Consider the following 112,401-nt stretch of genomic DNA (forward strand, 5'->3'; position numbering starts at 1 on the left):
CCCGCCCGGCGGCCCCCCCGCGCCCCGCCCACTGCGGCGGGGCGCTGTACTGCTTGGATCAGCAGACTGGAAGGCTTGGCTCTCCCAGCTTCGTGATGGTGGTGGTCGGGCAGCATCACCATGACTTCGTGTTGCCAGGGCGAATGCAGGGCGATTCGGCGCACTGCGCCGACCGGGCTTTGCGGGCTGCGCCCCATGCCGACTTCGCCGTCATGGCCATTCGGCTTCAATCCCTATCGCAGCTGCGCGCTTCGCTTGCCTCCGGGGGAAAACCCTGCGGCCTCTCCCCGCCGCGCGATGCTTGGCGCCCCTGAAGTCCCCGAACCGGCTGCACCGGATCGGCCACGCCAGCGCGGTCGCACGCTATGGCGTGTCACTCTTCTTCGCCACAGTCTCCAACTCCTGGCGCACCTGCGCCAGCAGCTGATCGACCTGCTGCAGGTCGTCGCCGGCATAGGCCAGCGTCAGCAGCGTGAGCGGGTGCACCTCCATGACCTCGCACAGCTCGGCCAGCTTGTTCAAGGTGGGGCTTTTGAGGTCGCGTTCCAGCGTGCTCATGTAGGTGCGGCTGGACACGTCCGAGAACGCTTCCTGGCTCAAACCACGTGCTTTCCTGATGGTCTTTAGTGCCTCCGACAATGTATGTTTCGCTGCCAACCCTGGATCTCCGCAAAATCCAAGATGACATCCGATTGAGCCCTATAGGGCTACAATCTATAGTGTTCAACTATGCCCGCCTGCCGCTTTCGTGCTTTTACGGAAATCCGTATCTGCAGCTTCTCACAGAAGCACAAAACCGCATCCGTGCCTTTCCACAAACCCGCCGATGCGGTTTTGCGCTTTCACGCTTCGGCGGTTTTGTGCGAATGAGGTAACGCCCATGAACCAACTCATGACCGAGGACGAGCGCAAGCAACTGCTGGAACACGGCCGGGTCCGGGCCGCTGGCCGGGCCATCGACCCGCTGCCCGTGGTGCGGTTGTTCACGCCGGACGCACACGCCACTTGGCTGCTGGTGTCGCTTGACCCCGCTGACGGCGATACGGCCCATGGCCTGATCGACTTGGGGATCAGCATGCCTGAGCTGGGCGAGATCAAGCTGTCCGACCTCGCATCCATCGTCGGGCCGAGCAAACAGCCCGTGATGCGAGATCGGTATTTCCGGGCGGTGCGCCCGTTGTCGGAGTACCTGCGGCTGGCCCAGGAGAACGGTTCCGTCCTCGATTGAGCCGTTCGCGCCACGGCCAAGCCGGGCGCATTGAGGCTATTTCGGTCTTGCTCCAGACCCGTCAGGTCTTAATCCGCACTGTTGCACCAAACCAGTGCCACCCTGACGCAAACGGTCATGACGCCAGCCGTGCCATCGGGCACGGTGGATAGCGCAGGAGGCCGCATTTCCTCGCGCGCCACCGTCGCATTCAGACGATCCGCGCAATCCATCGGATGCTTTTCGTCTTGACACGCAAGTTACTAATCTACCAGCTTATTCACGATTGGATGCTAGTTCGATGCGGTGACGTTGGCGTGTGAAACCAGTGACGGCCGTCCTGCTCTACGGGAGCTTGCGTCATGGCCGAACCGCACCACCTCGCGCACTGGTATCCGACCGCCGCCTACCTCTACGTCCTGTGTCTGGACACGCTCGCACTGGCCTGGGAGTACCTGCGCCGCCATCCCGACTACCGGATCGACTGGCTGCGCCGTGCGCGCTGCCCCGATGCCGCGCATCGCTGGGGCTTGCGTCTGCTGGAAGACCCGGACGTGGATGCGCGTGACGCGCATCCGGCCTGGCTTCCCGGCCATGGGGCCGTGGTGCAGCTTCACCCCGATGCCGATCCGCCTCCGGATGCCACCGCCTTCGCGTTCTGGCGCATCCCCGGCCACAAGCAGTTGCTGCACGACGGCAAGGGTCTGGCGCTGATCGCGCGCAGCCCCAGCCTTTGCCAGCGCTATGCGCTGGCGCCTGGCCTGGAGGACGGCATGGCCGTGGCCCATGCCTATCGTGGCCGTCACGCCGCCCCTGCGGCCCCTATGCCTGGTACGCCTGCGTCAATGGCTCGGCCCAGGCCACCGCCTGCGGCGCTGCTGGAGCTACACACCCTGCAGGCGCTCGACGCCACCCTGGCGGGCGCGTCCTTGCGCGACGTCGCCGAGGGCTTGTTCGGTGCGGACGCCGCAGCCGGCTGGTACAGCGACGGCGGCCTGCGCTCCAAGGTGCGCCGCCTGGTGCGGCGCGGCGATGCGTTGATGCGCGGCGGCTATCGCCGCCTAGCACAACTGCCGCCGCTTGAGAAGGGTCGTTTTGAAGAGAGCGCAAAACGACCCTGAGCAGGAGGGCTTCGTTTTCTGAGACTGCCTTCATCCGGTTGCGCTGTGTGGCCGGAGCCCTGCAACCGATGGAGGTTCTCACCATGCGTCCTGCTCCCTTGCGGCCTGCCGCTACTGTCTCGACCGCTGCCGCGCAGCCCCAACGCTATCTCACCAACGACGAAGCCGCCGAGTACCTGCGCCTGTCGCCGCGCACGCTGGAAAAGCAGCGCGTGCTGGGAGGCGGTCCCAAGTTCCGCAAGTTCGGCCGCCGCGTGATGTACGCCGTGGTCGACCTCGATGCCTGGGCCGCCGAGCGCAGCTTCGAGAGCACGTCCGAGCCCGAGTACGCCGAGCAGCATTCGGCGGACAGCCGTGCGCGCTGATCGCTGGCGCGCGGGTGGCCTTCGCCATGTCCAGCCCCGCGCTGCCCATGCGGCAGCGACCGATGCAAGAGCGCGAACAGCTCGATCTGTTCCGCGCCTTGCCGGGCGACATGGCGCCGCGCGACAGCCAGGACTTGATGGCCTTTCCGTTCTTCTCGCTGGCGAAGTCGCGGCGCACGGCGCCGATCGACTTCCGCGCCAGCGGCATCACGATCCGCGTGGAGGGCACGCAGGAGCATGGCATCGCCACGATTTGGGATGCGGACATCCTGATCTGGGCTGCAAGCCAGATTGTGGAAGCCCGCGATGCGGGCTTGCGCCCGTCGCGGCTGATGCAGGCCACGCCCTACGAGATCCTGCGCTTCATCGGGCGCGGTACGTCGCTGCGCGACTACCAGCGCCTCAAGGCGGCCTTGGATCGGCTGCAGTCCACGACCGTGGCCACGTCGATCCGCGAGACGACCGGGCGGCGCCTGCATCGCTTCTCATGGATCAACGAGTGGAAGGAACTGGCCGATGCCAAGGGCACCCCCTTGGGGCTGGAACTGATCCTGCCGGACTGGTTCTATGCGGGCGTGCTCGATGCTGCCCTCGTGTTGACCATCGACCCGGCGTATTTCCGGCTGACGGGCGGGATCGAGCGATGGCTGTACCGCCTGGTGCGCAAGCACGGCGGGCGACAGCCTGGCGGCTGGCAGTTCGACTTCCAGCACCTGTACCGCAAGTCGGGCAGCGTGGCGCGGTACTACGACTTCGCCGCCGACCTGCGCGCACTGGTGGTGCGGCAAGCCTTGCCTGGCTACCAGTTGGGCATCGAGTACGTCTCGGGCATTGCCTCGCCGCTGCTGACGTTCCGGCCCGTGCCGTCCACGGCACGGGGATAACTGCTGCGCAGCCTGTGGACGGACTCGTGCTATCAGGCAACAGAGGTATCGTGCTATCAGGCAACGAATCCTCGTGCTATCAGGCAACAAAACCGGCCGCAAAGCTAATACTGGCGCGGGTTTCGGCCTCTCCTAACTTCCCTAACTTAAATACTCTAACTGGTAGTAGCAGCGCCGCGCCTCGGTGGACAACCGCCACAGGACGCGAAGCGCAGCGGCAACAGGCGGGCTTTCCGACACGGAGGGTCCGGTCATGATCGTCGCGCTGCTCAACCAGAAAGGCGGCGTGGGCAAGACCACGCTCGCCACCCACATCGCCGGCGAGCTGGCGATGCGCGGGCAGTCGGTCATCCTGCTGGATGCCGATCCACAGGGCTCCGCGCTGGACTGGACACAGCGCCGCAGCCAGCAAGGTTTGCCAAGGCTATTTAGCGCCGTGGGCCTCGCACGCGAAACGCTGCACCAGGAAGCGCCAGAACTCGCCAGGCGGGCCGATCACGTCGTCATCGACGGGCCACCCAGGATCGCTGCCTTGGCGCGCTCCGCGCTGCTGGCGGCCGAGCGGGTGCTGATCCCGGTGCAGCCCAGCCCCTACGACCTGTGGGCCAGCGCCGAGATGGTGGCGCTGATCCGTGAGGCGCAGGTGTTCCGGCCTGCGCTGCGCGCGGCCTTCGTCATCAACCGGCGCGTGAGCACCACCGTGATCGGACGCGAGGCCCGCGGCGCGCTGGCCGAGCAGCCGCTTCCTGCGCTGCGCGCGGAAGTGCATCAGCGCATCGTGTTTGCCGACAGCGTGGCCGCCGGCCGGCTTGCACGCGAGACGGCGCCAGACAGCGCCGCCGCGCGCGAAATCACCGCGCTGGTCGATGAACTGCTGCGGTGGCCGTCATGAGCACTCCTGCCAGCAAGCGCACGGGCAAGCGCATCGGCATCGGCGCTCGCCCGCCCGCGAATCCGCACGCCGAGGCGTGGATTCGCCAGGGCAGTGCCGATGACCTCCAGAAAGGCGACCTCTACACGGCCCGCCTGACCCTCGACATCACGCCCGCCATGCGGGCGCGCATCAAGGTATCGGCCTTCACGCAAGGCGTGACGGTGGCCGATCTGTTGCGCGCGCTGCTGGAGCGGGAATTCCCGGAGAAGTCCTCATGAACACACCCGCCTCGACGGCTTCGGCACCGCCGTCCATCCCGCCTGTCGGCGTGGCCGACGGCGTACCGCTGACGCGCGTTGCGCTCGCATACATCGACCAACGCTTCGACCTCTACCTGCGCTTCGGTGATCCTGCCCGCATCATCCGGTTCGACCGCTGGCGCCGCTGCGCGGTGTTCACGCCGAATGCGGTTCTCTGCCGCATCCGCTGGCAGGCCAACGACTACGGCACGATCCGCTGGCAGCTCATGGTGATGCAGGCGTGCATGCCGATGGATGGCGCGCAGCGCATCTCCGGCGTGCAACCTGGCGCGCGCCTCTTGCTGCACGCCGAGGGTGAGCAATCGGTGCGTGCCGTGCTGGCGCGCATCGACGCCATCGAGGCGCTGGGCATCACGCCTGTCGGCGTCTCGCCCGCGTACTGGCGCACGCTCGCCAACCGGCTCGCAGCGCACTTGCCGCTGCCCGAATACACCGCCGAGCGGCACGCCGCCTGGCTGGCCGGGAGGGCGCTGCCATGACCGCAGTTTCCACTTCCGGCACCGCGCCGCACCCTCGCTTGCGCGTGCGCGCTCGCCTCGTGCTGGCGGGCCTGTCCGCCTGCGGCCTCGCTGCGCTGGCCTGGGCGTCCTTCGTGCATCCGCTGCCACGCCTGACCTACAACCCGTCCGACAGCGTGGAGGTCGGCTGGTATCGCATCGATCCGCTCGACCATCGCACCAGCTCGCCACCACGTCCGTTGTCGGTAGGCAGCATCGTGCTGGTGCCGCTGCCTGCCGAGGCTGCCGCGCTCGCTGCGCAGCGCGGCTACCTGCCGACGCGCATTCCTCTGCTCAAGCGCGTGGGCGCGGTGGCGCCGCAAGAGGTGTGCATCGCTGACGGCAAAGTCCGCATCGACGGCGTGCCTTCAGCCGCCGTGCTGTCTGCCGATCGCTGGGGCCGGCCGCTGCCATCCCGGCAGCAATGCCACCGCTTGCGGCATGGCGAGCTGTTCCTCCTCAGTGTGACCAATCCGGCGTCGTTCGATAGCCGGTATTTCGGGCCGGTCAGCGCAGCTTCCGTGATCGGCGTTGCGCGCCCCGTCTGGCTGGAGTCGCGCCCATGATGGCCACCGATTCGCTGCGCATCATCGTGCTATCGGGCGTGTCGTTCTGCTGGCCGTTGTCATGTCGTCGCGCGTGCAGTGCGAGCGCATCCGCGCTGCACTTCGCGCTGCCTCCGGCGCAGCCGTCCCACGTGCAGGCGTCTTGCCTCGAACACGGCTGGCCTGCGGCCATTGCCGTGTTCGCCGGTGCGCTGGCTGCTGGTGCAGCCTTGCCACCGGGCCGCAGTTGCCGGGATCGAGAACCTGGGGGACAGGGGGAGGCAAATGCGGAAGGCAAGACAAAAGGACGCGGCACCGGGCCGCGTCGAAAGCCTGTCTGCACGTGGGGGCGGCGCGGCACGCAGCGGCTTCGCCGCCGTGCTGCTTGTGGCGCGTGGCCCGCGTCGATATGGGCTTGTCCGCGTGCTTCGCACGACGGACTACGCCCCAGCTTTCAGGGAGAGAAGTCATGATCAACCGCCGCGACGACGATTTCCGCATCCGCCCCAGCGCTCCAAAAAACCGCGGCCAGGGCTTCGTTTCCAAGGTGCTCCAGCAGGCCGGCAAGGCCAGTGGCGGCAAGTCCTCGGTGCGCCGTCCGGCATCGGCCATCGGCGGCAAGGCCACCGGCCAGCGGCCCGGCTCACGCCTGGGGCGCGGCCATACGGCGGCGCGGTTTGCGGGCGCGAAGCTCACGCCCATGTCGCGGCGTGTGACTATCAAAACCTTGCTGGTCAACCAGCAGCGGGCCAGCCCGCAATCGCTCGCCAAGCACCTGCGCTACATCGAGCGCGATGGTGTGGGCCGTGATGGCGAGCCAGGCCGGGCCTATGGGCCGCAGACCGACGAAGCCGATCTGGATGCTTTCAAGGAACGCTGCGCCGACGACCGGCACCATTTCCGCTTCATCGTCTCGCCCGAGGACGGGGCCGAACTGGACGACCTGCGCACCTACACGCGGCATCTGATGAACCGCATGGAAGCTGACTTGGGCACGCGGCTGGATTGGGTGGCGGTGGATCACTGGAACACCGACAACCCCCACACGCATTTGATCGTGCGCGGGCGCGACGACACCGGCAAAGACCTCATCATCGCCGGCGACTACATCGCTGATGGATTCCGCCATCGTGCCGCTGAACTGGCGACCGAATGGCTGGGGCCGCGCACCGAACTGGAGATCCAGCAGACCTTGCAACGCGAGGTGGAGCAGGAGCGGTGGACGAGCCTGGATCGCACGCTGCAACGCGAGGCCGGCGAAGACGGCCGGGTGCAGATCGAACGCTTCAACGAACCGAAGCTGCAACGCCAACGCCTGCTGCTGATCGGCCGCCTGCAACGCTTGCAGCGCCTGGGACTGGCCGACGAGGCGCAGCCGGGCACCTGGGCCGTCCATGCCGATGCCGAGAAGACCTTGCGCGCCCTGGGCGAGCGTGGCGACATCATCCGCACCATGCAGCGTGCCATGCGCGGCGAGCCGCGCGAACTGGCGGTGTTCGAGCCGGGCGACGATAGCCGAACCATTCTCGGCCGCGTGGCCGCGAAGGGGCTGGCCGACGAGCTGCGCGACCGCGGCTATCTGGTCATCGACGGGGTGGACGGCAAGGCCCACTACGTCGCGCTCAACACCCGCGACGAGCTGGCGAACTATCCCACCGGCGCCGTGGTGGAGGTGAAGGGATCGGCCGACGTGCGCGCGGCTGACAAGAACATCGCCGTGCTGGCGAGCGATGGCCTGTACCGCACCGACCACCACCTTGCTATCGCGCAGGGCCAGGCCGTACCGGGCCGCGATCCGCAGGAAGTCGTCGCGGCCCACGTCCGGCGCTTGGAAGCCCTGCGCCGGGCAGGCATCGTGGAGCGCGTGGCCGAAGGGCTATGGAAGGTGCCGGGCGACCTGCCCGATCAGGGCCGTCGCTACGACGCGCAGCGCCTGGGCGGCGTGGCCGTGGAGCTGAAATCGCACCTGCCCATCGAGCGGCAGGCCCGCGTGATCGGGGCCACCTGGCTTGACCAGCAGTTGATCGGCGGTGGCTCTGGCCTGGGCGACCTGGGCTTTGGCGGCGAGGCCAAGCAGGCAATGCAACAGCGCACCGACTTCCTGGCCGAACAGGGGCTGGCCGAGCGGCGCGGCCAACGCGTCATCCTGGCGCGCAATCTGCTGGCAATGCTGCGCAGCCGGGATGTAGCGCATGCCGCGAAGGACTTGGCCGCCGAAACTGGCCTGGAGCACCGGCCCGTGGCCGATGGCCAGCGCGTGGCGGGTATCTACCGCCGCAGCGTCATGCTGGCCAGCGGGCGCTACGCCATGCTCGATGATGGCATGGGGTTCAGCCTGGTGCCATGGAGGCCTGTCATCGAACAACGACTCGGTATGCCGATTTCTGCGCAGGTACATGACGGCCGCGTATCCTGGCAAATCCGACGGCAACAGGGCTTATCTGTTATCTGAAGCCAGCAGCATATCGAGCACCCACTGCAAGGATGCGTCTACAAGCGTTCTCGATGTTGACGACCGGAATGCGCCCGATGCCCATGCCGCGCAGCGCCACCTGTCCGGGGATCAGCACCTGGTCGGCCATGACACCAGCAGCGGCGTTGCCCATGTCGGCGGCCTGCAGCTGGGACGGGGTGATGCCTGCATCGGCAATGGCTTCGCCAATCGCCTCGGCGGCGAGCGATTTGAGACCGCAGTCAATGTGCTTGCCGAAACGGGTCATGCCCGTGCCAGCGACGAAGACGGGCTGCATGGAAAGCGTCTAAGACTGGGCGGATGAGGAATTTGCACGCCTGCGCCAGAGGCTGGTGATCCAGCCGCTCAAGCCATTAGGGGCCAGGAAGACCACCGCGAGCAGTGCGAAGCCGAAGATCATCCACGGCGCGGATTGCGACACGCTCTCGGCCAGGTTGGGCGTGAGCACGATGAAGGCAGCCCCCAGGAAGGCGCCCCACAGGCTGCGCACCCCGCCCACGAAGCTGCCCACCAGCAGGGACACCGAGAGCAGGAAGGGAAAGTTCTCGGGCGCGACGAACTGGCCCGCCACCACGCTCAGGGCACCGGCCAGGCCGGTGAACGCCGCGCTGAGGCCGAACATCTGCGTGCGCAGGGCGGTGATGTCGAGTCCGCCCGCCGCCGCCGCGAGCGGCTGGTCGCGCGAGGCGTCCACCAGGCGGCCGAACTGCGAGCCGAGAATCCGCCGCGCCAGCAGGAAGGCGCAGAGCGCGCAGGCCGCAACGCAGGCCATGATGGCCCAGTCCGCCCGGTCGGCCAGCACCCCTGGGAACACAGGTTTTTCCAGGACGATCCCCGCCACGCCACCGGTCAGCCACTCGATCTTTTTCCACTTGAGCGCCTGCGGTGTCACCACCGCCACCGCGAAGGTGGACAGCGCCAGATAAAGCATGGGCAGCCGCAGCGCCGGGAAGCCGAAGAGGAAACCCGCCACGAAGCACAACAGCGCCGCCACCGGCACGCCCACGTAGAACGGCCAGCCCAGGTGATGCGAGAGCACCGCCGCGGTATAGGCACCGATGGCGAAGAAGGCGCTGTGGCCGAGCGAGATCTGGCCCGTGTAGCCGGTGAGCAGGTTCAGGCCCATGATGGCGATGCCATAGATCAGCACCTGCGTCATCACGTACAACGGATAACTTTGCCAACTAAAGGACCAGGCCAGCAGCGCGAGCCCGACCACCGAGGCCGTCCAGCGCAACCAGGTGGGCGATGCCACCGGGCGGATGTTGAGTGGGGCGCTCATGGTACTCATGCTCACACCCTCACCTGGGCCGTCTTGCCGAAGATACCGGCGGGCCGCAAGACCAGCATCGCGATGATCAACAGCATGATGCAGGTCAGTTTCAGGTCGTTGCCGACCACGTAGGCGCCCAGCAGGTTCTCCAGTACCCCGACGGCGAAGCCCCCGGCCACGGCGCCCACAGGGCTGGCGATGCCGCCCAGCAGCGCGCCCGCCAGTGCGTAGATCAGCGGCCCCATCATCATCGACGGCTCCAGGAACACGATGGGCGCGGCCATCAGCCCCGCCACGGCACCGGCCACCGCTGCAAGACCCCAGCCCACGGCCAGCACCTTGTTGGTGCTGATGCCCGACAGTTCCGCCGACGGCGCGTTCACCGCCACCGCACGCATCGCCAGGCCGAACCGGGTGAAGCGGAAGAACGCGAATACCGCCGCCAGTTCGGCCAGGGTGACGAGCAGAACGCCGACCTCGTGGGCCGACAGATAGGGTTCGGCACGGCTGAGGACTCCACCGAACGGCGTGGCGAACTCCAGCATCTCATGCCCGAACAGCCAGCCGACCAGGCTGTTCAAGATGATGAGCAGCGCGATGCTGGCCGCCACGACCGAGAGCACCGGCTTGTGCCGCAGGGGCTGGAAGATGACCCGCTCCAGCGCCAGCCCGAGCAGGAAGGAACCCACGACCACAACGGCGAAGGCCACCCACCATGATGCGCCCGCCTGAACCAACGCCCAGCTCATATAGGTGGAGAACATCGCCAGTTCGCCCTGCGCGAAGTTGACGGACGAAGTGCAGCGATAGATGAGCACGAGCGCGATGGCGAGGCTGGCATAGATGCCGCCCGCCGCCAGGCCCGAAGCTATCTGGTGAAGGAATGCTTGCATGGTGATGAACCTCTTTTTGATCAGTGGCCGAGGTAGCTGCGGCGCACGGCGTCGTCTTCGCGCAGCTCGGCTGCGGTGCCCTGGGCAGTGACGCGCCCGCTTTCGAGCACATAGGCCCGGTTGACTAGGTTCAGCGCGACCTGGGCGTTCTGCTCCACGATGAGCGCCGTGAGGTGCTCGGTTTCGCGCAACTGGTGCAGGAGTTCGTAGATCTCCTGCGTCACGCGCGGCGCGATGCCGAACGAAGGCTCGTCCAGCAGCAGCATCTTGGGGCGCATCATCAGCGCGCGCGCGATGGCCAGCATCTGCTGCTCGCCGCCGCTGAGCGTGCCCGCCGCTTGCTTCGCGCGGCTGGACAGCTTGGGAAACAGCGTCTGCATCCGGGCGATGTCCTGCTCGATGCCGTCCTTGTCGCGGCGGTGGATGGCGCCCACGCGCAGGTTCTCCAGCACCGTCAGGTCGCCAAAGGTGCCGCGCCCTTCGGGCACGTGGGCGATGCCCAGCGAGGCGATGGCGGGCGCGGCCATGTCGATGATGTCCTGGCCCTCGAAGCGCAGCGTGCCCTTGGCAGTCACCTGCTGGTGGCTGATGGCGCGCAGGATGGAGGTCTTGCCCGCGCCGTTGGCGCCGAGCAGCGCCACCATCTCGCCGGCCTGCACGTGCAGGTCGATGCCATGCACCACCGCCGTTCGGCCGTAGGCCACCGCGAGGTTGCGGATTTCAAGCCGTTGGGTCACAGCACACCTCCCAGATAGGCATCGAGCACGGCGTCGTTGTTGGCCACTTCCTCGGGCGAGCCCTGGGCGAGCTTGCGGCCAAAGCTCAGTACCGCGAGGTCGGAGCAGGTCTTCATCACGAAGCGCATGTTGTGCTCCACGACCACCATGGTCAGCTTCAATTCCTCGTGCAGGCGCAGCAGCACGTCGCGCAGTTCATCGACCTCGCCAGCGGTGAGGCCAGCGGCGGGCTCGTCGAGCAGCAGCAGCTTGGGCCGCGTCACCAGCGCCCGCGCGATTTCCACGCGGTGCTGGATGCCCACTGGCAGTTCCGCCACGCCCCGGTCGGCATAGTCAGACAGCCGCAGCGTGGCCAGGGCCGCGTCAGCCGAGTGCGCGATTTCTTCCTCGGCGGCACGGACGGCGCGCGAGCGCAGCGCGGCACCCAGCATCGACACCGGCAGCCGCGCGTGCGCACCCACCATCACGTTTTCGCGCACCGTGAGCGAGGGGTAGAGCGCCACGTTCTGGAAGGTGCGGCTCAGACCCAGCCGTGCCACGCCGTGGCGCGGCAGGCGCGTCAACTCGGCCTGGCCGAAGCGCACGCTGCCGTGGGTGGGCCGGTACAGGCCGCTGATGCAGTTGAAGCAGGTCGTCTTGCCAGCGCCGTTCGGCCCGATCAGGCCGAAGATGCAGCCCTCGGGCACGTCCATCGAGAAGGCGTCCAGCGCGACGACACCGCCGAAGCGGATCGTCAGGTCGCGTACGGAAAGAATGGGTTCCATCGCTGCGCTCGCCCCGTCAGGACGGCATCACCTTCCAGCTCGTGCCGTCGAACTGCTGGATGCGCATGTCCGGTATCGGGTGAGGGCGGGCGTCGCTGGTCTTGACACGCAGGCCCGGCAGCATCATGGGCAAATCCATGTCCAGGCGGCGCGACTGCCGCATGATGTTCTCGCGCGAGAGGTCGTTGCCGCACTGCTTGAGCAACTGCACTGTCACTTGCCCAAGGCAGGCACCGAGCACGGTGAGGTATTCCTTGGCCGCGCCTTTGTTGTATTTGTCCATGAAGGCATGCCAGGCCAGGACACCAGGGTCGTTCTTCCAGGTCGGATCGCTCGGATCCTTGAGGAACGCGGCGCTCATGATGCCCTTGACCTTGTCCAGCCCCACCGGAGTCAGCACCGCGGGCACCGAAGATGCGCTCGGGTTGATGTAGATGGCCGGGCGCCAGCCGATGTCGTGGGTCTTGCGCAGCGACTGGAGGGTGGCTTTGGGCGAACCCCACGCCACCAGCACGTCCGCGCCCGAGGCATGCATGGAGACGATCTGCGAGTCCACCGTCGGATCCGACACCTCATGCGACTCTTCGCTGATGAGCTTCTTCCCGGCGGCAGCCAGAACCTCCTTCACGCCACGCAGCACATCCTTGCCGGCGTCGTCGTTCTGGTAGAACATGGCGATCTTCGCGTTGGGCCGCGTCTGCAGGATGTGCCTGGCCAGGATGCGCCCTTCGTCGGTGTACAGGGGCAGCCAGCCCATGCTCCAGGGGAACTTAGCCGCATCATCCAGCCACGTGGCGGAGCCGGACGAAACGAAGAGTTGCGGTACTTTGGCGTTGTTGAGATAGCTGCGCGACGCCAGCCCAGTGGACGAGCCTATCTGCGCCGCGAGAAAAGCCACCTGATCGCGCTCCACCAGGCGGCGCGATTGCTCCAGGGTTTTCGGCGGGCTGTAGCCATCGTCGGCCAGCACCAGCTTGAGCTGGCGCCCATTCACGCCGCCCTCGGCGTTGACCAGGTCAAACCATGCAGACATGGTCTTGCCGACGATGCCATAGCCTGCGGCCGGGCCGCTGAGCGGTCCGGTCGAGCCGATCTTGATCTCGCGATCCGTCACGCCCGGGGTGCCCGCGCCCTGCGCGCGGACCAGGCCAGAAACGCCGGTCAGCATGGCGCCGGAAAGCATGGTGATGAATTGTCTTTTTTGCATGGTGTCTCCTGTGGTGGTGGTGAGATGAATGGATGGATGGGTGAACCCTGGCCTGCGGCATCAGGCCGCCTTCCCTTGCAAGCGCAGCACGGCTTCGCGGATCAGCGGCATGCGGTCGTTGCCGAAATACATGTCCGTCTTGTCCACGAAGATGGTCGGTGAGCCAAAGCCGCCGCGCGCGACCACCTCATCGGTGTTGGCCCTGAGCTGGTCTTTGATCGCCTGCTCGCCGATGCCTGCAAAGAATTGGGCGGGCTCGATGCCAACGCGCTGGCACACCTGCGCCAGCACCGCGTCCTGCGAGATGTCCTGGTCGTCGCCCCAATAGGCTTCAAATATGGCGCGGGCAAACGGCGCCATGTCGTTGCCGAGCCAGATGCAGCCGCGCATCGCCTTCACGCTGTTGACGGGAAACACCGTCGGCGGCATCTTGATCGCAAGCCCCGTCGAGCGGGCCCAATCCGCTAGGTCCTTTTTCAGGTAGCGGGCCTTCTGCGGCACCGGCGTCTCGCGCGAGGCATAGACGGTGGGATTGATGGTGTTGAAGATGCCGCCGACCAGGATCGGCCGCCATGTGATCTCAACGTCAAGCTCCTTGGCGAGCGGCTGGATGTTATGAAAGGCGAGATAAGTCCAGGGGCTGGAGCAGTCGAAGAAGAATTCGATCATGGTGTTTCCTGTGTTTTTGGGGCGTCACTGGATTCCGGAATCGCGCTACTCGCGCCCCGGAATGGCGCTCCGTTCCGCCAGCTCCCTGGCCTTGTGGCCGAACATGTTCTTTCTCGCTTCGTCGTCCAGCGGCTCTTGCTCGAATTTGCCGACCGCCAGCCCCGCTTGCACCTGGGGCCGGCCGCGCACGCTGGCGTACCAGCGCTTGAGGTGGGGAAAGTCGTCGAGCGTGAAGCCTTGGGCCTTGTGGGTCATGGTCCAGGGAAAGCAAGCGATGTCGGCGATGCCGTACTCGGTGCCAGCGACATAGGCGCCGGTCTTGCCGAGCTGGGTATCGAGCACGCGATACAGCCGTGCCGCTTCGTCGCGGTAACGCTCAATCGCGTAGGCGATCTTTTCCTGCGCATACAGCGCAAAGTGACCATGCTGGCCGAGCATGGGCCCCAGTCCGCTCACCTGCCACATCACCCATTGCATGGTTTGGGTGAAGCCGCGCAGATCCGTGGGCAGGAAGCGGTTGGTTTTCTGGGCCAGATAGACCAGGATGGCGCCGGTCTCGAACACCGAAAGCGGGCCGCCGCCGTCGAGCGGCGCATGGTCCACTATGGCCGGAATGCGGTTGTTCGGGCTGATCGCCAGAAATTCCGGCCTGAATTGCTCGCCAGCGCGGATGTTGACCGGAGTCACCGTATAGGGAAGTCCGAGTTCCTCCAGCAGGATGGAGATCTTCCAGCCGTTGGGTGTCGGTGCGTAATGCAGGTCAATCATGGCGAATGACGCTCCTGCCGAGCTGCGGATCGACATCACGCCATGACTTGCAGGCACCCGTGGCCGACCCCCTGACATTCCAGGCTCCCGTTGCGTGGCTTTCTCGGGTTGACGACATCATGCGCAGCTCTTCGAGGGTTCAAGGCGTCAGCGCGGCGCCATGCGGAGGGCCCCATCCACGCGGATGGACTCAGCGTTCATGTAGCCGCAAGTGACCAGAAACTCGACGGCCTGCGCGAATTCATCGGGGTCGCCCAAACGCTTGGGAAAGGGCACGCTGGCCGCCAGCGCCTGCTTGACGTTGTCCGGCAGGGCCAGCAGCAAGGGGGTGCCGAAGATCCCCGGCAGGATGGTGTTGACGCGAACGCCTTCGTCCATCAGGTCGCGTGCGATCGGCAAGGTCATGCCCATGACGGCGGCCTTGCTGGCGGCATAGCTGGCCTGGCCGACCTGGCCGTCCACCGCAGCGGCCGAAGCGGTGTTGACCACGACGCCGCGGTCGCCGTCGGCCAGCGGTTCCAGCGCCAGCATGCCCGCCGTCGATTTGGCAATGCAGCGGAACGTGCCCACCAGGTTGATCTGCACGATGCGGTTGAAGCGATCCACCGCACTCGGGCGGATCTCGCCCGTTTTCCGGTCGCGACTGACGGTCTTGACGGCGTCGGCCGTGCCGGCGCAGTTGACCAGAATGCGTTCCTGCCCGATCGCGGCACGGGCTTTGGCGAAGGCCGCGTCCACCTGCTCCTCGGACGTCACGTCCACGTTGCAGTAAACACCGCCAAGCTCGCTGGCCAACGCCTGGCCGACGGCTTCGTTCATGTCGAAGATGGCGACCTTGACGCCATGGCTGGCCAAACGCCGGGCCGTGGCGGCCCCCAGGCCGGAAGCCCCCCCGGTGATGACGGCAGAAATGTCGGAATTGAGTTGCATGGTTTTTCCTTGAAGATGACAGACAGGCGTTATTGGCCGGTGAATTTGGGGGTGCGCTTGCCCAGGAATGCCGCTTGCCCTTCGAGGTTGTCGGCCGAACGCAAAGCGACAACGAAATTGCGCTTCTCATGCTCCAGGCCCTGCGCGAGCGGGGTTTCAAAGCTGGCCAGGGCCGCATCTTTCGCCAGCGCCACGGCCAGCGGCGAATTGGCCGCAATCCGGCAGGCCATCGCCAGCGCCGTCGGCAGGGCCTGGCCATCAGCCGTCACTTCGGCGACGATGCCAACGTCGCATGCCTTGCGGGCGTCCATGAAATCGCCGGTCAGCAGCAGCGCCATGGCCTTGGACTTGCCGATGGCGTGAACCAGGCGCTGGGTGCCGCCGGCACCGGGAATGGCGCCCAGCTTGACTTCCGGCACGCCGAACTTGGCGGACTCGCCAGCAATCACGATGTCGCAGGCCAGCGCCAGTTCCATGCCGCCGCCCAGCGCGACCTTTTCCACCGCCGCGATGACGGGCTTGGGGAAGCGCCCCAGCGCCGCAAAAAAGTCCCAGCCCGTTGCCGAGCGGTCGCCCAGCAGCGGCGCGGCACGCAGCACTTCAAAGGCCGTGATGTCGGCGCCCGCGCAAAACACGTCCTCGGCGCCGGTGATGATGACGGCTCGCACGGCATCGTCGTCGCGCAGTTGCGCAAGCTGCGCGCGCAGGCCATCGAATACCGCGCGGTTCAGGCTGTTCTTCGCACGCGGGCGGTTGATGGTCAGGGTGACGACGGCGCCGTCACGGCTCACGAGCACTTCACTGGCTTCGCTCATGGTGGCCCCGCTCATGCAAGCCGCTCGATGATGGTGGTGTTGGCCGTGCCCGAAGCCTCGCAGATGGTCTGCAGGCCATAGCGGCCGCCCCGGCGCTCCAGTTCATACAGCAGGTCGGTGAGCATGCGCGCGCCGGTGGAGCCCAGCGGATGGCCGATGGCCATCGAGCCGCCATTGACGTTGAGGCGGTCGTCCGGGATGCCGAACTCCTGCTGGAACATCAGCGGTACGCCGCCGAAAGCCTCGTTGACCTCGAACAGGTCGATGTCGTTGATGGTCAGGCCCGATTCCTTCAGTGCCTTGCGGGTGGAGTCGAGCACGGCGGTGAACTGGATCACCGGGTCGGCGGCGGCCACTGCCGTGCTGACGAAGCGCGCACGCGGCTTCAGGCCATGCTTCTTGGCATAGGCGCGGCTGGCGATCAGCAGCGCGGCGGCACCATCGCTGACCTGCGACGAGTTGCCGGCGGTGGTGGTGCCGTTGGCGGCAAACACGGCTTTCAGCGTGGCCATCTTTTCGGGGTCGGGGTTGGCGCGCACGCCCTCGTCGGCGGCGACGACCGGACTGTTCGGGTCGGCCGGGTCCTCGGTCAGATGCACCAGTTGGTCCTTGATGCGACCGGCCTGAATCGCCTCGGTGGCGCGCTTATGGCTCCGCACTGCGGAGGCATCCAGGGTTTCACGCGTGAGGCCGAAGCGCGTGTTCAGCAACTCCGACGAAACGCCTTGCGGTATCAGCGGGTTGTCCTGGTAGCGCGCCAGTTCGCGCGGGCTGTATTGCGAACCGAGCGGCGCGCCGGGCTTGAACGACGGCGGCAGTGGCGCCTGCGACATCGACTCCACCCCCCCGCCGATGGCCAACTGGTAGGCACCCGCCTGGATGCCATGCACGGCAAAACTCACCGCCTGCTGGCCCGAGCCGCATTGCCGATCGACCGTCACCGCCGGCACGGATTCGGGCAGCCCCGCCGCCAATACGGCATGTCGGCCCAGGTTGCCGTGCTGCTGGTCCCACTGCAGCACGCAGCCGATGATCACGTCGTCCAGATCGGCGGGGTTGACGCCGGACCGCTCGACCAACTGGCGCAGCGTCTCGGCCATCAGATCGACGGGATGCCACTTGTGCAGGCGCCCGCCGCGCTTGCCCACGGGGGTGCGCAGCGCACCGACGATAACGGGTTCATGGTCATTCATCTGGTTCTCCTGTGTAAGAAACTGGGTGTCACGCAAAGTGGCGTTCAGGCGGCGTAGCGCTCTGCCTGCTCGACGCGGATGCGCTTCTTGTCGATCTTGCCGACGCTGGTCTTGGGGATGGTCTCGACGAACAGGATCTGATCCGGCAACTGCCACTTTGCGAAGGCGCTGGTCAGGTGTTCCTGCAATTGCTCCTGGGTCGCCTGCTGGCCGGGCCTCAGCACCACCAGGGCCAGCGGCCGCTCCTGCCACTTCGGATGCGGAACCCCGACCACCGCGGCGTCGCGCACGGCCGGGTGGCCCATGAGCAGGTTTTCCATGTCGATGGAAGAGATCCATTCGCCACCGCTCTTGATCACGTCCTTGATGCGGTCGGTAACCTTGAGGTAGCCGTTCTCGTCCACCGTGCCGACATCGCCCGAGCGCCACCAGCCGCCCTCCAGGAAGCGATCGCCCGAATCGGGCATGTCGTGGTAACTGGTCGTGATCCAGGGGCCGCGCAGGCAAATCTCGCCGGCCGACTGGCCGTCGTGCGGCAGATCCTGGTCGTTGGCATCGAGGATGCGGATGTCCACGCCGGTCAGGACCAGGCCCTGCTTGCGCTTGAGATTCCACCGCTCGTCCTGAGTCAAGCGCTTCCTCAACGTGGGCTTGAGGCGGTTGACGGTCACCAGCGTCGTGGCTTCGGTGGCGCCGTAGCCGTGCACCACCTCGGCACCCGTGAGTTCGTGGAAGCCGATCATCATCGACAGCGGCGGCTCGCTCGCGCCGGACAGCATGCGCATGCGGCTGAAGTCCGGCTTGACCGGCAGCGTCTCGATGTACTGCAGCATCGGTTGGAAGATGGCCGGTGCGCCGTTGGTGATGGTCACGCCCTCGGCAATCATGGTGTCGACCAGCGGCTTGGTGTCCTCGGCAGCGTAGCGTCCCGGCAGCACGATCTTGTCGGCCAGCAGCGTGGCGGCCTGTGGTAAGCCCCAGCACTGCCCGTGGAACATGGGCGTGATGAGCATGACGCAGTCGTCCAGCGTCATGCCCATGTTGGTGGCCATGCCCGTGGAGTGCAGGTAGATGCCGCGGTGCGAGTAGTACACGCCCTTGGGTTTGCCCGTGGTGCCGGTGGTGTAGCAGGCGCTGTAAGCCGAGGTTTCGTCGATCTCGGGCCAGTCGATCTTGGCATCAGCAGCGGCCAGCAGGTCTTCGTAGTGCAGCAGCGGTTTCAGCGTGGTCTTGATCTGGTCCAGCGGCTTGTCGGTCATCACGATCCAGCCCTTGATCTGGGGCGAGTTCGCTGCGACGGATTCGGCGATCGGCAGCAAGGACTCGTCCACGCAAACGTAAGACACCTTGCTGTGGCCGACCACGTAGCCCAGGTCCTCGGCGCCCAGGCGCAGATTCATCTGCAGCATGACCGCGCCCAGGCCGGGGATGGACCAGTACAGCTCGAAGTGGCGCCGGCTGTTCCAGTCCAGCACACCGACGCGGTCGCCCGGCTCGACACCGAGCGCGCGCAGCGCATTGGCGCTGCGGCAGACGCGCGCGTAGCAGTCGGCATAGGTGTAGCGATCCCAGCCGCCATCGGGTGTGCGGTAGACGATCTCCTGGTCCCCGTGGGTGCGCGCGGCGTGCCGGATCAGCGTCGTGGTGTTGAGCTGGCGTTCGTTGCCCGTGGTGGACGGGCAGCCGCGGATGGGCTGGGTGGTGCTGGTCATTTTCTGGTCTCCTAAGTAATTGCGTTGAGTGCCTGGAACCGTGGGGCCGGGGCCGCCTCGATGGCGCCGGAGGGGGTGGTCTGGTAGATACCCCGTGCCGCGTTGTGCGGATGCCGCGCCGCCTCGGCCAGGCTGAGCACGGGCGCGAAGCAGGCGTCGCTGCCTTCGAGCAACGCGCACCAGTGCGCCCTGGGTTGGCTGCGGATGAGGGCCGCAATGCGCTCCTTCAGCGCTGGCCACGTCGTCGTGTCGTACTGGTCGGCAGGGTTCACGTCCGTCAGGCCCAGCTTCGACAGCAGCAGTGCGTGGAACGCGGGCTCCACCACCGCGAGGCTGATGAAGCCGCCGTCGGCACAGGCGTACACGTCATAGAACGGCGAATCGTGAAACGGGCTCGGCTTCGTGCCGTCGATCTGCCCATTGGCGCGAATCCAATGCACCAGCGTGCCCATCATGGCCACGATGTCGATGATGGCGGCATCCACGACCCGGCCGCGGCCACTGCCCCTACCGTTACCGCGCGCATCGACCAGCGCGCAGGCGACACCGAAGGCCATGCCCAGCGCCCCGGCCGCGTCCCCGAGCACCGAGGGCGGCACGATGGGCATCTGCCCCTTGCGGGCCGACAGCGACAGCAGGCCCGTCAGCGCCACGTAGTTCAGGTCGTGGCCAGCGGCCCGGGAGAGCGGGCCGTCCTGGCCCCAGCCCGTCATCCGGCCATAGACCAGCTTGGGGTTGCGCGCCGCGCATTCGGCGGGGCCGAACCCCAGCCGTTCCATCACGCCGGGGCGAAAGCCTTCGATCAGAACGTCGGACTGGCCGATCAGATCCAGGGCGCGCGCCTTGCCGCCGGGCGACTTCAGGTCGGTGATCTCGACCGTCTTGCCCCGGTGCAGCGGGTTGGCCGCCGCCCCGCCCAGCGGCTGCGCCCCGGCGGCCTGCTCGGCCCGTGTCAGCGCAATCACCTCGGCACCCATGTCGGCCAGCATCATGGCGGCCAGCGGGCCCGGCCCGATCCCTTCGAACTCCACCACACGGACGCCGTGCAGTGGCTTTTGCAGCATGTGCGAGGCGTTCACAGCTTCCTCGCAATCAGTTCTTTCATGACCTCGTTCGCGCCGCCGTAGATCTTCTGCACGCGCGAGGTGGTGTACATGCGCGCGATCGGGTATTCGTACATGTAGCCGTAGCCGCCGAACATCTGCAGGCACTCGTCCACCACGCGGCACTGCTGCTCGCTGCACCACCACTTGGCCATGTACGCGGCTTCGGCGTCGAGCTTTCCGTCCAGCAGCCGCTGGATGCAGTCGTTGACGAAGGTGCGCACCACGTGAGCGGTGGTGGCGATCTCGGCCAGCTTGTGGCGCGTGGTCTGCATCTCGAACAGCGGTGCGCCGAAAATCTTGCGCTCCTTCGTGTATTCGACGGTGAGTTCCAGGGCCCGGTCGATGATGGCCGCCGCAGGCACGGCGATGGTCATGCGTTCGTAGGGCAACTGGCCCATCAACTGCTTGAAACCAAGCCCTTCGACGCCCCCCAGGACTTGATCGACCGGCACGCGCACCCCGTCGAAGAAGAGTTCGGCGGTGTCCGACGCATGCAGGCCGATCTTGTCGAGCAGGCGGCCCACGCGGAACCCTGGCAGGTTCTCGGTCTCCACCACGATCAGCGAAAGGCCTCGGCTGCCCGCCTCGCCGGTGCGTGCGACCACAATCAGCAGATTGCAGGTGTAGCCGTTGGTGATGAAGGTCTTGGCACCGTCGATCACGTAGTGGTCGCCATCACGGCGCGCGCGGGTGGCGATGGCCTTGAGGTCCGTCCCGCAGCCGGGTTCGGTCATCGCAATGCCGAGCAGCATCTCGCCGCTGCTCAGCTTGGGCAGCCAGCGCTGCTTCTGCTCCTCGGTGCCGTAGTCCATGATGTAGTGCGCAGCGATGCTGTTCACCTGGACGTTGTTGGGCATTTCCGCTCTGGTCAACTCATCCTGTACCACCAGCTGGTAGGCAATGCTGGCCCCGGTGCCGCCGTAGGCTTCGGGCATTTCGGGCAGCATGAACCCCATCTCGCCGAAGGGCCGCCAGGTCTCGCGCGGGACGTAGCCCTGTTCGCGCCAAGCGGGCAGGTGCGGAGCCATCTCGGCGGCGATGTAGCGGCGCACCTGGTCGCGAAAGGTCTCGATGTCGCTGTCCATCCAGGGTTGACGGTGCAATTGCGGCAGCATGGGAGCGCTCCTCAGAAGGTTTGTACGATGAAGGTTTGAAAACTTGGCCAGCGATGCGGCCCCGGGTCATGCCCGCATACCCACAACGGGGCGGGCGAAGCGTCGAATCTCTGCGTTCTCAGTCTGTCCAGGGCATATGGTCGGCATTCAGCCCGTGCGCGTCTTGCCCGCCAGTGCATGGCAAGTTGACTTTGCGTGTGCAAGGGAAAGCCCGGCTGACTCGACCGGGCCGATGGCGGAGCCGTGAGCAGTCATGCCGCGTGCATCGCTGGGCGACACTCCAAAGCGTTGTTTGAATGCGCGGCAGAAATGGCTGGTGGAGTTGAAGCCCCAGTGAAAGGCGATCGCCGAGACCTGCAGATGCCGGCAGACCGGGTCAACGAGTGTCCGCCAGCACGCTTGCAATCGGCTTTCCAGGATGTGGCCGACCACCGTGGTATCGCCCTGCGCAAACAGCGCATGAAGGTAACGCAGTGAAATACCGTGCGCCGCGGCGATGCGTGCCGGACTCAGGTCATCCTCTTGAAAATGCTGGGCGATGTAGGCAAGTACTCGTTCGCGCAACGCGGCCATGGCCGTGAATCGAGTGGCGCTCTCCGGCTCTGGCAGCGCAATGTCCAGAAGCCCGATCACCGTGCGGCAAAGGGCGACGTGGGCGGAGGGCGGCACGGCGCCGATCTCCTTTGCCAACCCCATCAGGTGTTGGCTGAGCAGTGAGCCCACGCCTGTGTGACTGTCAATGCGGCAGGCTGCGGGCGGCTGCTTGCGGCCCGGTAGATGCTCGCGCATGAGCTGCCAGGGAATCATCAACGACACGCTGTGGGTTCGTTCCAGCACCTCATAGTCTTGCCGCTGATCGGTACGCCAGAGGAACATGTCGCCCTCGCAGATTGGCGTGTCCCACTGCTGCAACTGTACTCGGCCGCTCAGGTTCAGCTGCAGCCCCAGGCAGAACTCATCGTCGAATGACGAATGTCCAGGAGGAGACTGCTCGACGCAAGCACCGGTCACGGTGCATACCAAGGAGGCTCCGGCGAGTTCGTGTCGCCGCAACTTCGCCTGGAATGCAGCAGGCTTCGCCGGGGAGGAAAGACTCCAGCGCTGGAAGGAGTCCTTGAGGATCGCTTCCGTCGCATCTATCCTGCCCTCGATGGGCGCATGGTCGATGGACCATTCCATGGGTGACTGTTGCAGCACTTGTCGTCTCCTGAATCTGCCCCCAGACGCCGCAGCCCATCGGGACCGGAGCGTCGACACCGTGGCGTGCTTTCGTGCGGCGCTCAGGGTACCCAAGGCATACAGGCAATCGTAGGCAGCGGTGCTTGGCGCGGCAATGACGGATGGTCTCGATCAACTGACAAGGCACCTCTTTCGACGGATGGGGGAGCGAGGCAACCCCGCAGCCGAGCGGCCCTGCGCTAACCTCCCGGCATCGACGGCGAACTGAAGATGCAAGGAGACGATGATGGATCTGGGTGCAATGCTGGCAGGCAAGCGGGTGCTGGTCACGGGGGCCTCGTCGGGCCTGGGCGAGAACTTCGCTCGGCTGGCTGCTGGTTGCAAGGCCAAGGTAGTGATTGGGGCGCGGCGCAAGGCGCGGCTCGACAAACTCGCCCAGGAACTCGAAAAGCTCGGTTCGCCTCAGGTCACGGTGCTGGAAATGGATGTGGCTTCCGAGCAGTCCATCGACGACGCCTTCGCCGAGATAGACGCCTCGGGCACCATCCTCGACGTGGTGGTTAACAACGCCGGGGCTTCCAACGACGCCTTGTCGCTCACGCTGCCTGCGTCCGACTTCGACTCGCTGATGGAGACCAACGTGCGCGGCGTGTGGCTGGTGGCCGCGCGTGCCGCGCAGCGCTGGGTGGATGCGGGGCGGGGAGGCTCAGTCATCAACATCGCATCGATCCTGGGCGAACGCGTGATGCCGGGCGCCATGCTGTATGCCACGTCCAAGGCTGCAGTCGTGCACATGACCAAGAGCCTGGCGCTCGAATGGGCGCGCCACGGCATTCGCGTCAATGCCATCGAGCCGGGCTACATCGACACCGAGATGACCGATGCCATGTGGGATACCGACCATGGCAAGGCGCTTATCAAGCGCATCCCGATGCGCCGCCTGGGTAAGCCGGAGGAGCTCAACGGTCTGTTCCTGCTGTTCGCGACCGAGGCCGGGTCGTGGATGACCGGCGCCTGCGTGCCAGTGGATGGCGGGCATCTGTGCTCGTCGCTTTGAGTGCGACCGCGTCGAAGCAGCGCTACGTTTTTTGGGTGCGCGAACGATAGACGCCTGGCGTGCTGCCGGTCCATGACTTGAAGGCCCGCTGGAAGGCGGTGCCGTCGGCGAACCCCAACTCGGCGGCGATGGCGCTCAGCGCGGCATCGGTGCTGGTCAACCGAACGATCGCCATGTCGCGCCGTAACTCGTCCTTCAGCACCTGAAAGGACTTGCCCTCCACGGCCAGATGCCGCTGCAGTGCGCTGACCGACATGTGCAAGCGCTGCGCGGCGACAGTCAGATCGGGCCACTCCGGGCACGCTTGCTGCAATAGCGCGCGCACCCGCGCGCTGGCTGTCCGCTCGATTAGACGCGGGCCGATCAGGTTGCCCGGTGTGGCACGCAAAAAGGTCTGGAGCGCGGCGGTGTCACGGCGCATCGGCTGCGTGAATGCGGATGCCTCGAACCAGACCGCCGACCGCGCCTGCCCGAACCGCAACGTGCCCGAGAAGATTTGGGCATAGTCTGCGGCACGCGGCGGTGGCTCGAAGGCAAAATCGAGCCCTCTGGGCACCAGTCGGCCGCCGTGCAGCCATACCAGCAGACGCCAGAAAACGCGCAACAGCAGCCCGTGCAGGAAGTCTGAATGTTTGCCCAGGGCGTGGCGCACGTCCAGAGCAGCACCCTTGAGCAAGCCATCAGAGACGGGCACAAGCGCCACGTCGTCCTGCAGCAGGGCGAAGGATGCACTCACGCGCTGCAAGGCGGCTGCCAGCGTCTTGGCCCCGAGCGTAGAGCGAGCCATCAGCGCAAAGCTGCCGCAGCGCAACGGCCGACCGTGTAGATGGCCTAGGCATTCGTCGTCCAAGCTGTTCTTCACGGCACTGAAGAGTGCGATGTATTGCTCTATGGTCACACGCGACTGCTCCAGATGCAGCAGCGACTCGGCGATGCGGGCCTGCGCCAGAACGCCATCCAGCCAGGACTCGGTGGCCAGTCCTTTGCTGCGCGCGCCGTCGAGCAGGCCATGCACGGCAAAAACAGGAACAGTGACGACGGGTTTCAACATGGTCAAAGGGAGCAACGATAGCTGGCGCTGAATCCGAAATTACACCAAGAAAACGGCCCGCTAACGATGTAGCGTCCGGCTGCGGTCAACCGGATTTTGCCTTGTGCATACAAAGTCAACTCGCCATGCACTGGCGGGCAAGACGCGTATGTGCCGAGTGCCCAGAATACCGCTTGGTAGCACACCCAGGGACGACCCGTGGACGTTCGGCATCGATGCATTCGCATGAATGCTTCTTCGGCAACGGCATGTCGGTGTGCTCACCCGAATAGCCCAGCAACCAGGAGAGAGTGAATGTCTGTCTGCGCCGTGCCTTTGCGCAACATGCTGATTGATGCGGTGATGCGCGAACGTCGTTCCGTGCGCGCCTTTCTGCCGACCCCGGTGTCGCAAGAAGCGGTGGCCCAGATTCTGTCGGTGGCAGCCAGCGCGCCCAGTGGCACCAACACCCAGCCGTGGCATGTCATTGCCGTGGCGGGCGAGGCGAGGAAGCGCCTATGCGACCGTGTATTGCACGCCTTTCACCATGAAGAGGGAGAGCACCAGTCCGAATACGACATCTACCCGGCCGAGTTCTTCGAGCCCTACCTGACCAGGCGGCGTCGGTGCGGTTTCGCTCTTTATGCCGCAGTCGGAATCTCCAAGGGAGATACGGATGCCATGCGCGCTCAACATGCACGCAACTTTGCCTTCTTCGATGCGCCGGTCGGTTTGATCTTCACCTTGGACCGGCGCATGGTGCAGAGCAGTTGGGTGGACTACGGGATGTTCTTACAGAACATCATGCTGGCGGCCCGCGCACGAGGCCTGGATACCTGTTCGCAGATGGCGTGGACCCTTTACCCGCGCCTTCTGGCTGAAGCCCTGCAAATCCCGGACGGGCAGATGGTCCTGTGCGGCATGGCACTGGGCTATGCCGACCCGGCGGCCGTGGTGAACCGCGTGCGCACCGAGCGTGAGCCGGTCGAGAACTTCACACGCTTCAGCGGCTTCTAGAAATCTTGTCATACCAACTAATCGCGTCGTAAGCCGCCTGAGAAATTCAGCCGCCCTGAAGCGGTTGATCGACCGGGCCTTGTCCTGGTGGGTAGGGTCATGCATGGATGTATGCCCTATGGGGCAGACGGGTTGAACCCACAAAGAGGAGTAAGCAATGTCTACCTACGCCGCGCCCTTGCGCGACATGCTGTTCACGATGAAGGAAGTCGGAGGCCTGGATGCGATCTGTGCCCAGCCGGGCCATGAAGAAACCACGCCCGACCTGGTCGAGGCCATCCTGCAGGAGGCTGCCCACTACGCCACCGGCGTGCTTGATCCGCTGAACCGCACCGGCGACGTGCAGGGCGCGCGCTGGCACGACGGCCAGGTCACGCCAGCCGATGGCTTTCGCGAAGCCTGGGCCAGCTTCTGCGAGAACGGCTGGAACGGCATGCCCGCTGCCACCGAATGGGGCGGCCAGGGCCTGCCCACGCTGGTGTCCACAGCCGGGCTGGAGATGTGGAAGTCGTCCAACCTCGCGTTCAGCCTGTGCCAGATGCTCACGCTGGGCGCGGTGGAAGCCATTGCGCACCATGGCAGCGACGCACTCAAGCGCCGCTTCCTGGAGCCCATGGTCGCGGGCCGCTGGACCGGCACCATGAACCTCACCGAGCCCCAAGCAGGCTCCGACTTGGCCGCGCTGCGCAGTCGCGCCGTGCCCGAAGGCGACCATTACCGCGTCAGCGGAAACAAGATCTTCATCACCTGGGGCGAGCACGACATGGCCGAGAACATCGTCCACCTCGTGCTGGCGCGCCTGCCCGATGCACCGCCCGGCGTGAAAGGCATCTCGCTGTTCCTGTGCCCGAAGTACCTGGTCAACGACGACGGCTCCCTGGGCGAACGCAACGACCTGGCCTGCACCTCCATCGAGCACAAGATGGGCATCCACGGCAGCCCCACGGCGTCGATGAGCTTTGGCGACTGCGGGGGCGCGATCGGCTACCTGGTCGGCGAGCCGAACCAGGGGCTGGCCTGCATGTTCACGATGATGAACCATGCGCGGCTGAACGTCGGCCTTGAAGGCGTGGGCATCGCCGAGCGCGCCTACCAGCGCGCACGCGCCTACGCGCTGGAGCGGGTGCAGGGCAAGCCACTGCTCAGCGGCAGCACCACCATCGCCGGCCACCCGGACGTGCGGCGCATGCTGATGGACATGAAGGCCCGCACCGAGGCCATGCGCGCATTGGCCTATTTCTGCGCCGGCCAGATGGACCGCGCCGCAGGCCACGCCGACGCGCAAGAGCGCGAGCAGGCGCTGGCCCTGGTCGGCCTGCTGATCCCGGTGGTCAAGGGCTGGTGCACCGACAGCGCACAGGGCATCACGTCCGATGGTGTGCAGGTGCATGGCGGCATGGGTTACGTCGAGGAAACCGGCGCCTCACAGCACTTGCGCGACGCGCGCATCACGACCATCTACGAAGGCACGACGGGCATCCAGGCCAACGACCTGATTGGCCGCAAGCTGGCGCGCGAGGGCGGGCGCACGCTGAAGGCACTGCTGGGCCGCATCGACGGCGATGCGCGCCGGTTGGCCGAGATGCCCGATGCCGCGCTGGCGCAGATCGGCGGCGTGTTAGCGGCTTCGGCGCGTGCGCTGGGGGACGCGGCCGACTGGCTGCTGGCCCACGACGACCAACCCGCGCAGTGCGCGGCGGGCGCCGTGCCCTTCTTGCGGCTGGCGGGCACGGTGATCGGCGGCTGGCTGTCGGCGCGCATGGCCGAAGCCGCCACTGCGCAACTCGCGGCGAGATCTGGCGATGCGGGCTTTCTCGGCGCCAAGCGTGCCACGGCCAGCCACTACGCAGCGCATGTCCTAGTGCAGGCGCCGATGTTGCGCGACATCGTCACGGGCGGCGCCGCCAGCACGCTGGCCCTGGCGGATGATCAACTCTGAATGATCCTGAAAGGAAACCCTCCCATGAAAATCCTGGTTCCCGTCAAGCGGGTGGTTGACTACAACGTCAAGGTCCGCGTCCAGAGCGATGGCAGCGGCGTGGACATCGCCAATGTCAAAATGAGCATGAACCCCTTCGACGAGATTGCCGTCGAAGAGGCTGTGCGGCTCAAGGAGAAAGGCGCGGCAACGGAGATCGTCGCCGTCTCGTGCGGCGTGTCCCAATGCCAGGAGACGCTGCGCACCGCCATGGCCATCGGTGCCGACCGCGGCATCCTGGTCGAGACCAATGAAGAACTGCAGCCGCTGGCCGTGGCTAAGCTGCTCAAGGCCCTGATCGACAATGAACAGCCCGGCCTCGTGATCCTGGGCAAGCAGGCCATCGACGACGACTGCAACCAGACCGGCCAGATGCTGGCGGCGCTGGCCGACCTGCCGCAAGCCACCTTCGCCTCCAAGGTCGAGATCGCCGGCGACAAGGCAGCCGTGACCCGCGAAGTGGACGGCGGCCTGGAAACCCTCAGCCTTACGCTGCCCGCCGTCATCACCGCCGACCTGCGCCTGAACGAGCCGCGCTACGTCACGCTGCCCAACATCATGAAGGCCAAGAAAAAGCCGCTGGACACCGTCAAGCCCGAAGACCTCGGCGTGGACGTGGCCCCGCGCCTGAAGACCTTGAAGGTCAGCGAACCCGCCAAGCGCGGCGCCGGCGTGAAGGTGGCCGACGTGGCCGCCCTGGTCGAGAAACTCAAGAACGAAGCGAAGGTGATCTGACATGACCGTACTCGTAATCGCTGAACACGACAACGCGACCATCAAGGGCGCGACGCTCAACACCGTGACGGCCGCCGCAGCCTGCGGCGGCGACGTGCACGTGCTGGTGGCCGGCCACAACGCCGGCGCTGCCGCACAGCAAGCCAGCCAGATCGCCGGCGTTGCCAAGGTCATCCACGCCGACGGCGCCAGCCTGGCCCACGGCCTCGCCGAGAACGTGGCCGCCCAGGTGCTGGCACTCCATGGCAGTGGTGCCGGCAACTACAGCCACATCCTGTTCCCCGCCACCGCCAGCGGCAAGAACGTGGCCCCGCGCGTGGCTGCCAAGCTCGACGTCGCCCAGATCAGCGACATCACCAAGGTCATCTCCGCCGATACCTTCGAGCGCCCCATCTACGCCGGCAACGCCATCGCCACCGTGCAGTCTGCTGATGCCGTGAAGGTCATCACCGTGCGCACCACCGGCTTTGACGCCGCCGCCGCCACGGGTGGCAGCGCCGCTGTCGAAACCGCTGCTGCGGCCGCCGACGCTGGCAAGAGCAGCTACGTGGGCAGCGAGATCGCCAAGAGCGACCGCCCCGAACTCACCGCCGCCAAGATCATCGTGTCTGGTGGCCGTGCGCTGGGCAGCAAGGAAAAGTTCGACGAAGTCATCACCCCCCTGGCCGACAAGCTGGGCGCTGCCATCGGCGCCAGCCGTGCTGCCGTGGATGCGGGCTACGCCCCCAACGACCTGCAAGTGGGCCAGACGGGCAAGATCGTCGCGCCGCAGTTGTACATTGCCGCCGGCATCTCGGGCGCCATCCAGCACCTGGCCGGCATGAAGGACTCCAAGGTGATCGTGGCGATCAACAAGGACCCCGAGGCCCCGATCTTCAGCGTGGCCGACTACGGGCTGGAGGCGGACCTTTTCGCAGTTGTGCCGGAATTCGTCAAGGCCTTTTAAATTGGATGAGATACACCATGGAGCTTCGGCATTTACGTTGCTTTATAGCGGTGGCCGAAGAACTTCACTTCGGCCGCGCAGCGGAAAAGCTGCACATCGATCAGTCCCCTTTGTCGCGCACCATCAAGGAGATAGAGGAAGAGCTCGGGGCGCAACTGTTCACGCGAACCACGCGAAGCACCCGCCTGACCTTTGCCGGAATGGCATTCCTGGAGCGGGTGCCGCGAATCTTCGAAGCTCTGAAACAGGCGTGTGACGGCGTCAAGTCCGCCGCCAGTGGGTTTCAGCGACAGTTGCGCATCGCTTTGTCCGATGGCATCACGCCCTCGCGAATGCCGACGCTGCTGGCACAGTGCCGAGCGGAAGATCCAGAGATTGATGTTCGGCTATTTGAGGTGCCGTTGGATCAACAGATCAAGGGTCTGCACGATGACCTGTATGACGTCGGCTTTTCGATGGCCGAAGAGGTGGGCGACGGCATTGTGGTCAGGCCTGCATGGGAAGACGAACTGATGGTGGCGGTCCCAGCTCGCCATCCTGTTCTGGCCCACAAGCACGTGCCGTTGGAAGAAGTGTTGCGCTATCCGCTGGCGCTATGCGATCCGGCGATATGCGAAGGCCATGCACGCCAAGTTGATCGCGTTTTGCAGCGCTACGAGCAACAGCCACTGATCGCCCAGCGCGTGGCGTCCTATGAGGTGATGATGACCTTGGTCTCAGCCGGATTGGCGCTCGGTTTGGCGGGCGCCGCGCACATTGCATCCGGCCGTGGGCCAGGTGTTGTGGCCCGGCGCTTGGCGGGCAAGCCGCAGATGCTGGCCACGTATCTGCTGCACCGTGACGTGGAGCCCTCCGAAATGCTGGCCCGGTTCATCGAACGAGTGGCCTCCATTGATTCGGCGGATGGCTCCAGCGCCGCCGAGGACTCCTGATCCACCTGCTGAAAGGACCCAAGCCATGACCCGATTCCTGCCGCTGCTGATGGTTGCCGCACTGACGGGCTGTGGACCATCCCAACCGACGGAAACCGTGGACTTCCTCGTTGCCCATCCCGAGCGCCTCAAAGAAGTCCAGCGCCTGTGCAAGGAAGACCGCGCGAAGGCAGGAGAAGAACTCTGCCGCCGTGCGGCCGAAGCCGCCAACCGGCGTTTCTTCGGCGATCGGCCGGAACAGCAATCCAAATAGCGCCCCGCGCCGTCGCCTGGCCGCGACAGAGTTCTTGCTGTTACCTCATCACGCCGCAGCGCGCTCGCGCATGCGGCATTTTTATTGCCTTCGCCACAGCAAGAAGTCTGGCCATTTTGGCCTGAATCCCCGCTATAACGGTCTTTGACCGACCTGCACGCTCGCCTTGATCCTCGGCACTACGGCATGTCCCTGTGCCGTAGCGGGAGGTTGGCCAATGCAAGGAACGAACGTGCTGTTCGGTCAGATTGCCGTTGTCTTCGGCATCGTGATCGCTGGCGTATGGAGCGCCACGCAATGGACAGCAGCGGCGCTGGGCTACCAGCTACGCCTGGGTTCGCCCTGGTTCGATTTCCTCGGCACGCCGGTCTATCACCCCTGGCGCCTGTTCGAGTGGTGGTTCTTCTTCGACGCCTACGCGCCGCATGTATTCGACGTGGGCGGTGCCATTGCCGCAGGCAGCGGCCTGATCGCGGTGGTGGTTGCCATCGGCATGTCGATCTGGCGCTCGCGCCAGTCCAAGCTGGTCACGACCTACGGCACGGCGCGCTGGGCCAACGCGGAGGACATTCACAAGGCGGGCCTTGACCAGCCTGCAGGCGTGTTCCTCGGCCTGCATCGGCAGCAGTACCTGCGGCACGAGGGCCCGGAACATGTCCTGACCTTCGCGCCCACGCGCTCAGGCAAGGGCGTGGGCCTGGTGGTGCCAACGCTTCTTTCTTGGCCAGCGTCTGCCGTCATCCACGACATCAAGGGCGAGAACTGGAGCATCACCGCAGGTTGGCGTTCGCGCTTCTCGCATTGCCTGCTGTTCAATCCGACGGACAGCAAGTCGGCGGCCTACAACCCGCTGCTGGAAGTCCGGCGCGGCGCGCATGAGGTGCGCGACGTGCAGAACATCGCGGACATCCTGGTCGATCCCGATGGCGCGCTGGAGAAGCGCAACCACTGGGAGAAGACTTCGCACGCATTGCTGGTCGGGGCCATTCTGCATGTGCTCTACGCGGGCGAAGACAAGACGCTGCGCGGTGTCGCCAACTTCCTCAGCGACCCGGCTTGTCCCTTTGAGCTGACGCTGCATCGGATGATGACCACATCGCATCTCGGCGATGGCCCGCATCCGGTCGTTTCCTCGGCGGCGCGCGAAGTGCTCAACAAATCGGACAACGAACGCTCGGGCGTGTTGTCCACGGCCATGTCGTTCCTCGGCCTCTACCGCGACCCGACGGTGGCCGAAGTCACCTCGCGCTGCGACTGGCGCATTGCCGACCTGATCGCGGCCGAGCATCCGGGGTCGCTGTACCTGGTGGTGCCGCCTTCGGACATTTCGCGGACGAAGCCGCTGATCCGCCTGATCCTCAACCAGATCGGCCGGCGCCTCACCGAATCACTCGATGGCAGCGACGGCATCGAGCGTCGTCACAAGCTGCTGCTGATGCTCGATGAGTTTCCGGCACTCGGACGCCTCGACTTCTTCGAGACGGCGTTGGCCTTCATGGCTGGCTATGGCATCCGCAGCTTCCTCATCGCGCAGTCGCTCAACCAGATCGACAAAGCCTACGGCCAGAACCATTCGATCCTGGACAACTGCCATGTGCGCGTGACGTTCGCCACCAACGATGAGCGCACCGCCAAACGGATCTCCGAGACGCTCGGCACTGCGACCGAGCTGCGCGCGCAGCGCAACTACGCGGGCCACCGGCTCGCGCCGTGGCTCGGGCACTTGATGGTGTCGCGCCAGGAAACCGCGCGCCCGCTGTTGACGCCGGGCGAAGTCATGCAGCTTCCGCCCGACGAAGCAGTGGTGATGGTGTCCAGCGTGGCGCCGATCAAGGCCAAGAAGCTGCGCTACTACGCGGACAGCAATTTCAAGCGGCGCGTGTTGCCGCCGCCCGCGCTGGCGAGCGAGCGATACGCCGACGCGCCGCCATCGCGTCCCGACGACTGGAGCGGACTGGCGATTCCCGCCGCACCGGCCGCGGCGTCCGCTGATGGCCTGGAGAACTTGGGTTCGACCGACGACGGTGGTCCGCGCCGTCAGCCCGAGCTTTCCGAAACCGTCGCCTACGACCCCGAGCAGGCCGCACCCGTGGCCGACCTTGGCCTGCTCGATGACGACGACATGCCGCTTCCCCTCCCGCGCCGGTTCGATCCGGCCCTGCAACGCACGGCCCGGCTGGCTTCCCTCGACCCTGACGACGGAATCGACCTATGACCCAGCACCGCCTCAATGTGTTCATTCAGCCGGAGCACAGCAAACGGCTCGACGAACTGGCCGCCACCAAAGGCGTATCGAAGTCCAGCATCGTCGCGGCGGCACTCGCATCGTGGCTGTCGCCCGATGCCGCCGACCAGCGGGAGGCGGCCATTGCCAAACGGTTGGATCGGCTGTCGCGCCACGCCGAGCGCATGGAGCGCGACCAGAACATTCAGATCGAGACGCTGGCGCTGTTCATCCGCTACTTCCTCACGGTCAGCACACCCGTGCCCGAAGCACATCAGGACGCCGCTCGCGCCCAGGGCAAGGCCCGCTTCGAGCAGTTCGTGGAGCAGTTGGGCCGCCACCTGCTGCGTGGGCGCAGTCTGGTGCGCGACGTGGTGGAGGAACTGCATCCCGACCCTTCGCGCATGGGTGAAGTGCAGGAGCGTACGTCATGAGTACCACGCCTTCTTCCTTCACCGCCGTTTCGCTAGATCGCCGCATCCAGATGTTGCGCACAGCGATGGGGCCGCTGATCGCCGCTGCGCTCGAAGACCCGGACGTGGTGGAAATCATGCTCAACCCCGACCGGACGCTCTGGGTGGATCGGCTTTCCACGGGCCGCGCGCCGATGGGCGTGGAGCTGTCCGAAGCGGACGGTGAACGCATTATTCGGCTCGTGGCGGCCCATGTCGGTGCCGAGGTGCATCGGGGCCAGCCGCTGTTGACGGCGGAGCTGCCCGAGACGGGCGAACGCTTCGAGGGCATCTTGCCGCCGGCCGCGCCGGGGCCTGCCTTCGCACTGCGCAAGCGCGCCTTTGGCGTGATCCCGCTGTCGCGCTACATCGAGGATGGAATGATGACCGCCGCGCAGGCGGGCTTGCTGGTGCGTGCAGTGCGCGAGCGCAAGAACATTCTGATCGCAGGTGGCACTAGCACCGGCAAGACCACGCTCGCCAATGCCTTGCTTTCCGAGATCGCCGCCACCGGCGACCGCGTGCTGGTGCTCGAAGACACGGTGGAGCTGCAATGCGCGGCCCGCGACCACGTGCCGCTGCGCACACGCGCGGGCGTGGTGTCCATGACCGAGCTGGTGCGCTCGTCCATGCGCCTTCGGCCGGATCGCGTGATCGTCGGCGAAGTGCGCGGCGCCGAGGCGCTGGATCTCATCAAGGTGTGGGGCACCGGCCATCCGGGCGGCATCGCCACGATCCACGCCGGCTCCGCGCTGGGCGCACTGCTGCGCCTGGAGCAACTGATTCTCGAAGTGGCGGTGAACCCGCCCCGTGCGCTGATCGCGGAAGCGGTCAACGTGGTCATCCACATCGCCGGGCGCGGACGCAAGCGCCGCATCGAGAGCATCGCTCGCGTCGTCGGCTTCGATGGCGTTGGGTATCACCTGGCGGACGCGCTGGAGGCTCCATTCCCGGAGTTGCTGCCGCAGTCCGACTTTTCCCCCCCTGTCCCCTGACCACTCTGGAGAACTGCCATGACGCAGATGATCGTTCCTGCTTTCCGTTTTTCCGCGTATCCGCTTCCTCGGCCACCGCGGCTGGATAGCCTGGCTCGCCCGGCCATGCAGGGCTTGATGCTCGCGGCGCTGATGCTGCTGCTTGCGGGCGCGGCTCAGGCCGCCGGTTCGTCGATGCCGTGGGAAGGCCCGCTGCAATCCATCCTGGAGTCGATCCAGGGACCTGTGGCCCGGATCATCGCGGTCATCATCATCATTGCCACGGGCCTGGCGCTGGCCTTCGGCGATACCTCGGGCGGCTTCCGCAAGCTGATCCAGATCGTCTTTGGCCTATCGATCGCGTTCGCGGCTTCGAGCTTCTTCCTGTCGTTCTTCAGCTTCTCCGGTGGGGCCGTCGTATGAACGGCCCGCACGATGGGATGCCTGGCTTCGAGGTGCCGCTGCATCGGTCTTTGACCGAGCCGATTCTGATGGGCGGTGCCCCGCGCACCGTGGCCATCACCAACGGCACCTTGGCCGCTGCCGTGGGCCTGGGCTTGCAGATGTGGATTCCGGGCGTGGTGCTCTGGATCGTCGGCCATGCGCTGGCGGTCTGGGGCGCTCGTGTCGATCCGCAGTTCATGCAGGTCTTCGCCCGCCACATCAAGCACCGGCCGCTGCTGGACGTGTGAGGTGATGCCATGCTGAACCTTGCCGAATACCGCCAGCGGCCCGCGCTGCTGGCCGACTGGCTACCCTGGGCCGGGCTGATCGCGCCCGGAGTCGTGCTGAACAAGGATGGCTCCTTCCAGCGCACTGCGCGCTTTCGGGGGCCAGACCTCGACAGCGCGACACAGGGCGAACTGATTTCCACGTCGGCGAGGCTGAACAACGCGCTGCGCCGGCTCGGTTCGGGCTGGGCGCTGTTCATCGAGGCCGAACGGCGAGCTGCTGCCGGCTACCCACACTCGGACTTCCCGGAGCCCTTGTCCTGGCTGGTCGATGAAGAACGCCGCGCCGCATTTGAGGACTCGGGCAACCACTTCGAGAGCGGCTACCACCTGACATTGGTGTACCTGCCGCCGGAGGAAGCCCGCGCTCGTGCGGCCGGAATGCTGTACGAGAACCGTCCGACCGAGGGAGTGGACTGGCGTGAGCGCCTGACCGCCTTCGTCGCGGAGACGGATCGGATTTTCGACCTGCTCGATGGCGTGATGCCGGAGATTGCGTGGCTCGATGACAGCCAGACGCTGACCTACCTGCACTCGACCATTTCCCCACGGCGATACCGCGTGGGCGTGCCGGAAGTGCCATTCCACCTCGACGCGCTGCTGGCCGACGCGCCGCTGATCGGTGGTCTGGCGCCGATGCTGGGCGACCAGCACCTGCGCGTGGCGACGGTGCGGGGCTTCCCCACCTCGACCTGGCCGGGGATTCTGGACGACCTCAACCGCCTCAGCTTTGGCTATCGCTGGTCAACCCGGTTCCTTTGCATGGACAAAGCCGATGCGGAAAGAGAGCTTTCTCGCCTGCGCCGCCAATGGTTCGCCAAGCGCAAGAACGTCATCGCGCTATTGCGCGAAACCATCTTCCAGCAGGAATCCCCGCTGGTCGATACCGACGCTAGCAACAAATCGGCCGATGCCGATGCTGCCTTGCAGGAGCTGGGCAGCGACCAGGTGGCCTTTGGCTACCTGACGGCAACCGTCATCGTCATGGACGCGGATGCCGCCGTGGCCGACGAGAAGCTGCGCATGGTGGAGCGTGTCATCCAGGGGCGCGGCTTCGTCACCATTCCCGAAACGCTTAATGCGGTGGATGCGTGGTTGTCATCGATTCCGGGTCATGCCTACGCCAATGTCCGCCAGCCCATCGTCTCGACGCTGAACCTGGCGCATCTGGTGCCGGTGTCCGCCGTATGGGCCGGGCCAGAGAAGAACGCGCATCTCGACGGCCCGCCGCTGATCGTGACCCGCACCGAGGGCGCGACGCCGTTCCGGCTGGTCACGCACATCGGCGATGTGGGCCACACGCTGGTGGCCGGCCCCACGGGCATGGGCAAATCGGTGCTGCTCGCCACCTTGGCGATGCAGTTCCGTCGTTATCGCGGATCGCGCGTCTTCGCCTTCGACATGGGGCGCTCGATGCGCGCCACCATCCTGGGCCTGGGCGGTGAGCACTACGACCTCGGGATGGATGGCGAGATCGCCTTCCAGCCCTTGGCCCGTATCGACCGCGAGGGCTACCGCACTTGGGCGGCCGAATGGATCGAAGGCCGGCTACGGCATGAAGGCGTCGCGGTTGGCCCTGACGAGAAGGCAGCGATCTGGTCGGCGCTCGGCAGTCTCGCCGGTGCGCCCGTGGAGCAGCGCACGATGACAGGGCTTTCCGTCCTGCTGCAATCGAACGCACTGCGGCAGGCCCTCGCGCCCTATGTGCTCGGCGGCGCGCACGGCAAGCTGCTGGATGCCGACCATGACCGGCTGGGCATGGCCGACGTGCAGTGCTTCGAGATGGAGGAGCTGATGCACAGCAAGGCCGCCGTCATGGCGGTGCTGCATTACCTCTTTGCGCGCTTCGACGAACGCTTTGACGGCGCCCCCACGCTGCTGATCCTCGACGAGGCGTGGCTGTTCCTTGACGATCCGGTGTTTGCGGCGCGCATCCGCCAGTGGCTCAAGACGCTGCGCAAGAAGAACGTCAGCGTCATCTTCGCCACGCAGAGCCTCGCCGACATCAAGGATTCGAGCATCGCGCCGGCCATCATCGAGAGCTGCGCAAGCCGCATCTTCCTGCCGAACCCGCAGGCGACCGAGCCGCAGATTCGCACGATCTACGAAGGCTTCGGCCTCAACAGCCGCCAGATCGAGATTGTCGCCACCGCGCAGCCCAAGCGCGACTACTACTACCAATCGCGTCTCGGCAATCGCCTGTTTGACCTCGACCTGGGCGCCGCGACGCTGGCCTTCGCGGGTGCTTCCACGCCGCAAGACCAGCGCGACATCGACGCGGTGCTTGCCGCTGCGCATTCCGATTCCTCTCCCTTCGCAGCCGCGTGGCTGCGCCACCGTGGCCTGCATTGGGCCGCCGACCTGCTGTCCTCGTTCCTGTCCACCCACCCCCAGGAGAACCCATCATGAAAAAGCGTCTTCTCGCCGCCGCCGTCGCGGCCATGCTTTGCACCGCTACCGCCGTGCAGGCGCAATGGGTCGTGATCGACCCCACGAACCTCGTGCAGAACACGCTGACCGCGATCCGCACGCTGGAGCAGATCAACAACCAGATCAAGCAGCTCCAGAACGAGGCGCAGATGCTCATCAACCAGGCGCGCAACCTGGCCAGCCTGCCGTCCAGCGTGGTGGGCCAGTTGCGCGCCAATCTGGCGACCACCCAGCGGCTGATCGCGCAAGCCAAGGGCCTGGCCTATGACGTGACGAATCTGGATCGGGAGTTCCAGCGCCTGTATCCCGAGCAATACGCCGCCACCGTGAGCGGCGACCAGATGTACCGCGATACGCAGGAACGCTGGAAGAACACGCTCAATGGTTTGCAGACCACCATGCAGATGCAGGCCCAGGCCTCACAGAACCTGAGCGACGACGAAGGCGTGCTGGCCGACCTCGTGGGCAAGAGCCAATCGGCAGTGGGTGCCTTGCAGGCGATGCAGGCCATGAACCAGCTCTTGGCCCTGCAAGCCAAGCAGTCCATCCAGACGCAGCGCCTGAGCATCACCCAGGATCGCGCTGCGTCGCTGGAACTGGCACGGCAGGCCGCTGCTGTGGAGCGTGGCCGCGAGGTGAATCGGCGCTTCCTGGGCGAAGGCACGCCGTACACACCGCAGTCCGTCGATTTCTACGGCCGGTGACGGGTGCTGTCATGACCCGCGTGCCTGCTCTCTGCGGTTTCGTGCTCCTGCTGGCCGGCTGCGGCCAGCAGGAGGGGCCTTCGGTCGATGCGCTCTCGGCAGATCCGTCGCGGCTGCACTTGCTCAAGGAGCAATGCCGCGCGGGCCAGCTCGACGACGCGTCTTGCGCGCAGGTGGCCCAGGCCGATTTGCGCCGCTTTCTCTCCGGCAAGACCGGGCCAGATGAGTACCAGACGCTGGCCGATCTGCCGCCGATTCCGCCCAGCTTCGATGAACCCGCAGAGGACAGCAATGCGGTGGCCACGGCCTCGCCTGTGCAGGAGGACTCGCCATGAATGACATTTCGGTCATCGACCATTTTCTCGATGTCTTTTCGCGCTACATCGACTCGGGCTTCGGCCTGCTGCACGGCGAGGTCGCATTCCTCACGGCCACGCTGATCGTCATCGACATGACGCTCGCCGGGCTGTTCTGGGCGATGGGGCACGCGACCGGCCAGGGCGAGGACGTGATTGCCAAGCTGATCCGCAAGGTGCTGTACGTCGGTGCCTTCGCCTACATCATCGGCAACTTCAACATGCTGGCCGGTGTCCTGTTCCGCTCCTTCGCGGGTCTTGGCCTGACAGCCAGCGGCTCGACCTTGAGCATGGGCAACTTCTTGCAACCAGGTCGATTGGCCAAGGCCGGCATCGACACAGCGGCGCCGATCCTCGACCAGATCAGGGAGATGGCGGGCTTCCCCGAGGTGTTCATCCACATCGCGCCCATCGTCGTGCTGTTCCTCGCGTGGCTGGTGGTTATCGTTAGCTTCTTCGTGCTGGCGGTGCAGCTCTTCGTCACCCTGATCGAGTTCAAACTGACCACGCTGGCGGGCTTCGTGCTGGTGCCGTTTGCCCTCTGGAACAAGACAGCGTTTATGGCCGAGAAGGTGCTGGGCAACGTGGTGTCCTCGGGCATCAAGGTGCTGGTGCTCGCCGTCATCGTGGGTATCGGCTCGGGGCTATTCGCCGAATTCAGGATACCGCCCGGTTCCGAGCCGTCCATCGACCAGGCGCTGGTCATCATGCTGGCCTCGTTGTCCCTGCTGGCCCTGGGCATCTTTGGGCCGGGCATTGCGACAGGCTTGGTGTCCGGTGGGCCACAGCTCGGCGCGGGCGCGATGGCCGGTGCTGCCATCGGCGCAGCCGGAACCGCCGTGGCGGTCGGTGCCGCGGCTACCGGCGTCGGAAGCGCAGTGGCGGCCGGGGCACGCATGGCACCCGCCGCCGCCCGCTCGATGGCATCGACCGCCAGCAGCGCCAAGTCGGCGTACCAGGCGGGCTCCACTTCGGCCGGTGGCGGCCTGAAGGGTGCCGCCGCCGGCGTGGGCAATGTTGCCAAGACCGGCGCGCAGGCGGCCGGGCAGAAAGTCGCCGATGGGGCGCGGTCGATGAAGGAGCGCATGGCGGCGGCCTTTCGGCCCGATGACGCCGGATCGGCGTCGGGGGGCGGCGCCGCACAGGCCGCAAGCGAGGCTCCCGCCACAGCCCCATCCACCGAGCAACCCGCCTGGGCCAAGCGCCTGCACCGCAGGCAGCAACTCACCCATGCCGCGACGACCGCCGCCCACACGCTGCGCGGCGGCGACGGCGGCAGCTCCAGCCAGGGGCCAAGCCTGCGTGATTCCGATTCCTGATCTTGAAGGAGAACTTCCATGCGATTCAAAAGACCGCAGGTGCGCTATGCCAACACACCGCAGCCTGCTACCCCGTACCAATCCGCTGCCCAGGCCTGGGACGAGCGCATCGGCTCGGCCCGCGCACAGGCGAAGAACTGGCGGCTCATGGCCTTCGGCTGCCTCACTTTGGCCGTACTGATGGCCGGTGGCCTGGTCTGGCGTTCCGCGCAGTCCATCGTCACCCCCTACGTCATCGAGGTGGACAACTCGGGTCAGGTGCGCGCTGTCGGCGAAGCGGCCACGCCGTACCGGCCCAGCGATGCGCAGATTGCTTACCACCTCGGCCGCTTCATCGGTCTGGTGCGCTCGCTGTCCATCGACCCCATCGTGGTGCGGCAGAACTGGCTCGATGCCTATGACTACACGACCGACAAGGGCGCCGTGGTGCTCAACGAGTACGCCCGCGTGAACGATCCGTTCGCGCGCATTGGCAAGGAGTCGGTGACGGTGCAGGTCAGCAGCGTGACTCGCGCGAGCGATACGTCGTTCAACGTGCGCTGGACGGAGACCCGTTTCGTCAACGGTGCGCTGGACCGCACCGAACGCTGGAACGCTGTCGTGTCCATCGTGCAGCAGACGCCGCGCACCGAGCAGCGTGTGCGCAAGAACCCCCTGGGCATCTACGTCAACGGGCTGTCGTGGAGCCGCGAACTGGAAGCTAACGAAGGAGCAAAACCATGAATGATCTTTTCCGTAAATCCGTCTTGCCGATCATGCTGCTTGCCCTCGCGGGCTGCGCCACGCAGGGCAAGCCGCCGCCGTCCATTTCGCTCGACGAGCCGGTACAGGCGCAGCCGCTACCGGAGCCGCCTGCGCCGGTGGAGGTGGTGGCCATGCCGCAAGTGCTGCCGATGCCGGCTCAGATGAAGCCTGTGCCGGATGCCAAGCCCGCAGCAGAACCTGCCGATGAAACCGTGCGTGTGTCCCGCGCCAACGCCGAGGCGCGTATCGCGCCCACGCGCGAGGGGTACGTCAACGCGATTCAGGTGTGGCCTTTCACCGATGGCGCGCTGTATCAGGTCTATGCGGCCGTGGGTCGCGTGACGGTGATCGCGCTCCAGCCCGGTGAGGAACTGGTAACGGTGGCCGCCGGCGATACCGTGCGCTGGATCGTGGGCGATACATCGAGCGGCAGCGGCGATGCGCTGCGCGTCAATGTGATGGTCAAGCCGATCCGCTCGGGCCTCAAGACCAATCTGGTCATCACGACCAGCCGGCGCACGTACCTGATTGAACTGACTTCGACTGAGAAGACGTGGATGGCGTCGGTGTCCTGGGAGTATCCGAAGGACAAGATGCTGGCCTTGCAGCGCCAGGCGCAGGCGGCCAGCGCCGCCGCGCCGGTCGATGCTGGCCTGTCGCTGGAGAAGATCCGCTTTCGCTATGCGGTCAGTGGCAGCAATCCGCCGTGGAAGCCGCTGCGCGCTTTCGACGATGGCGAGAAGGTCTACATCCAGTTCCCGCCGGGCATCGCGCAGGGCGAGCTGCCGCCGCTGTTCGTGATCGGCGCGCAGGGCGATGGGCAACTGGTGAACTACCGATTCCGTGCGCCGTACTACATCGTGGATCGCCTGTTCGGTGCGGCCGAACTGCGCCTGGGCGGAGACAAGGGCGATGTGGTGCGGATCGAGCGCACCGATGGCGTTTCCGGTGGCACGCGGAGGAACTGACCATGAGCCAGGACGACACTCGCGATCTTGGCACGCCACAGGCGGGCAAGGTCGCGCCCGAGGCGGTGGCGCTGCGCGCCCAGCCGCGCCCGGTCACACGTCTGAATCGGCGCACCTTGGCCATGCTCACGGGCGGCCTGTCGGTCGCCGTGCTAGGGGCCACGATCTGGTCATTGCAGCCACATCGGCGCGGCGCAGGCGAGCAGACCGAGCTTTACAACGTGGATCGAGTCTCGAAGTCCGAGGGGCTGGATGGCCTGCCTTCGGATTACTCCAAGCTGCCGAAGGTGCCGGAGCTGGGGCCGCCGCTGCCGGGCGATCTCGGCCCTGCCATCGTGAAGGCGCAGCAGCCGGTGACACCCACGTATGCGCCACCGGGCCACGACCCGGAGGACGCTCGGCGCAAGGAAGCCGAAGCGGCAGCGGCTTCCTCGGTGTTCTTCCGTTCTGGTACGCCCGGCAAGACCGCAGCGCCAGCGAATGCGCAAGCGGCTGGCCCGGCATCGACCTTGGCGGGCTTCGACCCGCTGGCCGCTGGGCCGGCCTCGACGGCTGCCCTGCCTGCCGACCCGACCGCCGTGCAGAACCGGCAAGACCAGAAAGAGGCTTTCCTGAAAGGCGGTTCTACGGAAACCCGCAATTCCGGCAATCTGCAAATGCCGACCTCGCCGTACCAGGTGATGGCCGGGACGGTGATCGCCGGGGCGCTGGTGACAGGCATCAAGTCTGACCTGCCGGGCGACGTGATTGGCACGGTGACGGAGTCGGTCTACGACTCGGCCACCGGCAAGTTTCTGTTGATCCCTCAGGGCTCGCGCCTCATGGGCAAGTACAACAGCCAGGTGAGCTATGGGCAGAGCCGCGTGCAGTTGGTGTGGAACCGCATCATCTTGCCGGACACGTCTTCGCTGAAGCTCGACAACCTCGCGGGCACCGACCCGGCCGGCTACTCCGGCCTGGAGGATGGCGTCGATTGGCACTGGGATCGCGTCTTTGCCGGTGCGGCGCTGACGACACTGCTGGGCGTGGGCGCGGAGCTGGCCGCGCCGGAGAACCGGCAGAACGGCAACCGCATCGTGATTGCCGGGCGCGACAGCGCGCAGGACAGCATCAATCAGGTCGGCCAGGAGATGACCCGGCGCAACATGAACATTCAGCCGACCTTGACGGGGCGGCCGGGCCTGCCGGTGCGGATCATCGTCAACCGTGACCTGATGCTGCGACCGTACCAGCCGCTTTTCGTCCAGAGAGGAGCGGCGAAATGAACACCTCCAAGAAATTGCGGCTTGGGCCGCTACCCAAGACCGAGAGCACGAAGCTCACGTTTTTGTGCCCGGTCAGCCTAAAAGCTGATCTCGACCGCTATGCCGTGGCGCACTCGCAGGCGTATGGCGAGGCAGTCGATGCCACTACGTTGATTCCTCTTATGCTGGAGGCGTTCATGGCCGGCGACCGGGGATTCAGGAAGGGTGGCGGGAGCAAGGCCATACCCTGAAGTAGGGTTGACGATGTGGACGCATCCGCTACCCCTTCACGATGAAAGCGCAGTCCACTGACTGCGCTTTCGCTTTTGACGGGGCTTGCGGCAGGGCGAGACTATGATGGTGCGATCTTGCCCGCCGCGGCGCCCCCACGCTTACCGCCGCGAAGCGCCTATGCAGCACCTAGCTCGAAAAGCAGCAAGAGCACTCAGCGGCTGAAATCTAGCCTAACCTATTGCCCTGTAAGAGCTTTTTCCCCACTGCATGTCTGAATGAAGGACTTGACAGCGGACATTTTTCATGGCGCCGCATTTTCCCGACTTGACAAGACCGCAATCCGACCAGATGATTAACATGTTAATTATTTGAGCGAGAGAACGAGCAATGCGGCGAGCCAGAGTGATATTGCCGGACGGCCGGATACGGGAAACCGTGTTTTCCTCCGCCGCGGAACCCGCAAATTCATGGCACTGGCTGCCGCCGGTCGAAGGCACGGTCGTCGGGACCTTGCTCAACTACCGCGGAGAACTCGATGCGTTGGGTGACGCGCTGTCTGCGCCGCCTTACCAGGCACCGCCCAAGGCGCCCATTCTGTATCTCAAGCCCGCCAACACCCGTATCGGCCATGGTCATGATGTTGTGCTGCCGGCAGATGTCGATGGCGTGTGGGCGGGTGCTTGCCTGGGCGTGGTGATTGGGCGGACCGCCACGCGCGTGCCTGCGCGGCGCGCTGCAGATTTCATCGCCGGCTACACCATCGTCAACGACCTGACCGTGCCGCATGCGAATTACTACCGGCCTGCGATCCGCCACAAGTGCCGCGATGGTTTTTGCCCGATGGGACCATGGATGGTTGACCGCGACGATGTGCCAGACGCCAATGCGCTGGATATTGCCGTGCGCATCAATGGCGAGATCAAGCAACGCACCAACACATCGACGCTGGTGCGGCCCATCGCGCAACTGCTCGCCGACGTGACGGCCTTCATGACGCTCGAAGCGGGCGACGTGCTGCTCGTTGGCATGCCGGAGCATCCGCCGCTGGCGCGGGCCGGGGATTGCATCGATATCGACATCGCCCACATTGGCACGCTCACGACAGCACTGATCCGCCACGCACAGGAGGCCTCGCGATGAAGCACGCGCGTATTGCCTATGACGGCGCGATCCATCAAGCTGCGACCATGCCCGGCGACGATTCCCACCTGCGACTGGCAGACGGCCGCGTCCTGCATGAAAGCGAGGTCGTCTGGTTGCCGCCGGTCGTGCCGCGCACGGTTTTCGCGTTGGGCCTGAACTACGCCGACCACGCAAAGGAGCTAGCCTTCAAGGCGCCCGAGGAGCCGCTCGCGTTCCTGAAAGGGCCCAATACGCTGATCGGCCATCGCGCCCACACCGTGCGCCCGGCTGGCGTTGCGTTCATGCACTACGAATGCGAGCTGGTCGTGGTCATCGGCAAGACCGCGCGCGATGTGCCGCGCGAGCACGCCTATGAATACGTGGCCGGTTATTCGGTGGCCAACGATTACGCCATCCGCGACTATCTCGAGAACTACTACCGCCCGAACCTGCGGGTGAAAAGCCGCGACACCGGTACGCCCATCGGCCCATGGCTGGTTGACCGAGACGATGTGCCTGACCCGATGAATCTCGCACTGCGGACCACCGTCAACGGCCGTGTCACGCAGGAAGGCAGCACGCGCGACATGATCTTCGACGTTCCGGCGTTGATCGCGTGGTTCTCCAGCTTCATGACGCTCAGCCCTGGCGACATGATTCTCACCGGCACGCCCGAGGGGTTGGCTGACACGCGACCCGGCGACGAAGTCATCACCGAAATCGAAGGCATCGGCAGGCTGGTGAGCACCATCGTTGCCGAAGAACCGAACAAGGAGCCCGCATGAGCCGCGTCAACATGGACCCAGTCAAGCATTGGATCGACGGCCGCCAGGTCGACAGCGCCGAGCGTTTCGTCACGACCAATCCGGCCACGGGCGAGGCCATTACCGAAGTGGCATCGGGCGGTGAGGCGGAGATCAACGCGGCGGTAGCGGCGGCCAAGGCGGCATTTCCGGCCTGGGCCAACACGCCGGCCAAGCAGCGCGCCAAGCTGATGCGCCGACTCGGCGAGCTGATTGAGCAGAACGTGCCGCACCTGGCGGCGCTGGAGACGATGGATACTGGCCTGCCGATCGCGCAGACGAGCAAGCAGCTCATTCCGCGCGCTTCCGAGAACTTCCATTTCTTCGCCGAGGTGTGCACGCAGGTCAACGGCCGCACGTATCCGGTCGATGACCAGATGCTCAACTACACGCTGTATCAGCCGGTGGGCGTTTGCGCGTTGATCTCGCCGTGGAACGTGCCATTCATGACCGCCACCTGGAAGGTCGCTCCGTGCCTGGCGCTGGGTAATACGGCCGTGCTGAAGATGTCGGAACTGTCGCCGCTGACAGCGGATCAACTGGGCCGCCTGGCCCTGGAAGCCGGCATTCCGCCCGGTGTGCTCAACGTGGTGCAAGGCTATGGCGCCACGGCCGGCGATGCGCTGGTGCGCCATCCGGATGTGCGGGTGGTGTCGTTCACCGGCGGCACGACGACCGGCAAGCGCATCATGGAGCGCGCCGGCCTGAAGAAATTCTCGATGGAGCTAGGCGGCAAGTCGCCGGTGCTGGTCTTCGACGATGCGGACCTGGATCGCGCGCTCGATGCGTCACTGTTCACCATTTTCTCCATCAACGGCGAACGCTGCACGGCGGGCTCGCGCATCTTCGTGCAAGAAAGTGTCTATGACGATTTCGTACGCAAGTTTGCCGAACGTGCCAAGCGGCTTGTGGTGGGCGACCCGGCAGATGAGAAGACCCATGTCGGGTCCATGATCACGCGCGCGCATTGGGAGAAGGTTACGGGCTACATCCGTCTGGGCGAACAGGAAGGCGCGAAGATTCTGGCCGGCGGCGCGGAGAAGCCCGCTGGCCTGCCCGGCCACCTGCAGAACGGCAACTTCGTGGCGCCCACGGTGCTGGCCAACGTCGACAACCGCATGCGGGTGGCGCAGGAAGAAATCTTTGGCCCCGTGGCTTGCCTCATCCCGTTCAAGGATGAGGCCGATGGCCTGAAACTGGCCAATGACGTGGAATACGGTCTGGCCTCGTACATCTGGACGCAGGATGTGGGCAAGGTGCACCGTGTGGCGCGTGGGATCGAAGCCGGCATGGTCTTCGTCAATAGCCAGAACGTGCGCGACCTGCGGCAGCCTTTCGGCGGTGTCAAAGCGTCCGGTACCGGGCGTGAGGGTGGCGAGTACAGTCTCGAGGTGTTTGCCGAGATCAAAAATGTCTGTATCTCGATGGGCAGCCACCATATCCCGCGCTGGGGCGTTTGACGCGCCGCCGGACGCACCATAACGAGGGCGGAAGGAGACACCATGGGCAAGCTGGCCTTGGCCGCAAAGATCACCCACGTGCCGTCGATGTACCTGTCAGAACTGCCGGGCAAGCACCATGGCTGCCGGGAGGCGGCCATCGAGGGCCACCGCATCATCGGACAGCGTTGCCGCGATCTGGGCGTGGACACCATCGTCGTGTCTGACGTGCACTGGCTGGTCAATGCCGGCTACCACGTCAATTGCAATGCACGCTTCGAAGGCGTCTACACGAGCAACGAGCTGCCGCATTTCATCAAGGACATGCGATATGCGTATCCCGGCAATCCGGGGCTGGGTCGATTGATTGCAGAGACGGCAACGGCGCGCGGCGTGTTCACGCGTGCGCACGAGATCAACAGCCTCGAACTCGAATACGGCACGCTGGTCCCGATGCGGTACATGAACAGCGACCAGCACTTCAAGGTCGTGTCGATTGCTGGGTGGTGCGCGTGGCACCAACTGGAAGAAAGCCGCCGCTTCGGCGCAGCGCTGCTCGAGGCCATCGTGGCCAGCGACAGCACCGTCGCATTTCTCGCCAGCGGATCGCTCTCGCACCGCTTTAACGATAACGGCAGCCCCGAAGAATCCATTCACCGGATCAGCCGCGAGTTTTTCAGGCAAGTCGACCTGCGCGTGGTCGAGCTCTGGAAGCAGGGCGACTGGAAGACCTTCTGCGCGATGCTGCCCGAGTACGCATCGCTGTGCGAGGGCGAGGGCGGCATGCACGACACAGCCATGTTGCTCGGGCTGCTTGGCTGGGATGCCTATGACAGGGGCGTCGAGGTCATCACCGAATATTTCGCCAGTTCCGGCACGGGCCAGATCAACGCGATCTTCCCGCTGCCCGGCCGTGGTCAAGTTGAAGCCTGAGGAGGTCGCCATGCCGCACGTCATTGTCGAATACACCGACAACCTGGGCGACGACGCCCGCATTCCGGAATTGCTGCAGGCGATGAACGAGACGCTGATGGCGCAGAACGGTGTGTTTCCGACCGGCGGGATCCGCTCGCGCGCCATCAAGCTGACCGACTACCGCGTGGCCGACGGAAAAGAGGACGACGCCTTCGTCCATGTCACGCTCAAGATCGCAGCGGGCCGTACGCCCGAGGTCAAGAAAGCCGCATGCGACGCGCTGTTCGAGGCGATCAAGGCACATTTTGCGCAGGCCTTTGCGCACCGCTATCTGGCGCTGTCGATGGAATTGACTGAGTTCGACGATGGCGGCAGTTACAAGCACAACAACATTCACGCGCGTTTTCGCAAGGCTTGACGCATGCTCGACACCACGACCATCCAAACCATCGCGCGCCGCTTGCACCAGGCCGAGATCGACCGCAGGCAGATCCGCCAGGTCTCGCTTGACCACCCCGACATCACCATCGAAGACGCCTATGCCATCCAGCGCGAATGGGTCGCGATGAAGCTGGCAGCGGGGCGACGCTTGAAGGGCCACAAGATCGGATTGACATCACGCGCCATGCAGCAGTCTTCACAGATCGACGAGCCCGACTATGGTGCGCTGCTCAACGACATGTTCTTTGCCGAGGGGAGCGAGATCCCCACCAGCCGCTTCATCGTGCCGCGCGTGGAAGTGGAACTCGCCTTCGTGCTCGGCAAGCGCCTGGAGGGGCCGGAGGTGACGCTGTTCGATGTGTACGACGCGGTGGATCACGTGATACCGGCCTTGGAGATCATCGACGCGCGCTCGCAATCGATCGATCCTGACAGCGGGCGTCCACGCAAGGTGTTTGACACGATCGCCGACAACGCCGCCAATGCCGGCGTCGTGATGGGCGGCCGGCCCATCCGCATGCGCGATGTGGATCTGCGCTGGGTGAGTGCCATCTTTTCGCGTAACGCCGTCATCGAAGAGACAGGCGTGGCAGCCGGCGTCCTGAACCACCCAGCGAACGGCGTGGTCTGGCTGGCCAACAAGCTGGCGCCGCACGGCGTCGCGCTGGAACCGGGCCAGGTCATCCTTGGCGGGTCATTCACACGGCCCGTGCCCGCGCGGGCCGGTGATACATTCCATTGCGACTACGGTCCGCTTGGCAGCATCGCCTGCCACTTCGTCTAACCGTCTAACGCTCAAAGGATGTCCTGGCCATGCAACTCCCGGTGAACAACTTCAAGCGTGCGTTGGCCGAGCGCCGGCCGCAGATCGGATTGTGGCTCGCAATGACGCATCCGTACCCGGCAGAGATTGTGGCCGGGGCTGGTTTTGACTGGCTATTGATCGACAACGAGCATGCGCCGAATCAACTGCAATCGACGCTGGCGCAATTGCAGGCGGTTGCGCCGTACGCCTCGCATCCCATTGTGCGGCCGGCCTGGAACGATCCGGTCGAGATCAAGCGCCTGGTAGACATCGGCGCGCAGACGCTGCTTGTGCCGATGGTGCAGAACGCCGACGAGGCGCGTGCCGCCGTCGAGGCGATGCGCTATCCCCCGAACGGTATTCGCGGCGTTGGCAGTGCGTTGGCGCGAGCATCACGCTGGAACCGTGTGGACGATTACCTCCACCAAGCCGATGCGCAGATGTGCACGCTTATCCAGGCCGAAACGGCAGAAAGCCTGGAGCATCTTGACGCGATGCTTGCGGTGGACGGCGTAGACGGCGTCTTCATTGGCCCGGGCGATCTGGCGGCGTCCATGGGGCACCTTGGGACGCCGGGGCATCCGGACGTCCGCAAGGCGATCGACGGCGCGATTCAACGCATCGTTGCGTCAGGCAAGGCGGCGGGCATTCTGTCGGCCGATCAGGCGCAGGCGAAGCACTACCTGTCGCTGGGTGCGACGTTCGTTGCGGTGGGCACGGATGTCACGTTGCTGGCGCGCAGCGCAGAGCAACTGGCCAAGGCATTCAAGGGAGACGACGCAGCCAGTCCCCAGCCCGCCGCCAGTGTGTATTGACGGGCGTTACTCGTCGCCGATGAAGCGGCCCATGGGCGTGTGCGTTTCCATGACCTGGATCGACTCATCAATGGCTGCGTAGAGTGCATCGAGCCGCGCGCGGCCCAACTGTGCTTCGATGCGCGCGTATTCCGCATCCACCTGCGGTTCAACGTCGGCCAGGAACTGGCGGCTTTTGGGTGTGAGCGAAATCACCTGGCGGCGCTGATCCACCGATGATTTCGTACGCACGATCATCTCGGACTGCTCCATTGCCGCCAGCATGCGCGTCAGGCTTGGGCTCAGGATCAGGCATGCATCGGCGAGCTGGTTGGGCTCCATGTCGCCGGTATCGTTGAGCGTACGTAGCACGCGCCATTGCTGCTCGGTGATGCCGCGCTCGCGCAGGATCGGCCGGAAGCGCGCCATGAACGTCTCGCGCGCGCGCAGCAGCAGATGCGGTAGATTGCGGTGCTTGAAGGCGGAAGCCATGCGGGGCGCTCCTTATGCGCTGCGCAAGGCGGCGACCACGGGTGTGTGGTCCGACGGCTGCTCCCACGTGCGTGGCACCCGATCGATATGGCACGACTCGCACAGCTTGGCCAGTTCGGGCGACAGCATGATGTGGTCGATTCGCAGGCCCGCGTTGCGCTTGAAGCCGAACATGCGGTAGTCCCACCACGAAAACAGCTTGTCTTCCTGCTCAAACATGCGAAAGGCATCGACCAGCCCCGCAGCTTGCATTGCACGAAACGCCGCGCGCTCTTCCGGCGACACCAGATTCTGCCCCTCCCACTTTTTCGGGTCGTGCACGTCGCGATCTTCCGGGGCGATGTTGAAGTCGCCCAGCAGCATCAGCCGCGGGTTTGCGGCCATCTCGCTCGCCAGCCACGCCTGCAGCGCTTCCAGCCAGCGCAGCTTGTAGACAAATTTGTCGGAATCAAGCGCCTGTCCGTTTGGGATATATGCAGAAATCACGCGGACAGGGCCACCGTCCACGTCATATGTGGCGGCCACGATGCGCTGCTGGTCGTCGGTAAAGCCCGGGATGTTCTTCACCACATCGCGGCCTTCTGGCACAGAGGCCTTGCGCGAGAGGATGGCAACGCCGTTGTACGTCTTCTGACCTGTGAACAACGACGCGTACCCCGCGGCGTCCAGCTCGGCGAGCGGATAGCGGTCATCGGGCAGCTTGAGCTCTTGGAGGCAGAGCAGGTCGATGGGCGTGGCATCGGCTTCGCGCTCAGCCAGCCACTGCAGCACGTGCGGTAGGCGCACCTTCAAAGAGTTAACGTTCCACGTTGCGACGCGCATGAGGGCTCGGTCCTTGCAAATGGCGACGGCGCGCACTTTGGCGCCGTTCAGGGGTGCGATATTGTGCCATCAAGCGCTGCGGGCCCGAATGAAAACGCCGCTTCGGCACCAGGCGCGAAGCGGCGTTGTCACGGCTGGCCCAGCAGGCCGTTACGCGGCTTCCGCCACCATGCCGCCATGGCGCAGCAGTGCATCGATGCTGGGCGCACGGCCTCGGAAAGCCGTGAACGATTCGATGGCCGGGCGGCTGCCGCCCACGGCCAGCACTTCACGGCGATAGCGCGCGCCGGTTTCTGCATCCAGCACCGAGCCGCCCAGCTTGCTGGCCTCCTCGAACGCGGCATAGGCATCTGCCGACAGCACTTCGGCCCACTTGTAGCTGTAATAGCCCGCCGCATAGCCGCCCGCAAAGATGTGGCTGAACGTGTTCGGCCAGCGCGACAGCTCGGCCTGCGGCACCACGTGGAAGCGATTATTGATCTGGCGCGACAGCTCCAGCACCGACGTCGCGCCCTTCGGGTCGAAGTCCGTGTGCAGGTGCATGTCGAACGTCGAGAACACGATCTGGCGCAGCGTCGCCATGCCGTTCTGGAAGTTCTTCGCGGCCAGCATGCTGTCGTACAGCTTGCGCGGCAGCGGTTCGCCGGAATTCACATGGCGGGTCATGCGCGAGAGCACTTCCCATTCCCAGCAGAAGTTCTCCATGAACTGCGACGGCAGCTCTACCGCATCCCATTCAACGCCATTGATGCCCGATACGCCCAGCTCATCCACCTGCGTGAGCATGTGGTGCAGGCCGTGGCCGAACTCGTGGAAGAGCGTGATGACCTCGTCGTGGGTGAACAGCGCGGGCTTGTTGCCGACCGGGCCGGAGAAGTTGCAGGTGAGGTAAGCCACGGGGGTTTGCACACCCGCATCGCCCAGCAGCTTGCGCCCGCGTGCATCGTCCATCCATGCACCGCCACGCTTGCCTTCGCGCGCATACAGGTCGATGTAGAACTGTGCGAGCAATTCGCCCTGGGCAGATTCGACGCGGAAGAAGCGGACGTCCGGGTGCCATACCTCGGCCGCCTCCGGCAGGATCTTCACCGAGAACAGCGTCTGCACGACGTTGAACAAGCCATCCAGCACGGCAGGTTCCGGGAAGTACTGCTTCACCTCCTGCTCGGAAAACGCGTAGCGCGCTTCGCGCAGCTTTTCCGACGCGTAGGCCATGTCCCACGGTTCGAGCTTGTCGATGCCCAGCGTGGTCTTGGCGAACGCCTGCAACTCTTCCCAATCCTTCTCGGCAAACGGACGGGCGCGGTCAGCCAGTTCCCCCAGGAACCGCAGCACCTCTTCGGGCGAGTCGGCCATCTTCGGCACCAGCGACACTTCGCCGAAATTGCGATAGCCCAGCATGTGCGCTTCTTCGGCGCGTAGCGTGAGTTGTTCGGCCATGTTGGCGGTGTTGTCCCACTCGGCCTTGCCGCCGCCGTACTGCGCGCCCAATTCGGACGCACGCGTGACGTTGGCTTCGTACAGGGTGCGGCGCAATGCGCGGTCGTCCGCGTATTGCAGCACCGGGAAATACGACGGGAAGTGCAACGAGAACTTCCAGCCGGTCGCATCAGGATTGTCGCGGCGTGCCGCTTCCTGTGCAGCCTGCTTGGCGTCGTCGGGCAGGCCGGCGAGGCGCGCTTCGTCGTCGATGACGAGTGCGTAGGCGTTGGTCGCATCCAGGACGTGGTCGCTGAAGGCCTTGGTCAGTTGCGCCTGCTGCTCCTGGATGGCCGCAAAGCGCGGCTTCTGGTCTTCGGGCAGCTCCGCGCCGCCCAAGCGGAAGCCGCGCAGTTCGTTCTCAAGCAGCTTCTTGCGCGCGGGCGACAGCGTGGCGTATTCCGCGCTATCGGCAATCGCCTTGTACTTCTCGAATAGTTCCAGATCCTGGCCGAGGCCCGACCAGAATTCGGTCACGCGCGGCAGATTGGCGGCATGCGCTTCACGCAGCTCGGGCGTGTCGGCGACGGCGCTCAGGTGGCTGACGATGCCCCAGGCGCGGCCCAGCGGTTCGGTGGCGTCTTCGAGTGCGGTGACGACGGTGTTCCAGCTCACGGGCGCGGCCGGGTCCTTGACCTGCGCCACCGCCGATGCGGCGCGCTCGAGCAGCACGTCGACGGCCGGCGAGATGTGTTCGGGGCGGATGTCCGCAAAGCGCGGCAGACCGGAAAAATCGAGCAACGGATTGTTGGCCGGAGTGGCAACCTTGGGCGAAATGTCGGTCATGGCGGGCTCGGTAGAGAATTTCGGGGGACAAAAAAAGCGTCCGATCCAAGAGGTGGGGACGCTTTTTCCGTTTCCAACTTGATCAGGGTGAAGCTTACGCCGCCAGGGCGGCTCCTTCAGCAGCGCGCTCGGCGGCTTCCAGGGTGTTGATCAGCAGCATGGTGATCGTCATCGGGCCGACACCGCCCGGAACAGGCGTGATATAGCCGGCAACTTCCTTGACGCCGGCAAAGTCGACGTCGCCGCACAGCTTGCCGGCATCGTCGCGGTTCATGCCGACATCGATGACGACGGCGCCCGGCTTGACCATGTCGGCGGTGATGATGTTGCGGCGGCCCACGGCGGCCACGATGATGTCGGCCTCGCGCGTGTGAGCGGCCAGATCGCGCGTTTTGCTGTTGCAGATCGTGATGGTGGCGCCGGCTTGCAGCAGCAGCATCGCCATCGGTTTGCCGACGATGTTCGAGGCGCCGACCACCACCGCATTGGCGCCGCGCACCGGGTAGTTGATCGATTCCAGCATCTTCATGCAGCCGTACGGCGTGCACGGGCGGAACAGCGGGGCGCCCGTCATCAGGGCGCCGGCATTGGCCACGTGGAAACCGTCCACGTCTTTCTCGGGCGCGATGGCTTCGAGCACCTTGTGGCTGTCGATGTGCTTGGGCAGCGGCAGCTGGACCAGGATGCCGTGGATGCGCGGGTCGCGGTTCAGCGCGTCGATGCGGCCGAGCAGGTCGGCTTCGGACAAGTCAGCCGGGTAGCGGTCGAAGCTGGACAGAAAGCCGTTGTCTTCGCACGCCTTGATCTTGTTGCGCACATACACCTGGCTGGCCGGATCTTCGCCGACGAGGATGACGGCGAGGCCAGGCTGGTGGCCGCGCGCGGTCAGGGCCGCTGCGCGTTGTGCGGCCTCGGCGCGGAGTTGTTTGGCAAGCGCGTTGCCGTCAATGAGTTGGGCGGTCATGGCTGGGCGGAGGAGGGAGAGGGCAAACCGCGATTATAAATCGCCGCCTTCCTTCCAGCCGCACCAATGAGCGCTGGACCGTTCCTGCGGCCGAATCAGGCGTTGCGAGACAGGGCGAGGCGCAACAAGTCTGCCACCGTATTCACGTTGAGCTTTTCCATGATGTTGGCACGGTGTGCTTCCACCGTCTTGATGGAAATGCCCAGATCGTCGGCAATCTGCTTGTTCAGACGCCCGGCGACGATGCGCTCCAGCACCTGCTGCTCGCGTGTGGTCAGGCGGCTGAGCAGGTCCTTGGCGGCCTTTTGCTCGCGGGCGACCGAGTCTTCGCTGCGCGCCTTGCTGAGCATGCGTTCCACCAGCTCGCGCAGTTCGGATTCGTCGAACGGCTTTTCAATGAAGTCGACCGCGCCTTTCTTCATGGTCGACACGGCCAACGGCACGTCGCCGTGGCCCGTGACGAAGACGATCGGCATGCGGTTGTTCTCTGCCAACAGGCGATCTTGCAGCTCGGGGCCGCTCATGCCTTGCATGCGCACGTCGAGGATCAGACAGCCGACGCCTTCGCCACGCTTGTCGTCGACCAGGAATTCTTCGGCGCTGCGGTAGGTGCGGACGGTGTAGCCGTTGCCTTCGAGCAGCCATGTCAACGAGTCACGCATGGCTTCATCGTCGTCGACGACGAACACGGTTTCGTTGCGCGGCGCAACTGCGGCGGGCGTTGTGCTCATGGAGGAGTCCTCGGTCTACGTTCTATGTTTTAAAAACGGTCTACAGCGGATTCAACGGCAGGATGATTTTAAACGTACAGCCGATGCCATCGGCGTTGTTTTCTACCCAGAGCCTGCCGAGGTGGGATTCTATGATGGAGCGGCAGATGTTCAGCCCCATGCCCATGCCGTCGGATTTGGTACTGAAGAACGGCTCGAATAGCCGCTCCTTGGTGCTGTCGTCCACCCCGGGGCCCTGGTCGATCACCTCGATCAGCACGGAATTTTCCGGGTCGTTGATCAGGTTGGCGTGCAGGCGCAGGACGCTGGCAGCGCGCAGGCGCGGGTGGGCGGCCATGGCTTCGGCGGCATTCTTGAGCAAGTTGACGAGCACCTGCTCGATCAGCACCGGATCGACATACAAGGGCGGAAGATCGCCCGGCAGGCGCGTGAGGATGGTGATGCCGCGCCGGGTGGCTTCGAGTTCGGCCAGGCCCACCGCGTCGGCCACGATATCGCGCAGGTCTGACTCCCGCCGCTGCGGCTGGCTGCGCTTCACGAAACCGCGGATGCGCTGGATGATGGTGCCGGCACGTACGGCCTGGGCGGAGGTCTTTTCCAGCACAGGGATCAGCTCTTCCGGCGTGCTGCGCCCGGACTTCAGGCGGCCAACCGCACCCATGCAGTAGTTGTTGATGGCCGCCAGCGGTTGGTTCAGCTCGTGGGCCAGCGACGAGGCCATCTCGCCCATCGTCGTCAGACGGCTGGTGAACTGCAGGCGTTCTTCGTGCTGGCGCGTCATTTCTTCAGCGGCCTTGCGCACGGTGATGTCGGTGGCGATCTGCATCTGCGCGAGGTGGCCGTCGACCCACTGGATGTAGCGGCGGCGCACCTCGAACCATTTCTGCATCGACGGCACGTAGATTTCACGTGCATCTGCGGCGTGCGGCGTCAGTTCGGAGGCCGGCAGGCCGGCGTAGGCGTCCACCAGGTCGAGCGCATCGCTGGAAACGTCTTCGGTGTTGACGTCGTTGCCGGAGAGCTGCAGATGGCCGAACGCTTCCCAGCCGAAGAGCTGGCGGTAGTAGCGGTTGGCGAACAGCAGTTCGGCCTTGTCGGTCGAGAGTACCGACACGGCCGCGTCCAGGCTTTCCAGCACCGTGGTGAAGCGGTCGTGCGCAGCGGCGAGGTCTTCGCGGGCGCGCTTGGGTTCGGTGATGTCCGTGATGGAACTCATCCAGCCGGTGTGCCGGCCGCGCGCGTCGATCAGCGGAGAAACGTACATCCGCGCATAGAAGCTCGTGCCGTCGCGGCGCATCATGCGCAATTCCATGCCGTTGGCGGGCGCCTTGCCGCGCAGGGTCAGCTCGATGTGCTTCTGCATCTCGCCGATCTCGTTGGGCGGCCAATACGGGAACGGCGGCATGCGCCCCACCAACTCGGCTTCGGTCCAGCCGATCATGCGGCAGAACGCGGGGTTCACGTAGGTGATGCGGCCGTTGAGGTCGAGCGAGCGCATGCCGATCACCATGGAGTTTTCCATGGCACGGCGGAATGACGTTTCCGCCAGCAGTGCGCGCTGCGCTTCGGAGCGGCGGCTGGTGTGCCGCCACACGCTCCACAGGCTCCAGATCACGAAGCACGACAGGCCGGCCACCAGCCACATCAGCATGTTGTTGGGAAGGTTGGACGGCGCCGGATACGCCTCGGCCCGCAACGACAGCGAATGCCCCGGGGGGTCTAGCAGCACTTCGTAAGACGCGGCGGCCTTGGGCACCGGCCGCAACGACGTGCTCGCGCGGACCACGTTGTTCTTGTCGACCAGCGAGAAGCGGTAGCGGTCGGTCAGCTCGCCCGGCAGCAGTTGCGTGAGGATGCCTGTGACCGAATACATGGCGCCCACCGTGCCGAGGAATTCGTTGTCGCGCACGATCGGGACTTCCATCAGCATGAAGCTCTCGCCGCGCTCGTTCTGGATGGGGCGGGAGTAGACCGCGCGCTGCGTTTCACGGGCGGCGTCGTAGGCGGACTGGATTTCGGGTTCGAGCGGATGGTCGCGCGTCTCGCGCACGCGTGCGGTGAATTCCGAGGTGGACGGGAACGCCCAGCGCGGGCGGCGCGTCGCGTCCAGCCAATTGATGAAGACCAGTTCCGGGTTCTCACGCAGAAGCTGGCGGGCAGCATCGCGATACGCGCTCGGGTCAAGCTGCGCAGCACCGATGTCGCGTGCCAGGGCGGCCACCTGATCCTGGTTGCTCTGCAGTGACAAGCGGACTTTTTGTTCTGCCCAGGCGGCATCGCGGTAGAGGGCGTCGCGCTGCTGCTGCACCTCGGTGGCGTGCAACTGATACAGGATGAAAATCATCGCGCCGGCAAACAGGACGATCGCCACCAGCGGAATGAACATGAACCAGTTGGTCGTCCACAGGCGGCCCAGGCGCGTCAGCCACAGGCGGCGCGGGACGTTCGGACGCACGGCTTCGTCGGAAGGGAGCTCCGGCGTATTCACGGAAATGGGCGCAGGCGCGGCAGGCGTTGACGGCTCGGATTTGGCGGCCGGTTCCTGCGAAGCGTGGGAGGGGGCAAGCATGATGGGCGGACGAACGCCGGAATTCTGCAGAGGTAAGGGAGTGGAGATCTGTGCAACTGCGCAAAACTAAGTGTAACGGCAATCAACTTGCGGGTCGCTTGGGGAAACCGCTTGGTGAGGTGTTCTGGGCGCTCAATTAATGCTGCAGTGCAATGTCAAAAGTGATTTGTTTTGCGTCGCCGCAATATTCCACATTATAAAAAACCATATCGCAATTTGAAAATTCCGCTTGTGCTGCATTTGCGGGTGCCCATAGAATCAGCGCAAAAGTCGGGGTGGTCCTTGCGCGCGTGCAAACGTGCGAGCCGAGGGCGCCTCACAAGAGACGCAACTACCGTTACTGCTACCAAGGAGACCGCCATGTCGGCCGTACCAGAACAAGTCCTGGGTGCCACGAGCGCCAGCGACGCTGATCCCCAGGAAACCAAGGAATGGCTGGAGGCGCTGCAAGGCGTCATCGGCGCGGAAGGCCCGCAGCGTGCGGCATTCCTTCTTGATAAGCAGATCGAGTACGCACGCATCAACGGCGTGACGTCTCCGCTGCACGCAGAAACCCCCTATATCAATACGATCCCGGTCGAGAATCAGGACCGCATTCCTGGCAACCAGGAAATCGAGCACCGCATCCGCTCGTACACGCGCTGGAACGCGATGGCGATGGTGCTGCGCGCGAACAAAGACACCAACGTAGGCGGCCATATCTCGTCGTTCGCCTCGGCGGCCACGCTGTATGACGTCGGCTACAACCACTTCTGGCACGCCCCGTCGGACAAGCACGGCGGCGACATGGTCTTCGTGCAGGGCCACTCGGCGCCGGGCGTGTATTCGCGCGCATTCCTGCTGGGCCGCCTGACCGAGGAGCAACTCGACAACTTCCGCCAGGAAGTGGACGGCAAGGGCATCTCGTCGTACCCGCACCCGTGGCTGATGCCGGATTTCTGGCAGTTCCCGACCGTGTCGATGGGCCTGGGCCCGATCATGGCGATCTACCAGGCGCGCTTCACCAAGTATCTGGCCAGCCGCGGCCTGATCCAGAACTGGGAAAACCGCAAGGTCTGGGCGTTCCTGGGCGACGGCGAAACCGACGAGCCGGAATCGCTGGGCGCGATCGGCATGGCCGGCCGTGAAAAGCTGGATAACCTAGTCTTCGTGATCAACTGCAACCTGCAGCGCCTGGACGGTCCGGTGCGCGGCAACGGCAAGATCATCCAGGAGCTGGAATCGGAATTCCGCGGCGCCGGCTGGAACGTCATCAAGGTCATCTGGGGCAGCCGTTGGGATCAGCTGCTCGCCCGCGATACCAAGGGGCTGCTGATGAGCCGCATGATGGAATGCGTCGACGGCGAGTACCAGACCTTCAAGTCGAAGAGCGGCGCCTATGTGCGCGAGCACTTCTTCAACACCCCGGAACTCAAGGCTATGGTGGCCGATTGGTCCGACGACGACATCTGGGCACTGAACCGCGGCGGCCATGATCCGCACAAGATCTACGCGGCGTTCCAGTCGGCGACCAACCACAAGGGCCAGCCGACCGTCATTCTCGCCAAGACCATCAAGGGCTATGGCATGGGCGAAGCCGGCGAAGCGATGAACATCGCCCACCAGCAGAAGAAGATGCCGGTGGATGCCATCCGCAAGCTGCGTGATCGCTTCAACATTCCGGTTGCCGACGATCAGCTCGAGCATGTTCCGTACGTCAAGTTCGAAGAAGGCTCGAAGGAACTGGAATACATGCGCAAGGCGCGCATGGACCTGGGCGGCTACCTGCCGGCCCGTCGCCAGAAGGCTGACGCGCTGCAAATTCCGGCGCTGTCTGCGTTTGACGCGTTGCTCAAGGCCACCGGTGAAGGCCGCGAAGTGTCCACGACGATGGCCTTCGTGCGCATTCTGAACATTCTGCTGAAAGACAAGAACATCGGTAAGCACGTCGTGCCCATCGTGCCGGATGAGTCGCGCACGTTCGGCATGGAAGGTCTGTTCCGCCAGGTGGGTATCTGGAACCAGGAAGGCCAGAAGTACGTGCCGCAGGATCACGACCAGCTGATGTTCTACAAAGAATCGCAGACGGGTCAGGTGCTGCAGGAAGGCATCAACGAAGCTGGCGCCATGTGCGACTGGATCGCGGCCGCAACGTCGTATTCCACGCATGGCGTGGCGATGATCCCGTTCTACATCTACTACTCGATGTTCGGCATCCAGCGTATCGGCGATCTGTGCTGGGCCGCGGGCGACATGCGCTCGCGCGGCTTCCTGCTGGGCGGCACCGCTGGCCGCACCACCCTGAACGGCGAAGGCCTGCAGCACGAAGACGGCCACTCGCACGTGTACCACGCTGCCATCCCGAACTGCATCTCGTATGACCCGACCTTCCAGTACGAACTGGCGGTGGTGGTGCAAGACGGCCTGCGCCGCATGTATGTCGAGCAGGAAGACGTTTATTACTACCTGACGGTGATGAACGAGAACTACGAGCACCCCGAAATGCCGGCGGGTGTCGAGGCCGACATCATCAAGGGGATGTACCAGTTCAAGAAGGGCGTCGAAAACAGCAATGCACCGCGCGTGCAACTGCTGGGTTCGGGCACGATCTTCCGTGAAGTGATTGCCGCTGCCGATCTGCTGAAGAAAGACTGGGGCGTTGAGTCCGACCTGTGGGGCTGCCCGAGCTTTACCGAGCTGGCCCGCGAAGGCAACGCCATCGCACGCTGGAACCTGCTCAACCCGACCGAGCCGCAACGCGAGTCGCACGTCGAGAAGCTGCTCAAGAACGCACGCGGCCCGGTTATCGCATCGACCGACTACGTCCGCACCTTCGCCGAGCAGATTCGCGCCTTCGTGCCGCGTCGCTACGTGGTGCTGGGCACCGACGGCTTCGGCCGTTCGGATACCCGCGAGAAGCTGCGCCACTTCTTCGAGGTGGATCGCTACTGGGTGACGGTCGCGTCGCTCAAGGCGCTCGCCGACGAAGGCGTGCTGCCGCGCGAAAAGGTGGCCGAGGCACTGAAGAAGTACAACCTCGATCCGAACAAGCCCAACCCGATGACCGTATAACGGAGCCGCCGGGCGCGCGGGTTGCGTCCCGGCCGGGCACCGCCCCGACAGACTTCCCGCAACGTGCAATTGCCAGCACGATGCGGTAGCCTGCGGGGCAACGCGTGTCCGCCGCCGGATGCTCTCGCCGCCAGACCTCTGGAGACAGAAGAATGAGTCAAGTCGTAGAAATCAAGGTGCCGGACATCGGCGACTACAAAGACGTCCCGGTGATCGAAGTGCTGGTCAAGGCGGGCGATACCGTCAACGCCGAGGATTCGCTGGTCACGCTGGAATCGGACAAGGCGACCATGGACGTGCCCTCGCCCAAGAGCGGCGTCGTCAAGGAAGTGAAGATCAAAGTGGGTGACACCGTGTCGGAAGGCTCGCTGGTGCTGCTGCTCGAAGAGCAGGGCGCTGCTGCCGCCCCGGCCCCCGCACCTCAAGCTGCGCCCGCACCGGCTCCGGCCGCTGCTGCACCGGCACCCGCACCGGCCGCGCAATCGCCGGCCCCTGCGCCGGCTGCTGCTGGTGGCGGCACGATCGAAGTGAAAGTGCCGGATATTGGCGACTACACCGACGTGCCTGTGATCGAGATCAGCGTGAAGGTGGGCGACAAGGTGGAAGCCGAGCAGTCGCTGATCACGCTCGAGTCCGACAAGGCCACGATGGATGTGCCGTCGCCGGCCGCCGGTACCGTCAAGGACATCCGCGTGAAGGTGGGCGATGCCGTGTCGGAAGGCACGCTGATCGTCGTGCTGGAAGGCGCTGGCGGTGCCGCCGCGGCGCCCGCGCCTGCGCAAGCTCCAGTATCGGCACCAACAGCCGCACCGGCTGCCGCTGCACCGAGCCCGGCCCCGGCGGCTGCGCCCGCAGTTGCTCCGGCCGCAGCGCCCGCTACGTACACCGCCGACACCGTCGGTACAGTGGGCAAGGCTGCCCACGCCAGCCCCTCGGTGCGCAAGTACGCGCGTGAACTGGGCGTGAACGTCAACCTGGTTGGCGGCACCGGTCCGAAGAACCGTATCACGCAGGAAGACGTGCAGCGCTACGTCAAGAGCGTGATGAGCGGCCAGGCCGCTGCGCCGGGCAAGGCTGCCGCAACTGCGCCGGCCGGCGGTGGCGAGCTGAACCTGCTGCCGTGGCCGAAGGTGGACTTCACCAAGTTCGGCCCGGTCGATCCGAAGCCCCTGTCGCGCATCAAGAAGATTTCGGGTGCGAACCTGCACCGCAATTGGGTCATGATCCCGCACGTCACGAACAATGACGAAGCGGACATCACCGAGCTGGAAGCCTTCCGCGTGCAGATGAACAAGGACCACGAAAAGGCCGGCGTGAAATTCACGATGCTGGCATTCGTGATCAAGGCAGTCGTGGGTGCGCTGAAGAAGTTCCCGACCTTCAACGCGAGCCTGGACGGCGACAACCTGGTCTTCAAGCAGTATTTCCACATCGGCTTTGCGGCTGATACGCCCAACGGGCTGGTGGTGCCGGTGATCCGCGATGCGGACAAGAAGGGGCTGATCGACATCGCCAAGGAAATGGCGGACCTCTCGAAGGCTGCGCGCGAAGGGAAACTCAAGCCGGACCAGATGCAGGGCGGCTGCTTCTCGATCTCGTCGCTGGGCGGTATTGGCGGCACGCATTTCACGCCGATCATCAACGCACCGGAAGTGGCCATCCTCGGCCTGTCGCGCGGTTATCAGAAGCCGGTGTGGGACGGCAAGCAGTTCGTGCCGCGCCTGACGCTGCCGCTGTCGCTGTCGTACGATCACCGCGTGATCGACGGCGCCGAGGCTGCGCGCTTCAACGCGTATCTGGCCAGCGTGCTGGCGGACTTCCGCCGCGTCAGCCTGTAAGCCCACGCGGGCGCGGCACGCATTTGGCTTCGGGCCTGTGCGTGCCGGCCCGGTTGGGTTTGCAGCGGTCGGCGGACTGGTCAGTGGACTGATGGCGAGGACGACATGACGACGTGCGTGGTGGTCAAGAAAGACGGCGAAGTGGCGATTGCGGCCGATTCGCTGGTGACGTTCGGCGATACACGCCTGGCGCGCGGTTACGAGCAGAACCAGAAGATCTTCCAGGTGGGCGATTCGCTGATCGCGCTGGCGGGCACGACGGCCCACTTTCCGGTCATGCGGAGCCTGCTGGCGGGGCTGGCCGATGAATGCCGCCTCGGCACGCGCGATGACGTCTTCCGGACCTTTCTGAAGGTGCACGAAAAGCTCAAGGACGAGTATTTCGTCAACACCAAGGAAGACGACGATGACCCTTACGAGTCGTCGCAGATCACCTGCCTGATCGCCAACGCCACCGGCATCTACGGCGTCTATTCGTACCGCGAGGTGTTTTCGTTCGATCGCTTCTGGGGCATCGGCTCCGGGCGTAATTTCGCGCTGGGGGCCATGTCGGCGGTGTTCGACATGCCGGGCAAGTCGGCGGCGGACGTTGCACAGGTGGGCGTATCGGCAGGCGTGGAGTTCGACAAGAGTTCGGGCGGCCCGATCGAAGTGCACACAGTCCGTCTGCAGGATTGAAAAGCGTCAGCGGGCCCGGGCGATGCCGGGTGCCGACGACAAGAACAAGGAGTCAGGAATGAGCGTGGTGGAAATCAAGGTGCCGGACATCGGCGACTACAAGGACGTGGACGTCATTGAAGTGATGGTGAAGGCGGGCGATGCCGTCACCGTCGATCAGGCGCTGATCACGCTGGAAACCGACAAGGCCACCATGGACGTGCCGTCGGATGTGGCTGGCAAGATCGTCGAAGTCAAGATCAAGGTGGGCGATAAGGTCAGCCAAGGCACGGTGATTGCCACGGCGGAAGCGGGCGCGGCGGCGGCTCCGGCGCCTGCGCAAGCACCGGCTCCGGCCGCAACGCCCGCTGCTGCGCCGGCCGCATCGGCCCCCGCACCGCAAGCGAGCAAGCATGCCGGCGGCGCTGATATCGAATGCGAGATGCTCGTCCTTGGCTCGGGCCCCGGCGGTTATTCGGCCGCCTTCCGCAGCGCGGATCTCGGCATGAGCACTGTGCTGGTGGAGCGCTTCTCCACGCTGGGCGGCGTTTGCCTGAACGTGGGCTGTATCCCGTCGAAGGCGCTGCTGCACACCGCGGCTGTCATGGAGGAAGTCAAAGCCATGGCCGCACACGGCATTGTCTACAGCGAACCCACGGTTGATATCAACCAGCTGCGCAAGCACAAGGAGTCCGTGATCGGCAAGCTGACCGGCGGGCTGGCCGGCATGGCCAAGGCACGCAAGGTGCAGGTCGTACGTGGCGTCGGTGCGTTCCTGGACCCGAACCACCTCGAAGTGCAGCTGACGGACGGCGACGGCAAGGCAACGACAGGCGAGAAGAAAGTCATCCGTTTTGCCAAGGCGATCATCGCTGCAGGCAGCGAGGCCGTGAAGCTGCCCTTCATCCCGGAAGATCCGCGCATCGTCGATTCGACCGGTGCGCTGGAGTTGCGCGAAGTGCCGGCCAAGATGCTGGTCATCGGCGGCGGCATCATCGGCCTGGAAATGGCCACGGTGTATAGCACGCTCGGCGCCCGCATCGACGTGGTGGAAATGCTCGACGGCCTGATGCAGGGCGCTGACCGCGACCTCGTCAAGGTGTGGGACAAGATGAACAAGGGCCGCTTCGACAAGGTCATGCTCAAGACCAAGACGGTCGGGGTGGAAGCCAAGCCGGACGGCATCTATGTCAAGTTCGAGGGCGAAGCCGCACCGGCCGAGCCGCAACGCTATGACATGGTGCTGGTGGCGGTGGGCCGCGCGCCGAACGGCAAGCGCATCGGCGCGGAAAAGGCCGGCGTGGCCGTGACGGACCGTGGCTTCATCGACGTGGACAAGCAGCAGCGCACGAATGTGCCGCACATCTTCGCGATCGGCGACATCGTCGGGCAGCCGATGCTGGCACATAAGGCCGTGCATGAGGGCCATGTGGCAGCCGAAGCCGCACACGGCGAGAAGGCGTATTTCGATGCCAAGCAGATTCCGTCGGTGGCCTATACCGATCCGGAAGTGGCTTGGGCAGGGCTGACCGAAGAGCAGTGCAAGGCGCAGGGCATAAAGTATGGCAAGGGCGTGTTCCCTTGGGCGGCTTCGGGCCGGGCCATTGCCAACGGCCGCGACGAGGGTTTCACCAAGCTGATCTTCGACGAGGAAACCCACCGCATCATCGGTGGTGGCATCGTTGGCACGCACGCCGGCGACTTGATCGGCGAAATCTGCCTGGCCATCGAGATGGGCGCAGACGCCGTGGATATCGGCAAGACCATCCATCCGCATCCGACGCTGGGTGAGTCGGTGGGCATGGCTGCGGAAATCTACGAGGGTGTGTGCACGGACGTGCCGCCGGCTCGTAAGCGTTGAGTTGCAATTAACCGCCAAGTTTTGGAGTTAACTCCGGATCCGGCTGGCAAGCAAAAGGGCCGCTCGAATGGGCGGCCCTTTTGTTTGGGATGTTCGGCGGCAGGTCAGTGCCGAGGGTCGGCTGGGCGCCGATGCCGGCGTAGCAGGCGCACCGCCGCGATCAGGCGGCGCCACACCTGCTGCATCGTCCCATGTCGACGGGCGCGCCAGACAGCAATTCGTACCTGCAAGGCTTGCCAGGTCGGTGTTGCCTGCAGGGCGGCCAACATGCGCTGCTTCCACGCCAGGAACGCGGATTCCCAGCGGGTATACCAGGCGATCGTGTGCAACTGTGGGCGCACGGCGGAATAGATGCGCACGCCCAGCCCCGTGCTGACGATTTTGGCTGCGACCAGAACCAACGTGCCTGCAAAGAGATGGCCCCGCGCCAGCACGTAGACGGCAGCCAGCTTGAACGGCAGCAGCGCCAGCATCGGTAGGGCAAAGGCGCAGAGGGCCTCGATGGGCTCCAGTTCGGCCAACTTCCGCTCTGCCGCCTGGACCCAGGGATGCGTCGCCAAACGGGCGGTCGCCCGCTGCATGGCCTTCCAGATCCACTCTTCTAGCAGCAGGAAAAGCGCCGCCGCGACGATCAGACTGCGCTTGGCCAGAGATTCGCGAGACATTGGGACGGAGAAAAAAACGATGGGCCGCAATACAGAATGGAGCGCCGGCCGCCTGCAAAGTTCGCAATTTGAAGGGACGACGCGTTTCAGGCACACACAAAAAACCCGGCCGAAGCCGGGCTAAAGGTACCCACTGATCACCACTGAGGACAGGTTTCGGTAGCGGGACCGAGGAGACAATCCAACGAACACGATGGAATGGACCAGCGGCCGCGCGTTTGGGTTCCGCGCAAATGCACGCAAACGTTGAGTTTGGAGGATGGCTCGACGGCCAAAACAAAACGGGCCTCCCGAAGGAGGCCCGCTTCAACAGCCGGAAGACTAAAGACAGTAGCTTAGCGCTTACGCAGCGGTCGTTGCCGACTTCTTGCCGGTGGCAGCGCGCGCTTGAGCCGATGCTTGAGCGGTTGCCTTGCTGGCAGCGTTGGCAGCAGCGTGAAAGTTGCTTTCAGCCAGTTCCACAGCTTGCTTGGTGGCCTTCTGCACCGAGTCGTAAGCGTTGTTGGCGGCCGACAGAGCCGACTTCACCAGGGCAACTGCCGATTCCGAACCGGCCGGAGCGTTCTTCGACACGTTGTCGACCAGCGCTTGCAGCTTGCGGCTGTTTTCAGCGATTTGCGCTTCAGCAGCCTTGCTGAATTCAGTTTGCGTGTCCGAAGCGATTTCGTACAGGTGGCGGCTGTAAGCGAGAACCTTTTCAGCCAGCGGCTGCACTGCGGCGGTTTGCACCGACAGCAGCTCTTGGGCGTCCTTGGCGGTCAGTGCCTTCTTGGCGTGTTCGACGTTCTCGGCAAGGGTAGCCTTGACGACCTGCAGGTTCAGTTCGACCAGCTTTTCGACGCCTTCAAAAGCCTTGTTGGTCAGACCGAAAAACGTTTCCAGGTTGGCCTTGTGCGCCGCAGCGATCTGTTCCTGAGTCAGCATGTTGTCTCTCCAAATACAAAGGTGGGTGGGGAATCAAAATGAAAATTTAGATCGCCCAGATGTACAAAGCATGACGGTCTGCGTCGGGCCTTCCAGGCGACATCGCGATGAATTCGGGATGGTGCATCGCAACAATTTCATTGTTGTTGAATGGCTAATCAGTGTCAAGCGTTCTTTGTGCATCGCACAAAAATCAGAATTCCCTGATTTTTCGTGCACAGGAATTGCGTGACCAACCGTTTGGCGTAATTTTTTGTGGCAGGAAAATGCGCGCTCTTGGTGCACGTGGGGTGCCGTCGACCCCTTTCGGCCGTAATTCCGTCTCAAAAAACACACGAGTGCAGCCTAGGTTAGGATGCGCCCGGGTGCCATTTTTGTTGCGTTGCGATTTGTTATTCACATGCGGGCGTTCTACACCGACCACTTTGTATTGCCGTTGCCGCCGGGCCATCGGTTTCCAATGCGCAAGTACAGCGACCTGCGCGCACGGGTTCTGGCCGACGTGCCAGGGCTATCCATGCAGGAGGCGCCGCGGGCGGATGACGATGCGTTGCTGCTGGCGCACACGTTTGAATATGTTGAGGCGGTAAGCGCCGGTCGGCTTGACCCCGCGCGCCAGCGGGAGATCGGGTTTCCCTGGTCGCCGGAAATGGTCGAGCGCAGCCGTCGTTCGGCCGGCGCCACGATGGCCGCATGTGACGCAGCGCTGGCCGATGGCATTGCCGTCAACCTCGCGGGTGGCACGCACCATGCCTATGCGGACAAGGGCGGCGGTTTCTGTGTATTCAACGACGCGGCCATCGCTGCCCGCTGGGTCCAGCGCCAATCCGGCAGGACGCCGGCGGATTTTCCGGTCGCAATCGTCGATCTAGACGTACATCAGGGCAATGGCACGGCGTCCATCCTGCGCGATGACGCCACGGTTTTCACCTTGTCGCTGCACGGCGAAAAAAACTATCCGTTCCGCAAGGAGGCGTCGGACCTCGACATCGGCCTGCACGATGGCTGCGGCGACCAGGACTATCTGCAAGCGCTGACCGGCGCACTCGACATCCTGGCCGGGCGCTTCAAGCCGCGGATGATCATCTACCTGGCCGGCGCGGATCCTCACGAGGGCGATCGGCTCGGCCGGCTCAAACTGACGCTCCAGGGCTTGGCCCGGCGCGATCAGGAAGTCTTCGATTTCGCGTATCAACGGCGCATACCGGTTGCCGTTACCATGGCGGGCGGCTACGGCAACAATATCGACGATACCGTGGCCGTCCACGCGCAGACCATCGCCCTGGCTGCCCGCCACGCACAGCGCTGGGCAGCACGCGACGAGGGCGCTGGCGCATCGACCTCTCTTCCGCTTTCCGCATGACGCAAGTGTCTTCCGTCGCGCCCGGCTCCGCGCGCGACTCCCTGTTTGTCGTTGCCATGCCGTGGCTGTTCGTGCTGATCTGGAGCACGGGCTTTATCGTGGCCAAGTACGGAATGCCGTACGCGGAGCCGATCACGTTCCTGTTTTTGCGGTTCGTGGGCGTGCTGGTGTGCCTGCTGCCCCTGGTCTGGGTTGCGCGCGTACCGTTGCCGCGCCGCGCCGGCACGGGCGACACCGACTGGGCGGCCGTCGGCCACATCGCGGTGGCCGGTTTGTTGATGCAATGGGGCTATCTGGCGGGCGTCTGGGCAGCGGTCAAGCTCGGCATGCCGGCTGGGATGACCGCGCTGATCGTCGGCATGCAGCCGATTCTGACTGCGCTGTATGTATCAATGCGCGGCGAGCGTGTGTCGAATCGCCAATGGCTGGGGTTGCTTTGCGGCATCGCCGGCGTGGGGCTGGTGGTGGCGAACAAGCTGCACCTGGCAGGCGTCGGCGTGACGACGCTTGCGCTGTGCGTGGGTGCGTTGCTGTCGATCACCATTGGCACGCTGTATCAAAAGCGCCATTGCCCGGTGTTCGACCTGCGGATGGGTGCGTGTATCCAGTTCGGGGCGTCGGCGCTGCTGTGTCTGCCGTTCATGTTCCTGTTTGAGACGCGCGAGGTGCATTGGACGCTGCCGATGATCGGCTCGCTGGTGTGGTCCGTGCTGGCATTGTCGATCGGCGCGATCTCGCTGCTGTTTGTGCTGATCCGCAAGGGCGCGGCTACCAAGGTGACGTCGCTTCTGTATCTCACGCCGCCCACGACCGCCGTGATGGCGTGGGCGCTGTTCGGCGAGCGTTTTCCGCCGCTCGCGGCGCTGGGCATGGTCATCGCGGCGTGCGGTGTGGCGCTCGTCATCCGGAAGTGACCGGGTTGAAGCGGCTGGCGTATCCTGATCGCTTTCCACTGCCACCTGCCTGCCGCCCATGAGCACGCCCCGTCAGACGCGCGACGACTACCGCCACTTCCACACCATCACCACGCGCTGGATGGACAACGACGTCTACGGCCACGTCAACAACGTCGTCTATTACAGCTACTTCGACACCGTGGTGAACGCCTATTTGATCGAGCAGGGCGTGCTGAACCCCGAGCACAGCAACACCATCGGCCTCGTCATCGAGACGCAATGCAACTATTTCGCGCCGCTGTCGTTTCCGGACCCCGTGGTGGCAGGACTGCGTGTTGCGCGCCTGGGCAACACAAGCGTGCGTTATGAGGTGGGTCTCTTCCGCGGCGACACGCAAGAAGCGGCCGCGCAGGGCCATTTCGTGCACGTCTACGTCGACCGCGAAACGCGTCGGCCGGTGGCGCTGCCCGATGCGCTGCGTGCCGTGCTCGAGCTGCTGGCGTCCAACATCACCGCCTGAATTTTGCGCATCGCCATGACCGACCGACGCCCCACCTCTGCCGAAGTCGAGCTCGTCGATCAGGCAATCACTTCGCGCCGTTCCGTACGCGCGTTCCTGCCGACACCGGTCGCTCGTGAAGACATCGAAGCGATTCTGGATGTCGCACGCCGTGCGCCGTCAGGCAGCAACACACAGCCGTGGAAAGTCTATGTGCTGACGGGTGAATCGAAAGCGCGCTTGTCCGAATCGGTGTTGGCGGCGTACGCCCACCCGGAGGCGGACACGGTGCATCGCGAGGAGTATCCGTACTACCCACGCACATGGATCGATCCGTACCAGAGCCGACGCCGCAAGGTCGGCTGGGATCTTTACAGCCTGCTCGGCATCGGGCGCGCCGACAAGGAGCGCATGCACGCGCAGCACGCGCGCAACTTCCGGTTCTTCGATGCGCCGGTCGGCATCATCTTTACAATCGACCGCGTGATGGAGCAGGGCAGCTGGCTTGATTACGGCATGTTTTTGGAAGCGGTGATGGTGGCCGCGCGTGCTCGGGGCATCGATACATGCCCACAGGCCGCGTTCACGCAGTTCCATCGGATCATCGCAGAGCAGCTCGGGCTGACGGATGACGAGATGGTCGTCTGCGGCATGTCGATGGGTTATGCGAATCGCGCTGCCATCGAAAATACGCTCGTCACCGAGCGCGCACCTGTCTCCGAGTTCACTCGCTTCCTGGATTGATGTCGTCATCACGCCGGAGCCCGAACGCTACGGCGCACATATTCGGACAAAGCGAGAATTGACGGTGGAAAGTCATCGAATTATGTCAACAGATACAGCCCATCCGTCGTTAGACTTCCATCTGTGACTCGGCGTATGACGCCCGCGTGTTGTTATGGACCGTTGGGGCCGGTTGTCAACCGTGTTTGTCGCCAAGCGCGACGGAACTCACGGGGGACTTCCAGAATCCGTTGGTGATTCCTCGCTGAGCGTTATGTGCGCCTTGCGCAACTTTTTTCGCGATTGCAGTCCTGCATGAGCAGACAATTGCGTCGAAATGATGACCGAATGATAAGGCTCCACAGGTCAAACTTTAAGGCCGTGAGCTAAGTCCTTCATCTTGCTAAGAATTTTGTTTTTGCCTACACTTGCGCCATCTCACGCGCGGGTGATCGAACCATGTCACGGTCTGTTTCCTCATTTTTTCGACGTCTCGGCTTCGTTTCGCTGATGACCGTCGCGCTCGCTGCCGTCTCTGTCACTACCGTGGCCAACGCTGCCACGACCGACAAAAAACCCGCCGCTAGCAAGAAAGCCAAATCCAAAGGCAAGACCGTCGCCAATCGCAAGGCCAGCGCCAAAGTCGCGGCTGCGAGCAGCGATGAAGTCGCCTCCAGCAAAGTCCGCAAGGTCGTCACCGTCAAGGGCAAGCGCCGCGTGATCATGGTTGAGCGTGGTGCTCGTCCGGTGCGCGCCGCGTTTGTGCCGGCATCGCCGACGCTGGGTGAAGCGATGGGCCTGCGTGCGACGCCCGATGCGTTGGCGCTGCGCTCCTCCGTCGCGCTGGTGATGGACCAGAACAACGGCGAAGTGCTGTTCCAGAAGAACTCGTCGGCCGTGCTGCCGATCGCCTCGATCACCAAGCTGATGACTGCACTGGTCGTGACCGATGCACATCAGCCGATGGACGAGCTGCTTGAAATTACCGATGAAGATCGCGACTACGAGCGCAACACGGGCTCGCGCCTGCGTTTCGGCACGATGCTTACCCGCGAAGACCTGCTGCTGCTGGCGCTGATGTCGTCGGAAAACCGTGCGGCCTCTGCACTTGGCCGCAACTATCCGGGCGGTCGTCCGGCATTCGTTGCCGCCATGAACCGCAAGGCACGCGAGCTGGGCATGAACGATACGCACTATGTTGATTCGAACGGCCTGTCGAGCAGCAATGTGTCGAGCGCGCAGGATCTTGCCAAGATCGTGATGGCGGCCTACAAGGTACCGCTCATTCGGCAGTTCACGACCACTCCTGAACATACGGTCAGCGCCAACGGGCGCACGCTTCACTACGTCAACACCAACCGTCTGGTGCGCGGCGGAGAGTGGGATATCGGCCTTCAGAAGACCGGCTTCATCAACGAGGCAGGCCGCTGCCTGGTGATGCAGGCCAACGTGCATGGCCGCAACGTCGTGATGGTGTTCCTGGATTCGGCCGGCAACCTCACGCGTTTTGCAGACGCCACGCGCGTGCGCAATTGGCTGGAGCGCAATCCGCACATCGAGCCGGCCACGCAGGCGGCAGCGCCGTTGCGGAATGTGCCGGTGTCCACGCAGCCGGCAACCGTGCTGGCGTCGGACCAGCACGGCGCTTGAGCCGCGGCATCGCCCAACAAAAAAGCGCGTCATCGAACGCGCTTTTTTGTTGGTCAACGCCAGCGGCTTACTCTGCGCGCACCGTATCCTCCTCGTGCGTGTAGCCCATCCCTTTGGAGATTTGCAGCGCAGTGTCTTTGAGGTTGTCGAGCCAGCTGTCCTGCAACCGGTCTGCCGGTGCCGATAGCGACAAGCCCGCGACCAGACGCCGCGAATCATCATAGATGCCGGCAGCGATACAGCGCACGCCGAGTTCCAGTTCTTCGTTGTCACGCGCGTAGCCGTTGGTGCGCACCCAGTTGAGTTCGCGTTCAAGCTTGGGCAAATCCGTGATGGAGGTGCGGGTGTGGCCAGACAAGCCCGTGCGTGTCGCATAGGCGCGCACACGGCCGAGTTCGTCAGCAGCCAGGAACAACTTGCCAACCGAAGTCAGATGCAGCGGCGCGCGGCCACCAATGGCGCGCACGACTTGCATGCCAGAGCGCTCGGAATAGGCGCGCTCGATGTAGACGATCTCGTCGCCCTGACGCACCGAGAGGTTGACGGTCTGGCCCGTCAGGCGGTGCAGGGCGCGCATCGGCGCCAGCGCCGCTTCTCGCACCGACAGGCGCGCCTTGACCAGGTTCCCAAGTTCCAGCAAACGCATGCCGAGACGGTAGCTGCCCGGGTCGGAGCGATCGACGAAGCGGCAAGCCACCATGTCGTTCAGGATGCGATGCGCGGTGGACGGGTGCAGGCCGGTGCTGGCCGAGAGCGCCTTCAGGCTGACCGGATCGGCGTGATCGGCAAGCGCGTCGAGCAGCATCATCATGCGTTCGATGACCTGGATAGACGTCTTGCCGGGGTCCTTGTCTGCTTCTGCCATGGGTGCAGTGGGTTGCGGATGCGATGCAAAATTCTATCCCACGATGTGAAAATGCGCACCATCCCGACGCATGATTCCGTGTATTTTCGAAGGCTTTCTCGGTCGGCCAGCAACTGTGCCTAGCGCCACCTCGTGAAGCGCACTCACCATCGACATGAAGAAGTTCTGTGCCCGCAGACCCGCGCCAGGCGAGGCAGCAGGCGCATAATGGCGGCTTCCAGCAGAACACACGAGACTCCCATGCGCGTAGGTTTGTTCGTCACTTGCCTGATTGATCTGATGCGGCCCGAGATCGGGTTTTCAGTGCTCAAGCTGCTGGAAAAGGCCGGTTACGACGTCGTGGTGCCGCCCGCGCAGACCTGCTGCGGGCAGCCCGCCTACAACTCCGGCGATCGCCCTTTGGCCCGTGACTTGGCCGAGAAAACGCTCAAGGAATTCGAGCAGTTCGACTACGTTGTCATTCCGTCCGGGTCGTGCGGCGGCATGATCCGCAAGGGCTACGCCGATTTGTTTCGGGATGATCCGGAGCTCGCAGGCCGCTATGAGCGCCTTGCGCCGCGTGTGTACGAACTGACCGATTTTCTCGTCAACGTGGCACGCATCGAAGCGCTCGACTCGGAGTTTCACGGCCACGTGACGTACCACGATTCGTGCTCTGGTCTGCGCGAGCTTGGCGTGAAAGCGCAGCCGCGCGAGTTGCTCCGCAAACTTCCGGGCGTGCAACTGACCGAGATGCCTGCATGCGAGGCTTGCTGCGGTTTCGGCGGCACGTTCTCGATCAAGTACGGCGATATCTCCACCGCGATTGCGGATGAGAAATGCGCCAACATCAAGGCTAGCAGCGCCGATGCGGTGGTGCTCGGCGACGTGGGCTGCATGCTCAACATCGAAGGCCGGCTGCGCCGTACGGGTGACACGCACACGCGCGTGCTGCACATTGCGCAAGTCCTCGCCGGCGACGCGTAAATCGCAACGCCACGAACACGACGGAGACGCAATCACATGCAAGTCCGCAGCATGGAATTCAAAGCACGCGCCGGGCAGAAGCTCGCCGACAAGCGCCTGCAGCAGAACCTTACCAAGCTCTCGACCAAATTCGTCACCGCACGCGCGGCGGCCATCCAGGACATTGATTTTCCGGCCACGCGTGAAGCGCTGAAGGAGCGCCGCAACCGTGCGCTGGAAAACCTCGACGTCTGGCTCGCCACGTTCGAGGCGGAAGCGACGCGCCGTGGCGCCAGGGTGCTGTTTGCTGAAACTACCGCCGATGCCGCGCGGCTGGTCGCAGAAATTGCCCGCAAGCACGAGGTCAAGAAGGTCATCAAGAGCAAGTCGATGGTGACCGAAGAAATGCGCCTGAATCAGGTGCTCGGCGAGATGGGCGTGCAGAGCATCGAGACCGATCTGGGCGAGTACATCCTGCAGATCAACGACAGCGAGCCGCCGTCGCACATCATTGCGCCGGTGGTGCACAAGGATAAAGAGGAGATCGCCGATCTCTTCGCAAAGACGCACAACAAGCCGCGGCTGTCCGATATTCCGGAGATGACGCGCGAGGCGCGGGAAGTGCTGCGGCCGGAGTTCCTGTCCGCCGACATGGGGGTCACGGGCGGCAACTTCATCATTGCCGAGACGGGCTCCGTGGCGATCGTCACCAATGAGGGCAACGAAGGCATGTGCACGATCATGCCGCGCGTGCACGTTGCCGTGACGGGCATCGAGAAGGTGCTGCCGACGCTCGAGGATCTGGCGACCGTCATGCGCTTGTTGCCACGATCGGCCACTGGGCAGGCGATCTCGAACTATTTCTCGCTGCTCACGGGCCCGCGCGCGCCCGGCGAGAAAGATGGCCCCGACCATATGTACTTCGTCATCGTCGACGGCGGCCGCAGCGGCCTGATCGGCGGCGAATTCCAGGAGATGCTTCGCTGCATTCGATGCGGCGCCTGCATGAACCATTGCCCGGTCTATCAGAAGATTGGTGGCCATGCGTACGGCTGGGTGTATCCGGGCCCGATGGGCAGCGTACTGACGCCGAGCTACGTTGGGCTGTCAAATGCGCTGGATCTGCCGCAAGCGGCCACGCTGTGCGGTGAATGCAATCGCGTGTGTCCTGCGTCGATCCCGTTGTCGGATCTGCTGCGCACGCTGCGCGAAAAACAAATGGAGCGCGAGCTTCGCCCGCAAGCGGAACGCCTTGGCTTGCGCGTGTGGGGCTTCATGGCACGGCGACCGGCGCTGTATTCGGCTGGTACCTGGGTGGCAGCGCGCGTGCTGCGCTGGATGGGCGGGGACAAGAAGTTGATCCACTCGCTGCCCGTCGGCAAGGGTTGGACGGACACACGCGACATGCCGGCCCCCGCAGGCAAAACATTCCGTGAGCTGTACCGTGAAAAGAAGGCCCGAGCATGACCACCGCTGAATCCCTCGAAACGCTGCGCGACGCGCTCGATCGACACGCAAAGTCGGCCGATTTGCCGCACCTGCTCAAGCAGTGGCGCGACGATGCCGTTCTCGCGCCGTTGGCGGTCTTGCCTCCGGCGTACGATCAGGTGCGGCGCTCCTTGCTGCAGCGGCTGGATATGGCGGTGTCGTTTGGCGAGGAAAGCTGCTCTTTCTCGCCGTCGTCGTTGCTGGCCGAAATGCGTTTGTGGACGGACAAGGCCGAGGCCAAGCTCGCCAGCATGTAATTGGGAGGCGACATGGAACGCGGGATGCGTGCTAGTGTCTGAGAGCCTATTCCCGTGTCATCCAATGCCATGAACCAGACCGCCCGCGAAATCATGCTGTACGACGCCCAGAAGAAAAGTTCGGGCGTGGCTTACCTGTGGTGGTTTTTGCTGGGCTTCCTGGGGGCGCATCGCTTCTACCTGAAGCGTCCGGGCAGCGGTATCGCGCAGGCCATCGCCAACATCGGCGGCACATGGCTCGCATTTCGTGACATGGGTAACACTGCAGGCTGGGTGCTAGCGGTTATCGGCGGGCTGTGGGTGCTGGTGGACGTGTTCCTGATTCCCGGAATGGTCCGGGCCAACAACACGGCGCTTGCCGAGCAGCTTTCGACCACGCCCTGAAAGGAATCGACCTCATGAACAAAACCACTTGGTGGAAACGCACTGCACTCTGGGCGGCTGGGTTGGCTTGCGCAGCTGGCGCGTTGGCAGGGTGCACGACTTCGCGCGATCAATACAGCCAGAGCTCCAATATCAGCGCATACGGTGTGGTCGACGTCGGGATCGACCGCACGTCGCGCTGATCATTCCGCGGCCTGCGGCGCCACGTCTTCAAACCGCCGCCACTCGCCGTTGACGAGCAGTTCCAGCGGCTGAAAGTGCGCCTTATAGGCCATCTTTCGGCTCTGTTCGATCCAGTAGCCGAGATAGACGTAGGGAAGATCCAGCGCCTGCGCCTGGGCGATCTGCCAAAGAACGTTGTACGTCCCGTAACTCGCCTTTTGCTCGATCGGATCGTAGAACGTGTAGACGGACGACAGCCCGTCTTCGAGCACGTCGATCATGCTGACCATGCGCAGCTTGCCCGCCGATGGCGATTCGGGCGGCTCGCGAAACTCCACCAAACGCGAATTTACGCGGCTCTGCAGCAGGAACTGCTCGTATTGATCGCGGCTGTCGTGATCCATGCCGCCGCCCGCATGGCGGACCGACTGATACAGCAGGTAGAGCTGGTAATGTTCTTCGACATAAGTGAGTGGCGCAACCAACGCCTCCAGCGCTTGATGCCGCTCGGCGGCACGGCGCTGGGCCCGGGAAGGCGAATACTGGTCAACGACGACGCGGCATGGCGTGCATGCATGGCAGTCGTCGCAATGAGGGCGGTAGGTGAAGATGCCGCTGCGCCGGAAGCCGGCGCGCACAAGCTTCGAATAGACATCGGCATTGATCAGATGCGCCGGCGTAGCGACCTGGGAGCGCGCCAGGCGGCCATCCAGATAGCTGCACGCGTAGGGCGCGGTTGCATAGAACTGCAATGCTGAGAGGGGAAGTTCCTTAAGCTTGCTCATTGCGCACGGTCCACCGGCGGAGCACCGATTTGTCGAAGTGCCAGGGCACGATGGCCGGCGCGTTGGCCGCTTCCCGCACATGTGCAAGAAACGCCGCGCGCGGCACTGGGGCGCCGCCCAGCGACGCAAGGTGCTCGGTCTCCTGCTGGCAGTCTATCATCGCGACGCCCTGACCGCCGAGGAAGGCGCAGAGCGCCGCCAGCGCGATTTTGGAAGCGTCGGTGCGATGCGCAAACATCGACTCGCCATAGAACATGCGGCCGAGCGCCACGCCGTACAAGCCGCCCACGCGTTGGCCTGCGTACCAGGCCTCGACGCTGTGCGCATAGCCGCGGCGGTGCAGGGATGTGTACGCCTGAATAACATCTTCGGTGATCCACGTGCCATGTTGGCCGGGACGGGCAGTGGTGGCACACGCCACCATCGTTTCTCGGAATCCGTGGTCGATGCGGATTTCCCAGGCGGGGTCGTCAAGCACGCGGCGCAGCGTTTTGCGGAACGTCGTCGATACGCGAAAGTCTTCGGGGCGAAGCACCATGCGAGGGTCGGTGCTCCACCACAGCACCGGCTGGCCCTGGGCGTACCACGGGAAAATACCTTGCCGATACGCAATCAGCAGCCGTTGCGGCGATAGCTCGGCGCTTGCGGCCAGCAGACCAGGCGCTTCAGACTCCGGCCCCAGGGCACGATCGACCGGCGGGAAGGGATCATGCGGATCCAGCCAGGCGATCATGATGCAGACAACGTGAGGTGGGCGTTACGGCGTCGTGGCCGGGGTGTCTATCGCGGCGGAGCGCATCGGCTTGTAGATGTCGAGCGTATGGAGTCGGAAGCTGCCGTCGGCAAGCTTGCCAGCCGCGCGGTCTGCGAAGAAACAGCGCAGCGTGTGGATGACAGTCGGGAAGGCGAGATCATCCCAAGGGATGTCGGCCTCATTGAAGAGTGCGACTTCCAGGCTTTCTTCGCCCGGCGCGAAATCCAGATCGTTCAACTTGGCCAGATAGAACAGATGCACCTGATGCACGTGCGGCACGTTGAGCACCGAATACAGTTCGCCGATTTCAACATTGGCGCCGGCTTCTTCCACGGTTTCCCGGTTGGCGGCCTGGGCGGTCGTCTCCCCGATTTCCATGAAGCCGGCGGGCAGGGTCCAGAAGCCGTAGCGCGGCTCAATCGCGCGCTTGCAGAGGAGGACCTGGTCGTTCCAAACGGGCACGGTGCCGACCACGTTGCGCGGATTCACATAGTGAATCGTATTGCAGTGGTCGCAAACGTCGCGCAGTCGGTTGTCGCCGGCAGGAATGCGCGAGACGACTGACTGGCCGCAGTTGGAACAGAATTTCATGGGGAATCGTCGCGGGTGGAGGGTAGGAGCGTACCATTTCTGGCCCGCTCCCCCCTAAGAACCGTACGTGCGAGTTTCCCCGCATACGGCTCAAGCCTTTACAAAGCCCTTAGAGTTCCGGGGCCGGTTTCACAACATTGATACCTTTAGTATGCACTTGGGCGTGGCAGCTCGGGTGCAGCAGCACACGATTCCCGAGGGCGTCTGAGCCACCGTGTACACGGTACTCAATGTGGTGGTCATGCCACCCCGTTTCCTCGGTCATCCTGCACTGACACAGCGCGCACAAGCCTTGCTGGTCCATATACAGTTTGATCCACTGCTTCCGGTGCGACATGCTTTGCAACAATCGCCCCTGACGCAGAGTTTCGCCGTACATCTCCTGCACTGGATCGAAGGGGTTGTAGTTCCCTTTGACTTTCTTGTGACGCTGAATGGGCGTGCTCGCGAGCGAGTACAGCTCCATCCACCGCTTCCCGCCGTTACCGTCTTCAACTGTGGTTGCAAACACCCAGTTCCGTCCTTCAACTGAGGCGAAGTACTTCTTTTTCACCCAGTCTCTAGACTTCTGCGGATGTCGCCGTTTGGCCCACCGCCATAGAGCTTGAAAGATGCCGCTCTGCACGCGGCTAAACGTCGCCTTGGCTACCACAGGGCTGTGGTACTGCGCCCAGCCTCGTAGTATCGGATTTAGCATTCGGATTAGGTCCTCTTGCCTCACCGCCTTATTGGCACTGATGACCGCCTTCGCCTTGCGGTAGAACGCTTGCGCGTTCTTCTTGCTCGGCTTGATGAGCAGTTTTCCCGAGTACTTCCGGAAATTCCACCCGAGGAAGTCGAAGCCTTCCGCGATGTTGACGATCCGCGTTTTCTCCGTGGATAGCGACAGCCCCCGTACAGCAAGGAACTGCTCCACCCACGGTTTGATCTCGTTTTCCAGTAGCTCCGGCGTATTGCCGGTGATGACGAAATCGTCCGCGTATCGCACAACGTTCACTTTCAGCTTGCTGGCCTGAACAGCCCCCAGCTTTGCCTTGAGATGCGCAAGCAGTTGGCTTTCCAGTCCGTTCAGCGCCACGTTCGCCAATGTCGGGGAGATGATGCCTCCCTGCGGCGTTCCAGCCTCGGTCGCCTGAAACTGGCCTTGAAATACCACGCCAGCCTTCAGCCACGTCCGCAAGATTGCTTTGTCCATCGGGACATTGCGTTCCAGCCAGTCATGACTGATGTGGTCAAAGCAGCCTTTGATATCCGCCTCCAACACCCATTGGGCCGAAGCCTGTTTGGACAGGGAGACGAATAGCTGTGACATGGCATCCGCCGTGGAGCGATTGATCCGGAACCCATACGAGTTCGGGTCGCTCGTCCCTTCGGACACCGGTTCCAGCGCCAGCAGGTAGAGGGCCTGCATGGCTCGGTCCAACATGGTCGGAATGCCTAGTGGGCGCTCCTTCCCATTGGCCTTGGGGATATAGACCCGCCGCAATGGCAGGGGCCGATACCCTCGGCGTTTCAACCGCCCGATGGCTTTCCACCGGACTTCAGGCGAGTCCCACAGTTCGCGATCGACGCCTGCCGTTCGCTTGCCTTGGTTCTCCGTCACTCGTCGTACTGCCAGCGCTTTCGCGCTGAACGAGCGGGTCAAGGACCGTTGCAGGGCTTTCACCCGGCGCCAATCCTCTTCCTGTGTTGCCTTCGCAATTCGAATCTGCATTGCCCGGACGTTTCGCTCGACCCGACGCCATTGAATGGTCGTCCAGCTTTGCGGTGCGCCGGAAAGCGCAGATTGATCTTCACAGATCAATTCTTCCATGCTGCTCTCCTATATTGAGGACCTTCCCCGACAACAAGAGACAACATGCCCCCTGAGGGACAAGTTGCCCCTCAAGGGAAGAGATTTCAATTCACGAGTTTCTGTCAGCCGTCTTGCGACGAAAGACCAGTTGGAAGTCTGCTCGCTTTCGCGTGGGGTGATGTTCCAACCCCTATCCGGACCATTACAGCCCGGCATTCGCTTTCTCCAACCTCCCATACCCGCACAGCCAACAGCGTTCCTTGCGGTTCGCCTGCCCAAGCCAACAGCGCTCGGGCAGCCATACGGGCTTACCACGTTCCCTGCACGTTACAAGACTGGGTTAGGGCCTGCCTATTCACCGGTGGCTTGACAGCGACGTACTCCGACATTCCAACGGAGTAGCCAGCCACGTACCTTTTGGTCAGTGCCTGTCAGCAGCTTAGGCACATTACTGATCACGATGTTTAGCAGCAGTTCACTTGCGTTGCCCGATACCAGTCAGCCTAGCTCCTTGACCCCATTGCTGCTCGGAGTCTCTGCCATTCCGCCTCACGGCGCGATGACACCCTTGCGGGGGCTACATTGTCAGGAGAGCTTCATACCCCACCGTTGCCAGTGACGCATGTCTCCCTAGGCTACTGCTAGTCGCATAGCAGGTTCGCTACCGGTGCACCCTTGCGGGCATGACCGGTTGAACAATAACGCGCAGAGCTTTGCGCTCCGGGTTTACTCATTTGCAATGGCTCGGCTGCCGGGAGGCGCCGGGCATACAAACGTCACTCCGCCTGTCAGCGGGGGTGAAGCCGCTGACTGGGCGGGACCTGATGGTAGTCAGGTCATTGCATTGCGAGGTCAGTGAAGGTAGTTCACCGACCAGCGCTTCATTACATGTCTATTGCCTCGCTGCCGTCCTGCATTCAGAACTGAGGCATCGTCCTGAACCGGCGAACTGGTTGATTTAAGAGGGCCAGCCCCTCTCCACGGATAACGCCGTGTCGCACGGAATGTCTCAGTGTATCACCGCGGCGATACGGTCCCGCGTGGCTCGGGCGGGGCACACGTATCGACTGAGTTGCACGCAAAACGACGGGTGGAAACGTAGAAAAGCAAAAAGCCCGCTGTGTGCGGGCTTCATGATTCGGTTCAGGTCTTGGAGCGAGCCGTTCTACTTTGGCTGGTTGCGGGGGCAGGATTTGAACCTGCGACCTTCGGGTTATGAGCCCGACGAGCTGCCAGACTGCTCCACCCCGCGTCCGTCGAATAAAAGAGTATAGGGAAACCTATGCGGCAACGCAACACTTATTTCGCGCGACGTGCATATTGATGGAGCATGCTGCCCCTGCAGAGGGTCCGCGACGCCACGCGCCGTTAGATTCTTAGACACATCGTGCGCAGTCATGTTCGAAAGCGGCGCGCACGATGCATTGCGGCGTGCCGGCCGTTTACAATGCCGCCTTTCGCGTTCTTCTCTTGATTCCGACCGTGCTCAACGCCCTGTACCCGCTTGCCCGCCCGCTGCTGTTTTCGATGGACCCAGAAGACGCGCATCACTTCACGCTGAATCAGCTCAAGCGGGCCCACGCGATGGGGCTTTCGCGCTGTATCGGTGGGCGGGTAGCCGCTCAACCGCGCACGGTGATGGGCGTGAAGTTTCCCAATCCGGTTGGGCTGGCTGCCGGCCTGGACAAGGACGGTGCGTATATCGATGCGCTCGGCGCCCTCGGCTTCGGCTTCATTGAGGTTGGCACGGTCACACCGCGTGCACAGCCGGGCAATCCTCGCCCGCGCATGTTCCGCTTGCCGGCGGCCAATGCGCTGATCAACCGCATGGGTTTCAACAACGGCGGTGTCGATGCGTTCATCAACAACGTGAAGGCATCGAAGTGGAGGGAGGGGGGCGGCGTGCTGGGACTGAACATCGGCAAGAACGCCGACACGCCCATCGAGCGTGCTGTCGACGATTACCTGCATTGCCTGGAGCGCGTGTATCCGCATGCAAGCTATGTGACGGTCAACATTTCGTCGCCGAACACGAAGAACCTGCGTCAACTGCAAGGCGCGAGCGAACTGGACAGTCTGCTCGGGACGCTACGCGGAGCACAGCAGCGCCTGGCAGATCAGCACAAGCGCTACGTACCGGTGGCACTGAAGATCGCGCCAGACCTGGACGATGACCAGATTGCCAACGTTGCCGACGCGCTCCTGCGCCATAAGATGGACGGCGTGATTGCGACCAATACGACGATCAGCCGTGAGGCGGTCGTCGGTCTGGCGCATGCGGAAGAGGCGGGTGGCTTGTCGGGCCAGCCGGTGCGCGAGGGCTCGACGCGGGTGATTCGCGCCTTGCATGGTTTGCTGGGCGATGCGGTGCCCATCATTGGCGTGGGCGGCATCCTCGCGGGCGAGCACGCGCGCGAGAAGATCGACGCTGGCGCGCAGCTGGTGCAGCTTTATACGGGATTGATCTATCGCGGCCCAGGGCTGGTGGCGGAATGCGCGCGCGCACTGGCGCGTTGATGCTGGCTGGTCGCGCCTAGCGGCGCAGCAAGAAGATGACGAACGCGCTGGCGGCCACCACTGCGGCTGCCAGGTCATATGGGCCCGCGTAATCGGCCCAAACCGCCGGGTCGAGGTTTTGCAGGAAGGCCGATTGCGCCCACGGCAGGATCATGCGCGGGATCGCAAACAACAGGGCGGCCACGACCAGCAACACGATCAGTGCGGTCAGCGAGGGCTTGGAGCGGCCCAAGATGCGGAGGGATGAATGGGGCAAAGCTGTCCCCGGTGGGAAGCGTCGAGCAGCTAGGTACCAGTCGCTCAACAAAGTTTGCAATCAAGGTTTGTCCGGCATTTTCCTACAAAGTTCTGTCGGCCGCTGTCCTACTTTCGGCTATGTGCAGCAGAGTAAGCATTGCCTGAGGCATGTGCGCCGACTGAGGCGATCGGTAGCCGAAAATATGGCTTCTGCGCCGCTTTTATGCCTTGGCTAGGTTTTTTCGGCCCCGCAAAACAGTTTGGCGGAGTGGCAGCGCACCGTGATGCACTGCGGCAACGAATGGCCGTTCGAGGGGTTGGCGTGACGAAGCCGGGGAGTACAATCCGCCCTCATTGTGCAATGCACGATTTTTTGAGCGGCCACCCCTCTGGCCGATTTCCAAGTTCATGAGTCAAGCTCTAACAGCAACCGGGTCGCCCCAGACCAACGTGAACCTGCGCGCCATGGTGATCGGCGCCGTGGGTGTAGTGTTCGGAGACATCGGCACCAGCCCGCTGTATTCGCTCAAGGAATGCTTCAGCCCCGATCACGGCATTCCGTTCTCCAGTGCCGCGGTGCTCGGCATCATCTCCATGCTGTTCTGGGCGATGGTGATCGTGGTGTCGCTCAAGTATGTGCTGTTCGTCATGCGCGCCGACAACAACGGCGAGGGCGGCATTCTCGCGCTGATGGCGCTGTCGCTGCGTACGGCCAATACCGATTCCCGGCGCATGTCGGTGCTGATGATGCTGGGCGTCTTCGGCGCGTGCATGTTCTACGGCGACGCCGTGATCACGCCGGCCATCTCCGTCCTGTCGGCCATGGAGGGCCTGGAGATCGCCGCGCCCGCGCTGTCGCCCTTTGTGCTGCCGATCACGATCGTGATCCTGGCGGCGCTGTTCCTGATTCAGCGCAGCGGCACGTCGGTCGTCGGCAAGCTGTTCGGTCCGGTGATGCTGCTGTGGTTTGCCGCGCTAGCCGCGCTGGGCATGATGAATCTGGTGAAGGCGCCGCAGATTTTGGTGGCCGTCAACCCGATGTATGCGATTTCGTTCCTGCACGACCATGCGCTGCAGGCGTTCATCGTGCTGGGTTCGGTGTTTCTGGTGCTGACCGGCGCTGAAGCGCTGTACGCCGACATGGGCCACTTCGGCGCTCGGCCCATCCGCTGGGCGTGGTTCTTCATCGTCGCGCCGAGCTTGTTGGTGAACTACTTCGGCCAAGGCGCCATGCTGCTGACCGACCCAAGCACCATCGAAAACCCGTTTTACCGTTCCGTGCCGGAAGCGCTGCAACTCCCGATGGTGATGCTTGCGGCGGCGGCTACCGTCATTGCCTCGCAGGCCGTGATTTCGGGAGCGTTCTCGCTGACGAGTCAGGCGATTCAGCTTGGCTTTGTGCCGCGCATGCGCATTCGCTACACGTCGGAAGCCGAGATCGGCCAAATCTACGTGCCGATGGTCAACTGGATGCTGCTGATCCTTGTGGTGGGCGTGGTGCTGGCGTTCAAGAAGTCCGACAACCTGGCTGCCGCCTACGGGATCGCCGTGACGACCACGATGGTCATCACCACGGTGCTGGCCGCGGTGGTGATGCGCTCCGTCTGGCGTTGGCATCCGGCGCTGGTGACGCTCGTGAGCGTCTGTTTCCTGGTGGTGGACTTGGCGTTCTTCGCCGCCAACCTCTTGAAGATCCGCGATGGCGGTTGGTTCCCGTTGACGCTCGGCGCCGGTGTGTTCTTCCTCCTGATGACCTGGTACAAGGGCAAGAAGCTTCTGCGTGCGCGCAGCCTGGAGGATGGCATCCCACTCGAGCCGTTCCTGGCTGGGTTGCTGGCCCATCCGCCGCATCGGGTCGAGGGCACGGCCGTTTTCCTCACAGGCAATACCGAATTCGTGCCGGTGTCGTTGCTGCATAACCTCAAGCACAACCGCGTGCTCCACGAGCGCGTGATCTTCATCAGCTTCGTCACACGCGATATTCCCTACGTGGACGACAAGCACCGCGTGTCCGTGCGCGATCTGGGCAGCGGCATCTACATCGTCAAGGCGGATTACGGCTTCAAGGAAACGCCGGACGTATACCGCGTGCTCGAACTGGGGCAGCCGCAGATCGGCACGCGCTGTGAATTGATGGATACATCGTTCTTCATCGCGCGTGAGTCGGTGGTGCCGTCCAAGTTGCCGGGTATGTCGATGTGGCGCGAGCGCCTGTTTGCGTGGATGCATCAAAACGGCGCCAAGCCGTCGGACTTCTTCCACATCCCGGCCAACCGCGTAGTGGAACTGGGTACCAAGGTCGAGATCTGATCAACCTACCGCTGCATAGCAAAACGGCCCGTGCGAGAGAGACACACGGGCCGTTTTGTTTGTTGGGGCGGCGCTGCAATTACATCTTCGCAGCGGCGTGATTGCGCTCGCGGACTTCGTCGTTGCGGGCGTGGACGTCGTGGTTGCGGTCCTTGACGTCGTGTCGCAGGTCTTTGCGGTCGTGGTGCAGGTCGCGGCGTTCCGCGTTGACTTCATGCTGCTCTTCGGCGCGCTTCTTGTTCCAGTATTCGGCGCCCGCGACGTTGCCCTTGGCCAGGTCGCGGTCTTCGCGGCGTTGATCGGCGTTGCGGGCGGCGCGGTCGGCGTTCAATGCGGCCTTGTCGGCGCCGATGTCCGCGCGATCACGGCGGACATCGCGGTTGTCGTGGCGGATGTCACGGTTGTCCTGGCGGATCTGCTGATTGTCTTGCTGAACTTGCTGGACGGGCGTGGTCTGCGCGAAAGCGGCGGTACCGGCAACAGCAAGCAGGGCGGCGATCAGGGTGTGGCTCGTCTTCATGGCGTTTCTCCTCGTGGGTCCCAGGCGGTGCGCCTGTGTCTCCTTAACGGGCCGAAAAGACGGGCCGACGACGCATGAGTGTTAGCAAACATCCATGTGCGTAAGGACTTGTAACGGCCGCGCACGGCCATGAAAAAACCCGCCGGGTCGGAAAACTGGGCGGGTTCCGCTCAACAGAATGCGCACTAGCGCTTGAGCTTGGCGAACGCTTCTGCCATGGCGCCGGACGGTTCCGGCGCACGACGTTGCTGACCGCCGTGGCGACTGCCGCCGCTGCTCGGGCGGTCGCCGTTGCCGGTGCGCGCGGCCGCCTGACCGGGCTCATCCGACAGGCGCATCGTCAGGCCGATGCGGTTGCGCTTCACGTCCACCTCCATCACCTTGACCTTGACGATCTGGCCGGGCTTGACCACCTCATGCGGGTCACGCACGAACTTCGTCGACAGCGCCGACACGTGTACCAGGCCGTCCTGATGCACGCCGATGTCGATGAAGGCGCCAAACGCCGCCACGTTCGTCACCACGCCTTCGAGCACCATGCCGGGCTGCAGGTCCTTGATGTCTTCCACGCCGTCCTGGAACGTCGCCGTCTTGAACTCGGGGCGCGGGTCGCGGCCGGGCTTTTCCAGTTCGGAGAGGATGTCGACCACGGTCGGCAGGCCGAACTTCTCGTCGGTGAAGTCACGGGCGGCCAGACCACGCAGTGCCTCGCGGTTGCCGAGCACGTCGCCGATGCCCTTCTTGATGCTGTCCAGAATGCGCTTGACCACCGGATACGCTTCCGGGTGCACCGAGGAGCGGTCGAGCGGATTGTCGCCGTCATTGATGCGCAGGAAGCCCGCGGCCTGCTCGAAGGTCTTGTCGCCCAGGCGCGGCACTTTCTTGAGCGCATCGCGGTTGGGGAACGCGCCGTTGGCATCGCGGTACTCGACGATGTTCTTGGCGAGTATCGAATTCAGGCCGGATACACGCGCCAGCAGCGGGGCAGAGGCCGTGTTCACATCCACGCCGACCGCGTTCACGCAATCCTCGACGATGGCGTCCAGCGCGCGGGCCAGCTCGCGCTGGTTCACGTCATGCTGATACTGGCCGACGCCGATCGACTTCGGGTCGATCTTCACGAGTTCCGCCAGCGGGTCCTGCAGGCGTCGTGCGATCGACACCGCCCCTCGCAGCGACACGTCCAGTTCTGGGAATTCCTTGGCGGCCAATTCCGATGCCGAATACACCGACGCGCCAGCTTCGCTCACCACGATCTTGGTCAGCTTCAGCTCCGGGGCGTTGCGCATCAGGTCTTGCACCAATTTGTCGGTCTCACGGCTCGCCGTGCCGTTGCCGATGGAAACCAGGGCCACGCCGTGCTGCTTGGCCAGGCGGGCCATCGTCGCGAGCGAACCGTTCCAGTCGCGGCGCGGCTCGTGCGGATAGATCGTGGCGGTTTCGAGCAGCTTGCCAGTGTGGTCAACCACCGCGATCTTGCAGCCCGTGCGGATGCCCGGGTCGACGCCCATCACCGCTTTCGGGCCGGCCGGCGCGGCCAGCAGCAGATCGTGCAGATTGCGGCCGAAGATCTTGATGGCCTCGGCTTCGGCCGATTCCCGGAGTTGCGTGAGCAGTTCGGTTTCGATATGCGGTTGCACCTTGACGCGCCAGCACCAGCGGCACACGTCCGACAGCCACTTGTCAGCCGCGCGGCCCTTGTTTTCGATGCCAACATGGCGCGCGATCATGATCTCGCACGGGTGCGGGCTCAGGGCATCCGTTTCTTCGCCCAATCCGAGTTTGACAAACAGCACGCCGGCGTTGCGGCCCCGGAACAGGGCTAGCGCGCGGTGCGAGGGCACGTTGCGGATCGGCTCGCTGTACGCGTAGTAATCGCGGAATTTTTCTTCTTCGGCAGTTTCCTTGCCTTCCACCACGGTCGACGACACCTGGCCTTGGTTCCAGAGGTGGTCGCGCACCTTGCCAAGCAGCTCCGCCGTCTCGCCAAACTGCTCGGAGAGGATGTCGCGCGCGCCGTCCAGCGCTGCCTTCACGTCCGGCACACCGCCATCGGCGGTCGGGTTGCCGTTGACGAACTTGGCGGCTTCGGTTTGCGGATCAAGCGTGGGGTCGGCCAGCAGCGCCTGGGCCAGCGGCTCCAGGCCGCATTCGCGGGCGATCTGGGCGCGCGTGCGGCGCTTGGGCTTGTAGGGCAGGTAGAGATCTTCCAGCACCTGCTTGGTCTCGGCCGCCTCGATGGCGGTGCGCAGGGCATCGGTCAGCTTGCCTTGCTCTTCAATGGAGGCGAGGATGGCCGCGCGGCGGTCTTCCAGTTCGCGCAGGTACAGCAGGCGCTCTTCCAGGTTGCGCAGTTGCGTGTCGTCCAGGTTGTCCGTCACTTCCTTGCGGTACCGCGCGATGAAGGGCACGGTGGCGCCTTCGTCCAGCAGTTGCACGGCGGCGGCAACCTGCTGCGGCCGGACCGCCAGTTCAGTGGCGATGCGGGAGACGATCTTCTGCAACACGGAATCAGTCATTGCTTCCAGAGAGTGCGATGGAAAGCCGCGCATTTTGCCACAACGCGAACCCTGTTCCTGAGCGTAAATCCGTGGCCGCGCGGCGTTTGCCGCACAGGCGCGGTGATAAAATGCGCGCTATGCCTACGCTTCCGTCTTCTGCCCGTCGCCGCGCTGCCGCGCGCATCGCTTCCCGTCTGGTTCTGCCGGTGTCCGTGCTCAGCGTCGCGCTGTTTGGCGCGCCCGCATGGAGTCAGTCGCAGCTGGCCTCTGCGCCCGCCGCTGCAGCGCCCGCCACGTCCCCCGATTTCGGCGCTGAGCACGATCGCATCAACAGCGCCAAATCCTGGGCCGAGTATCGGTACGCCGAGGCAGAGCGCGCTTGCTACGGCAAGTTCCTCGTTACGCGCTGCATCGACAAGGCCAAGGATGTGCGCCGCACAGAACTGCACTCCATCCGCGAGCGCGAGCTTGCGCTGGATGAGGCCGAACGTGCCGACCGCGCTGCCCGACGCGATCAGGAGCGCGCCATCCGCGAAGCCCAATACAATGCCGAGCGCCCGCAGCGCGAAGCCGCCGAGCAGAAGAATCGCTCCGAGTTTGAGAACAAGCAGGAGCAGCAGCGCCTTAATGAGGCGCAGCGCCAGGCGCAAGCGCCGCAGCGTGCGGCCAACGCGCAGGCCGCAACCAAGAAGCAGGCAGATTACGACGCCAAGCTGAAAGCCGCACAGGAGCAGGGCGCAGCCAATGCCGCCAAGCGTGCGGAAAGCGCCAAGCAATTCCAGGAAAAGCAGCAAGACGCGGCCAAGCGCCAGAAGGAACTGGAGGAGCGCCGCGAACAAACCAAGCGCCGCAACCAGCAAAACCAGAACAACACCAGTCCGCTGGGGTTCTAAACTTCAGCCAAGGCCGGGTTTCCGGGAGGAAAGCGATGGACAGCGATCTGAATACGATCTCGCGTCGCATCATTGAATTGCAGATCGAGCACCGCGATCTGGATTTCCTGATCGACCGGCTGGCGACGACTGCCAATCATGACGAGTTGCAGTTGCGCCGTCTCAAGAAGCGCCGCCTGAAACTCAAGGACACCATCACCCTGCTACAGTTGCAGCTTGAGCCGGACGTGCCGGCCTAGCGCCCGCCCGAACTTGGTTCGATTTTCATCCCGAGAGGCCGCAATCACGTGCGGCCTCCGTCATTTGACCCCACGGATTCCGCGTTGACTTCGCTTTCCCCGCTGGCCGAGCCGTCGGCTGACTCCGACGCCGATGCCGGCGACGCTTCGGCTCCCGCCGCTTCTCTACCTGCCGATGCGCATCATGCGGAGCTGTCGACGCTGTTCGCCGACGACGGCACGCTCGCCAAGGGTATCGAGGGGTACCGGCCCCGCAGCGCGCAGCTGACGATGGCGCAGGCCGTTGCGAACGCCATCGAAGCCGCCGATTCGATCATCGTCGAGGCCGGCACGGGCACGGGCAAAACCTACGCTTACCTTGTTCCCGCGATGCTGTGGGGCGGCAAGGTGATCGTCTCCACCGGGACGAAGAACCTGCAGGATCAGCTTTTCCTGCGCGACATCCCAACGGTGCGCAAGGCGCTCAATGCACCGGTGTCGGTGGCGTTGCTCAAGGGGCGCGCCAACTACGTCTGCCATTACCACGTCGAGCGCACGTCGCAGAACGGGCGTCTTTCTTCTCGCCAGGATGCCGCATGGCTGCGGCAGATCAATCTGTTCCTGAAGACAACGAAAACGGGCGACAAGGCCGAACTTGCCAGCGTGCCCGAAAACGCGCCGGTGTGGAACCTCGTCACGTCCACGCGCGACAACTGCCTGGGTTCGGACTGCGCATACTACAAAGACTGCTTCGTCATGCGCGCCCGCAAGGAGGCGCAGCAGGCCGACGTGGTGGTGGTGAACCATCACCTGTTCTTTGCAGACGTGATGTTGAAGGACACCGGCATGGCGGAGTTGCTGCCCGCCGCCAACACGATCATCTTCGACGAAGCGCACCAGCTGCCAGAAACCGCCACGTTGTTCTTTGGCGAGACCATCTCCACGAACCAGATTCTCGAACTCGCACGCGACAGCGTGGCCGAAGGCCTTTCGCATGCCCGCGATGCGGTGGATTGGGTCGCGATTGCCGCGCCGCTTGAGCGTGCCGCGCGTGATTTGCGCCTCGTCTTCCGGCAAGACGGCTCACGCCTGTCGATCAAGCAGATCGACAACGACGCGGCGCTTGCCAAGTCGTTCTACGAGGTGCTGCCGAAGCTAGAGCAGGCGCTTTCCGACTTTACCGGCGCGCTGGAGGCCCAGGCGGAACGCGCGGAGACCATCGAGCAATGCCATCGCCGGGCCGTGGCGCTGTGCGAGAAGCTTGAGGCGTGGGTCGATCCCAAGCCGCCAAAGGCGCCAAAGAAGGAAGGTGACGACGAGGGCAAGGAGGGCGAAAGCGCGGCGCCTGTCGACGAACGCGTGCGCTGGGTCGAGGTATTCGCCAACTCCGTGCAATTGCATCTGACGCCATTGTCGATCGCGCCGATTTTTTCGCGCCAGCGTGCCGGCCAGCCGCGCGCGTGGGTTTTCACCTCGGCTACGCTGTCGGTGCGCGGGAACTTCACGCACTATGCCGCGCAGTTGGGCCTGGATCGTGATCGATCGATGACCCTCGACAGCCCGTTCGACTATGCATCGCAAGGCTTGCTCTATGTGCCGCGCGACTTGCCGCAGCCGAGCGACCCGCGCTTCACCGATGCGGTACTCGACGCAACCTTGCCGCTGATCGAAGCGGCGGGCGGCAAGACCTTCCTGCTATGCACGACGCTGCGCGCCGTGAATCGCGCCGCCGAACGATTGACGGACGAATTCGCGCAACGGGGCTGGGATTACCCACTGCTCGTGCAGGGGCAGGCCAGCCGGACGGAACTGCTGGACCGCTTCCGCGCGCTCGGCAACGCGGTGCTGATCGGTAGCCAGAGTTTCTGGGAAGGGGTGGACGTACGCGGCGAGGCGCTCTCGCTGGTCGTCATCGACAAGTTGCCGTTTGCCCCGCCCGATGACCCAGTGCTCAGTGCCCGCATGGAGGCGCTGGAGAAAAAGGGGCTGAGCCCGTTTGCCGTGCACCAATTGCCGCACGCAGTCATCACGCTCAAGCAGGGCGCAGGGCGGTTGATTCGGTCCGAGACCGATCGCGGTGTGCTGATGATCTGCGACCCGCGGCTGGTCGAGAAAAACTACGGTCGCCAGATCTGGCAGAGCCTGCCGCCGTTCAAGCGTACGCGCGAAGCCGAGACGGCGGCCGAATTCCTGCGCTCCCTGCGGCCGGATGCGGATGTTCCGCAGCCGACCGAAACGGATGACTGATCTGCACGAACAAACAAAAAGCCCGGCCAATCGACCGGGCTTCTTTCTGTGCTGCTCAAGCGCTGCTTACCACCATTGGTACCAGGGCTTGTCTTTCTTGCGCTGGCCGTAGGCGAGGAAATCGCTCTTCGGGTAATTCTGCTTGATGATGCGTTCGGTGTCGTCGCGCATGTCTTTCATGCCCAGCGCTTCGTACGACTTCATCATGATGTACAGCGCTTCTTCCACAGCCGGGGCGCGGTCGTAATCCTTGATGGCGTCCTGCGCGCGATTGACGGCAGCCAGGTAGGCGCCGCGGCGATAGTAGTAGCGCGCGGCGCCCACTTCATGCTCGGCCATCGCGTTCACGATGTACTGCATGCGCTGGGTGGCGTCCGGCGTGTACTTGCTGTTCGGGAAACGCGTGATCAGCGTCTTGAACGCATCGTACGCGGCGCGTGCGGCCTTCGGGTCGCGCTCGCTCAAGTCCTGGTTCGAGAAGCGGCCGAGCCAGCCCAGGTTGTCGTTGAAGTTGATCAGGCCTTTGAGGTAATAGGCGTAATCGACGCTGGGGTGATTGGGGTGCAACTGGATGAAGCGGTCCACGGCGGCCAGTGCGGCAGCCGTCTCGCCATCCTTGTAGTTGGCGTAGGCGGTCTCGATCTGGGCCTGTTGGGCGTATTGGCCGAACGGATAGCGGCTTTCGAGCTTTTCGTAGTACTTGACCGCCTTGGCGTAGTCGCCGCCGTCGAGCGAGTCCTTCGCTTCGGAATATAATTTGTTGGCTGACCAGCCAGCCGTTTCGTCTTGCTGTTCCGGCAGGATGCCGCAGGCCGAGATAGCCAGGCATGCAACGCCTGCCATCAACACTGCTCCGATTTGCGCGCGGATTCGATTGCCGACTCGACTAACAATACGCGCCTGCTTTACGCTCGTGACCGACATGGGCACCTTTTCTGAATGAAAAATCGCATCAAGCATTATAGCCCAAGCCCTGTGTCAGACGACGCACTGGCTGACGTTTCCCTCACTGCGCCGGAGACGGAAGACGCCCTCGATGATGAGGCGCTCGATTTGCCTGCCGCCGGTGCGGGCCAGGCAGCCGAGCCGATCATCATAGAGATTCCGGAAACCATGCACGGCGAACGCCTGGACAAGGCGCTTGCCAAGCTGCTGCCCGACTATTCGCGCAGCCGCCTCCAGCAATGGATTGATGCCGGCGCGGTGCGCCTGCGTGGTGAGGTGGTGCGCCCGCGTGCGGCCATCTCCGGCGGTGACCGCATCGAAGTCGTCCCGCAACGCGCGGCCGACGAAAACGCCTTCGTCGCCGAGCCCATCGATCTGGATGTGGTGTACGAAGACGACACGCTGCTCGTCATCAACAAGCCTGCCGGGCTGGTCGTGCATCCCGCCGCGGGTAACTGGAGCGGCACGGTGCTCAACGGCCTGCTGCACCGCTATCCGGACGCCGTGGAGTTGCCGCGTGCCGGCATCGTCCACCGCCTCGACAAGGACACTTCCGGCCTGATGGTGGTCGCTCGTACGTTGCCAGCGCAAACCGATCTCGTGCGGCAATTGCAGGCGCGTACCGTCAAGCGGACTTATCTCGCGCTGGTGTGGGGCGAGACACCGGAAGAGGCCACGATCGACGCGCCGATCGGCCGCGACCCGCGCGACCGCACGCGCATGGCCATCATCGAGACGGCCAGCGGCAAGCCGGCGCGCACGCATTTCAAGACGCTTGACGTGGTGGACCTCGGGCGCGCACAGGTGTCGCTGGTGCGCTGCCAGCTTGAGACCGGCCGCACCCACCAGATCCGGGTGCACTTTGAATCGGAGGGGCATCCGTTGCTTGGTGATCCGGTCTACACGCGTAATTTTCGACGTGGTCAGCCGCAGACGATCAAGGCGCCGCTGCCTGTACCTTTTGCGCGGCAGGCGTTGCACGCGGTTCGCCTGGGGCTCGTGCATCCCGCCTCGGGCAAAGCGGTGCACTGGGAAGCCGGCGTGCCTGATGACTTCGCCGATCTGCTGGAAGCCCTCGACCTGGATCCCGATGCCGATATCAACTGACTGGATCGTTCCGGACTGGCCAGCGCATCCGCATGTGAAAGCGCTAGCCACGACCCGCTTCGGTGGCGTCAGCACCGGGCCCTACGGACTGGCTGGCGGCTTGCCCGGCGGTCTGAACCTTGGCCGGCACGTGGGTGACGCGCCAGAGGCGGTCGAACAAAACCGCCGCATCCTACGTGCAGCACTACCTGCCGAGCCGACGTGGATGGAGCAGGTGCACGGCACCGATGTGGCTGATCTTGATCAACTCGTTGGTACTTCAGCGCCTGTGGTCGCCGATGCGGCGGTGGCGTCTTGGCGGGATCGCGTCTGCGTGGTCATGACGGCCGATTGCCTGCCTGTCTTGCTGAGCGATGCTCGCGGCGTAACCGTGGGCGCCGCGCATGCGGGCTGGCGTGGTCTCTGTGGCGGCGTGATCGAGCGCACGCTCGACGCCATGATGCAGCGGCTGCGTGCCAGCGGCCAGGAGGCCGATCCGACGTGGCTGGCGTGGCTCGGGCCAGCCATCGGGCCATCGTGTTTTGAAGTGGGTGCGGAAGTGCGTCAGGCATTTATCGACGCTGCGCAGCCCGACGAATTGCCCGCCACCGAGGCGGCGTTCGTGGAAGGCGCCTCGGCTGACAAGTTCTTCGCTGATCTGTATGCGCTGGCCCGACTGCGGCTGGCACGCGTGGGCTGTACCAACGTGTACGGCGGTGGCCTGTGCACGATGACGGACGCTGACCGCTTCTATTCGTACCGACGGGAGCGCATCACAGGCCGTATGGCCACGCTGATCTGGCGCGCAGAGTAAGCGTTCAGGCGGCGCCGTCGCCTGTGTCGCTGCTCAATGTGGCGGTGGTGTCCGCCTTGTCCTGCGCAGCTTCCTGGGCTTTCCGGCGCCGCCTGCGCGCCGGCGTGCTGACAATCCACAGGAAGAGCGATAGCGGCGCCACGCCGTAGAAGACAAATGTGCCGATGCCGGCAACCCAAGATTGCTCAGTCAAGGACATCATCAGCACGACATAGAGCCACGCGATGGCGACGATATACATGGGAAAGAAGCGGTGCCCGGCGTTGGCGCAATGGGGCAGTCTCGCACGAAATTGCGCAATTTGGACCATAGCCCTGGCGCCGCGCTTAGCCATTTGGTGGCCGCCGTTTTCATTGAATGCCGGAAAACCCGCGCTGGGCGGGCGTTTGCGTTCGATCATCAGGTAACTACGATTGACAGCCTTGAAACGGCAAGGCAACAATGCCTCGCAATACTACGAGTTGCGCCGCCGTTCCAACCGGAGCGGCGCATATCGTCGGATCGAGGGCACTATGGCATCGCGTCAATCGACATCATCCAAAGCATCTAGCGCCCACACTCAAGCTCCCTGGCCGGGCTTGTCGGACCCTACGCAGTGGGCAGAGCAGTTCAAGCAATGGCAAGCCTTTGCGGGCGCCTTCGCGCAACCCGGTGCGGCGGCGCCTGGTCTTGGCCAGTTCAACGGCGCAGCGATGGGTGAGGGTGCGGCTCCGTTCGCACTGATTCCGCACGAGCGGCTGGCCGAAATCCAGCAGAAGTATCTTGAAGAATGGCTTCAGATCTGGCGCCACATGAGCACCGGCGAAAGCGCCGAGGCCGTGGCGCCGTCGGATCGCCGTTTCTCGAACGATGCGTGGCGCAAGAGCCCGCTCTACGGCTACGCGGCTGCGTTCTACGTGCTCAACGCCCGCACGTTGATGGAAATGGCTGACGCCGTGCAGGCAGATGCCAAGACCCGCGAGCGCGTGCGTTTTGCCGTGTCGCAATGGACGGCCGCCATGTCGCCGTCCAACTTCCTGGCAACCAACCCTGAAGCACAGAAGCAGTTGATTGAGTCGCGTGGTGAATCGCTGCGTACCGGCATCCTGAACATGCTGCAGGACATGGAGCGCGGAAAGATCTCGCAGACAGACGAAACTGCGTTCGAGATCGGCCGCAACGTCGCCAACAGCGAAGGCGCGGTCGTTTTCGAGAACGACTACTTCCAGCTCATCCAGTACAAGCCGCTGACAGCCAAGGTGCATGCGCGCCCGCTGCTGCTGGTGCCGCCTTGCATCAACAAGTACTACATCCTCGATCTGCAGCCGGCCAATTCGCTCGTGCGCTATGCGGTGGAGCAAGGCAATACCGTGTTCCTGGTGTCGTGGCGCAATCCAGACGCGAGCATGGCGTCCCGCACGTGGGACGACTACATCGAAGGCGGCGCGATCGAGGCCATCCGTGTCGCGCGCGAGATCTCAGCGCAGGACCAGATCAATGTGCTGGGCTTTTGCGTGGGCGGAACGATCCTGTCGACTGCGCTGGCGGTGCTGGCTGAACGCGGCGAGCATCCTGCGGCAAGCCTGACCCTGCTGACGACGCTGCTGGACTTTACTGACACCGGCATTCTCGACGTGTTTGTCGACCAGGCCCAGGTGGAAATGCGTGAAAAGACCATCGGCAGCAATGCGCCGACCGGCCCGGGCCTGCTGCGTGGCGTGGAGCTGGCAAACACGTTCTCGTTCCTGCGGCCGAACGATCTGGTCTGGAACTACGTTGTCGAGAACTATCTGAAGGGCAAGACGCCGGCGCCGTTCGATCTGCTGTACTGGAACGGCGATTCCACCAATCTGCCGGGCCCGTGGTACTGCTGGTACCTGCGCCATACGTATCTGCAGAACGACCTCAAGACGCCGGGCAAGCTGAAGGTGAATGGCACGCCGGTGGACCTCGGCAAGATTGATGCGCCGGTCTACATCTACGGCTCGCGTGAAGACCACATCGTGCCGTGGAAGTCGGCCTATGGCTCGGTGCCGCTGCTCAAGGGCAAGCGGCGTTTCGTCCTGGGCGCTTCGGGACATATCGCAGGCGTCATCAACCCGCCTGCGGCCAACAAGCGTTCGCACTGGATCAATGCCAAGCTGCCCGAGTCCGCCGATGCGTGGTTCGAGGGTGCGAAGGAGCATCCGGGCAGCTGGTGGCCGGATTGGTCAACTTGGCTGGCGTCACACGCTGGTGCGCAGAAAGCTGCACCCAAGGGTTACGGCAATGCGGACTACCCAGCCATCGAGCCGGCGCCTGGCCGCTACGTCAAACAGAAAGCGTAAGATCGCGCGCATGAACCCCCGTTGCCGTCGCGGCTTCGGCCGCTGACGGTGTCCAACGACCCTCTCTTTCGACAGTGGAAGGTAAGCAAATGACCGATGTTGTGATCGTATCGGCGGTACGCACCGCCGTGGGCAAGTTTGGTGGCTCGCTGGCGAAGATTGCTGCGCCTGAGCTTGGCGCGGCTGTCATCCGCGAAGCGCTGGCGCGTGCCAAGGTGGCGCCGGACCAGGTGAGCGAAGTCATCATGGGCCAGGTGCTGACGGCAGGTTCGGGGCAGAACCCGGCGCGCCAGGCCGTCATCAAGGCTGGGCTGCCGAACATGGTGCCGGGCCTGACTATCAACAAGGTGTGCGGCTCCGGCCTGAAGGCCGTGATGCTGGCCGCCAACGCCATCATCGCGGGCGATGCCGAGATCGTCGTGGCTGGCGGCCAGGAAAACATGTCCGCCGCGCCGCACGTCCTGCCGGGCTCGCGCGACGGTTTCCGCATGGGCGATGCCAAGCTCATCGACTCGATGATTGTGGATGGGCTGTGGGACGTCTACAACCAGTACCACATGGGCATCACGGCCGAGAACGTTGCCAAGGAATACGGCATCACGCGTGAAGCGCAGGACGAGTTTGCCGTGGCGTCGCAGAACAAGGCGGAAGCCGCGCAGAAGTCGGGCCGGTTCAATGACGAGATCGTTCCGATCCTGATCCCGCAGCGCAAGGGCGATCCGATTGCCTTTGCGCAGGATGAGTTCGTTCGCCATGGCGCCACGCTCGAGTCGATGGCTGGCCTGAAACCCGCCTTTGACAAGGCCGGCACAGTGACGGCGGCCAACGCCTCTGGCCTGAACGATGGCGCCGCCGCTGTCGTGGTGATGTCGGCCGCCAAGGCCAAGGAGCTGGGCTTGACACCGCTGGCAACGATCCGTGCATACGCCAGCGCAGGCCTGGACCCGAAGGTCATGGGCATGGGGCCGGTGCCGGCATCGAAGCGCTGCCTGTCGCGCGCCGGCTGGTCGGTGGGCGATCTGGACCTGATGGAGATCAACGAGGCGTTCGCCGCTCAGGCGCTGGCCGTGCATCAACAGATGGGCTGGGATACGTCCAAGATCAACGTCAATGGTGGTGCGATTGCGATCGGTCACCCGATCGGCGCGTCGGGCTGCCGCATCCTGGTCACGCTGCTGCACGAAATGCAGAAGCGCGATGCGAAGAAGGGCCTGGCCTCGCTGTGTATCGGCGGCGGCATGGGCGTGGCGCTGGCAGTTGAGCGTCCGTAATTTTTGCAGTGAGGTTGGCGTGACGCGGAACGAATGCCGCACACGCCAATCGGAGACACCTGAGCATCTGCCGCCCGGCAAGACGCAGGGCGGTTCTAACAACAAGGACTAGGAGTGGACATGACCAAACGCATCGCATACGTCACCGGTGGCATGGGCGGTATCGGAACGGCGATTTGCCAGCGCTTGGCGCGCGACGGCTTCACTGTTGTCGCAGGCTGCGGCCCGAACTCGCCGCGCAAGGCGAAATGGCTGGAACAACAGAAGGCGCTTGGTTTCGATTTCGTGCCGTCCGAAGGCAACGTCGGTGACTGGGAGTCGACCAAGGCTGCGTTCGACAAGGTGAAGGCCGAAGTCGGCGAGGTGGACGTCCTGATCAACAACGCCGGCATCACGCGCGACGTGGTCTTCCGCAAGATGACCCGCGCCGACTGGGATGCGGTGATCGACACCAACCTGACGTCGCTGTTCAACGTGACGAAGCAGGTCATCGACGGCATGGCGGATCGCGGCTGGGGCCGAATCATCAACATCTCGTCGGTGAATGGCCAGAAGGGCCAGTTTGGCCAGACCAACTACTCTACCGCCAAGGCCGGCCTGCACGGCTTCACGATGGCGCTGGCGCAGGAAGTCGCCACCAAGGGCGTGACGGTCAACACGGTGTCGCCGGGCTATATCGCGACCGACATGGTGAAGGCGATTCGTCAGGATGTGCTCGACAAGATCGTCAGCACGATTCCCGTCAAGCGCTTGGGCGAACCGACCGAGATTGCCTCGATCTGCGCATGGCTGGCATCTGAAGAATCCGGCTTCTCCACCGGCGCGGACTTCTCCCTCAACGGCGGCCTGCACATGGGCTGACGCCCCACGCCCATGCTGCGGCAATGCTGCAGCATGGGCGCAGCATTTTTTCCCCTGAATTGCGTGCATGCTGCGATGCTCGATTGCATTGCAGCAGGCATCTTGCATCTGCCCCGGACGGCGGTTCGAGTGCGTGAGCCGCATCAAAATGCTGCGGGTTTTTACCGGGGAAGGTCGCCTTTTCTTTGCAGGGCGATCCGCATAGAATCCAACCACGGAGGCGCTCCGCAGGGAGACACGGGGCGTCCGATCATAACCGGATGCATCTGCGCTGCTGTTGAATGCAGCATTCACTCGCAGATCGGAACAGCCGGGCAACCGCGTATTTTGCTGCATCGCTTGGTGCGGTCATTTCGCACTGCATCGGCTGCACCGCAGCAGCATCGCCAACACGGAAAGGCACGATGGCCACCAGCAAGAAGGGCACCGAACGGCTGATCAAGAAATATCCCAACCGCCGGCTCTACGATACCCAGACCAGCACGTACATCACGCTGGCAGACGTCAAGCAGCTCGTGATGGAAACCGAAGAGTTTCGCGTCGTCGATGCGAAATCCGGTGAAGACCTGACCCGCAGCATCCTGCTGCAGATCATTCTGGAAGAGGAAACCGGCGGCGTGCCGATGTTCTCGGGCGCGATGCTCGCCCAGATCATCCGTTTCTACGGCAACGCCATGCAGGGCATGATGGGCACGTACCTGGAAAAGAACATCCAGGCGTTTGTCGACATCCAGAGCAAGCTGGCCGAGAACTCGAAGGACCTGTACAGTGGCAACACGTTCAACCCCGACATGTGGTCGCAGTTCATGAACATGCAGGGGCCGATGATGCAAGGCATGATGAGCAACTACATCGAGCAGAGCAAAAACCTGTTCGTGCAGATGCAGGAGCAGATGCAGAGCCAGGCCAAGAACATGTTCGGGACGTTCCCGTTCAACCAGCCGCCCGAGAAGAAGTAAGTTCGGCGGGCTGGCAAAACAAGGCGAATCGCGAGGCGGTTCGCCTTTTTTGTTGGGCGCACGCCAGAGAGGGCGGCAAGGTAAAATACCGGTCCTTCAGGTGAGGTGTACGCCTCTCCGACGATCACGATCCCGCCCCGGTTTCCCCATGTTTGATGTCCGTCCCTGGCCTGCGTGCCGGCTGCCTTCCGTTTTGCCATGAGTCGGCTTTTGCTCGCCCCGATGGAGGGCGTTGCCGATTACGTCATGCGCGACGTGCTGACGCAAGCTGGCGGCTACGACGGATGCGTTTCGGAGTTCGTGCGCGTGACGGGCTCGTTGCTTCCCGCGCGAACCTACGAACGTGAGACGCCCGAGATTCGCAACGGCGGCTATACGGCCAGCGGCACGCCGATGACCATCCAACTCCTCGGCAGCGATCCGGAATGGCTGGCCCGCAATGCGGCATACGCGGCAACCCTCACGCCGCATGGCATCGACCTCAACTTCGGCTGCCCCGCCAAGGTCGTGAACCGCCACGGCGGCGGTGCCATGCTGCTCGCCACGCCCGAAGTGCTGTACGACATCGTGCACGCCGTGCGGGCCGCGGTGCCGGCCAATATTTCGGTGACGGCCAAGATGCGGCTCGGTGTTTCCGATACGTCCCGCGCGATTGACTGTGCGACGGCGCTGGCGGAAGGCGGCGCCGAATCGCTCGTCGTGCATGCCCGCACGCGCGATCACGGCTACCGTCCGCCGGCCCACTGGGACTGGATCGCACGCATCGCCGACGCTGTGAGCATTCCCGTCACCGCCAACGGCGAGGTCTGGACGGTGGCCGACTGGGAGCGCTGCCGCGCCGTCAGCGGCTGTAGTGACGTGATGATCGGCCGTGGCGCCGTGTCCGACCCGTTCCTGGCCCAGCGCATCCGCGGCCAGATGGACGAGGCGCCGTCCGCGGCGGAGTGGCCGATCGTGCTCGGCTATCTCGCCGATTACCTGAAGAAGCTGCATGCGCGCATCTCGGCCAAGCACGAGCATGGCCGCGTCAAGCTGTGGCTGAGCTATCTGAAGCGGACGTGGCCCCAGGCTGCGGAGCTGCACGATGCCATTCGCAGGTTGCAGGACGCGCTGGAAATCGAGCGCGTGATTGAACAGATGCAGCTTCGGCTTGGCCGCCCAGGCGCGGCGAACGGTTAAAATACGCAACCGCGCAGCACACCCCACGTGCGCAGCGCAAATCCTCTCCCACATCAGGTTGTTCCCATGTCCGACGTCAGTACCCAGAGCCCCAAGGTGGGGTTCGTCAGTCTCGGTTGTCCCAAGGCCTTGGTCGATTCCGAGCAGATCATCACCCAACTGCGTGCGGAGGGGTATGAGATTTCCGGCACGTATGGCGGGGCGGACCTAGTGGTCGTGAACACCTGCGGCTTCATCGACGAGGCCGTGCAGGAAAGCCTGGATGCGATTGGCGAGGCGCTGGCCGAGAACGGCAAGGTGATCGTGACCGGCTGCCTGGGTGCCAAAAAGGACGCCGCTGGCCAGGACATCATCACCAGCGTGCATCCGAAGGTGCTGGCTGTGACGGGCCCCCATGCGCTGGGCGAGGTGATGGAAGCGGTGCACACGCACCTGCCCAAGCCGCATGACCCGTTCATCGATCTGGTACCGCCGCAGGGCATCAAGCTCACGCCCAAGCACTACGCATATCTGAAAATTTCGGAAGGCTGCAACCACCGTTGCAGCTTCTGCATCATCCCGTCGATGCGCGGCGATCTTGTCTCGCGCCCGGTGGCAGAAGTGATGCTGGAGGCAGAAAACCTGCTGAAGGCCGGCGTGAAGGAGCTGCTCGTCATCTCGCAGGACACCAGCGCTTATGGCGTCGATGTCAAATTCCGCATGGGCTTCTGGAACGGCCGCCCGCTGAAGACGCGCATGACCGAGCTGGTGGGCGCGCTCGGCGAGTTGGCGTCGCAGTACGGCGCCTGGGTGCGCCTGCACTACGTCTACCCCTATCCGAGCGTGGATGAGGTGATGCCCCTGATGGCTGAGGGCAAGGTCCTTCCCTATCTGGACGTGCCGCTGCAGCACGCCCACCCGGACGTGCTCAAGCGCATGAAGCGCCCCGCCAACGCCGAGAAGACGCTGGACCGCATCCGCGCCTGGCGCGAGGTGTGCCCGGAGCTGACCATCCGCAGCACGTTCATCGCGGGTTTCCCAGGTGAAACGGAGGAAGAGTTCCAAACGCTGCTCGACTTCATTGCCGAGGCCGAACTTGACCGCGTGGGCTGCTTCGCGTATTCGCCGGTCGAGGGCGCGACCGCCAACGACCTGCCTGGCGCATTGCCCGATGAGGTGCGCGAGGAGCGCCGCGCGCGCTTCATGGAAGTCGCCGAGCGCGTGTCTGCGCGCCGTCTGCAACGCAAGGTCGGCAAGTCGCTGCGCGTGCTCGTGGATGAGGTGAATCAGGACGGTGGTATCGGCCGTTCGTCGGCGGACGCCCCGGAGATTGACGGCCTGGTCTATATCGCGCCGCCGTCGAAGCCGTACAAGCGCTATAAAGCGGGCGATTTCGTGTCGGTCAAGATTACCGGTGCGGACGGCCACGACCTGTGGGGCGAAGTCTGACCCACTTAGGTAGTCGTACCTAAATTTTGCGAACGGTCGTGCGTTTATACTGGCCGCCATCCAATTTCGATGGCTCAGGAGACAGCAATGGCACGTGAAGTGGTGGTGGTCAGCGGCGTTCGTACCGCAATCGGCACGTTTGGCGGCAGCCTGAAGGATGTGGCGCCGTGCGAACTGGGCGCGCTCGTTGTGCGCGAGGCGCTGGCCCGCGCCGGGGTGAAGGGCGAGGAGGTCGGCCACGTGGTGTTTGGCCACGTGATCAACACCGAGCCGCGCGACATGTATCTCTCGCGTGTGGCCGCAGTCAACGGCGGGGTGTCGGCCGAAACGCCCGCATTCAACGTCAACCGCCTGTGCGGCTCAGGCCTCCAGGCCGTGGTGAGCGCAGCGCAAACCGTGCTGCTGGGCGATGCCGATATCGCCATTGCCGGTGGTGCGGAAAGCATGAGCCGCGCGCCGTACCTCGCGCCTGCCGCCCGCTGGGGTTCGCGCATGGGCGACGCCAAGATGGTCGACATGATGCTCGGCGCGCTGCACGACCCGTTCCATACGATCCACATGGGTGTGACGGCGGAAAACGTCGCCCGTGAATTCGGTATCAGCCGCGAGCAGCAAGACCAGACCGCGCTGGAATCCCACCAGCGTGCATCGCGTGCCATCCAGGCCGGCTACTTCAAGGACCAGATCGTTCCGGTGACGATCAAGTCGCGCAAGGGCGATATCCAGTTCGATACCGATGAGCATGTCCGTCACGACGCGACCATCGACGACATGACCAAGCTCAAGCCGGTTTTCACGAAAGAAAACGGTACGGTGACGGCAGGCAACGCTTCAGGTCTCAACGATGCAGGCGCGGCGCTGGTGCTGATGGAGCGTTCGGTGGCCGAGAAGCGCGGTCTCAAGCCTCTGGCCCGGCTGGTCTCGTATGGCTATGCTGGCGTAGACCCGAAGATCATGGGCATCGGTCCGGTGCCGGCCACGCGCAAGGCGCTGGAGCGGGCAGGCCTGTCGGTCAAGGATCTGGATGTGATCGAAGCCAACGAGGCATTTGCCGCCCAGGCTTGCGCGGTGACGAAGGAACTCGGCCTGGACCCGGCCAAGGTCAACCCGAACGGTTCGGGCATTTCGCTCGGCCACCCGATCGGCGCAACGGGTGCCCTGATCACGGTCAAGGCGTTGCACGAGCTGCAGCGCATCGGCGGTCGCTACGCGCTGGTGACCATGTGTATCGGTGGAGGACAGGGCATTGCGGCGGTGTTCGAGCGCATCTGAACGCATTTTCTCGATTGAACGCCTGATTCGGCCAACCGGCGCGTTGCTTGCGCTGGTGCTGGCCGCAGGCGTGGCGCCGGTGTCTGCCCAGACGCCGGCCGCCAACAACGGCTACGACGTGTCGACCGGCAGCACCAACGTGCAGCCAGGTGACCTGGGCCTGAACCGCGCCGTTGCCGATGGCGACAAGCGCCGCGCTCAGGCCAGGAAGGGCGACAACGCGTTCTCTGCCCAGACCACGCCGCTCCGTGTGCTGCAACCGCAGCCCGACTACGCGAAATATCCCGTCTATACCGGCGTGATCGGCGACATGCCGATCCGCATGCGTCTTGGCCGCAAGGCCGGTGAGATCGACAGCGTCCACGGCGAATACGTTGCGGGCAACGCGGCGGGCGTGCGTCTGGTGACCGGTGAATATGAAAACGGCGGCTTTCTCATGGAGGAGTCCGATGACGGCACGCACGTCACCGGCACCTGGGAAGGCGCCATCGACGGCCACGGCATTGTGCGCGGTACGTGGACGGACGTCGCCCACGACGGCCATACGCTGCCGTTCGTGCTGCGGCCTGTCGCGGTGGTCGTGATTCCGCCGTACGATGCGGCAGCCAACAGCAATGCGGCGACGCCAGCCACGCCAATGACGCCGCTGGTTCCGGCCGGGCCGGGCCAGATCGCACCGCCAGCCGGCAAACCAACACGATCCAGCGCGCACTGGTAAGCCACCCGAAATCGCTCATGCGCCATCAAACAGGAAACCACGTGACCGACGACACCAAGCTCCCGCCGATGTTTCCCGCGACCCAGGCGGTACACCCGGAATTGCAGATCCCGCCGGGCTTTGCAGCGTTCTCGCATGCCACGCATCGTGCGTCGACCGTGGTGTTCAAGAATCTTGCCGATATGCGCGCCTTCGGCAGCGGCAGCGTGGTGCACTGGCGCTATGGCCTGCATGCCACGCCAACTTCCGACACGCTGTGCCAGGCCTTGGCGCAGATCGAGGGCGGTTCGCACACGCTGCTGCTGCCTTCCGGGCTGGCGGCGATTTCGCTGGTGTACTTCTCGCTGATCAAATCGGGCGACGACGTGCTGATTCCGGACAACGCCTATGGCCCGAACCGCGACCACGGCGAGTGGATGGCGCGCCAGTTCGGCATTACCGTGCGCTATTACGATCCGATGATCGGCGCCGGCATTGCCGACCTGATCCGTCACAACACCAAACTCGTGTGGCTCGAAGCGCCGGGTTCGGTGACCATGGAGGTGCCCGACTGCACGGCCATCGCCGAGGTGGCGCGCAAGGCCGGCGCCATTACGGCAATCGACAACACGTGGAGTGGAGGCGTGTATTACCAGCCGTTCGAGCACGGCATCGACATCTCCGTGCAGGCGCTGACCAAGTACCAATCGGGTGGCAGCGATGTGCTGATGGGGGCCGCCATCACGAACGACGAAGCGCTGCACCACAAGTTGCTTGCCACACGCATGCGCATGGGTTGGGGCGTTTCGGCGGACGATTGCTATTTCGTGCTACGCGGCCTGCCGAGCCTGCCCACGCGCCTGGCGGCGCACGACGCGCATGCCCGCGAAGTGGCCGAATGGCTGGCGGATCGGCCGGAAGTCGTGCGCGTTCTGCACCCGGCGCTGCCTGATTGTCCGGGCCATGAAAACTGGAAACGCGATTTCACCGGCGCGAGCGGCTTGTTCTCGATCGTGCTGCACGAGCGCTACTCGCAGGCGCAGATCGACGCCTTCATTGAAGGCCTGCGCTACTTTGCGATCGGTTTTTCGTGGGGCGGGGCGCACAGCCTGGCACTGCCATACAACATCCCGTCGATGCGCACGGCGACCGCTTGGCCGCCGGCCGACTGGGAGAATGTGGGCGGTTTCGTGCGGCTGTATATCGGGCTGGAAGATCCGCGTGATTTGATTGCGGATTTGAAGCAGGCGATGGAAACGCACCTGGGGGCTTGACCGTTCGGGCTTCAGAAGGCGGTGATGACGGGGCGTGCGAGTTGATCGTGACGCCCCGTTTTCAATGGTCGTGGCTACAGCGTTTCAAGCAGGCGCGCAATGGCTTCAGGCGACGGCAATTGACCTTGGAGCTCCTTCGGCAAGCTCTTGGTGATGGCGTAGGTCGCCACACCAATCGGTTTCCTTGCGTCGCGCAGCGCGTATTCGACGATGGTGCGCTTCTTTTCCTTGCACAGAATGATGCCGATGGATGGATTTTCGTCGTCCTGGCGGACCTGTTCGTCGAGAGCCGCCAGGTAGAACTGCATCTTGCCGACGAACTCGGGCTCGAATTTGCCGATTTTCAGTTCGATGGCGACTAGGGAGCGCAAACGGCGGTGGAATAGAAGCAGGTCGATGAAATACTCGTCGCCCTCGACTTCAAGCCGGTATTGGCTGCCCAGGAAGGCGAACATGCCGCCCATAGCGCGCAGGAAATCTTCGATGCGGGTGATGAGTGAGCGCTCCAACTCCCGTTCGCTGTGCTGGGCGCCGAGTTCGAGAAAATCGAAGGCGTATTCATCTCTGACCGCCAACTTGGCTTGCGCGCGCAGGGCGGGGGTCAGGGCTTTGTCGAAATTGGTCTGGCCGAGGAGCGATTTTTCGTAGCTCTGGTTATCGATCTGATGTGCCAGAACGTTTTTCGACCAGCCGAATTTGCGGGTCATGCGCAAGTAGAACTCGCGCTCTTGAGCGTCTTTGCAGCGCTCAAGAATGAGCAGGTTATGACTCCAACCAATTTCTCGCACCAGCGGTGCGAGTTTTGCGGCGTTGCAGTACGTCTCGAAGAAGCCCTTCATCCGCCAGAGGTTGGATGCGGAAAAGCCGCCCGTGCCGGGAAAGCTCGCCTGCAGGTCTGTGGCGAGCTGCTGCACGACGGCTTTGCCCCAACCCTCGGTTTGCTGCCGCGCCACGATCAGTTGTCCGATGTCCCAATACAGGCCGACCAGCTCTTTGTTGACTGCCCGTAGGGCAGCATATTGCGCAGCCTGGATGCGCGCCCTGATCTCGGTGAGCAGGGCTGCGTAATCCTGCGCATCTACCGTTTCTCGCACCACCGGTGCGAGTTTTCTGCGGGCAGGCAGGCGGGTCGCCATCGCGGCCTACTGCTGCGGAAACAGATTCAACAAGCCATCCAGGCCGACCACGTTGAACGCCACGTCGGCCTGGGCCTGCACGATGGGCTTGGCGCGGAACGCGACCGACAGGCCCGCCACGCCCATCATCTTCAGATCGTTCGAGCCGTCGCCCATGGCGATGGCGTTGTGCGGCGACACGCCCAGATCCTGGCAGAACGCCTTGAGCGTCTGCGCCTTCACATCCGCATTGACGATCTCGCCGAGCACGCGGCCGGTCAGCTTGCCATCGACGATCTCCAGCGTGTTGGCGCGCGTACGGTCGAGGCCCAGGCGCTCCTGCAGGCGTGAGGTAAAAAATTCGAAGCCGCCCGACACCAGCAGCGTGCGAATGCCCAGTGCCTGCACGGCCTTGAGCATCTTTTCCGCGCCGAGGGAGAGCTGCAGGCGCTCGGCATAGACGCGCTCCAGCACGCTTGCATCCAGCCCTTTGAGCAGTTCGACGCGGCGCGTCAGGCTCTCGTTGAAATCCTTGATCTCGCCCCGCATCGACGCTTCGGTGATGGCCGCCACTTGCGGCTTGAGCCCGCAGAAATCCGCAATTTCGTCGATGCACTCGATCGTGATCAGCGTGGAATCCATGTCCATCGCCAGCACGCGGAAATCACCAAACGTCCATTCGTCGGGAATCCACGCGTAGTCCATCTTCAGGTTGGCGCAGATGGCATCAAGCTGGACGCGCAATTCGCTGGGCAGTTCGTGCACCCATTCGATGGCCGCGACATTGGGGGCACGCATCTCATAGGCGGCGCTGCCGAACAGGCTGCGGACGGATTCAATGTCGCCGGTCGACAGCGGCGACAGGCTTTGCAGAATGACGGGCATGGAGTGACAGGAGCGGGGTGCGGGCGGTTCGGCGCCGGGGAAGCCCGCTATTGTAGCGAACGCCCCTGGCGGCATGCGCCCCACCAAAAGGTGAGGCGTTGCTGTGTAAGCGTTAGGCGGACGCGGTCTCGACCATCAGGCTGCGCGCCACCTTGGCGAGGAAGCGGTCGCAGGCGTCGAGCTGGGCCAGTTCGACGTATTCGTTGGCCTTGTGCGCCTGTTCGATGTTGCCCGGACCGCACAGCACGGCTGGAATGCCGGCACGCTGGAAGAGGCCGGCTTCCGTGCCGTAGGCGACCTTACGCTTGTCGTTATCTTCGGTCAGCACACGCACCAGCTGCGTGATGGCGGCTTGCTCCGATGCGTCCAGCGAAGGCGCAGCGGCAATCTCGTCGAGTTCGATGTGGGCATCCGGGTGCTCGCGCTGCATGGCGGGCTCAATCGTTTCGCGCACGTAGCGCTCGACGCGCGCGCGGATGGCCGGCGCATCCACGCCGGGCAGGTTGCGAAACTCAAACACCAGCTCGCACAGCGCCGGGATCGTGTTGAGTGCGATGCCGCCGTTGATGAGACCCGTCGATGCCGTGGTGAACGGCACGTCAAACGCCTCGTCGAACGGCCCCCTGGCACGGAATTCATCGGCCAGGTCGCGCACGAAGCAGATGATGCGCGCGGCGTATTCGATGGCGTTCACACCCTGCGGCGTGAGCGACGAATGCGCGGCGCGGCCATGCACCCGGCAGCGGTAGGCGTTGATGCCCTTGTGCGCGACGATCGGGCGCATGGAGGTGGGCTCGCCCACGATGCACCCGGCGGGCTTGATGCCGCGGGCGATCAGATCTTCGATCATGCGCGGCGCGCCTACGCAGCCGACTTCCTCGTCGTATGACAGCGCAAGGTGCACAGGCTCGCGCAGCCTGGCCTGCAGCAGGGACGGCACCAGCGCCAGCGACGCGGCAATGAACCCTTTCATGTCGCACGTGCCGCGCCCGTAGAGCTTGCCGTCGCGCACTTCCGGCGCAAACGGGTTGCTGTCCCATTTCTGGCCGTCCACCGGCACCACATCGGTATGGCCCGACAGCACGATGCCGCCTTGCACGCTGCCGTCCGCTGCCGGAATCGTGGCGAACAGGTTGGCCTTGTTGCCCTCGTCGTTGTGCGACAGATGCGATTCGAGACCGACGCCGCGCAGGTAGTCGCGCACGGTCTCGATCAGCGCCAGGTTGGAGCCGCGGCTCGTGGTGTCGAAGCTGACGAGCTTGGTTGTCCAGTCGAGGGTGGAGAACGGGGTAACGGCGGTGCTCATGATGGTGTCCTTGTTCTGATCGGCGGATGCTACCGGATCACGCCAATTGCCGCATGGCATGACGGATGGTCTGCGTCAGCGCGGCGAATTCGGCCGGAATGTTCTCGATGCGCAGGCGATCCTGCCCCGCCAGCTTGATCTGCCGGTTCTTCTGCACGAGATCGATGATCTTGATGGCATCAACGGGCGGGTTCGGTATGAACTGCAGCGTGACGGCGTTCGCGCCGGTGTCGATCTTGCGGATACCCAGCGGCGCGGCGGCAATGCGCAGCCGGTGCGTTTCGATGAGCGATTGCGCCTGCGGCGGCAGCTTGCCGAAACGGTCGATCAGCTCCTCCTGGATATTGTCGATCGTCTCGCTGCTTTCGCAGTTGGCCAGACGCTTGTACAGCGACAGGCGTTCCTGCACGTCGCCGCAATAGTCTTGCGGCAGCAGGGCCGGCGTGCCGAGGTTGATCTCGGTCGTGGCCGCGAGCGGCGCCATCAGGTCGGGTTCCTTGCCGGCCTTGAGCGACTTCACCGCCTGGTTGAGCATGTCGGTGTAGAGCTGGAAGCCGATCTCCGTAATCTCGCCCGATTGCTTATCGCCCAGCACCTCGCCGGCGCCGCGTATTTCCAGATCGTGCATCGCCAGGTAGAAGCCCGCACCCAGTTCTTCCATCTGCTGAATGGCTTCAAGGCGGCGCTGCGCCTGCTTGGTGAGGCCGTCGACGTCGTGCACCAGCAGGTACGCATACGCCTGGTGGTGCGAGCGCCCGACGCGACCGCGCAACTGGTGCAACTGCGCCAGGCCGAATTTGTCGGCGCGGTGGATCAGGATCGTGTTGGCGGTCGGCACGTCGATGCCGGTTTCAATGATCGTCGTGCACAGCAGGATGTTGGCGCGCTGCGCCACGAAATCGCGCATTACGCGCTCCAGCTCGCGCTCGTGCATCTGGCCGTGGGCGACCACCACGCGCGCTTCCGGAATCAGCTCTTCGAGCTTGGCGCGCTTGTTCTCGATGGTCTCGACCTCGTTGTGCAGGAAGTAGACCTGGCCGCCGCGTTTCAACTCGCGCAGGATGGCCTCGCGCAGCACGCCGTCTTCCTCGCGGCGCAGGAACGTCTTGATGGCCAGCCGCTTTTGCGGCGCCGTGACGATCACCGAGAAATCGCGCAGGCCTTCCAGCGCCATGCCCAGCGTACGCGGGATCGGCGTGGCGGTGAGCGTGAGCACATCCACCTCGGCGCGCAGCGTCTTGAGCGCCTCCTTCTGGCGCACGCCAAAGCGATGCTCTTCGTCGATGATGACGAGCCCCAGGCGGTCGAACTTCACATCCGGCGAGAGCAGCTTGTGCGTGCCGATCACGATGTCGATGGTGCCGGCGTTGATGGCTTCGATCGCGGTGTCGATTTCCTTCTTGTTCTTGAAACGCGAAATCTCGGCAATGCGCACCGGCCAATCTGCAAAGCGGTCGACCAGCGTCTGGTAGTGCTGTTCGGCCAGCAGCGTGGTCGGGGCCAGGATGGCCACCTGCTTGCCGCCCATCACCGCAACAAATGCGGCACGCAGCGCGACTTCCGTCTTGCCGAAACCGACGTCGCCGCAGACGAGCCGGTCCATCGGCTTGCCCGACGTCATGTCGGCGATCACCGCCGCGATGGCGGCGGCCTGATCGGGAGTTTCCTCAAAGCCGAAGCTCTCGGCAAACGTGGCGTAATCCTCGGGCGTGAGCGGGAACGCGAAGCCCTGGCGCAATGCGCGCCGCGCGTACAGGTTCAGAAGCTCGGCGGCCGTATCGCGAATCTGCTGCGCCGCCTTGCGCTTGGCCTTTTCCCATTGGCCGGAGCCGAGCGAATGCAGCGGCGCGGTTTCCGGATCGGCGCCTGAGTAGCGCGAGATCACGTGCAACTGATGCACCGGCACGTAGAGCTTGCTGCCCTTGTCGTAGTCGAGGTGCAGGAACTCTTCCTCGCCATTGCCCATGTCGATGGACACCAGGCCCTGGTAGCGGCCGATGCCGTGTTCGCTGTGCACCACCGGGTCGCCGATCTTCAACTCGGCCAGATCGCGCACCATCGAATCGACGGCGGTGGCCAGTTCCTGCTTGCGGCGACCTGCGCGCCGCATGGTTTGGGCGTACAGCTCAGTCTCGGTGATGAGCGCGACGCGTTCGTCGCCGAGGATGAAACCCTGGTAAAGCGGAGCCACGCCGAGCACGAACTTGGCATCGCCGCTCATCAGGTCGGCGAAGTCCGCGACGCCTTCGGGGTGCAGGCCGCTGGCGGCCAGCGTTTGCGCAAGCGTTTCGCGACGGCCTGCGGATTCGGCGCAGATCATCACGCGGCAATTGCTGCGCATCAGGAAGGATTCTAGATTGACCAGCGGGTCTTCTGCGCGGCGGTTGACGGCAACGTTCGGCAACGGCAGCGAAAGCGGTGCATCGCCGGGCTCTGCGCGCAACACCAGACGCGCGTGCGGCTTGGCGGCAACGAAGAACGCCTCTTCGTCCAGATACAGCGCCGACGGCTGCAGCAGCGGCCGCTCGCGGTCGTGGCGCATGAAGTTGTAGCGCTGCGTGGTGTCGGCCCAGAAGCGTCGCACCGCGCCTTCGATGTCGCCGACGAAGGCAAGGTGTGTGGCGCCCGGCAGGTAGTCGAACAGCGTCGCGGTCTCTTCAAAGAACAGCGGCAGGTAATACTCGATGCCGGCGCTCGGCACGCCGTTGCCGATGTCCTTGTAGATGGGCGAGCGCGTCGGGTCACCTTCGAACACCTCGCGCCAGCGCCCGCGGAAGGCGGTGCGCGACGCCTCGTCCATCGGAAACTCGCGGCCCGGCAGCAGACGGACTTCGTTGACGGGGTAGAGGCTGCGCTGCGTGTCCGGGTCGAACGAACGGATGGTCTCGATCTCGTCGCCGAACAGGTCAAGCCGATACGGCAGCGGCGAGCCCATCGGGAACAGGTCGATCAGGCCGCCGCGCACGGAGTATTCGCCCGGGCGCATCACGGCGCTGACGTGCTCGTAGCCGGCCAGGGTGAATTGCGCTTTCAGCGCAGCCTCGTCCAGCTTTTCGCCCTTCTTGAAGAAGAACGTGTAGGCAGCCAGGAACGATGGCGGCGCCACGCGTTGCAGCGCCGTGGAAGCCGGTACGAGCAGGATGTCGCACGCACCGTTCTGCAGGTCATGCAGCGTCGCCAGCCGTTCGGAGATCAGATCCTGGTGCGGCGAGAAATTGTCATAGGGCAGCGTTTCCCAGTCCGGCAGCAGCTTCACACGCGCCTGCGGTGCAAACCAGCGCAACTCTTCCGCCAGGCGCTGGGCATCGACGGCATTGGCGCAGACCACCGCCAGCATCGGCACGGCGGCGCGATGCTGCTCCAGGTAGCGCGCCAGCAGCAGGGCATCTGCCGCACCCTGCAGGCCGCTGAAGACGAAGCGCGAGCCCGGTTTGACGGCGGGCAGGGCGGAGAGCGAAAAATCGGACATGAGGCGAGAGGTTGTGTAGGGCACGACTGCAAGACAAAACACGACACCCCGCCGGCATATGCAGGCGGGGTGTCGTGATGCAGACCGCTATTATAAAATCCGCGCCAGCCGCGCGCTTGGGCGAGCCAAAACCCACGCAAATGCTGCGCCCACGTTCACTTTCCCGCCTGTCATGTCGATTTCCCACCCTGGCCGACGCCGTTTTGCGCTGATTCCCTCGGCCGGCACCGGCTCGCGCGCCGGCGGCGATCTGCCCAAGCAATATCAGGTGATTGCCGGGCAGCCGATGCTCTGGCATACCGCGCAGGCGTTCCTGGCCAGCCCCGAAATCGATACCGTGCTGGTGGTGACGACGCCCGGCGCACAGCCGCTCGTACAGCGCTTTCCCGACGGCGGTTTCGACGCGCCCAAGCTGGTGGAGGTCGATTGCGGTGGCGACTCGCGCCACGCATCCGTCACGCACGGGTTGGCGGCGTTGCGTGGCCTGGGGGCGCACGACGACGATTGGGTGCTCGTGCATGACGCAGCGCGCCCGGGCCTGACGCCTGCCCTGATCGCTCGTTTGGTCGCGGCGGTAGAGGCAGATGGCACGCAAGCTGCGGGGGGCATCCTTGCGCTGCCCGTGGCCGACACGCTCAAACGTGCCGATGCGGCTCAGCACATCAACGCCACCGTGCCGCGCGATGGCCTTTGGCAAGCGCAGACGCCGCAGATGTTCCCGCTCGGGCTGCTGGAGCGCGCCTTGCGGGAAGCGCTCTTGCAACATCGCATCGTCACCGATGAAGCCAGCGCCATTGAAGC

The 112,401-nt window shown here is 64.2% G+C and carries 106 protein-coding genes, 1 tRNA gene and 1 pseudogene (1 of these 108 only partly in view); 67 read left to right on the forward strand and 41 right to left on the reverse strand.

Annotation, left to right across the window (positions count from 1 at the left end; all coding sequences use genetic code 11):
* On the reverse strand, positions 1-230 hold a 230-nt coding region (locus AAHM38_RS12525), incomplete at its 3' end, for a hypothetical protein (RefSeq protein WP_342234287.1).
* Between the two features lie 133 nt (positions 231-363).
* Positions 364-657 carry a helix-turn-helix domain-containing protein gene (locus tag AAHM38_RS12530; protein WP_003056202.1) on the reverse strand — a complete coding sequence of 98 codons (294 nt, stop codon included), beginning with the start codon at positions 655-657 and terminating at the stop codon, positions 364-366.
* Positions 658-880: 223 nt separating this feature from the next.
* On the opposite strand from AAHM38_RS12530, the gene AAHM38_RS12535 reads away from it, so the two are divergent.
* The 9 genes from AAHM38_RS12535 to AAHM38_RS12575 all read left to right on the forward strand — a co-directional run bounded on the left by AAHM38_RS12535 (position 881) and on the right by AAHM38_RS12575 (position 8,265).
* Complete coding sequence (locus AAHM38_RS12535) at positions 881-1,228, forward strand: DUF2958 domain-containing protein (RefSeq protein ID WP_003056199.1); 348 nt, start codon at positions 881-883, stop codon at positions 1,226-1,228.
* Between the two features lie 341 nt (positions 1,229-1,569).
* Entirely contained in the window at positions 1,570-2,328 is a 759-nt protein-coding gene (locus AAHM38_RS12540) for a DUF2285 domain-containing protein (RefSeq protein ID WP_011517541.1), read from the forward strand.
* A gap of 83 nt (positions 2,329-2,411) precedes the next feature.
* Complete coding sequence (locus AAHM38_RS12545) at positions 2,412-2,693, forward strand: helix-turn-helix transcriptional regulator (RefSeq protein ID WP_023123353.1); 282 nt, start codon at positions 2,412-2,414, stop codon at positions 2,691-2,693.
* Positions 2,694-2,719: 26 nt separating this feature from the next.
* The gene (locus AAHM38_RS12550) at positions 2,720-3,577 is read left to right on the forward strand and encodes a replication initiator protein A (RefSeq protein ID WP_011517539.1); all 858 of its coding nucleotides are present in this window, start codon (positions 2,720-2,722) and stop codon (positions 3,575-3,577) included.
* 253 nt (positions 3,578-3,830) lie between these two features.
* Positions 3,831-4,469 carry a ParA family partition ATPase gene (gene parA, locus AAHM38_RS12555; protein ID WP_003056189.1) on the forward strand — a complete coding sequence of 213 codons (639 nt, stop codon included), beginning with the start codon at positions 3,831-3,833 and terminating at the stop codon, positions 4,467-4,469.
* Positions 4,466-4,729 (forward strand): hypothetical protein, encoded by a 264-nt coding sequence (locus AAHM38_RS12560; RefSeq protein WP_003056186.1) that lies wholly within the window; start codon positions 4,466-4,468, stop codon positions 4,727-4,729. Before parA ends, AAHM38_RS12560 begins: the two co-directional genes overlap by 4 nt.
* Entirely contained in the window at positions 4,726-5,250 is a 525-nt protein-coding gene (locus tag AAHM38_RS12565; RefSeq protein ID WP_003056183.1) for a DUF2840 domain-containing protein, read from the forward strand. The genes AAHM38_RS12560 and AAHM38_RS12565 overlap by 4 nt, the downstream gene beginning before the upstream one ends.
* Positions 5,247-5,834 (forward strand): S26 family signal peptidase, encoded by a 588-nt coding sequence (locus tag AAHM38_RS12570; protein ID WP_011517538.1) that lies wholly within the window; start codon positions 5,247-5,249, stop codon positions 5,832-5,834. Before AAHM38_RS12565 ends, AAHM38_RS12570 begins: the two co-directional genes overlap by 4 nt.
* A gap of 448 nt (positions 5,835-6,282) precedes the next feature.
* Positions 6,283-8,265 (forward strand): relaxase/mobilization nuclease domain-containing protein, encoded by a 1,983-nt coding sequence (locus tag AAHM38_RS12575; protein WP_035884628.1) that lies wholly within the window; start codon positions 6,283-6,285, stop codon positions 8,263-8,265.
* Here the strand turns inward: AAHM38_RS12575 and AAHM38_RS12580 are convergent.
* From AAHM38_RS12580 to AAHM38_RS12650, 15 genes are all read right to left on the reverse strand, one after another.
* On the reverse strand, positions 8,258-8,563 hold the full coding sequence (locus tag AAHM38_RS12580) for a thiolase family protein (protein ID WP_017405997.1): 306 nt from the start codon (positions 8,561-8,563) through the stop codon (positions 8,258-8,260). The genes AAHM38_RS12575 and AAHM38_RS12580 overlap by 8 nt on opposite strands.
* Positions 8,564-8,572: 9 nt before the next feature.
* Positions 8,573-9,568, reverse strand: a complete 996-nt coding sequence (locus tag AAHM38_RS12585) for a branched-chain amino acid ABC transporter permease (RefSeq protein WP_227472656.1) — start codon at positions 9,566-9,568, stop codon at positions 8,573-8,575.
* Positions 9,569-9,579: 11 nt separating this feature from the next.
* On the reverse strand, positions 9,580-10,452 hold the full coding sequence (locus AAHM38_RS12590) for a branched-chain amino acid ABC transporter permease (RefSeq protein WP_016452539.1): 873 nt from the start codon (positions 10,450-10,452) through the stop codon (positions 9,580-9,582).
* Positions 10,453-10,472: 20 nt separating this feature from the next.
* A complete protein-coding gene (locus AAHM38_RS12595; protein WP_026062538.1) occupies positions 10,473-11,189 on the reverse strand; it encodes an ABC transporter ATP-binding protein in 717 nt (238 codons plus the stop codon).
* Positions 11,186-11,953 (reverse strand): ABC transporter ATP-binding protein, encoded by a 768-nt coding sequence (locus tag AAHM38_RS12600; RefSeq protein ID WP_017405994.1) that lies wholly within the window; start codon positions 11,951-11,953, stop codon positions 11,186-11,188. Before AAHM38_RS12600 ends, AAHM38_RS12595 begins: the two co-directional genes overlap by 4 nt.
* 16 nt (positions 11,954-11,969) lie before the next feature.
* On the reverse strand, positions 11,970-13,160 hold the full coding sequence (locus AAHM38_RS12605) for an ABC transporter substrate-binding protein (protein WP_017405993.1): 1,191 nt from the start codon (positions 13,158-13,160) through the stop codon (positions 11,970-11,972).
* A gap of 60 nt (positions 13,161-13,220) precedes the next feature.
* The gene (locus tag AAHM38_RS12610; RefSeq protein WP_017405992.1) at positions 13,221-13,829 is read right to left on the reverse strand and encodes a 2-hydroxychromene-2-carboxylate isomerase; all 609 of its coding nucleotides are present in this window, start codon (positions 13,827-13,829) and stop codon (positions 13,221-13,223) included.
* A 45-nt stretch (positions 13,830-13,874) separates the two neighbouring features.
* Complete coding sequence (locus AAHM38_RS12615; RefSeq protein WP_017405991.1) at positions 13,875-14,597, reverse strand: glutathione binding-like protein; 723 nt, start codon at positions 14,595-14,597, stop codon at positions 13,875-13,877.
* Between the two features lie 147 nt (positions 14,598-14,744).
* Positions 14,745-15,527 (reverse strand): SDR family NAD(P)-dependent oxidoreductase, encoded by a 783-nt coding sequence (locus tag AAHM38_RS12620; RefSeq protein WP_026062537.1) that lies wholly within the window; start codon positions 15,525-15,527, stop codon positions 14,745-14,747.
* A gap of 29 nt (positions 15,528-15,556) precedes the next feature.
* A complete protein-coding gene (locus tag AAHM38_RS12625) occupies positions 15,557-16,357 on the reverse strand; it encodes an enoyl-CoA hydratase/isomerase family protein (RefSeq protein ID WP_017405989.1) in 801 nt (266 codons plus the stop codon).
* The gene (locus AAHM38_RS12630; RefSeq protein WP_017405988.1) at positions 16,354-17,535 is read right to left on the reverse strand and encodes a thiolase family protein; all 1,182 of its coding nucleotides are present in this window, start codon (positions 17,533-17,535) and stop codon (positions 16,354-16,356) included. The genes AAHM38_RS12625 and AAHM38_RS12630 overlap by 4 nt, the downstream gene beginning before the upstream one ends.
* A gap of 44 nt (positions 17,536-17,579) precedes the next feature.
* Entirely contained in the window at positions 17,580-19,247 is a 1,668-nt protein-coding gene (locus tag AAHM38_RS12635) for a long-chain fatty acid--CoA ligase (RefSeq protein ID WP_017405987.1), read from the reverse strand.
* An 11-nt stretch (positions 19,248-19,258) separates the two neighbouring features.
* Entirely contained in the window at positions 19,259-20,311 is a 1,053-nt protein-coding gene (locus tag AAHM38_RS12640) for a CaiB/BaiF CoA transferase family protein (RefSeq protein ID WP_035884637.1), read from the reverse strand.
* Between the two features lie 11 nt (positions 20,312-20,322).
* Positions 20,323-21,468: an acyl-CoA dehydrogenase family protein gene (locus AAHM38_RS12645; RefSeq protein ID WP_016452528.1), complete on the reverse strand. Its 1,146-nt coding sequence runs from the start codon at positions 21,466-21,468 to the stop codon at positions 20,323-20,325.
* 147 nt (positions 21,469-21,615) lie between these two features.
* Positions 21,616-22,647, reverse strand: coding sequence for a helix-turn-helix domain-containing protein (locus tag AAHM38_RS12650; protein WP_017405984.1), 1,032 nt, complete (start codon positions 22,645-22,647; stop codon positions 21,616-21,618).
* A 283-nt stretch (positions 22,648-22,930) separates the two neighbouring features.
* On the opposite strand from AAHM38_RS12650, the gene AAHM38_RS12655 reads away from it, so the two are divergent.
* On the forward strand, positions 22,931-23,704 hold the full coding sequence (locus AAHM38_RS12655; protein WP_017405983.1) for an SDR family NAD(P)-dependent oxidoreductase: 774 nt from the start codon (positions 22,931-22,933) through the stop codon (positions 23,702-23,704).
* A gap of 22 nt (positions 23,705-23,726) precedes the next feature.
* On the opposite strand, the gene AAHM38_RS12660 is transcribed toward AAHM38_RS12655, so the two are convergent.
* Positions 23,727-24,755 (reverse strand): AraC family transcriptional regulator, encoded by a 1,029-nt coding sequence (locus AAHM38_RS12660; RefSeq protein ID WP_016452525.1) that lies wholly within the window; start codon positions 24,753-24,755, stop codon positions 23,727-23,729.
* Positions 24,756-25,049: 294 nt separating this feature from the next.
* On the opposite strand from AAHM38_RS12660, the gene AAHM38_RS12665 reads away from it, so the two are divergent.
* The 26 genes and pseudogenes from AAHM38_RS12665 (at position 25,050) to hpaI (ending at position 49,315) form a co-directional block, all read left to right on the forward strand.
* Positions 25,050-25,751, forward strand: a complete 702-nt coding sequence (locus AAHM38_RS12665) for a nitroreductase (RefSeq protein WP_016452524.1) — start codon at positions 25,050-25,052, stop codon at positions 25,749-25,751.
* A 157-nt stretch (positions 25,752-25,908) separates the two neighbouring features.
* Positions 25,909-27,690 (forward strand): acyl-CoA dehydrogenase, encoded by a 1,782-nt coding sequence (locus AAHM38_RS12670; RefSeq protein WP_182552934.1) that lies wholly within the window; start codon positions 25,909-25,911, stop codon positions 27,688-27,690.
* Between the two features lie 24 nt (positions 27,691-27,714).
* A complete protein-coding gene (locus tag AAHM38_RS12675) occupies positions 27,715-28,464 on the forward strand; it encodes an electron transfer flavoprotein subunit beta/FixA family protein (protein WP_035884627.1) in 750 nt (249 codons plus the stop codon).
* A gap of 1 nt (position 28,465) precedes the next feature.
* Positions 28,466-29,410: an electron transfer flavoprotein subunit alpha/FixB family protein gene (locus tag AAHM38_RS12680; protein ID WP_026382503.1), complete on the forward strand. Its 945-nt coding sequence runs from the start codon at positions 28,466-28,468 to the stop codon at positions 29,408-29,410.
* A gap of 17 nt (positions 29,411-29,427) precedes the next feature.
* Positions 29,428-30,342, forward strand: coding sequence for a LysR substrate-binding domain-containing protein (locus tag AAHM38_RS12685; RefSeq protein ID WP_016452520.1), 915 nt, complete (start codon positions 29,428-29,430; stop codon positions 30,340-30,342).
* A gap of 25 nt (positions 30,343-30,367) precedes the next feature.
* Positions 30,368-30,595: an EexN family lipoprotein gene (locus tag AAHM38_RS12690; RefSeq protein WP_016452519.1), complete on the forward strand. Its 228-nt coding sequence runs from the start codon at positions 30,368-30,370 to the stop codon at positions 30,593-30,595.
* Positions 30,596-30,812: 217 nt separating this feature from the next.
* Positions 30,813-32,810, forward strand: coding sequence for a conjugal transfer protein TraG (locus tag AAHM38_RS12695; protein WP_035884626.1), 1,998 nt, complete (start codon positions 30,813-30,815; stop codon positions 32,808-32,810).
* Positions 32,807-33,253 carry a CopG family transcriptional regulator gene (locus tag AAHM38_RS12700; RefSeq protein ID WP_017407929.1) on the forward strand — a complete coding sequence of 149 codons (447 nt, stop codon included), beginning with the start codon at positions 32,807-32,809 and terminating at the stop codon, positions 33,251-33,253. Before AAHM38_RS12695 ends, AAHM38_RS12700 begins: the two co-directional genes overlap by 4 nt.
* Positions 33,250-34,288: pseudogene (trbB, locus tag AAHM38_RS12705) on the forward strand (P-type conjugative transfer ATPase TrbB). Before AAHM38_RS12700 ends, trbB begins: the two are co-directional and overlap by 4 nt.
* Positions 34,285-34,668, forward strand: coding sequence for a TrbC/VirB2 family protein (locus tag AAHM38_RS12710; protein WP_035884625.1), 384 nt, complete (start codon positions 34,285-34,287; stop codon positions 34,666-34,668). The pseudogene trbB and the gene AAHM38_RS12710 overlap by 4 nt, the downstream one beginning before the upstream one ends.
* Positions 34,665-34,937, forward strand: a complete 273-nt coding sequence (locus AAHM38_RS12715; protein ID WP_017407881.1) for a VirB3 family type IV secretion system protein — start codon at positions 34,665-34,667, stop codon at positions 34,935-34,937. Before AAHM38_RS12710 ends, AAHM38_RS12715 begins: the two co-directional genes overlap by 4 nt.
* A 9-nt stretch (positions 34,938-34,946) precedes the next feature.
* The gene (trbE, locus tag AAHM38_RS12720; protein ID WP_035884624.1) at positions 34,947-37,385 is read left to right on the forward strand and encodes a conjugal transfer protein TrbE; all 2,439 of its coding nucleotides are present in this window, start codon (positions 34,947-34,949) and stop codon (positions 37,383-37,385) included.
* Positions 37,382-38,110, forward strand: a complete 729-nt coding sequence (gene trbJ / locus AAHM38_RS12725) for a P-type conjugative transfer protein TrbJ (RefSeq protein ID WP_035884623.1) — start codon at positions 37,382-37,384, stop codon at positions 38,108-38,110. Before trbE ends, trbJ begins: the two co-directional genes overlap by 4 nt.
* A gap of 11 nt (positions 38,111-38,121) precedes the next feature.
* Complete coding sequence (locus tag AAHM38_RS12730) at positions 38,122-38,445, forward strand: EexN family lipoprotein (RefSeq protein ID WP_017407589.1); 324 nt, start codon at positions 38,122-38,124, stop codon at positions 38,443-38,445.
* Positions 38,442-39,785 carry a P-type conjugative transfer protein TrbL gene (gene trbL, locus AAHM38_RS12735; protein ID WP_035884622.1) on the forward strand — a complete coding sequence of 448 codons (1,344 nt, stop codon included), beginning with the start codon at positions 38,442-38,444 and terminating at the stop codon, positions 39,783-39,785. The genes AAHM38_RS12730 and trbL overlap by 4 nt, the downstream gene beginning before the upstream one ends.
* An 18-nt stretch (positions 39,786-39,803) precedes the next feature.
* On the forward strand, positions 39,804-40,508 hold the full coding sequence (trbF, locus tag AAHM38_RS12740) for a conjugal transfer protein TrbF (RefSeq protein WP_035884621.1): 705 nt from the start codon (positions 39,804-39,806) through the stop codon (positions 40,506-40,508).
* Positions 40,505-41,497 (forward strand): P-type conjugative transfer protein TrbG, encoded by a 993-nt coding sequence (trbG, locus tag AAHM38_RS12745; RefSeq protein ID WP_035884620.1) that lies wholly within the window; start codon positions 40,505-40,507, stop codon positions 41,495-41,497. The genes trbF and trbG overlap by 4 nt, the downstream gene beginning before the upstream one ends.
* Positions 41,498-41,499: 2 nt before the next feature.
* A complete protein-coding gene (locus tag AAHM38_RS12750) occupies positions 41,500-42,762 on the forward strand; it encodes a TrbI/VirB10 family protein (protein WP_017407700.1) in 1,263 nt (420 codons plus the stop codon).
* Positions 42,759-42,992 (forward strand): DUF2274 domain-containing protein, encoded by a 234-nt coding sequence (locus AAHM38_RS12755; protein WP_017407699.1) that lies wholly within the window; start codon positions 42,759-42,761, stop codon positions 42,990-42,992. Before AAHM38_RS12750 ends, AAHM38_RS12755 begins: the two co-directional genes overlap by 4 nt.
* A 370-nt stretch (positions 42,993-43,362) precedes the next feature.
* Complete coding sequence (locus AAHM38_RS12760) at positions 43,363-44,115, forward strand: fumarylacetoacetate hydrolase family protein (protein ID WP_009240809.1); 753 nt, start codon at positions 43,363-43,365, stop codon at positions 44,113-44,115.
* Entirely contained in the window at positions 44,112-44,882 is a 771-nt protein-coding gene (locus AAHM38_RS12765; RefSeq protein WP_012762114.1) for a fumarylacetoacetate hydrolase family protein, read from the forward strand. The genes AAHM38_RS12760 and AAHM38_RS12765 overlap by 4 nt, the downstream gene beginning before the upstream one ends.
* Positions 44,879-46,360 carry a 5-carboxymethyl-2-hydroxymuconate semialdehyde dehydrogenase gene (gene hpaE, locus AAHM38_RS12770; protein ID WP_116576559.1) on the forward strand — a complete coding sequence of 494 codons (1,482 nt, stop codon included), beginning with the start codon at positions 44,879-44,881 and terminating at the stop codon, positions 46,358-46,360. The genes AAHM38_RS12765 and hpaE overlap by 4 nt, the downstream gene beginning before the upstream one ends.
* 42 nt (positions 46,361-46,402) lie before the next feature.
* Positions 46,403-47,272 (forward strand): 3,4-dihydroxyphenylacetate 2,3-dioxygenase, encoded by an 870-nt coding sequence (gene hpaD, locus AAHM38_RS12775; protein ID WP_116576560.1) that lies wholly within the window; start codon positions 46,403-46,405, stop codon positions 47,270-47,272.
* A gap of 10 nt (positions 47,273-47,282) precedes the next feature.
* Positions 47,283-47,672, forward strand: a complete 390-nt coding sequence (locus AAHM38_RS12780; RefSeq protein ID WP_116576561.1) for a 5-carboxymethyl-2-hydroxymuconate Delta-isomerase — start codon at positions 47,283-47,285, stop codon at positions 47,670-47,672.
* 3 nt (positions 47,673-47,675) lie between these two features.
* Entirely contained in the window at positions 47,676-48,479 is an 804-nt protein-coding gene (hpaH, locus tag AAHM38_RS12785; RefSeq protein ID WP_116576562.1) for a 2-oxo-hept-4-ene-1,7-dioate hydratase, read from the forward strand.
* Positions 48,480-48,508: 29 nt separating this feature from the next.
* Complete coding sequence (gene hpaI, locus AAHM38_RS12790) at positions 48,509-49,315, forward strand: 4-hydroxy-2-oxoheptanedioate aldolase (RefSeq protein WP_116576563.1); 807 nt, start codon at positions 48,509-48,511, stop codon at positions 49,313-49,315.
* 6 nt (positions 49,316-49,321) lie between these two features.
* Here the strand turns inward: hpaI and hpaR are convergent, their stop codons facing one another.
* The 6 genes from hpaR to AAHM38_RS12820 form a co-directional block, all read right to left on the reverse strand.
* A complete protein-coding gene (gene hpaR, locus AAHM38_RS12795; protein ID WP_009240802.1) occupies positions 49,322-49,786 on the reverse strand; it encodes a homoprotocatechuate degradation operon regulator HpaR in 465 nt (154 codons plus the stop codon).
* Positions 49,787-49,798: 12 nt separating this feature from the next.
* Positions 49,799-50,608: an exodeoxyribonuclease III gene (gene xth, locus AAHM38_RS12800; protein ID WP_009240801.1), complete on the reverse strand. Its 810-nt coding sequence runs from the start codon at positions 50,606-50,608 to the stop codon at positions 49,799-49,801.
* Positions 50,609-50,758: 150 nt separating this feature from the next.
* A complete protein-coding gene (locus tag AAHM38_RS12805) occupies positions 50,759-52,873 on the reverse strand; it encodes a M3 family metallopeptidase (protein WP_116576564.1) in 2,115 nt (704 codons plus the stop codon).
* 94 nt (positions 52,874-52,967) lie between these two features.
* Complete coding sequence (folD, locus tag AAHM38_RS12810; protein ID WP_009240794.1) at positions 52,968-53,837, reverse strand: bifunctional methylenetetrahydrofolate dehydrogenase/methenyltetrahydrofolate cyclohydrolase FolD; 870 nt, start codon at positions 53,835-53,837, stop codon at positions 52,968-52,970.
* A 95-nt stretch (positions 53,838-53,932) separates the two neighbouring features.
* The gene (locus AAHM38_RS12815; RefSeq protein ID WP_009240793.1) at positions 53,933-54,568 is read right to left on the reverse strand and encodes a response regulator transcription factor; all 636 of its coding nucleotides are present in this window, start codon (positions 54,566-54,568) and stop codon (positions 53,933-53,935) included.
* A gap of 40 nt (positions 54,569-54,608) precedes the next feature.
* A complete protein-coding gene (locus tag AAHM38_RS12820; RefSeq protein ID WP_065856413.1) occupies positions 54,609-57,137 on the reverse strand; it encodes a PAS domain S-box protein in 2,529 nt (842 codons plus the stop codon).
* A gap of 360 nt (positions 57,138-57,497) precedes the next feature.
* Here AAHM38_RS12820 and aceE point away from each other — a divergent pair, with 360 nt between their 5' ends.
* From aceE to lpdA, 4 genes are all read left to right on the forward strand, one after another.
* Positions 57,498-60,188 carry a pyruvate dehydrogenase (acetyl-transferring), homodimeric type gene (gene aceE, locus AAHM38_RS12825; protein ID WP_012762105.1) on the forward strand — a complete coding sequence of 897 codons (2,691 nt, stop codon included), beginning with the start codon at positions 57,498-57,500 and terminating at the stop codon, positions 60,186-60,188.
* A 152-nt stretch (positions 60,189-60,340) separates the two neighbouring features.
* Entirely contained in the window at positions 60,341-62,026 is a 1,686-nt protein-coding gene (gene aceF, locus AAHM38_RS12830) for a dihydrolipoyllysine-residue acetyltransferase (RefSeq protein ID WP_116576565.1), read from the forward strand.
* Between the two features lie 105 nt (positions 62,027-62,131).
* Complete coding sequence (locus AAHM38_RS12835) at positions 62,132-62,704, forward strand: MFS transporter (RefSeq protein WP_004635945.1); 573 nt, start codon at positions 62,132-62,134, stop codon at positions 62,702-62,704.
* A 58-nt stretch (positions 62,705-62,762) separates the two neighbouring features.
* Positions 62,763-64,544: a dihydrolipoyl dehydrogenase gene (gene lpdA / locus AAHM38_RS12840; RefSeq protein ID WP_116576606.1), complete on the forward strand. Its 1,782-nt coding sequence runs from the start codon at positions 62,763-62,765 to the stop codon at positions 64,542-64,544.
* Between the two features lie 104 nt (positions 64,545-64,648).
* Here lpdA and AAHM38_RS12845 read toward each other — a convergent pair whose 3' ends face one another.
* Complete coding sequence (locus AAHM38_RS12845) at positions 64,649-65,209, reverse strand: hypothetical protein (RefSeq protein WP_116576566.1); 561 nt, start codon at positions 65,207-65,209, stop codon at positions 64,649-64,651.
* 342 nt (positions 65,210-65,551) lie between these two features.
* Entirely contained in the window at positions 65,552-66,133 is a 582-nt protein-coding gene (locus AAHM38_RS12850) for a phasin family protein (RefSeq protein ID WP_009240786.1), read from the reverse strand.
* Positions 66,134-66,488: 355 nt separating this feature from the next.
* Between AAHM38_RS12850 and AAHM38_RS12855 the strand changes: the two genes are divergently transcribed.
* The 5 genes from AAHM38_RS12855 (at position 66,489) to pbpG (ending at position 71,264) form a co-directional block, all read left to right on the forward strand.
* A complete protein-coding gene (locus AAHM38_RS12855; RefSeq protein WP_116576567.1) occupies positions 66,489-67,496 on the forward strand; it encodes a histone deacetylase family protein in 1,008 nt (335 codons plus the stop codon).
* Positions 67,493-68,410 (forward strand): DMT family transporter, encoded by a 918-nt coding sequence (locus AAHM38_RS12860; protein ID WP_012762100.1) that lies wholly within the window; start codon positions 67,493-67,495, stop codon positions 68,408-68,410. The genes AAHM38_RS12855 and AAHM38_RS12860 overlap by 4 nt, the downstream gene beginning before the upstream one ends.
* 58 nt (positions 68,411-68,468) lie before the next feature.
* Positions 68,469-68,912: an acyl-CoA thioesterase gene (locus AAHM38_RS12865; RefSeq protein WP_116576568.1), complete on the forward strand. Its 444-nt coding sequence runs from the start codon at positions 68,469-68,471 to the stop codon at positions 68,910-68,912.
* 15 nt (positions 68,913-68,927) lie between these two features.
* The gene (locus tag AAHM38_RS12870; protein WP_009240782.1) at positions 68,928-69,635 is read left to right on the forward strand and encodes a nitroreductase; all 708 of its coding nucleotides are present in this window, start codon (positions 68,928-68,930) and stop codon (positions 69,633-69,635) included.
* Positions 69,636-70,073: 438 nt separating this feature from the next.
* Positions 70,074-71,264, forward strand: a complete 1,191-nt coding sequence (gene pbpG / locus AAHM38_RS12875; protein ID WP_041668154.1) for a D-alanyl-D-alanine endopeptidase — start codon at positions 70,074-70,076, stop codon at positions 71,262-71,264.
* Positions 71,265-71,331: 67 nt separating this feature from the next.
* Here the strand turns inward: pbpG and AAHM38_RS12880 are convergent, their stop codons facing one another.
* Complete coding sequence (locus AAHM38_RS12880; RefSeq protein WP_027681280.1) at positions 71,332-72,129, reverse strand: IclR family transcriptional regulator; 798 nt, start codon at positions 72,127-72,129, stop codon at positions 71,332-71,334.
* Between the two features lie 240 nt (positions 72,130-72,369).
* Here AAHM38_RS12880 and AAHM38_RS12885 point away from each other — a divergent pair, with 240 nt between their 5' ends.
* The 5 genes from AAHM38_RS12885 to AAHM38_RS12905 all read left to right on the forward strand — a co-directional run bounded on the left by AAHM38_RS12885 (position 72,370) and on the right by AAHM38_RS12905 (position 75,385).
* Positions 72,370-73,095, forward strand: coding sequence for a (Fe-S)-binding protein (locus AAHM38_RS12885; protein WP_116576569.1), 726 nt, complete (start codon positions 72,370-72,372; stop codon positions 73,093-73,095).
* Positions 73,096-73,131: 36 nt separating this feature from the next.
* Positions 73,132-74,541, forward strand: coding sequence for a LutB/LldF family L-lactate oxidation iron-sulfur protein (locus AAHM38_RS12890; protein WP_116576570.1), 1,410 nt, complete (start codon positions 73,132-73,134; stop codon positions 74,539-74,541).
* On the forward strand, positions 74,538-74,819 hold the full coding sequence (locus AAHM38_RS12895; RefSeq protein WP_116576571.1) for a hypothetical protein: 282 nt from the start codon (positions 74,538-74,540) through the stop codon (positions 74,817-74,819). Before AAHM38_RS12890 ends, AAHM38_RS12895 begins: the two co-directional genes overlap by 4 nt.
* A 69-nt stretch (positions 74,820-74,888) precedes the next feature.
* Complete coding sequence (locus AAHM38_RS12900) at positions 74,889-75,203, forward strand: TM2 domain-containing protein (RefSeq protein WP_009240776.1); 315 nt, start codon at positions 74,889-74,891, stop codon at positions 75,201-75,203.
* A 14-nt stretch (positions 75,204-75,217) separates the two neighbouring features.
* The gene (locus AAHM38_RS12905; protein WP_009240775.1) at positions 75,218-75,385 is read left to right on the forward strand and encodes a hypothetical protein; all 168 of its coding nucleotides are present in this window, start codon (positions 75,218-75,220) and stop codon (positions 75,383-75,385) included.
* On the opposite strand, the gene AAHM38_RS12910 is transcribed toward AAHM38_RS12905, so the two are convergent.
* The 5 genes from AAHM38_RS12910 to AAHM38_RS12930 form a co-directional block, all read right to left on the reverse strand.
* Entirely contained in the window at positions 75,386-76,150 is a 765-nt protein-coding gene (locus AAHM38_RS12910) for an arginyltransferase (RefSeq protein WP_116576572.1), read from the reverse strand.
* Positions 76,137-76,883, reverse strand: a complete 747-nt coding sequence (gene aat / locus AAHM38_RS12915) for a leucyl/phenylalanyl-tRNA--protein transferase (protein WP_012762093.1) — start codon at positions 76,881-76,883, stop codon at positions 76,137-76,139. The genes AAHM38_RS12910 and aat overlap by 14 nt, the downstream gene beginning before the upstream one ends.
* A gap of 24 nt (positions 76,884-76,907) precedes the next feature.
* Positions 76,908-77,495, reverse strand: coding sequence for an NUDIX hydrolase (locus tag AAHM38_RS12920; RefSeq protein ID WP_009240772.1), 588 nt, complete (start codon positions 77,493-77,495; stop codon positions 76,908-76,910).
* 109 nt (positions 77,496-77,604) lie between these two features.
* Positions 77,605-79,308 carry a group II intron reverse transcriptase/maturase gene (gene ltrA, locus AAHM38_RS12925; protein ID WP_116576573.1) on the reverse strand — a complete coding sequence of 568 codons (1,704 nt, stop codon included), beginning with the start codon at positions 79,306-79,308 and terminating at the stop codon, positions 77,605-77,607.
* A gap of 1,157 nt (positions 79,309-80,465) precedes the next feature.
* A tRNA-Met gene (locus AAHM38_RS12930) sits at positions 80,466-80,542 on the reverse strand.
* A gap of 230 nt (positions 80,543-80,772) precedes the next feature.
* Between AAHM38_RS12930 and AAHM38_RS12935 the strand changes: the two genes are divergently transcribed.
* A complete protein-coding gene (locus tag AAHM38_RS12935; RefSeq protein WP_116576607.1) occupies positions 80,773-81,807 on the forward strand; it encodes a quinone-dependent dihydroorotate dehydrogenase in 1,035 nt (344 codons plus the stop codon).
* Between the two features lie 16 nt (positions 81,808-81,823).
* Here AAHM38_RS12935 and AAHM38_RS12940 read toward each other — a convergent pair whose 3' ends face one another.
* A complete protein-coding gene (locus tag AAHM38_RS12940) occupies positions 81,824-82,063 on the reverse strand; it encodes a hypothetical protein (protein WP_009240770.1) in 240 nt (79 codons plus the stop codon).
* Between the two features lie 389 nt (positions 82,064-82,452).
* Between AAHM38_RS12940 and AAHM38_RS12945 the strand changes: the two genes are divergently transcribed.
* Entirely contained in the window at positions 82,453-84,354 is a 1,902-nt protein-coding gene (locus AAHM38_RS12945; RefSeq protein ID WP_116576575.1) for a potassium transporter Kup, read from the forward strand.
* A 79-nt stretch (positions 84,355-84,433) separates the two neighbouring features.
* Here AAHM38_RS12945 and AAHM38_RS12950 read toward each other — a convergent pair whose 3' ends face one another.
* Both AAHM38_RS12950 and AAHM38_RS12955 read right to left on the reverse strand, forming a co-directional pair.
* The gene (locus tag AAHM38_RS12950) at positions 84,434-84,874 is read right to left on the reverse strand and encodes a hypothetical protein (RefSeq protein WP_009240768.1); all 441 of its coding nucleotides are present in this window, start codon (positions 84,872-84,874) and stop codon (positions 84,434-84,436) included.
* A gap of 185 nt (positions 84,875-85,059) precedes the next feature.
* On the reverse strand, positions 85,060-87,393 hold the full coding sequence (locus AAHM38_RS12955; protein WP_116576576.1) for a Tex family protein: 2,334 nt from the start codon (positions 87,391-87,393) through the stop codon (positions 85,060-85,062).
* A 110-nt stretch (positions 87,394-87,503) separates the two neighbouring features.
* Here AAHM38_RS12955 and AAHM38_RS12960 point away from each other — a divergent pair, with 110 nt between their 5' ends.
* The 3 genes from AAHM38_RS12960 (at position 87,504) to AAHM38_RS12970 (ending at position 90,733) form a co-directional block, all read left to right on the forward strand.
* Positions 87,504-88,268, forward strand: coding sequence for a hypothetical protein (locus tag AAHM38_RS12960; RefSeq protein ID WP_009277604.1), 765 nt, complete (start codon positions 87,504-87,506; stop codon positions 88,266-88,268).
* A gap of 35 nt (positions 88,269-88,303) precedes the next feature.
* Positions 88,304-88,507 (forward strand): DUF465 domain-containing protein, encoded by a 204-nt coding sequence (locus AAHM38_RS12965; protein WP_004627116.1) that lies wholly within the window; start codon positions 88,304-88,306, stop codon positions 88,505-88,507.
* Positions 88,508-88,591: 84 nt separating this feature from the next.
* A complete protein-coding gene (locus tag AAHM38_RS12970) occupies positions 88,592-90,733 on the forward strand; it encodes an ATP-dependent DNA helicase (protein WP_179817597.1) in 2,142 nt (713 codons plus the stop codon).
* A 66-nt stretch (positions 90,734-90,799) separates the two neighbouring features.
* On the opposite strand, the gene AAHM38_RS12975 is transcribed toward AAHM38_RS12970, so the two are convergent.
* Complete coding sequence (locus tag AAHM38_RS12975; protein WP_179817598.1) at positions 90,800-91,657, reverse strand: outer membrane protein assembly factor BamD; 858 nt, start codon at positions 91,655-91,657, stop codon at positions 90,800-90,802.
* 15 nt (positions 91,658-91,672) lie between these two features.
* Here AAHM38_RS12975 and AAHM38_RS12980 point away from each other — a divergent pair, with 15 nt between their 5' ends.
* Together AAHM38_RS12980 and pgeF are read left to right on the forward strand one after the other, a co-directional pair.
* Positions 91,673-92,785: an RluA family pseudouridine synthase gene (locus AAHM38_RS12980; RefSeq protein ID WP_116576578.1), complete on the forward strand. Its 1,113-nt coding sequence runs from the start codon at positions 91,673-91,675 to the stop codon at positions 92,783-92,785.
* Positions 92,769-93,578 carry a peptidoglycan editing factor PgeF gene (pgeF, locus tag AAHM38_RS12985; RefSeq protein WP_116576579.1) on the forward strand — a complete coding sequence of 270 codons (810 nt, stop codon included), beginning with the start codon at positions 92,769-92,771 and terminating at the stop codon, positions 93,576-93,578. The genes AAHM38_RS12980 and pgeF overlap by 17 nt, the downstream gene beginning before the upstream one ends.
* 4 nt (positions 93,579-93,582) lie before the next feature.
* Here the strand turns inward: pgeF and AAHM38_RS12990 are convergent, their stop codons facing one another.
* The gene (locus AAHM38_RS12990) at positions 93,583-93,819 is read right to left on the reverse strand and encodes a hypothetical protein (protein ID WP_009240762.1); all 237 of its coding nucleotides are present in this window, start codon (positions 93,817-93,819) and stop codon (positions 93,583-93,585) included.
* 271 nt (positions 93,820-94,090) lie between these two features.
* On the opposite strand from AAHM38_RS12990, the gene phaC reads away from it, so the two are divergent.
* From phaC to AAHM38_RS13035, 9 genes are all read left to right on the forward strand, one after another.
* A complete protein-coding gene (phaC, locus tag AAHM38_RS12995; RefSeq protein ID WP_116576580.1) occupies positions 94,091-95,884 on the forward strand; it encodes a class I poly(R)-hydroxyalkanoic acid synthase in 1,794 nt (597 codons plus the stop codon).
* Between the two features lie 89 nt (positions 95,885-95,973).
* Positions 95,974-97,155, forward strand: a complete 1,182-nt coding sequence (locus AAHM38_RS13000; RefSeq protein WP_009240760.1) for an acetyl-CoA C-acetyltransferase — start codon at positions 95,974-95,976, stop codon at positions 97,153-97,155.
* A 120-nt stretch (positions 97,156-97,275) separates the two neighbouring features.
* Entirely contained in the window at positions 97,276-98,016 is a 741-nt protein-coding gene (locus AAHM38_RS13005; protein WP_009240759.1) for a 3-ketoacyl-ACP reductase, read from the forward strand.
* 404 nt (positions 98,017-98,420) lie between these two features.
* A complete protein-coding gene (phaR, locus tag AAHM38_RS13010) occupies positions 98,421-98,975 on the forward strand; it encodes a polyhydroxyalkanoate synthesis repressor PhaR (RefSeq protein WP_004627096.1) in 555 nt (184 codons plus the stop codon).
* Between the two features lie 198 nt (positions 98,976-99,173).
* Positions 99,174-100,154, forward strand: coding sequence for a tRNA dihydrouridine synthase (locus tag AAHM38_RS13015; RefSeq protein ID WP_065856360.1), 981 nt, complete (start codon positions 99,174-99,176; stop codon positions 100,152-100,154).
* Between the two features lie 66 nt (positions 100,155-100,220).
* Entirely contained in the window at positions 100,221-101,582 is a 1,362-nt protein-coding gene (gene rimO / locus AAHM38_RS13020) for a 30S ribosomal protein S12 methylthiotransferase RimO (protein ID WP_009240757.1), read from the forward strand.
* A gap of 87 nt (positions 101,583-101,669) precedes the next feature.
* Positions 101,670-102,854: a beta-ketothiolase BktB gene (bktB, locus tag AAHM38_RS13025; protein WP_116576581.1), complete on the forward strand. Its 1,185-nt coding sequence runs from the start codon at positions 101,670-101,672 to the stop codon at positions 102,852-102,854.
* The gene (locus tag AAHM38_RS13030) at positions 102,829-103,572 is read left to right on the forward strand and encodes a hypothetical protein (protein WP_116576582.1); all 744 of its coding nucleotides are present in this window, start codon (positions 102,829-102,831) and stop codon (positions 103,570-103,572) included. Before bktB ends, AAHM38_RS13030 begins: the two co-directional genes overlap by 26 nt.
* 41 nt (positions 103,573-103,613) lie before the next feature.
* On the forward strand, positions 103,614-104,825 hold the full coding sequence (locus tag AAHM38_RS13035; protein ID WP_116576583.1) for a cystathionine beta-lyase: 1,212 nt from the start codon (positions 103,614-103,616) through the stop codon (positions 104,823-104,825).
* Positions 104,826-104,899: 74 nt separating this feature from the next.
* On the opposite strand, the gene AAHM38_RS13040 is transcribed toward AAHM38_RS13035, so the two are convergent.
* The 4 genes from AAHM38_RS13040 to mfd all read right to left on the reverse strand — a co-directional run bounded on the left by AAHM38_RS13040 (position 104,900) and on the right by mfd (position 111,600).
* Complete coding sequence (locus AAHM38_RS13040) at positions 104,900-105,961, reverse strand: PDDEXK nuclease domain-containing protein (RefSeq protein ID WP_116576584.1); 1,062 nt, start codon at positions 105,959-105,961, stop codon at positions 104,900-104,902.
* A 6-nt stretch (positions 105,962-105,967) separates the two neighbouring features.
* A complete protein-coding gene (serB, locus tag AAHM38_RS13045; protein WP_116576585.1) occupies positions 105,968-106,825 on the reverse strand; it encodes a phosphoserine phosphatase SerB in 858 nt (285 codons plus the stop codon).
* 112 nt (positions 106,826-106,937) lie between these two features.
* Positions 106,938-108,131: an acetylornithine deacetylase gene (gene argE, locus AAHM38_RS13050; protein ID WP_116576608.1), complete on the reverse strand. Its 1,194-nt coding sequence runs from the start codon at positions 108,129-108,131 to the stop codon at positions 106,938-106,940.
* A gap of 37 nt (positions 108,132-108,168) precedes the next feature.
* Entirely contained in the window at positions 108,169-111,600 is a 3,432-nt protein-coding gene (gene mfd, locus AAHM38_RS13055) for a transcription-repair coupling factor (protein WP_116576586.1), read from the reverse strand.
* A gap of 172 nt (positions 111,601-111,772) precedes the next feature.
* On the opposite strand from mfd, the gene ispD reads away from it, so the two are divergent.
* Positions 111,773-112,401: the 5' portion of a 2-C-methyl-D-erythritol 4-phosphate cytidylyltransferase gene (gene ispD / locus AAHM38_RS13060; RefSeq protein WP_116576587.1), read on the forward strand. 130 nt of this gene lie beyond the right edge of the window; the window shows 629 of its 759 coding nt (coding positions 1-629); the start codon lies at positions 111,773-111,775; its stop codon lies off the right edge, out of view.

The sequence above is a fragment of the Ralstonia sp. OTU4908 genome, from assembly GCF_038440115.1.
Classification (GTDB): domain Bacteria; phylum Pseudomonadota; class Gammaproteobacteria; order Burkholderiales; family Burkholderiaceae; genus Ralstonia; species Ralstonia pickettii.

Excerpts from the sequence above, each read along its gene's own strand:
- AAHM38_RS12535 (WP_003056199.1), top strand. The coding sequence starts at position 881 with ATGAACCAACTCATGACCGAGGACGAGCGCAAGCAACTGCTGGAACAC.
- AAHM38_RS12540 (WP_011517541.1), top strand. The coding sequence starts at position 1,570 with ATGGCCGAACCGCACCACCTCGCGCACTGGTATCCGACCGCCGCCTAC.
- AAHM38_RS12545 (WP_023123353.1), top strand. The coding sequence starts at position 2,412 with ATGCGTCCTGCTCCCTTGCGGCCTGCCGCTACTGTCTCGACCGCTGCC.
- AAHM38_RS12550 (WP_011517539.1), top strand. The coding sequence starts at position 2,720 with ATGTCCAGCCCCGCGCTGCCCATGCGGCAGCGACCGATGCAAGAGCGC.
- parA (WP_003056189.1), top strand. The coding sequence starts at position 3,831 with ATGATCGTCGCGCTGCTCAACCAGAAAGGCGGCGTGGGCAAGACCACG.
- AAHM38_RS12560 (WP_003056186.1), top strand. The coding sequence starts at position 4,466 with ATGAGCACTCCTGCCAGCAAGCGCACGGGCAAGCGCATCGGCATCGGC.
- AAHM38_RS12565 (WP_003056183.1), top strand. The coding sequence starts at position 4,726 with ATGAACACACCCGCCTCGACGGCTTCGGCACCGCCGTCCATCCCGCCT.
- AAHM38_RS12570 (WP_011517538.1), top strand. The coding sequence starts at position 5,247 with ATGACCGCAGTTTCCACTTCCGGCACCGCGCCGCACCCTCGCTTGCGC.
- AAHM38_RS12575 (WP_035884628.1), top strand. The coding sequence starts at position 6,283 with ATGATCAACCGCCGCGACGACGATTTCCGCATCCGCCCCAGCGCTCCA.
- AAHM38_RS12580 (WP_017405997.1), bottom strand. The coding sequence starts at position 8,563 with ATGCAGCCCGTCTTCGTCGCTGGCACGGGCATGACCCGTTTCGGCAAG.
- AAHM38_RS12585 (WP_227472656.1), bottom strand. The coding sequence starts at position 9,568 with ATGAGCGCCCCACTCAACATCCGCCCGGTGGCATCGCCCACCTGGTTG.
- AAHM38_RS12590 (WP_016452539.1), bottom strand. The coding sequence starts at position 10,452 with ATGCAAGCATTCCTTCACCAGATAGCTTCGGGCCTGGCGGCGGGCGGC.
- AAHM38_RS12600 (WP_017405994.1), bottom strand. The coding sequence starts at position 11,953 with ATGGAACCCATTCTTTCCGTACGCGACCTGACGATCCGCTTCGGCGGT.
- AAHM38_RS12605 (WP_017405993.1), bottom strand. The coding sequence starts at position 13,160 with ATGCAAAAAAGACAATTCATCACCATGCTTTCCGGCGCCATGCTGACC.
- AAHM38_RS12610 (WP_017405992.1), bottom strand. The coding sequence starts at position 13,829 with ATGATCGAATTCTTCTTCGACTGCTCCAGCCCCTGGACTTATCTCGCC.
- AAHM38_RS12615 (WP_017405991.1), bottom strand. The coding sequence starts at position 14,597 with ATGATTGACCTGCATTACGCACCGACACCCAACGGCTGGAAGATCTCC.
- AAHM38_RS12620 (WP_026062537.1), bottom strand. The coding sequence starts at position 15,527 with ATGCAACTCAATTCCGACATTTCTGCCGTCATCACCGGGGGGGCTTCC.
- AAHM38_RS12625 (WP_017405989.1), bottom strand. The coding sequence starts at position 16,357 with ATGAGCGGGGCCACCATGAGCGAAGCCAGTGAAGTGCTCGTGAGCCGT.
- AAHM38_RS12630 (WP_017405988.1), bottom strand. The coding sequence starts at position 17,535 with ATGAATGACCATGAACCCGTTATCGTCGGTGCGCTGCGCACCCCCGTG.
- AAHM38_RS12635 (WP_017405987.1), bottom strand. The coding sequence starts at position 19,247 with ATGACCAGCACCACCCAGCCCATCCGCGGCTGCCCGTCCACCACGGGC.
- AAHM38_RS12640 (WP_035884637.1), bottom strand. The coding sequence starts at position 20,311 with ATGCTGCAAAAGCCACTGCACGGCGTCCGTGTGGTGGAGTTCGAAGGG.
- AAHM38_RS12645 (WP_016452528.1), bottom strand. The coding sequence starts at position 21,468 with ATGCTGCCGCAATTGCACCGTCAACCCTGGATGGACAGCGACATCGAG.
- AAHM38_RS12650 (WP_017405984.1), bottom strand. The coding sequence starts at position 22,647 with ATGGAATGGTCCATCGACCATGCGCCCATCGAGGGCAGGATAGATGCG.
- AAHM38_RS12655 (WP_017405983.1), top strand. The coding sequence starts at position 22,931 with ATGATGGATCTGGGTGCAATGCTGGCAGGCAAGCGGGTGCTGGTCACG.
- AAHM38_RS12660 (WP_016452525.1), bottom strand. The coding sequence starts at position 24,755 with ATGTTGAAACCCGTCGTCACTGTTCCTGTTTTTGCCGTGCATGGCCTG.
- AAHM38_RS12665 (WP_016452524.1), top strand. The coding sequence starts at position 25,050 with ATGTCTGTCTGCGCCGTGCCTTTGCGCAACATGCTGATTGATGCGGTG.
- AAHM38_RS12670 (WP_182552934.1), top strand. The coding sequence starts at position 25,909 with ATGTCTACCTACGCCGCGCCCTTGCGCGACATGCTGTTCACGATGAAG.
- AAHM38_RS12675 (WP_035884627.1), top strand. The coding sequence starts at position 27,715 with ATGAAAATCCTGGTTCCCGTCAAGCGGGTGGTTGACTACAACGTCAAG.
- AAHM38_RS12680 (WP_026382503.1), top strand. The coding sequence starts at position 28,466 with ATGACCGTACTCGTAATCGCTGAACACGACAACGCGACCATCAAGGGC.
- AAHM38_RS12685 (WP_016452520.1), top strand. The coding sequence starts at position 29,428 with ATGGAGCTTCGGCATTTACGTTGCTTTATAGCGGTGGCCGAAGAACTT.
- AAHM38_RS12690 (WP_016452519.1), top strand. The coding sequence starts at position 30,368 with ATGACCCGATTCCTGCCGCTGCTGATGGTTGCCGCACTGACGGGCTGT.
- AAHM38_RS12695 (WP_035884626.1), top strand. The coding sequence starts at position 30,813 with ATGCAAGGAACGAACGTGCTGTTCGGTCAGATTGCCGTTGTCTTCGGC.
- AAHM38_RS12700 (WP_017407929.1), top strand. The coding sequence starts at position 32,807 with ATGACCCAGCACCGCCTCAATGTGTTCATTCAGCCGGAGCACAGCAAA.
- AAHM38_RS12710 (WP_035884625.1), top strand. The coding sequence starts at position 34,285 with ATGACGCAGATGATCGTTCCTGCTTTCCGTTTTTCCGCGTATCCGCTT.
- AAHM38_RS12715 (WP_017407881.1), top strand. The coding sequence starts at position 34,665 with ATGAACGGCCCGCACGATGGGATGCCTGGCTTCGAGGTGCCGCTGCAT.
- trbE (WP_035884624.1), top strand. The coding sequence starts at position 34,947 with ATGCTGAACCTTGCCGAATACCGCCAGCGGCCCGCGCTGCTGGCCGAC.
- trbJ (WP_035884623.1), top strand. The coding sequence starts at position 37,382 with ATGAAAAAGCGTCTTCTCGCCGCCGCCGTCGCGGCCATGCTTTGCACC.
- AAHM38_RS12730 (WP_017407589.1), top strand. The coding sequence starts at position 38,122 with ATGACCCGCGTGCCTGCTCTCTGCGGTTTCGTGCTCCTGCTGGCCGGC.
- trbL (WP_035884622.1), top strand. The coding sequence starts at position 38,442 with ATGAATGACATTTCGGTCATCGACCATTTTCTCGATGTCTTTTCGCGC.
- trbF (WP_035884621.1), top strand. The coding sequence starts at position 39,804 with ATGCGATTCAAAAGACCGCAGGTGCGCTATGCCAACACACCGCAGCCT.
- trbG (WP_035884620.1), top strand. The coding sequence starts at position 40,505 with ATGAATGATCTTTTCCGTAAATCCGTCTTGCCGATCATGCTGCTTGCC.
- AAHM38_RS12750 (WP_017407700.1), top strand. The coding sequence starts at position 41,500 with ATGAGCCAGGACGACACTCGCGATCTTGGCACGCCACAGGCGGGCAAG.
- AAHM38_RS12755 (WP_017407699.1), top strand. The coding sequence starts at position 42,759 with ATGAACACCTCCAAGAAATTGCGGCTTGGGCCGCTACCCAAGACCGAG.
- AAHM38_RS12760 (WP_009240809.1), top strand. The coding sequence starts at position 43,363 with ATGCGGCGAGCCAGAGTGATATTGCCGGACGGCCGGATACGGGAAACC.
- AAHM38_RS12765 (WP_012762114.1), top strand. The coding sequence starts at position 44,112 with ATGAAGCACGCGCGTATTGCCTATGACGGCGCGATCCATCAAGCTGCG.
- hpaE (WP_116576559.1), top strand. The coding sequence starts at position 44,879 with ATGAGCCGCGTCAACATGGACCCAGTCAAGCATTGGATCGACGGCCGC.
- hpaD (WP_116576560.1), top strand. The coding sequence starts at position 46,403 with ATGGGCAAGCTGGCCTTGGCCGCAAAGATCACCCACGTGCCGTCGATG.
- AAHM38_RS12780 (WP_116576561.1), top strand. The coding sequence starts at position 47,283 with ATGCCGCACGTCATTGTCGAATACACCGACAACCTGGGCGACGACGCC.
- hpaH (WP_116576562.1), top strand. The coding sequence starts at position 47,676 with ATGCTCGACACCACGACCATCCAAACCATCGCGCGCCGCTTGCACCAG.
- hpaI (WP_116576563.1), top strand. The coding sequence starts at position 48,509 with ATGCAACTCCCGGTGAACAACTTCAAGCGTGCGTTGGCCGAGCGCCGG.
- hpaR (WP_009240802.1), bottom strand. The coding sequence starts at position 49,786 with ATGGCTTCCGCCTTCAAGCACCGCAATCTACCGCATCTGCTGCTGCGC.
- xth (WP_009240801.1), bottom strand. The coding sequence starts at position 50,608 with ATGCGCGTCGCAACGTGGAACGTTAACTCTTTGAAGGTGCGCCTACCG.
- AAHM38_RS12805 (WP_116576564.1), bottom strand. The coding sequence starts at position 52,873 with ATGACCGACATTTCGCCCAAGGTTGCCACTCCGGCCAACAATCCGTTG.
- folD (WP_009240794.1), bottom strand. The coding sequence starts at position 53,837 with ATGACCGCCCAACTCATTGACGGCAACGCGCTTGCCAAACAACTCCGC.
- AAHM38_RS12815 (WP_009240793.1), bottom strand. The coding sequence starts at position 54,568 with ATGAGCACAACGCCCGCCGCAGTTGCGCCGCGCAACGAAACCGTGTTC.
- AAHM38_RS12820 (WP_065856413.1), bottom strand. The coding sequence starts at position 57,137 with ATGCTTGCCCCCTCCCACGCTTCGCAGGAACCGGCCGCCAAATCCGAG.
- aceE (WP_012762105.1), top strand. The coding sequence starts at position 57,498 with ATGTCGGCCGTACCAGAACAAGTCCTGGGTGCCACGAGCGCCAGCGAC.
- aceF (WP_116576565.1), top strand. The coding sequence starts at position 60,341 with ATGAGTCAAGTCGTAGAAATCAAGGTGCCGGACATCGGCGACTACAAA.
- AAHM38_RS12835 (WP_004635945.1), top strand. The coding sequence starts at position 62,132 with ATGACGACGTGCGTGGTGGTCAAGAAAGACGGCGAAGTGGCGATTGCG.
- lpdA (WP_116576606.1), top strand. The coding sequence starts at position 62,763 with ATGAGCGTGGTGGAAATCAAGGTGCCGGACATCGGCGACTACAAGGAC.
- AAHM38_RS12845 (WP_116576566.1), bottom strand. The coding sequence starts at position 65,209 with ATGTCTCGCGAATCTCTGGCCAAGCGCAGTCTGATCGTCGCGGCGGCG.
- AAHM38_RS12850 (WP_009240786.1), bottom strand. The coding sequence starts at position 66,133 with ATGCTGACTCAGGAACAGATCGCTGCGGCGCACAAGGCCAACCTGGAA.
- AAHM38_RS12855 (WP_116576567.1), top strand. The coding sequence starts at position 66,489 with ATGCGCCCGGGTGCCATTTTTGTTGCGTTGCGATTTGTTATTCACATG.
- AAHM38_RS12860 (WP_012762100.1), top strand. The coding sequence starts at position 67,493 with ATGACGCAAGTGTCTTCCGTCGCGCCCGGCTCCGCGCGCGACTCCCTG.
- AAHM38_RS12865 (WP_116576568.1), top strand. The coding sequence starts at position 68,469 with ATGAGCACGCCCCGTCAGACGCGCGACGACTACCGCCACTTCCACACC.
- AAHM38_RS12870 (WP_009240782.1), top strand. The coding sequence starts at position 68,928 with ATGACCGACCGACGCCCCACCTCTGCCGAAGTCGAGCTCGTCGATCAG.
- pbpG (WP_041668154.1), top strand. The coding sequence starts at position 70,074 with ATGTCACGGTCTGTTTCCTCATTTTTTCGACGTCTCGGCTTCGTTTCG.
- AAHM38_RS12880 (WP_027681280.1), bottom strand. The coding sequence starts at position 72,129 with ATGGCAGAAGCAGACAAGGACCCCGGCAAGACGTCTATCCAGGTCATC.
- AAHM38_RS12885 (WP_116576569.1), top strand. The coding sequence starts at position 72,370 with ATGCGCGTAGGTTTGTTCGTCACTTGCCTGATTGATCTGATGCGGCCC.
- AAHM38_RS12890 (WP_116576570.1), top strand. The coding sequence starts at position 73,132 with ATGCAAGTCCGCAGCATGGAATTCAAAGCACGCGCCGGGCAGAAGCTC.
- AAHM38_RS12895 (WP_116576571.1), top strand. The coding sequence starts at position 74,538 with ATGACCACCGCTGAATCCCTCGAAACGCTGCGCGACGCGCTCGATCGA.
- AAHM38_RS12900 (WP_009240776.1), top strand. The coding sequence starts at position 74,889 with ATGAACCAGACCGCCCGCGAAATCATGCTGTACGACGCCCAGAAGAAA.
- AAHM38_RS12905 (WP_009240775.1), top strand. The coding sequence starts at position 75,218 with ATGAACAAAACCACTTGGTGGAAACGCACTGCACTCTGGGCGGCTGGG.
- AAHM38_RS12910 (WP_116576572.1), bottom strand. The coding sequence starts at position 76,150 with ATGAGCAAGCTTAAGGAACTTCCCCTCTCAGCATTGCAGTTCTATGCA.
- aat (WP_012762093.1), bottom strand. The coding sequence starts at position 76,883 with ATGATCGCCTGGCTGGATCCGCATGATCCCTTCCCGCCGGTCGATCGT.
- AAHM38_RS12920 (WP_009240772.1), bottom strand. The coding sequence starts at position 77,495 with ATGAAATTCTGTTCCAACTGCGGCCAGTCAGTCGTCTCGCGCATTCCT.
- ltrA (WP_116576573.1), bottom strand. The coding sequence starts at position 79,308 with ATGGAAGAATTGATCTGTGAAGATCAATCTGCGCTTTCCGGCGCACCG.
- AAHM38_RS12945 (WP_116576575.1), top strand. The coding sequence starts at position 82,453 with ATGAGTCAAGCTCTAACAGCAACCGGGTCGCCCCAGACCAACGTGAAC.
- AAHM38_RS12950 (WP_009240768.1), bottom strand. The coding sequence starts at position 84,874 with ATGAAGACGAGCCACACCCTGATCGCCGCCCTGCTTGCTGTTGCCGGT.
- AAHM38_RS12955 (WP_116576576.1), bottom strand. The coding sequence starts at position 87,393 with ATGACTGATTCCGTGTTGCAGAAGATCGTCTCCCGCATCGCCACTGAA.
- AAHM38_RS12960 (WP_009277604.1), top strand. The coding sequence starts at position 87,504 with ATGCGCGCTATGCCTACGCTTCCGTCTTCTGCCCGTCGCCGCGCTGCC.
- AAHM38_RS12965 (WP_004627116.1), top strand. The coding sequence starts at position 88,304 with ATGGACAGCGATCTGAATACGATCTCGCGTCGCATCATTGAATTGCAG.
- AAHM38_RS12975 (WP_179817598.1), bottom strand. The coding sequence starts at position 91,657 with ATGTCGGTCACGAGCGTAAAGCAGGCGCGTATTGTTAGTCGAGTCGGC.
- AAHM38_RS12980 (WP_116576578.1), top strand. The coding sequence starts at position 91,673 with ATGAAAAATCGCATCAAGCATTATAGCCCAAGCCCTGTGTCAGACGAC.
- pgeF (WP_116576579.1), top strand. The coding sequence starts at position 92,769 with ATGCCGATATCAACTGACTGGATCGTTCCGGACTGGCCAGCGCATCCG.
- AAHM38_RS12990 (WP_009240762.1), bottom strand. The coding sequence starts at position 93,819 with ATGTATATCGTCGCCATCGCGTGGCTCTATGTCGTGCTGATGATGTCC.
- phaC (WP_116576580.1), top strand. The coding sequence starts at position 94,091 with ATGGCATCGCGTCAATCGACATCATCCAAAGCATCTAGCGCCCACACT.
- AAHM38_RS13000 (WP_009240760.1), top strand. The coding sequence starts at position 95,974 with ATGACCGATGTTGTGATCGTATCGGCGGTACGCACCGCCGTGGGCAAG.
- AAHM38_RS13005 (WP_009240759.1), top strand. The coding sequence starts at position 97,276 with ATGACCAAACGCATCGCATACGTCACCGGTGGCATGGGCGGTATCGGA.
- phaR (WP_004627096.1), top strand. The coding sequence starts at position 98,421 with ATGGCCACCAGCAAGAAGGGCACCGAACGGCTGATCAAGAAATATCCC.
- AAHM38_RS13015 (WP_065856360.1), top strand. The coding sequence starts at position 99,174 with ATGAGTCGGCTTTTGCTCGCCCCGATGGAGGGCGTTGCCGATTACGTC.
- rimO (WP_009240757.1), top strand. The coding sequence starts at position 100,221 with ATGTCCGACGTCAGTACCCAGAGCCCCAAGGTGGGGTTCGTCAGTCTC.
- bktB (WP_116576581.1), top strand. The coding sequence starts at position 101,670 with ATGGCACGTGAAGTGGTGGTGGTCAGCGGCGTTCGTACCGCAATCGGC.
- AAHM38_RS13040 (WP_116576584.1), bottom strand. The coding sequence starts at position 105,961 with ATGGCGACCCGCCTGCCTGCCCGCAGAAAACTCGCACCGGTGGTGCGA.
- serB (WP_116576585.1), bottom strand. The coding sequence starts at position 106,825 with ATGCCCGTCATTCTGCAAAGCCTGTCGCCGCTGTCGACCGGCGACATT.
- argE (WP_116576608.1), bottom strand. The coding sequence starts at position 108,131 with ATGAGCACCGCCGTTACCCCGTTCTCCACCCTCGACTGGACAACCAAG.
- mfd (WP_116576586.1), bottom strand. The coding sequence starts at position 111,600 with ATGTCCGATTTTTCGCTCTCCGCCCTGCCCGCCGTCAAACCGGGCTCG.